Source organism: Nonlabens sp. Ci31 (assembly GCF_012974865.1).
Taxonomy (GTDB): Bacteria; Bacteroidota; Bacteroidia; order Flavobacteriales; family Flavobacteriaceae; genus Nonlabens.
In genome coordinates this window covers 2765858-2881200 of the sequence record NZ_CP043633.1, presented here as the reverse complement: position 1 = coordinate 2881200, position 115343 = coordinate 2765858, and the positions used below count along the sequence as shown (strand labels likewise).

The following is a 115343-nucleotide window of genomic DNA, read 5'->3' as shown; positions in this document are numbered from 1 at the left end:
CAGTACTAAGTACAGCGTCGTATTTAGGCGCTATAAGTTTTTCTTCTTGAAAATGCAGAATGAATTTAGCATTTTCCACCATCTTCTCTGTAGGTGTTCCAAAAAAGCGCAAGCTGTTGTAATAAAACTTGCTGTTGGGTTCACTGATCGTTTCCATGCATTGTACAAGACCGCTATAGGTGTAAATAACATCTTTATACAAAGATCTGATATCCTCATCTTGTATGCGTTCCAGCCGCTGGCTATAAAACATACGGTGCAACTTATAGGGCTTGAACTTAAGCTTGCGGTATTTGAAATTGGGCTCGTAGGTAAATTTAGATTTAAAAAACTCTTTGCGCTCCTGAGCAATATTCAACGGATTGATATAGGCTAGAAGCTCTAAGTTTTTTACGATTCTATGAACATTTGCATCGATATCAAATACATCTTGATAGGTATTCAAATCTATGTTCTTATATTTTGGGAGTGTGGTATCTATCATAAAAACGGTGGGCATGTGCTTTAATATAATACTTAAGAAGGTCTTGAACAGTTGTTACTACTTCTGGAAAAATTCTTCCCGTAGTTTCATCTGCATATATCTTTGAAATTTCTGTAGCGAGAACAAGTGTGTTTAACGAGTTATTAGTTACATATTTTAAAAAGTAACCATTTCCTTTAAAAACATCATTGATGGTACAATGCACTTTTTGCTCTATAGGCAATTGAACATCGTCTAAGATATCTTGCCATTGCGTGATCTCAGCACGGTACTTCTCTTCATCTACATTAGTAGTTCCTATATTGAAAACGGGTACTTCTCGATCCCATCTTTTCCAATTATAAGAATGCATATCGTAAAAAACACTACTTCCGAAAAGCTCCTCTAATTTAACAATAAGGCTAAGGACTACTTTATAGAAATTATCGTGTTTTCTATGAGCTCTATCTTTTTTCTCTTGGCTTAAGGGTTTCTTCCAAAGTGTTTTTCCCCAGGCAGTGTCATAAATAGCCGTCTCCGGGGCTCTGTTTAAATCGTACTCAAACCTACTGTCATGTGCAATTAAGGTAATAGGCAAACCAGAAATCATCTGACCTGTACCCGGATCTTCTTCATACCAGCGATCGTACTCGGTATGCAAACAGTTGTCCCATAAATCTTTTGAAAAATGATGACCGTCATGAACCGCCGCACAAGCATAAGGCACATAATCTTCAATTTTTATAGAAAACGAATAATCTTCTGCAACTGCATGGAAGCTTTCTTGGTTTTCAATACGAGTTATGATCTCACGAATAGAAAGTTTAATCATCTAGTATGGTGCTTTTTAGCTTGTTCCGCCTTTCCAGTTGTTTGATGCGATCTTCTACTACTTCTTCAAAAAAGTCTATGACTTTTTCTTGTAACTTTACTTTAGATGCTTTGTTGATATAGGTAATGCCTCCTGGAGACATCACGTTTACTTCTACCAGCATTCCATTAATAACATCTATTCCTACAAAGTACAAACCATCTTTGACTAATTTAGGACCTATTTTTTTACAAAGGTTTTTCTCTGCTGCTGTAAGCGCATGCTTCTTAAAGGTGCCACCAGCGCTTATGTTAGAACGATGGTCTTCAGCACCAGGTACACGTTGTACCGCTCCTATGGGTTTTCCATTTAATAATAAAATACGCGCATCGCCTTTTTCTGCTCCTTCTATATAATCTTGAAGAATGACATAATTTGTGGTTCCGTCTTTATTATCTATATAAAAGTCCAATAGCGAGTTGACATTACCCATGGCTGTTTTTTCAATCATGATCACGCCACTACCTCCAAAACCGTTTAAGGGTTTCATGATCATTTTATCCTTAGGACTTTCCTTGATGACAGATTTCAAATATTCCTTATTCTTAGAGACATGAGTCGCTGGAATGATTTCGTTATTAGGATCATCAAAACAGGCGGTGTACAATTTATTATTAGCCTCGCGCAAGCCTTCAATATCATTGACAATAAATACATCATCTTTTACAGAGTCGAGAAAATTTAAAGCAATAGGGTCCAAAGGCGGATTTGCTCTCATCATGATCACGTCAAAACCTGCGAGCGGTAACATTTTTTCTTTAAGTATGGTGTTTTTATAAAAAGACTTTAGCTGTGCAGGCACTTTATCTGTTTTCTTGATCATCTTAGAGAACGCATAAGCAATGCTATTTCTAATAGTAAGATTTGATGGAGTAGCTATGGCGACACGATGTCCTCGTTTGACACATTCGTGAATAAGAGTTAAAGTAGAATCGCTTTCTGGGTTGATTTCTTCCCAAGGATACATGATAAAACAAACGTTCATGTTTTGGTTTTTTAAATTAGTTAATGTGGTAAATTAAGGAGAAAAAAGGATGTATTACGTTAATATTATGTAATATTATCAATGAAAGCAGTGATTTGTATTCGCTTTCGCGAAAGCGGAATGAAAAACAAACAATTCTCATTCCTCATGATACTTAATATGACAATAGGTTTCTATGGGAGCCATGCATCAAGCTGCTTCACTAGGAAGACACCTCATCGAGATGATCGTCCCAGTTCTCTACACGAGGCTTGCCAAATTTACCCAAACTCTTAGCTACCACAGAAGCAACAGTAGCATCTCCAGTTACGTTAACCGTGGTACGAAGCATGTCTAATGGTCTATCTACAGCAAAAATCAGTGCAAGAGCAAGAGGAAGTTGATCATCTGGGAAATTAACTGACTTTAATACGATCACTAACATAACCATACCAGCACCTGGAACTGCAGCAGATCCAATGGAAGCTACTAGAGCGGTAAGTATTATGGTTATTTGATTACTAAATTCTAAACCTTCAGGCCATAGTACTTGCATAATGAATACTGCTGCAACGGCTTGGTATAAACTGGTTCCATCCATATTAATGGTCGCTCCTACTGGAAGTACAAAACTAGAAACATCCTTCTCTACACCCATGTGTTCTTCCACTCGTTCCATAGTTACCGGCAAGGTAGCTGCGCTGGAACTTGTTGAAAATGCGAGTAATTGAGCAGGAGCAATTTGTTGCAAAAACCACAAAGGTGATTTTTTTACGTATACAGCAAAAATCAAACAGTAAAAACCTATCATTAAACCCAATCCTAAAACGACCACTCCAGCATATTTGAGCAATGCAAGTAGGATCTCAGGATCTTCGGCAGTTACAACAACTGTAGCAAGCAATGCAAAAACGGCAAATGGCGCGCTCAACATGATCAGATCGACCATTTTGAGTACCACATCATTCAGACTATCAAAAAAGTCTTTTAAAGGTTTGGCTCTCTTTTCTCCTACTAGTAACATAGATATCCCTAAAAACAAAGCAAAGAAAATAACTTGAAGCATCAAGGAATTATTACTCATAGCAGAAAGTGCATTATCAGGAACCATATCTACTAAAAACTGCAATGGACCTTGATCTTCTTGCATTGATGCTGTCTCTTGAGTTTTTGCGATTTTTTCATTGGTGCTATACGCTGCACTTATTCGTTCCTTGGTCTCTTCTGGTAATCCTACACCTGGCTTTATTAAATTGACCAGACCTAAGCCTATTACGATAGCCACGACCGTCGTACAAATATAAATAATGATGGTGCGCACACCCATTTTCTTAAACCTAGCTATGTCCTTTAGGTCAGAGATTCCCTTGATCAAGGATGCTAGAATTAAAGGGATGGCAATAAGTTTTAATAGGTTTACAAAGATGGTACCTACCGGCTCTACCCAATCTCCAACAAAATTTTTTCCCCAATCAAATTGCATCATTGCAAATCCAAAAAGGATTCCTGCAACCATTCCTATTAATATCTGCCAGTGTAGTGCTAATTTCTTCATGTAATCCTGTCTTCTTTTAATCTAATTTTCGTAATATAGGTAATCTTTTTGTGGTGTTTCTGCTTTCTATTTTCTAAAATAAAATAGAAATTTATGCGCAAGTTAATTCAAAAATCAAATCATAACGCCAACCATTATTGTAACAGCTTGACAATCTGTTTTCTAAGTAAAATCACTGATAAACCTACTCCAAAATATATAAGGTCATAGGTAAGGTCATAAGATGTCATTCCAGAGAAAATGTCTGTGCTTTGATGGGATACCTCTTTTTGAAATTTCTTAAAAAACCAATGTATAAAATCTGGTAGGACGTTGATTATATTTATCATTCCAAGAGTAAATAGAATCACTTCAAATACTTTTCCTGTATTTATCGTACCAAAGTTGACTTGCTGATTATCAAATCCTTTATCTAATTTTAATTGGGTAATGAGCTTGTCAACAAATATGAAAAACACCAAGTAAATTGCTATGATCACTAATAATACGGCTGCACCGAAAACGAAAAGACTACTAGCATCTCCGCTATCCATCAACGGACCTATCAACCCAAATAAACTAATGAATGAGTAAAACAAACATATAACCCCTATACTTTTAAAAACAAGCCTAAATAAATCTTTAACCGTCATAGGATAACTTTGAATTACGCGCTCTTAGAAAGTGGTCGGCTAGTACGAGTGCTGCCATCGCTTCTACGATCACCACTGCTCGAGGTACCACACAGGGGTCGTGCCTTCCTTTTCCTTGCATTTCTACGAGTTCGCCTTTAGAATTTATGGTTTCTTGAGATTGCATGATGGTCGCTACAGGTTTAAAGGCCACTCTAAAATAAACATCCATACCGTTAGAAATACCGCCTTGAATACCACCACTTAAATTCGTTTTGGTAGTTCCATCTGCATTGTATTGATCGTTATGCTCGCTTCCTTTGAGTTGGGTACCAGCAAAACCACTACCGTATTCAAAACCTTTTACCGCATTGATAGAAAGCATGGCTTTTCCAAGATCTGCATGCAGTTTATCAAATACAGGTTCTCCTAGACCAGCTGGTAGGCCTTGAATCACACAGGATATAGTTCCTCCTATGGTATCACCTTCTTTTCTGGTTTGAAGGATTTTTTCTTCCATCGCTTTCGCGAAAGCGATATCAGGACAGCGCACCGCATTGTTTTCAATCTCTGAGAAATCGAGTTCTTGGTAAGGTTTATCTATAAAAAGATCTCCTACACTACTGGTGTAAGCTGTTATTTTGATCTGAGAAAGCAATTGTTTTGCGATAGCTCCTGCCACTACCCTACTTACAGTTTCACGAGCACTGCTGCGCCCACCCCCGCGGTAATCCCGATGACCATATTTATCATCATACACCTTATCGGCATGACTAGGTCGGTAGGTTTCTTTTATATGAGAATAATCTTTAGATTTTTGATTCTCATTTACAATTTGAAACCCTAAAGGTGTTCCTGTAGTTTTTCCTTCAAAAATTCCAGAATAGATAGTGACGGTATCACTTTCCTTTCGCTGGGTAACAATCTTGCTTTGACCGGGTTTGCGTCGGTCTAAATCCAGTTGGATTGCCTCTAAGTCTATATCTATTCCTGCCGGACACCCGTCGATAACGCCACCTAGCGCGATTCCATGAGATTCTCCATATGTTGTAACGGTAAATTGCTTACCAAAGGTATTTCCTGCCATAAAGGCAAATATACTATATGAATAGCATTAGCTTTGTGTACATTATAAATTATCACCATAAAATCTTCTAGATGAAAAATCTATACTACCTCTTTATAATTACGGTGTTACTGGTGAGCAGTTGTCAACCTAAGTCGAATGTTGTAACAAAAACAAATGGTTCAGAAAGAACCACTTATGAAAAAGCTAAGCACTACCTATCTGAATCAGAGTACCATAAAGGCTTAGATGCGATCAACTTAGCGATTCAAGAAAAGGATCAAAAACATTTAGAAGAACTATATTATTTAAAAGGGTTTATACATCACGCTTACGGAGAAACTACAGATGCTAGAGCTGCTTATCAATACGTCATTGATCAAAATAAAGCCTATTCTTTATATAAAAACAAAGCCGAACAATTATTAGCTCTTAACCTCGCTGAAGAAGAGTTTCAGGAAGAAATACGATTAAAACAAGCTGAAATATTTAAAAACAAGGATAACAAACAACTGAATGACGATAGCTATTTAGTAGTTGAAAAACAGCCTAGATTTCCAAACTGCCCAGAGACGACACAAATAGAAATTCAAAAATGTAGCAGTCAAATGGTTCAAGAACATATCATAAGGACCTATGATGTAGGCCTGGGAAACACCTTTGGTGTTTATGAAAAAGTAAGCACTTATGTTTACTATACGATTGATACCGAAGGTAATGTGGCAAGTATAACGGCTAGAGGAATGAATACCTTCTTATCTCTAGAAGCAAAAAGAGTGATCTTTAGCCTCCCTCAAATGATACCAGGTGAATCGAGAGGTGAAAAGGTAACTGTTCCTTTCTCGGTTCCTGTGACCTATAATCCTATATAGTAAATGATGTAAATCAATCATTTACATTAATATAAAATGTACAATAGTCAACAGACTTCTATATAATTCTAATATATTTACTCATTAAGAAAATAATTATGTTCAAAAAAACAATACTTGCACTTTGTCTTATTTCATTAGTTTCTTGTGATCCTAATGATGATAATGGCGGTTCTAGTGGAACTAATACAGACTTTAGTTACTTTCCCCTTGCCGTCGCAAACAATTGGGATTATGATATAGTAACAGGAACAGATACTTCTTCAGAAAGCCTTAGCGTAGCTTCTGTAACTGGAAATGAGTATACGCTAACAGCAAACCCCACAACACCTGTTGGATTCATGACACGTATTTTAAGCGGCGGTGCATTGCAAGCAGTATCGGGAAAATTGATAGGGAATGGAACTATTGATTTTGGACTTCAAGGATTGAACAACTTTACTGTCACTATTACTAACGGTACTCTTTACGATCAAAATGCCAGTGCAGGTACAGAACTGTACAGCACTACTGGATCAACAGCACAAACCGTTCAGAATTTTGACTTAGATATTAATTATGAGGTCACCACAATACAACAAGCTGCTGTAGCCCAAATGACTGTAGAAGGAATGAGTTATACAGAGGTGATACACTCACAACTCATCATCAACGCTTCTATTACCACCGATTTAAGCATTGCTGGATTTACCCAGCAAGTACCCCTATTACAGTCACAAGATGTTGTCGTCATTGATAACTATTGGGCAAAAGATATAGGACTCATCAAGTCTGAAAATCAATTGGACTATATGTTGGAAGATTTTTCTTCTTTAGGAGTAGCGCTACCAGTGCCTCAGAGTGCACAAATTTTAACGGTGCAAAGTCTTACGGGTTATACGGTCAACTAGCATCAATCAAAGAAATCAACTGTAAAGTTTCATCATCGCTATGGAACTTTTTTGCGTTTGACACTTTTTTTAATGCCCTTAGTCATGTTGCCAAAGCACCACTATTAAACTCCCTCGGTCTCTAATACCCGATCCAAGAACTGTTGTAATTCTTTCATTTGATCTTCTCCCTTTTTCCTGCCCATCCTTCCAGAGATGTAAAGAACTACCCAAATAAGCAGCATTAAAATCATGAATATTAAAGGAAAGTTTATAGAATCTTTTAAGGTAAATCGGGTATACAACCAGATCGAGGAAGCGATGAAAAGTCCTGCAACAAGAAAATGCAAAAACATAAACATAGTCCATACAGTAGGTTTAGGACCATATAAACCTTTAAGCAGTAAGCGATCATCTGTTTCCTCCTGTACCTCTAGGTGTAATTCTGGAGACCAAAAATGAGATCTGTTTTTAGGAATACGTATAAAGACATGAGCATCTGCCTTACTTACCACATATTGCTTGTCGGAATGGAGCGCATCAAACAAACCCATAAACACTTCTCGTGTCATAGAAAGGCTTTTTTGAAACCTAGGCCTTAATACAATTTCTTGATCCATCTGCATCATGAGTATAAATGTAAAAAGTTTTGCGGAACTCTAGGTACAGAAGGTTTAAAAATACATTTTATAAAATATCAATAAGGTTTTAGACTGCAGTCACAAATCTCAAAACCACCTATATAAAAAGAAGGTAGATTGCAAATAAACAGCTATTAATAAGTTTATAAAGGGTTCCTTTAAAGCAGCATTTTGAAAATAGTATAAACAAAAAAACGCTCAAGAGAGCTTGGCGTTTTTCCTTATGATACTATTTATTCGTGACCTCGAGAGGACAGAGTTCAAACTTTTTGAAAGATGATATTAGCCTAATTATCTCAAAATCAATTGTTATTAAGAGGGTTCAATTCTAAATGATATTACTCTTTTTAAACTATTCAACCACTATTTTAAAAAACACATTTAAAGTCATTAGGATTGTTTGACCTTTTAAATAAAGTTTTATAGTTTGATTGATATGAAACGCAACTACAATCCACTAATCAGAATTTTACATACCGGACATCTAAATATCTATGAAACTATAATTGTAAATATGTAGATTCTCAAAAGCAGCAGTTGCAAATGACCCTTTTTATTATAGCCACTTTCTATATTTTCACTCCATGAATCACAATAGAAAATCCTACGACACAGCTATAAAACATATCACAAGAAACGGACTGTTAAATCATATATTATCCAATGAACAAATAGCAGCTATTCCATGTTTTAATATTTCTAGATGGAAACAAGAATCTAATGATAAATATCAATTCTGTGAAGTTAATAAAATCATTAAGGAAGAAATAGAATTGATCAAGCCGATCAACCAATCTTTTAAAATAAAAAAGATCAATGAATGCTATTTTAAACTAGCCGATACTTTTTATAAAGTGATTTCTCAAGTCAAAGGAATGAAGTCTATCATCAAAGAATAAAAAGAAATGGTTGTAAATACCATCGAGAAAGTTAGAGAACACATCCCTATCAATCAAGCATTAAAAGTATTCAACATTTCCAGAAGCACTTTTGAAAATTATAAATCTATTGTGATTCATAAGTGTGAACCTTCTTATTTTAATTGGTGTGTGCGTAGGTTTTCCCATCAACTTCTATCTACTGAGGTACGGACCATCAAAAAGTATAGGAGTGATGTCAATTATAAATTTTGGTCTAAGTCTTCTGTTTATCTAAAAGCAGTTCGAGATGGTGAGTTAACATGTGGTATGACCACTTTTTATAAATATTGTAGGTTACTTGGTTTTAAGAATCGTCCTAGAAAAAGAAAATCAGATGATTATCAGCCTTTAAAAACATCAACACCTAATGAAGTTTGGTGCGCTGATGTTACCATCTTTAAAACACCTGATAATAAGAAACATTACATTCATTTTCTTATGGATCACTACTCTAAAATGATACTCGGTTATAGAGTCGAGAATAACAGCTCTGCTATCGCAATAAAATCTATGATTCAAAATGCTACTGAAAAATACAAACCACAGCAATTACAATTTCTTACCGATGGTGGAATTGAAAATGTAAACAAAATAGTCGCTAGCTTTAAAGATAGGTACGAGCTTAATATGGACCATAATATCCCTCAAAAAGACGTAGTGTTTTCTAACTCTATGATTGAAGCAATGAACAAAACAATCAAACATGAATTTCTCTTTCATAAAGAAATAAATACTAGAGAACAACTTAATAGGTGTCTTGATCAAACTGTTATGACCTATAACACAATAAAACCTCAAATGAGTTTAGGCGGTAATACACCAATTGAAACATTTGAAAGGACCCCTATTTATTTACACCAATATACCAATTGACTTGAACAAAAAAAAGCAATTAGAATACAAGAAAATAGAAAAAATGCCTGTACACTATGTCATTAAATAAATAACTCCTTATAAACTACAAAAGGAAAGCCTATCTAGCTTTCCCTTTTGTAAATTCAAATACTATTTAAGTAATCATTTTTCTAACTATCTATAAATGAATTACGTCCCTTATAAGTGACGGTCTATTTTAAAAGAGCCTCGTTGGTAGCAGGGCAGTCATGTTGCCGTTAAGATCGCCATAAATGTATTTATCACTGGTGATGTGTTTGTCCTTAAAGCCACCGTAATATTCCCATTCAGACATGCCGCCACCGGTGATGTTTCTAGGAGAGGCGTCTGCCGTGTCGCGCACGTCTACCAGGCAATTGCTCTTAGCCGCATATTCATAATTTCGGCTCATCAACTTTTTTTAGTAAAAATAGATAAAAATCAGTTTACTTTTCTTTGAGGGCACGAGCAAGATGCTCGCGCTAGCCGTTCCGGCTAATTACGCTCGCACCAGCAGGGGGATTTTATCGCGTAAAAAAAGGAAAACCATTGCTAGCTTTCCTCTTTTATTATTTACTCTTCTTGTGTAGATCACGAGCGTGACGCTCGCGCCAGCTGGGGTTCCTTAAAAAGTGTCGTTTGCGAACATAACTTCTATTATGTAAAGATAGCTTGGGGCTTTTGAATGGTGTGAGCGCAATGGCAGCAGCTCTTTACTTTTTTATGGTTTCCTATTTTCTGATAGTTAGAGATTTCTATAAAAAAGTAATGTGCTGCGTGAGCGTTGGCAGCCAGCCAAAACATGTGCGGCTGGCGTGCGTTGGCTTTTTACTCGTTATCTGCTTTATAACCTATTTGTGTACGTGGAGCTTCTTCTCGTTTTACCAACTGTTTTATGAGATCAAAAACCTGTGAAATTTGCATATCGTGTTTACTGGTATTTCTTTCTAACTTTTCCATTCGTAATAATAAATCATTGCTGGTAAGTAACATTTCTTTTATTCTTGTATAAACTCTCATGATCTTGATGTTTACAGCAATGGCTCTTTCACTATTTAAAACGCTCGAAAGCATTAAAACTCCATGTTCAGTAAATACAAAAGGTTCGCTACGTCGTCCACCCCAACTTGAGGTCGCATTTTGCGACTTCAAGTCTGTCCATTCTTCTTTAGTAAGTTGAAACATAAAATCATCTGGAAAACGATCACTATTTCTTTTTACTTGCTCATTTAAACGTTTTGTTTCTACTTGATAAAGCTCCGCAAGACTGCTGTCCAACATCACTTTTTTATCTCTAACTAAAAATATTTTATTAGCGATTATTTCTTCTGGTATGGAGATTTCTTTTTCACTCATGCTGCAAAGATATTATTATTGTGATTATTTGATACTGACTTTTAGGATAATGGATGAAACTCGTTTACGGCATCTTGCGGACTTTCAAGATGGTTCTGTTTGTATTTTTATGTGGAACTGATAAACTTATGGCCCGCTAGATATTGGACTTTTCTGATGTTGTGCTGTTTTAACCAATTCACGATTACAGACGCTCGCAGATGATTCACGTTTCCTGCTTTGCTATTGATCTTTTTTAGTCTTTTATAATGCTCTTTCCGATCAGGTCATTAAAGTAGTTTTGTGGTATTAAAAGTTGTTCGTTTTGTAGGTTGTTATTCCTGGCTATTTCTAGTCTGATTCCTTTATTGTTATCCTGAGTCATGTTGCCGTTTGCATCAGCATAACTATAGTTAGTTTCTAAGTATATTTCTTTAAAACCTCCGTTTCTATTGGAGAACCCTTTATTTAAGGCACTTTTCCCAACCTTGGAACCCCAGCTGGTGCGAGCGTCTCGCTCGTACACACTACCTAATTTATATCAATTTCCAAAATGGTATGGTCATCATTACCATAATTTCTTGCACTGCTAAATTTCCAATCTATTGGGTTGGTCACAAAGCCTGATACAACAGGATTGTCGTGTATGTATTTTAGTTTCTGCTCATCAACTCTTTTTAGTAAAAATAGATAAAATCAGTTTACTTTTCTTTGAGGGCACGAGCAAGATGCTCGCGCTAGACGTTCCGGCTAATTACGCTCGCACCAGCAGGGGCCTCGTTGGTAGCAAGGCTGTGAGCCTATCACATAAAAAGGGGAAACTATTTCTAGACGTCCCTTTTTCCTATTATCATTCTTAACTCTTACCTGTAGATCACGAGCGTGACGCTCGCGCCAGCTGGGGTACGCATAAAAAAAGGAAAACCATTGATAGCTTTTCTTTTTTTATTCTTGAACTCTTGTTGTGTAGATCACGAGCGAGACGCTCGTGCCAGCAGGGTATTAACTTTTTAAATTATAGCAGGTAATTTCTAAAGTAGAAAAATCTTCAACTGTCGTAAAAACATTAAACTGATTTATCAAATATAGCTTTTCACTGTGTATAATATAAGGCTGCGGTATTCCTTGATCGATATAATATGATAATCCAGTTTTTTCATCAATTAATTTGACATAAGAAACCCAAGAGCCAACACTTGTTTTAACGACTTCTAATTTGTAATAACATTTTTGATCTAGACATGCTAAGTCAATATAACCACCTTTATCTTTTTCAAATTCTTGTGGACTCAAGAAAAATTCTTTTACTATTTGTGGCAACTTATCAAATTTGAGCTTTTGACTTTCTAAATCTGATATCTTATAATCGTAACCACTATTACAACTACAAAAAATCAAAGTGAGTAAGAGTAAAAATATTTTTTTCATTATTCGTCTGGTGTATTATTAGTCCAATCATCAACTCGATTGTGAGAGTTATGAAAGTCTCCTTCGATTGGCTTGTAAGGGATACCTCTCCACTTCTTCCAACCTACTATTAATGCTTGAGGATTACTTACTTTTATATTTACAGCATTTTTATATGTTCTAGCTGCTGTTCCAAATTCCCCAGCTGGCGCGAGCGTCTCGCTCGTAAACACTATCTAATTTATATCAATTTCCAAAATGGTATGGTCATCATTACCATAATTTCTTGCACTGCTAAATTTCCAATCTATTGGGTTGGTCACAAAGCCTGATACAACAGGATTGTTGTGTATGTATTTTAGTTTCTGCTCAAATACGTTTAATGACCAAATCTCTATTGGTTTATTATCCTGCTGCCAAAACTGTTTATTGGTAACATTGCTATTTTTTTTGCCAGCACGTTCAAACATCCAGAGCATCCATTCTTTTCGGCTTTCTTGTGGATTATCATCAATGATTTTAACTATTTTCTTTGAAGTAAACCCTTTAAAATCTCTTATTAATCCTGATGGATCGTTTAATGCTGACCGAAAAATTAAATGAACGTGGCTTGGCATGATACAATAACCATAAAGCTCCATGCCTTTATTTTTTCTGCAAAAATCTAACGATGCTATAATACACCAAAAGTAAGTGTCTCTAGTAAATACATCTATCCAGTTCACAGTAGCAAAGCTTATAAAGTACGCACCAGATTTATCTGCAAATTTATACTTTCGGCACATTAACTCTTTTTAATAAAAATAGATAAAAATCAGTTTACTTTTCTTTGAGGGCAAGAGCAAGATGCTCGCGCTAGACGTTCCGGCTAATTACGCTCGCACCAGCTGGGGCTTTGGTAGAGAGGTTACTAAGGTGGTTAAATCTGTTATTTGACCCTGAGATTATTGGATAGAAAAAGGAAAGCTATCTCTAACTCCCTTATTTAAATTGTTATTCTCGCCTCTTACCGTGTAGATCACGAGCGAGACGCTCGCACCAGCAGGGGAACTTTGCTATTATTACTTTATTTTTTTGCCCAAATGTATGTAGTGTTGCTTACCATTTCTATTTATTTTTTTATAGTAAGTTAATGGAATTGGTTTACTAATGTCAATCATATAGTCTTTGCATTTTTGTAAACTATATTCTTTGAACCATGCGCAAGAGTCAAGATGTTGATTCATCCTATCGACAAGACCATAGAAATCTTGTGGCTTTTTCTTTGTTCCCTTGTCCTGCCAATAATAGATCCTATCATTTTTTAAAATATAGTCAACATCATAAATAGAGTCAGGTACTACTACGACTGACTTTTTCCATTGATAAAATGTAAATAAAGTTCCATCATTTAAAATTTTATCATTGGAAAATATTTCTATTAATTTTAAAGTGTCATTTGGTGTTTTATTTAACACTCTTTCTTCGAAATCTTTAATTAAAGATTTATAGACATCTGGTTTACCGCTATTAAACTCAACTAGGTTCGTCTTGCACGATATTAAAAAACAGAAAAGTAGTAAGCAGTATATTATTTTAGAATTTTTCAATTTTTAGGTATTATTTCCCCAGCAGGTGCGAGCGTCTCGCTCGTACACACTATCTAATTTATATCAATTTCCAATCTATTGGGTTGGTCACAAAGCCTTATACAACAGGATTGTCGTGTATGTATTTTAGTTTCGGCTCATCAACTCTTTTCAGTAAAAATAGATAAAAATCAGTTTACTTTTCTTTGAGGGCACGAGCAAGATGCTCGCGCTAGCCGTGGAACGGTTTTTAGCTTGATTTTAGTGCATAAAAAAAGGAAAGTGGTTTTTGACTTTCCTTTTATTGATTACATCGTTTTTACTCATAACGGTACTCGTTAAAAACGAGCACTAGCGACTTTGTAGACCGGGACCAGCAGGGGCTTGTAGGTAGCAGAGTTCCGTTTGTACGAACATAACTTCTATTATGTAACATAGCTTGGGGTGGTTTTTATGGCAGATTTTTTGTTTTTGAGCGTTGGCGCAGCTCTTTACTTTTTTAAGATTACAACTTTCTTTAAACAACTAAATCTTTTTAAAAACGTAATGTGCTGTTTGTGCGTTGGCTACAAAAAATGTGACCCAAAAACCATAGAAGTGGTGGCGCGCGGAACAGGATAAAAGACAGAGGATTCTTGCCTTTTTTTGGCAATAATCTGGCCTTTATCTTGTGTGGGATTTATTTCCCGTAATGATAACGACAAGCTGCTATCAAGATTTCTTCTTTTTCGTATTTGTAAACCAATCGATGTTCTGATGTTATTCGTCTTGACAAATAACCCTGTAAATCGCCCTTTAAAGCTTCGGGTTTTCCTATGCCTTCAAAAGGTGTTCGCAAACAACTTTTAATAAGTTCATTAATTCGTTTTACGATTTTCTTATCGACTTTCTGCCAATACAAATAATCTTCCCAAGAAGAAGTAGACCAAGTTAATTTCATCTATTCTATTAAACCTTTTTGAACTCCTTTACCTGCTTCAAGTTCTTTGATAGAGTTTAATAAAATATCTCTATTTTTTCCTGTTAGCAAATAGGTCGTTTCCTTTAATGAGTTGTATTCGTCTAACGATATTAAAACAAGGTCTTTACCACTTTTACGCTTGATAATGATATCGCTTACATCATTGACTACTTTATCAAACCAATGCTTCAGATTGGAACGAAAGTCTGTATAATTTACTGTTTCCATAAAGCAAAGATAATAAAAAGTACCTAATCAAGTACTTTTATTCAGTATTTATCTCAATGGATGAAACTCATTTACGGCATCTTGCAGACTTTCAAGATGGTTCTGTTTGTATTTTTCTGTAGAACTGATAAACTTATGGCCCGCTAGATATTGGACTTTTCTGATGTTGTCCTGTTTCAACCAATTCACGATTACGGATGCTCGCAGATGATTCACGTTTCCTGCTTTGCTATTGATCTTTTTTAGTCTTTTTATAATGCTCTTTCCGATCAGGTCATTAAAGTAGTTTTGTGGTATTAAAAGTTGTTCGTTTTGTAGGTTGTTATTCCTGGCTATTTCTAGTCTGATTCCTTTATTGTTATCCTAAGTCATGTTGCCGTTTGCATCAGCATAACTATAGTTAGTTTCTAAGTATATTTCTTTAAAACCTCCGTTTCTATTGGAGAACCCTTTATTTAAGGCACTTGTCCCAACCTTGGAACACTTTTGTAGCGGTTTTGATGAGTTGCAACGCCTAGCAAACTCGAACAACTCGCTGCAAAATCTTCTAAATTGGCTCAAAAAGATACAGAGGTGTTGGAAAAACTATTGGAACGGTTTTTAATTTGATTTTAGCGCCTAAAAAAAGGAAAGCCGTTTATGACTTTCCTTTTATTGATTACATCGTTTTTACTCAGTACGGTACTAGTTAAAAACTAGCACTAGCGACTTTGTAGACTGGCGCCAGCAGAGGACTTTGCTATTATTACTTTATTTTTTTGCCCAAATGTATGAAGTGTTGCTTACCATTTCTATTTATATTTTTTATAGTGAGTTAATGGAACTGGTTTACTAATGTCGATCATATAGTCTTTACATTTTTGTAAACTATATTCTTTGAACCATGCGCAAAAGTCAAGAGGTTGATTCATCCTATCGACAAGACCATAGAAATCTTCTGGCTTTTTATTTGTTATCTTTTTTGTAACCGATTTGTGTACGTGGAGCTTCTTCTTGTTTTACCAACTGTTTTATGAGATCAAAAACCTGTGAAATTTGCATATCGTGTTTACTGGTATTTCTTTCTAGCTTTTCCATTCGTAAAAGTAAATCGCTATGATTTTTTAGAACTTCTCGGATCTTGGTAAATACTCTTATGATTTGGATGTGTACTTTTATGGCCGTTGGGCTACTTAAAACACTTGATAACATTGCAACTCCTTGCTCAGTAAAAGCCATAGGAGCATATCTTGTTCCGCCCCATTTTGAGGTGCCAGATTGGCTCCTCAAGTTTGTAAACTCTTCTTGATCCAGTTCGATCATAAAATCTTCAGGAAAACGATCTATATTTCTTCTAACTTGGCGTTTGAGTTGCTTGGTTTCAACTTGATAAAGTTCTGCTAGGTCTTTATCCAACATTACTTTCTGTTCTCTTATCAAGTGTATTTTATTAGCAATTATTTCTTCTGGTATGGAGATTTCTTTTTTACTCATGCTGCAAAGATATTATTATTGTGATTATTTGATACTGACTTTTAGGATAACGGATGAAACTCGTTTACGGCATCTTGCAGACTTTCAAGATGGTTCTGTTTGTATTTTTCTGTAGAACTGATAAACTTATGGCCCGCTAGATATTGGACTTTTCTGATGTTGTGCTGTTTCAACCAATTCACGATTACGGATGCTCGCAGATGATTCACGTTTCCTGCTTTGCTATTGATCTTTTTTAGTCATTTTATAATGCTCTTTCCGATCAGGTCATTAAAGTAGTTTTGTGGTATTAAAAGTTGTTCGTTTTGTACGTTGTTATTCCTGGCTATTTCTAGTCTGATTCCTTTATTGTTATCCTGAGTCATGTTGCCGTTTGTATCAGCATAACTATAGTTAGTTTCTAAGTATATTTCTTTAAAACCTCCGTTTCTATTGGAGAACCTTTTTATTTAAGGCACTTGTCCCAACTTTGGAACACTTTTGTTGCGGTTTTGATGAGTTGCAACGCCTAGCAAACTCGAACAACTCGCTGCAAAATCTTCTAAATTGGCTCAAAGAGATACAGAGGTGTTGGAAAAACTAATGGAACGGTTTTTAGCTTGATTTTAGTGCATGAAAAAAGGAAAACCGTTTTTGACTTTCCTTATAAGGTTATAAAAACCATATCAACTATTGTGAGACATTTTGATTAATTATAAGATCAGATTCATTTATATCTTTTCCATTAAAACTTTTAATAGACTTTACATTTTCCCATTTTATGCAATTTTTGATTTGATTCTCATCAGATAGAATATTAATATTATATGGTCTTTTGGGATTACTTATAAAAGAAAACCAAAAAATATCATCATCATCCTTATAGCCTAATAGATTCTTTTTGTCATTAGAAGTTGTAACTAAAGCATCTGATTTGGGATAATTACTTACTGAAACCTGTAAAGGAAGAGCTCTAATTAAGATTGTATCAGATTTTATAAAAGAAATAGAATTTAGTAAATCCATTTTTTTACCCTTAATCTCTGAATAAGGTAAACCTATGTAAAATCCGTCATTTATATCCTTACAAATTTGATAATCCTCAAATCTTAAAACATCTGAACGAAATTTAAACACTAAGCCTAATTTATCGTCAGTAATTGGGTTTTCATCTGTTGATTTACAGTTATAAAAACTAATTACTATTATGATTAAAATACCTAATTTTTTCATCACCTTTAGTTGTTGCGTTATGTCGGTTGTATATATCTGAAAGCTTCTCCACCCTTGGTTTAACAAAACTACTATGCCCTTCTTTAGTGAAAGCATAGACTGTACCATCCTGACTTTTACCATAATAAACTACAGAATGTAAAGTACCTATAGTTATTACTGTTTGTCCAAAAACAGCTTCGTTTGCTGTAACTTCAGTTGTAGATTCTTTATAATTTTTATCCTTTCTTGTAGTGAAAATAGGGTCTGCTAAAGACGGCGCACCTCTACTTGTCATACTAGAGCTCAATTCCTCTCCTGTAACAACTGCTTTCGAACAATCATGACAATTATATTGGTAAGATGTTTTATCGCTTGTATCAGTTTCTGAATCAGTTCCTCTGGTCATAATGTTATCAACAATAAGAGTTTGATCTTTAGTTACACTAGGATCACTTTCAACATAATTATCTCTAGTTAGATTTTGGCTATTAATCATATTAGAAGCTTTACTTTCAGATATATTCAGATGTTTAGCAAGACTAGCTGCGTTATCTCCAGCTTGCGCTATTAAGTTTCCGTTTTGGTCTGGAACCCATTCTGCTTCCATACCAGTAGGGTCAGTCATATTAATTGGATTATTGTGAACGTAAACATACGGACTCCAAGCAACAAACTTCTCCGCCAGTGGATCTACATTCATCCACCTACCCAAACTAGCATCATAATTCCTAGCATGAAAATCCATCCATTCCAAACCTAGTTCATCCTGTAATTCTTTACCACCAAAACCAAATTTATCAGCAGCTGCATTTGAGTTACCGCTTATAACATTGTTATATCCTTTGTGAGTCAATCCAAATGGATAATAATTTTTCTCCGATATGATTTCTGTTGCTGCATCTATCGATCCGTCATTGTTACTATCTGAATAAGAAAGTCTTACATTTTTAAGATGGTCTTTGTATTGATATACATAGTCAAAGCTTGATCCATTCTTCTCTACGTAGCCTTCTGGATAGGAGAAAAATTGTAGAGATTCTGTGGTGGATTCTTTTTCATAGATGTAGTTACCCGCATAGCTGGTGATTTTAATAGGCACGGTATGTGACGTGGCGTGGTACACTCTTTTTTGCATTTTTATTCCTGCTGCATCATAAATGTAGTTGATTTTTTGATCGCCGGCAAAACGATCTTTGGCAGAGAGGTTCATGAGGTATTTAAAAATATGGCTTCGATTTAATCATGTTCCCTAAAAAAAGGAAAACCATCGCTAGCTTTCCTTTTTCTTTCTTAACTCTTGCTGTGTAGATAACAAGCGAGGCGCTTGCACCAGCTGGGAAATGAAAAAATAAATGTCAGACAGAGTTTAATTTACACTACCAAGGAAAGCCATTGCTAGCTTTCCTTTTTATTCTTCATGTTGTGTAGATCACGAGCGTGACGCTCGCGCCAGCTGGGGATTTGATTTTGGAACTTCACCATTGGCTCTAGCGGGAACCATTACCAAATATTCTAGTTGGTTGCAGAGCAACACTACCCTTAATTTAGATACAACGTATATGTACTTTGATCATTAATTAAAAATTTAATAAAGGAGTTAGAGGATTCTATATTGTTATAATTAACCTCGCTAACTTTGCCTTTATCTTCATTCCAAGAATTTAAAATTGAAGTATCAGTTCTAATATTAATAAGTAAAAGCCCATCCATTTCAGTAACATGGATATCGTTGTTTGTTAATTTTAAATTTTTATTATTTCTGTTTAAAAAGTCTTTAATTTTAGTTTTATCAGGGTTTTCATTATTTAAATCATTATAATCACTAATATAAAATTGTAAACTACCTATGAGATATTTATCATTTTCAATTTCATTCCAAAACGACCATTTTACATAAATTATCGTTATAAATAATATGATCAATGCTGTCAAAATTCCCAAAATAATTTTTTTACTATTCATATTGCTTATGTGTTTTTAATGACTACCATTTTTCCGTACATTGTCAAAGTAATCTAAATAGTCACGAGATAAATATATAGTCCCTATAGCATCGACATCTCTGCGTTGCGGACCATAGAGATTTATCATTAAAGGAAGTTTTACATTCGAAGGTCTACCATTATAAGTTTGCTCCTTAAATTTAACCATATGAATAGTATGCATTTCTCTAAAAGTGGTTCTTTTACCAGTTGTTAACAACACACCTCTCCCCACGGTTGCTTCATAACCGTCAAATTCTAATTGAAAACCTTTAAAGTTTTGGCTGTATTAGATGCACTGTTAGTAGAATACATTTTTTGATCATGATTCAAACCTCTAATCCCTTCAAAAATATAAACAGGATTTTGTGTATTTGCGCTATTGATAGCCCTATTCAAATTCTTATTTATAGTTTTATTAACATAGTTATAATACGATTGTTCATCCACATTTTTACCACCTGTTTTTATAGCATCCCAACTGCTTCTATTATCATAATGCTGATCCACATCTGATCTGTTTTCACCAACATATTCTATTCCGCTATTCTCCGGAACTTCATCAGCTGCATTAATATTTTCATCCCAATAATAACCTCCGTCTTTGTAAACCCAATCTTTAGACTCCATCCCATCAGGATCAATAAATAAATAGGGTTATTATTCGCATAGTTATATGGAGTAAAATCATAGAATTTTTCAGCCATTGGATCAATATTCATCCACCTACCTAGACTTGCATCATAATTTCTAGCATGGAAGTCCATCCATTCTAATCCAAGTTCATCTTGTTCTTCTTTACCACCAAAACCATATTTATGGTCACGCCCAGTAATCACATTATTAAAGCCTTTTAATTTTCCACCAAAGGGATAATAATTATTCTCTTCTTTGATTTCAGAAGAATCTACAGAACCACCTCCGTTAATATCTGAATAAGAAAGTCTTATGTTATTTAAGTGGTCTTTATATTGATAGACATAACTGTATGTACTTCCGTTCTTCTCTACATAACCCTCTGGATGGGAGAAGAACGAAAGCTTCTCACCAGAGTTGTCTTTTTCATAGATGTAGTTACCCGCATAGCTGGTGATTTTAATAGGCACGGTATGTGACGTGGCGTGGTACACTCTTTTTTGCATTTTTATTCCTGCTGCATCATAAATGTAGTTGATTTTTTGATCGCCGGCAAAACGATCTTTGGCAGAGAGGTTCATGAGGTATTTAAAAATATGGCTTCGATTTAATCATGTTCCCTAAAAAAAGGAAAACCATCGCTAGCTTTCCTTTTTCTTTCTTAACTCTTGCTGTGTAGATCACAAGCGAGGCGCTTGCACCAGCTGGGAAATGAAAAAATAAATGTCAGACAGAGTTTAATTTACACTACCAAGGAAAGCCATTGCTAGCTTTCCTTTTTATTCTTCATGTTGTGTAGATCACGAGCGTGACGCTCGCGCCAGCTGGGATGATTTGATAATTTATGATAGAGGTTACCCTTCGTATGATTTCATTAATCAACATCTTGATAGAGGATTAAATTATGTAATGAGAGTTAAGATAGGTTTTAGCGGTCTAATTAAGGATTTTGAAAAGAGCGGTAAAAAATCTATTGTTACTGAAATGTATCCAGGGAAAAACGCAAAGCTTTCAGACAAACAATACACTCGAAATACGCCTATTAAAGTTAGACTTGTTAGGGTAGAATTAGGAAAAGGTCAGGTTGAGATTTTGATAACATCTTTAGCAAATAGTAACTTATACTCAACTAATGAGTTTAAACAGCTCTATTTTAAGCGCTGGAGAGTAGAAACTTTTTATGATGAGCTTAAAAATAAATTGAAAGTAGAACATTTTTCAGGTTACTCAAACCTAAGTATTCTTCAAGATTTTAAAGCTGCATTATTTGTCAGTAATGTACAAACATTAATAGTTAGTGAATTAGAAGATGAAATTAAGGAAGGTAATCAGACTAAGAAATATGATTACAAGGTAAATACCAATGTGTCTTACGGGCTATTAAAAAATAGAATTGTAACACTGTTTTTGGAAGAACAATCAGTTGAAACAGATATTGTAGAAGAACTTAAATTATTATTCAAATCAAATTTAGTGCCTATAAGACCTAATCGGAAATTTGAACGTAGACCAGGGAAATATCGTAATCGTATAAAACCTAAAATAACTAAAAATCAGAAAGATGGAGTTTGACAAAGCCTTAACTTAATGACATTGCGCTCGCGCCAGCTGGGTATTTATACCAATTGCTGTATTTCAATTATTTAACACTTATAATATCTATATGTCCTAATTTGGAACACTACCCACAATACCTATTTTTTTAAATAATAACTTGTTAAACTCCCACTAAAATCACGAGGTTTTATTTTATCCAATTTTAGGATCCAACTTTCATTTTCAAAAACCCTTTTGGTTTCAAAAAATATTTCAAAATAATTATTAGAATTCCCATATATTACATGTTCAGGCGATCTAATTCCATTATTATCTTTTAAATAGAAACTCTTTATTCTTTTATTCTTTATTGTAGATTTTCCTATTTTATTTTTTAATACTATTAAATTCCCATCCTCTAAAGTTAGATATAAATTATAGTGAAAATCTATTCCCTCTTTAGTTTGTACGATAAAAGTATCTTTGTTTTTATTTCTCTTGTTTTCTTCCCTAACAATTATTCTGTCTCTTTGAGGAAAGCTATTTAGGAACAAACTGTCTTGTGAAATATTGTAATTACCATTAACTATATACTCGGAAAAATTTTTTCTCAGTAAGTAGGTAAATTTCTGGTTTTGTTTAAGTTCTATGGACTCATAATAATGAGTTTGACGATAACTATAATTACCTTGTTCACTTTGCGAACTGTTATTCAGAATTGTTAAAATAACGATTAAAATTATTATTTTCATTTATTTTCTTTTTTTAACACCTTTATTGTAATCCTTCTGCCATCCGATATAAACATTGTTTACAGGCGTATCATTTAACCCAGATTCTTTGGCCATTTTACGTAATTTTCTACCTGTCTTACTATTAATACTAATAGAGCTACTAGGCAAGTTTTGATAAGCAGGAACAGTAAAAGTTTTTCCTTTGTCTATGATATCTTGATCGGTAAAATCTCGTTTATTCCCTTTTATTGGAGAAAGTGGGTTTACCGGAGAAAATTGACTAATAGTACGTTCTAGATCAAGTTCACGATTATAACCTTCAGTTTCATCTGTAATATCATATAATGGAGATTGTCCGTTTCTAGTAAATCCAACATTACCTGTCTCAAATTGATAAGCGTGTTTTAATTCGTGACCAACAGTACCAAATGATGCGGATTTACTAAACTTTACAGCAACATCATGATTAATCCAATCATAACTTGTTTCACCTTCATTACCGGAAAAATTGCTATCATATGATACTCTATAAACTTGTTTTGAATCTTCTAAATCTGTTATCTCTTTTAAAACTGAATTATAGAAATTGTTAATTTTTTTAGCAACTTCAGTATCAAGTGCTCCATTACTGACCATGAGATTTACATCATTCTGATCACTTGCTATTTGACTTTTTTGTTTTGATACGATTCCATCATTATCAATTATTTTATTTCCATCTGGATCTATAAAATAGATAGGATTGTTTGTAGTATAGTTGAAAGGTGAATGGTTATAATACATTTCACTTAGATTATCCAAATTCATCCATCTACCCAAACTTGCATCATAATTCCTAGCATGAAAATCATGCCATTCTAAACCAAGTTCACCCTGTTCTTCTTTACCACCAAAACCATATTTATGATCACGTCCAGTAATCACGTTATTATACCCTTTATGTTTAAGCCCAAAAGGATAGTAATTATTCTCTTCTCTGATCTCAGCACTTGTTACAGAGCCGTTGTTATTGGTATCTGAGTAAGAAAGTCTTACCGTACCTAAGTGGTCTTTATATTGATATACATAGTCGTAATCAGTCCCATTCTTTTCTATATAGCCCTCTGGATGGGAGAAGAACGAAAGCTTCTCACCAGAGCTGTCTTTTTCATAGATGTAATTCCCGGCATAAATACTGGTAAGATCAGCTACTGGATTAAACAAATCCCGTACAGTTAAAAATATTTCTTTTTTTAATTTTACCCCAGATGCATCGTAAGTGTAAACAATTGTACGATCACCGGTAAACTCTATTTGGGTAGGTAAGTTCAAGTGATTATAGCTTATGCTTTGAATATTTTTGTTGTTATCCTGAGTCATATTCCCATTTGCGTCACCATAAATGTAGTTAATTCCTGAGTATTTATCTTTAAAGCCTCCATTGAATGTATTATTTGCCGCAACATCTGCAATATCCCTTACGTTTATTAACTGATTGCTTTTAGGACTGTACTGATAAGTAAGCTTGTCCACATAATCCATAGACATCGTACTATTTGATGCGTTTTCAAAAAGACCCTTTCTATTTAAAGTGGTAATATTTCCATTCTTATCATAGTTGACATTGTTTACGGAATAGTTTTCTAACATTCCAGAGGCTTGATGTTGGGTTCCTCCTCTATAGGTAGCATACTTTATTCTATTGAGAGCATCGTAACCGTATTGATAGCCTCTCGTAATTCCATCATTTGCAGTTTTCCATAAGGTCTCAGATATATTACCATTGTACAATGCTTCAGATCCAGAACCTAAAGCAGGAGCGTTATAATTTATGTCAAACCCAAAAAGATCATTACCTAAATTATTTTGATCGTTAATATTGGTCAACCATCCTCGTACATTGTAATTATAATCTACCGTTTGTAAACTTTGTGATGCTGTTGTTGTTCCTCCTACGCCCTTAGATTCTAGCTGTCCCATAGCGTCATAGGTATTGTTTACGACGCGCTCTAATGGCTGTGAGCCTATCATTTGCACATGAGTGGTCAGTCTATCCATATGGTCATAAGTAAGATAATCTGTAGTTGTGATGGTCTGAGAAAGACTTTGTTTGTGGTGTTCGGTTTTGGTCTCTGTTGCCTTGCCTATAAAATCTATATTGCTCCAGCTCTTGTCCCAAGTACCCAAATAATCGTTGACCATTGCTCCATATACGGCTCTTGCTTTGATGTCGTAGTAAGAAGCACTGGTGATCCAGTCGTTAGTTCCTAATACTCTGGTTTCGCTTATGGTAGGAAGCCCTGTGTTTGATGTAGATAAAATAGGACTGTACACATTAGTATAGGCTAAGTTATTGCTTAAAATCACATCTGTATCGTAGGTTGTATTAGATCCCGCAACCTGAGTAGCATCGTCATAATAACTGACACTCAGCACGGTCATATTGTTTAGATTTGATGGAAAATTAGTATTAGAATAACGTATGGCTTTTCCTCCATTGGTAAAACCAGTTTTGATACGTGTCTCATAAACATTACTTGCTGTTTGTGTATCGAGATGTTGCTGCTGTAATTGCTTTCGCGAAAGCGGACTCGTAAAAAGCCCCGTGTAGACCACTCTTCCTAACTTATCATACTTCGTAAACATCCAGTTGGGAGCAACTCCATTACCACCTATGCGCTGATTTCCATCTTGAGTCAATACGGGACGGTCTAAAATATCATAAACAAAAAAACGCTCAAGCGAGCGTGGCGTTTTTCCTAATAATACTATTTATTCGTGAGGCCGACAGGATTATTTCATTGATCCTGAATGTGCTCCGCTTTGAAAATAGTATAAACAAAAAAACGCTCAAGCGAGCTTGGCGTTTTTCCTTATGATACTATTTATTCGTGAACCCGACAGGATTAATTTCATGATCCTGAATGTGCTACATCCTGCAAATAAGAATTTATGTATCACTGAAAGAGCGATACAGATTGTATTTATTCTATTCGTTTATGAAAGTCTTGGGACTTTCAACGCTCCTAAAATAAAAAAAATCCATGCTTTACATAAAAGCATGGATTCATAAGTAATTGTGAGCCCGACAGGATTCGAACCTGTGACCGCCTCCTTAGAAGGGAGGTGCTCTATCCAGCTGAGCTACGAGCCCGTAGCGTGGAGTTATTTCCAAGCGGTTGCAAATATAGTATTATTTTATAAAGTGCCTACCTATTTTTTAAATTAAACATTCGATTCTTTAAAATAGATCAATAACTATTTAAATGACCTAATTTTACCATCATGAAATTTTTGAAAAACATTCTTTTGACAGTAGTTTTACTAGTAGTTTCTATTGCTAAGTCACAAAACTTTAAGTCAGACAAATACACTGCTTCTGACGTGAAAGAAATGAACACCTGGCAATTGCTGCAATATGATGGTCTGAATGCATTAAATGGCGTTGCATACGCATATGCAAAGCCTTTTCACTGGCAAAAACGTGATTTGTATCGCGCAGGAGCAACATCACTACTGGTGAGCGGCTTGTACACCTTTGATAATGAGTCCAGTGATTACTTTAGAAAACAAGAAAAAGATGTTCCTGAATTGATAAGAGATTTTGGATGGTACTTTGGAAGTCCGCAAAATAATTATGGCGTTACCGCAGGTGTTTATGCCTATGGATTAGTTACTAAAGATCCCGCATGGAGACGCACGGGCGTATTAATGATTTCTAGCGCAACTGCTGGTGGCATTTTACAACAAATACTTAAAACAATAACGGGTAGAGCGAGGCCAGAAACAGGTCTAGGAAGACATGAATTCCGTCCTTTCTCTGGTGAATCTGGGTTTGGATCTTTTCCATCTGGACATACCGTCCTTGCTTTTACAACTGCATACGCACTGGCAAAACATTTTGATAATCCCTATGTAAAAGCAGGTATTTACACTGTTGGGTTGATTTCCCCAGTCTCTCGATTATGGTCAGGTGCACATTTTCTAACTGATGTGGTATTGAGTCTAGCGATAACTATAGCAACGGTAGAAGCAGTAGATCGCTATCTGGATACTAGAAATGGATATGGGGTTAAACGCTATGGAAGGGGTAAAACCGGACAAGATCCACAAAAATTTGTGTTTAAACTATCTGCCACTTCACACAGCATTGGGCTCACTCTTAATTTCTAAAATGTTTAACAAATTTAATTTAAAGTTAAACAAAATATAGATAACTTTGCCACTTAATAAAAAGTATATGGCACCTTACAGGGTTTTTGAAGAATACAACATAAAAATTACAGATGAAATCAAAGGTAAATACCGCGATGTTATTAAAGAATTAGGAGAAGACGTGGAACGAGAAGGTCTTGTAAAGACACCTGAAAGAGCTGCAAAAGCCATGCAGTTTTTAACTTCAGGATACGATATAGATCCTGCTAAGATACTTAAGGGTGCTATGTTTGCTGAAGATTATCACGATATGGTCATCATAAAAGATATCGAATTGTATTCCTTGTGTGAGCACCACATGCTACCGTTTTTTGGAAAAGCACATATCGCCTATATTCCTGATGGTCATATTGTAGGTCTTTCTAAAATACCTAGAATAGTAGATGTATTTGCTAGACGCCTACAAGTACAGGAACGATTGACACATGACATTTTAGAATGCATAGACAAGACTTTAAAACCTAAAGGTGTTGCGGTTGTTATAGAAGCTTCACACATGTGTATGATGATGCGTGGTGTTCAAAAACAAAACAGTGCTACTACCACAAGTGGTTTTAGAGGCCAGTTTCAAAAAGTAGAGACCCGAGCAGAATTCATGAACCTTATTTCTTCAAAATTGCACTAAAAACATTTTGCGGAACGTTATTTGAACTTAAGAGTTTTTAAATCTATCCTATGTTTCATTCAAAACGTTCCAAATTAGTTGCAGGTGTCATCTTTGATCTTATAGGAATGTCTTCCCTTTTAGGATTTGGGATACTGGAATTCGCTGATTTAGCTTGGGCGCCAATTGCTGGTTACTTGATGACAAAACTTTATCCAGGAAAATCTGGAGTAGCGGCTGGTATTTTTACCACAGTAGAAGAATTACTTCCAGGGCTAGATGTTATTCCATCATTTACCATCATGTGGTGCTATACCTATCTTATCAAGTCTGAAAAAGAAAGCAACAAAAATAATAAATCTATTGATGTAGATCACTCTTCATAAAAAAAGCTCCTTTTAAGGAGCTTTTTTTATTTGACCAATTCTTTAAAACCTGTCATCAATTTCTTGATTTTAGGATCTATAATTACCTGACAGTATCCTTGCTCCCGATTGTTATTATAATAATCGTTGTGAATATCTTCTGCGGGATAAAAAATAGTAGCTGCAGCTATCTCTGTCACTACAGGATCTGGATAGACAGCTTTGTCTTCTAAATTTTTAACGTAATCTCTAGCCGTATTTTCTTGTTGATCGTTAAGGTAAAATATGGCACTGCGATAATGTGTTCCCACATCATAACCTTGCCTGTTTAAAGTAGTAGGATCATGAGTGGCCATAAATACGGCTACTAAATCCTTATAAGATACCACTTCAGAATCATATGTGATCTCTATAGCTTCTGCATGACCTGTTCTTCCTTGCACTACTTCTCTATAAGGAGGATTTTTAATACGCCCACCACAAAAACCTGATTTCACTTGTTCTACACCTTTTACTCGTTGGAAAACCGCTTCTGTGCACCAAAAACATCCTCCAGCAAAAATTGCTTTGTCCATTTTGTTTTTTTAGCAATTTAACCTACATATTTTTATCTTTTTTTTAATTAACATGTCTTTAATGAAATGATTTGTTAAACAACTTATTTTTGCATTTTTGAGAACTCTTTATGCAATTTAAATACATTTTTACCTGGTTAATTATAATTCTCGCTTTCGCGAAAGCGGAATCACAAATAGCTCAAGACACTCTTGAAATCAAGAGAAAAGTGTATAATGCTACTCGGGTAACTACCGTACCTAGCGTCGATGGTGAGCCCTTTGAAAAATTTTGGGATGCTATTCCTACAGGTGGTGATTTTGTAATGACACAGCCGACAAATGGCCAAAAAGAACGAGATACTCATAAGACAGAGTTTAAAATTGCTTATGATGATAAGGCTCTTTATGTTGCAGCATTTCTTTACGACAGCGATCCAGAAAGTATACCCCGACAATTTTCTCAAAGAGATGAAATAGATGCTCAGGCAGATGTGTTTGGCTTCTTTTTAAACACCTATAACAACCAAATCAATCAAACAAAGTTTTATGCCACTAGTGCCAACGCATTGGGTGATGCCATTGCCGAAGGTGGACGTGAAGACTTTAGCTACAATGTTGTTTTTAAATCCGAGACAAGCATTAATAAACTTGGCTGGTTTGTGGAAATGAGGATCCCTTACAGAACACTGAGATTCCCAGAAATAGAAAAACAAAACTGGAGTTTTCAAATTTTTAGAAGAATACGCGCGCTGAATGAAGAGTACACTTATAACTTGATAGATATTACTAAGGGAATAGAAACACAATACGATGCCTTAATGACAGGAGTAGAAAAAATAAATCCGCCGTTGAGATTGAACCTTTATCCATATACCACCATAGTTAATGATCGTTTTGATGGAGTAAACACCACAGAATACAGCGCTGGAATGGATCTTAAATACGGGATCAACGACGCCTTCACTCTGGACGCGACTTTGATTCCAGATTTTGGTCAAGTAGCTTTTGATCAAGTTGTTCTTAATCTGGGACCTTTTGAACAAACCTTTGGAGAAAACAGGGCCTTTTTTAATGAAGGAACTGATTTGTTTAATAAAGGAGGGATTTTCTTTTCTCGAAGAATAGGACAGACACCTAGCGGCTTTGGTAACCTAGAGCTATTAGAAAATGAAGATATTATAGATAATCCCAATAGTGCACAATTGCTCAATGCTGTAAAAATTACGGGAAGAACAAAAGATAGATTAGGTGTAGGTTTTTTAAATGCCATAACCGAAAAGACAGAAGCTACTATTGAAAACTTACTTAATAACGAGCGACGCACAGAAATTACAGAAGCTTTTACCAATTATAACATGTTTATCCTGGACCAACAATTCAGTAAAAATAGTTCTATTGCTTTATCTACAGCAAGTACGATAAGAAATGGGAGCTTTACAGATGCGGTAGTTAATGCTTTGGTGCTCGACCACAACGATAAAAACGCTTCAAATAATTACCGAGCAGAATTAAAGATGAGTAATCGGTTTACTCCTACGGGAACTGAAACTGGTGTTGCAAGCGAGGCGAGATGGCGCAAAACTACTGGTAGATGGAGACCTAGTCTAGCTCACTTTTACCGTGATAAAAATTGGAATCCTAATGATTTAGGACGTAATTTTCAAAACAATACGCAAACCTTTGCAGCAGACTTGAAATACAATCAGTTTACACCTGTTGGTATCTTCAATAGGTACGATGTAGACTTCAGAATAAGACATCGAAGACAAATCGACCCAGATTTACATACCAACAGCGAGTTCAACATCAACCCTTTCTTTTCTACTAGAGAACGTCTGGCATTCGGTGGAGATTTTAATTTCTTTACCAGAAATTTAAATCAATTTGAAGCTCGTAAAACAGGACAAGTCGTGCGGTATGAGCCTGCCTATTTTACGGGAGGTTTTATCTCTACAGATTATCGTAAGAAGTTTGCAACAGATGTGAGAATGGGCCGGCTTAAAAGATTTAATGACCTGGAAGAAAGCTATAACTTTACTTTGAGCCCTAGATATAGATTCTCAGATGAATTCTTGCTTATTTACCGACTATCATGGGACAAAAACGACAATCGTATGAGTTATGTAAATACAGACGTGGACGACAACCCTATAGTCAGTAGACGTCATACACACTCGGTAGAAAACAGAATCTCTGGAACTTATAATTTTAATAACAAGCAAGCGCTGAGCTTGTCATTTAGAAATTTTTGGTCTAGAGCAACATTCAGTCGCGATTTTAAAGAACTTGATTCAAATGGAAGTACTATTCCTACCGATTACACATTGACAGACGACTTTGACCCTGACGCTAATTTTAATGTATGGAATCTAGACCTTTCCTATAGATGGCGTTTTGCGCCAGGTAGTGAAGCTACTTTACTATATCGCAATAGCATATTTAACTTTGATAATCAAGGTGATATAGCTTTTCAAGACAGTTTAGATGAATTGTTCACGCAACCATCTCGACACAACCTATCCCTGCGAGTTACTTATTTCCTAGACTTTAATGATGCAAAAAGATGGTTTAAAGCATAAAAACCCATTACTTTGTTATTATGATTAAAGCAGTACAGATTTATAAAAGTTTTGGTGATTTACAAGTGCTTAAAGGCGTAGATCTAGAAATTAAAGCTGGTGAAATAGCTAGTGTTGTCGGTAGTTCAGGTGCTGGTAAAACCACCTTATTACATATTCTAGGTACCTTAGAAAAACCAGATCTCAGAACCGGTAGTAGTCTTGAAATAGATGGTACAGACATGATGAATCTTAGTGGTAAACAGCTTAATAAATTTAGAAATAAATCACTTGGCTTTATATTCCAATTTCATCAATTATTACCTGAATTTACAGCTTTAGAAAACGTTTGCATCCCTGCTTACATTGCAAACACTGATAAATCAGAAGCTGAGAAACGAGCTAAAGAGCTCCTTTCTTATCTCAAATTATCAGATCGAATGGATCACAAGCCAGGCGCGCTTTCTGGCGGTGAACAACAACGTGTTGCCGTTGCAAGAGCTTTAATAAACAATCCTAAGGTAATCTTTGCAGACGAACCTACAGGAAACCTGGACAGCGCAACAGCTCACGACCTCCATGAATTGATTTTTCAATTGAGGAAAGAATTCAATCAGACTTTTGTTATTGTTACTCATAATGAAGAACTCGCAGACCTCGCAGACCGCAAACTGGTAATGAGTGATGGTAAATTTCTATAAGCATTAGTTTGAATGTCCTGCTTATAAACTCAATTATTTTTGAGCTTATGAAGACTAGCTACATAAGTCTTGCCGGTATGAAGTTATCATTTTTAAGGCTAAAAAAAGGAATGTATATGCGATATTTAAAAATAAAACTGGTTTCATATGAACCGAAAAGAACTTAAAGAATTTCTCGATGTTAAAGTCGAGCAATACAACACCCCAGATTTTATACCTCACGATCCTATTCAGATACCGCATCTTTTTACTGATAAAAAGGATATAGAAATAGCAAGCTTTCTTGTCGCCACCATTGCATGGGGAAATCGCAAGTCCATTATCAATAATGCCAACAAATTGATGACGCTCCTCGATCAATCTCCAGCAGATTTTATAAGAAACCATGAAGAAAGTGACTTGGATAGATTTGATGGTTTTGTACACCGCACTTTTAATAGTGAAGATTGTAAGACCTTTATGCGATCCTTGCAGCATTTAGAAAAGAAGCATGATGGTTTAGAGCACGCTTTCGCGAAAGCGTATCAAGAAAAAGCAAATTTGCAAGAAGCCATCTCCCAATTTAAAACCAGCTTTTTTGAGGTAGATCACTTGCCACGCACCCAAAAGCACGTCAGTGATCCCATGAAAAATAGCAGTGCAAAACGCATCAACATGTTCCTGCGCTGGATGGTGAGAAAAGACAATGCTGGTGTAGATTTTGGAATATGGAACTCCATTCCTATGAGTGCTTTATCACTACCATTAGATGTACATACTGGAAATGTCGCTCGCAAACTTAAACTGCTTAAACGCAAACAAAACGATGCAAAAGCCGTTGCCGAATTGGACAAAATTCTTAGAATATTTGATCCTAAAGACCCTATTAAATATGATTTTGCTCTTTTTGGATTAGGGGCTTTTAAAGAATTATAGCTGAATAAAATTGTGATAATATTAAGAGTAAATTGTGTTAAATTTGTGAAATTTATTCAGCCAACTAATGACTAAAGTACCCTTACATCCTCGTGAATTGGAGCGTCTTGCTTATTTAGAGTCATTTCATATCGATCCCAAACGAGAAAAGGTGCTTGATGAACTCACGGAGTTAGCTTGTAAACTTACTAATGTTCCAAAAAGTTTAATTTCTATAGTTCATAAAGATGAAGTTTGGTTCAAATCTCAAAAAGGACTTCAATTAGATAATTCCCCTAGAGAATTGAGCTTTTGTGCTCATGCAACCGTAAATGATGGTGACTTTTTCTATATGGAAGATGTTCATGAAAATCCGGACTTTAAGAATCTTCCCTTCTTAAAAGAGGAAGAAAGTATTAGATTTTATGCAGGGGTCCAGTTAAAAGATGAAAACAATTTACCTTTAGGTACCGTTTGTGTTCTAGATACTAAGCCACATAAACTAAATAGCGAACAGAAAAAGTCTCTAGAAATGATTGCAGACCTTGTAATGAGGCAGTTACTGCTCAACAAGAAAAATATAGAACTCAAAGAAAAAACAAGATTATTACAAGAAAATAATGAGATGCTCAAGAACTTTGCTAGAGTCGTGTCTCATGACATGAAAATGCCTCTAGCGAGCATGATCCTTACCACTGATCTCCTATCAAAGAAATACAGCAACCAATTGGATGAAGACGGTAAACGTTATCTTCACTCTATTAAAGACACAGCTTTTTCTATGAGTGATTACATAGATAATATTTTGAGCCATTATGAAAGTGACCAATTAGCCATCGATGATAAAGAAGAGTTTGACATTTATTCTATTATTGAAAAAGTAGAAGAAATGCTAGGTCTTAGGGATGATATACAACTCCTTTTTCCTGAAGATAATCTTATCATTAATAGCAACAGTGCTGCTATGGAACAAGTCTTATTAAACCTTATAGGAAATAGTATTAAATACAACAATCAAGAAACTATTGTTATTCAAGTTACAGCAGCTATAACGCCTGAATATTATAAAATTGGTGTGAAAGATAATGGTATAGGTATTCCAAAAGATAAACAGGAAGACATTTTTAAATTATTTACCACATTAAATCAAACAGATCGATCTGGTAAAAAAGGTAACGGTATTGGACTTTCTACCGTTAAAATTCTTGTAGATAAACTAGGTGGGTCCATCAAATGTAATTCAAAAATCAACACTGGAACAACTTTTACATTTACCGTTAAAAAATAAGTGCTTTTTTAAGCAAAGGCAGTATCTTTGAATTGCAATTAGGATAGATGTTATTTAAAAACCCAATAATACTTTACGGTCTATTTTTTCTTATAGTTCCTATTATTGTTCACCTTTTTCAGCTTAGAAAGTTTAATAAAGTATCCTTTACTAATGTTGCCTTCCTCCAACCTTTAATTACCCAAACTAGAAAAAGTCGTCAACTTAAAAAATGGTTGACTTTGTTAGCTCGTTGCGCCGCTATTACCTGTATAGTGATGGCTTTTGCGCAACCCTTTTTACCTGGAAGTAAAACCGCTACTCAAGAAAAACAAACCGCTATCTATCTTGATAACTCCTATTCCATGGAATTAAAAGGTAAAAACGGAGCCTTATATAAAAACGCTACCAGCCAGCTTCTAGAAAAATTACCAGCAGATAAAGTCTTTACCCTATTTACGAATGATAAAGTCTTTGCAAATACCAACAGACAGCAAATCACTAATGAGCTGCTTTCTAATAATTATTCTAACCAAGCACTCACCTTTGATCAAGTGCAACTTAAAGCCTCTTCCCTACTCCAAAATAAGAACGCGGCAAAAGAGATGATCCTCATATCTGATTTTCAAAATAGTACTGGAGAACAATTTCCAGAACCTTTGCAAAACGTAAAAAGAGAACTTCTAAAATTAGAACCTCAAGAAATTAATAACCTATCTATTGATACCGTTTTTATAGAGAGCCAATCTGGCAATAACTTAAAGCTTCAGTTAGGCTTAAGCGCCAATTATAAGGTGGAACAACCTGTAACTTTATCTTTTGAAAATAATAATATTTTACTCGCAAAAACTTCTGTTCTTTTGGAGAATCAATCTGGAACAGCTAATTTTGAAGTAAAGACCAATGAGCCTATTGAGGGAAGAATCTATATAAATGACAATGGAATCTCATTTGACAATGAGCTTTTTATAAGTACAGGTAGGAAGGAAAAAATTAAGGTGTTAAGTATCAATGGCGCCGACTCTAGCTTTCTAGACCGACTTTATAAAGGAGAAGAGTTTGAGTACATCAGCGTAGCAGAAATGGAAGTCAATTATAATTTGATCAAGAATCAAAATATCGTTATCATTAATGAAATGAGTGCTATTCCTGCCAGTCTTAGTGAAGAATTAAATACATTGACCAGAAACGGTGGATATATGGTCGTTATTCCTGCCCAGAAATCTTCAGGATATCAAAACATAGGCTTGACCGGATTAGAATACAACGACTTTTCTAAGAAAATTACCGAGATCAATTTCAATCACCCTTTGTTTAAAGGTGTTTTTAACAAGCAGGTCTCCAACTTCCAATACCCTAATGTAACTGGTGTTTTAAAAACCACAAACGCTATAGATCCTATACTAAAATATGACGACGGAAGCAGCTTTCTATATAAGAATAACACTACTTATTTCTTTACTACAAGCCTAAATTTAGAGAATAGCAACTTTCAGAATTCGCCGCTTATTGTTCCTGTTTTTTATAACATGGCTGTAAATGCATTGCCTATTCCTAAATTGTATTACGAGCTAGGTGAAAGCAACAATATCGCCGTAAATACGAGCCTAAATCAAGACCATATTTTAAGCCTCTCTTACGATTCCTCTGAAATGATTCCTAGACAGCAAGCCTTTGATAGTTATGTACTCGTCACTGCTGGAGAAGAGTTATCTATTGCAGGAAACTATACGGTGAAAATTAAAGAACAAAAGATCTCTACGTTAAGCTTCAATGCAAAACGTCAAGAGAACAAGTTAGCATATTATTCAAATGCAGATTTAGGGGATAACCTTTCAGAATCTATTGATGATTTACTGTACAAACTCAGTCAGGAAGAAAATATCCTTTCTTTGTGGAAGTACTTTGTCATGGGAGCTTTATTCTTCCTAATTTGTGAATTATTGATTTTAAAGTTTGTAAAATGATACTACTTAAAAATGTGATTATCGTCAATGCCGGTTCTGATTTAAACGGCAAAAAAAGAGATCTACTCATTAAAAATGGAAAGATTGAAAAAATAGGTGCTTCAATAAAAGAGGAAAATGCCAAACTCGTCGAGGCGGCAAATTTGCATGTTTCCATAGGATGGATCGATACAAGTGTCAGCCTGGGAGAACCCGGTTTTGAAGAACGACAAACACTAGAAAATGGTGTTAAAGCAGCAGCAGCAGGCGGTTTTACCACCATCATGTTGAATCCAAACAATCAACCGAATCCGCAAGATCAATCGGGAATCAAATATTTGAAAAACGTAACGGCACATCAGGCAGTGAGCATCTTGCCAGTAGGTTCTTTTACCTTAAATCAAAAAGGGAAACACCTGGCCGAATTGTACGACATGCAAGAAGCAGGAGCTGTTTCCTTCTATGATTACAAGCATGAAGTGACTAATGCCAACCTGTTGAAAGTAGGATTGCAATACGCATCCTCCTTTAATGCTGTGGTGCAGTCATTTCCTCAAAATAAGGACATCGCTGGAAAAGGGATGGTCAATGAAGATACCGTTACTACCAACTTAGGACTCAAGTCCATGCCCAGCCTTGCTGAAGAGCTTCAAATAGCGAGAGATTTAAGAATCGCTACTTATACCAATGGAAGATTACACATTCCTACTGTCAGCACGGTAGAAGGTTTAAAGTTGATCAGAGAATACAAAAAGACAGCTCAAAATGTGACTTGTAGCGTTTCCATTCATCATTTGACCTTATCAAGTAACGAATTAGAAACTTTTGATGCCAACTTTAAAATACAGCCACCACTGAGAGATGAAAAAGAAGTAAAACAGCTTCAAAAGTTTCTAAACTCAGGAGTAATCGACGTTGTTACGAGTGATCATACGCCGCTAACGATAGAACACAAAGACCTTGAATTTGACCGTGCAACTGCTGGAACCATAGGCTTAGAAAGTGCTTTTGGTATTTTGAATCAGCTGACTGACCTAGAGACCACTATTGGGTTACTGACTAAGGGTTACCATGTCTTTAATCAGGCAACACCTCAAATAAAAGAAGGACAAATAGCTAATTTGACCCTTTTTGAACCAGAAACAAGCTATACCTTTGAAAAAAGTCATATTGTTTCTACTTCTAAGAACTCTGCCTTTCTAGGAAAAGCTATGAAAGGAACGGTGTTTGGAATTATCAATAATAAAAAAGCCCTCTGGAATGAAAGATAATCCGCCTGCTAAAAACCTCGCGATACTTGCTTATGCCAGCGCGGTATTTTTATACCTGCACCTTATGGTTTTTATTGCTGTTTTTGGTGTGTCTATCATTCTCAATTACAATAAAGGAAATAAATTTGCCAGCTTTCATATCCGACAAATGTTTGGTATAGCTATCATTGCCATAGTAGTTTCTGTATTTGCAGATAACATTCCGAAGGACCAGCTATTACTGCCATTGATTATCATTACCTTAATGGTATTGCTCGCCATATTAGGCTTGATCAGTACTTTGCGCAATCAACAAGATTTACTACCATTTATAGGGAAATACTTCCAGAAATGGTTCACTTTTATTAAATAACCACATTGAACACATCACTTAGTTTACCATATATTACGCGACCAGCGCGTAAGGAAAATGCTCCATTGCTTTTACTACTGCACGGTTACGGCAGTAATGAAGAGGACCTTTTTTCCTTTGCACCAGAGATAAGCGAAGACATTTTTATAGTTTCAGCTCGTGCCCCTTATGAAATGCCTCCTCAAGGAGCAGCATGGTATGCCATCAATTTTGATGCATCAGGTGGTAAGTTTAGTGATAACGATCAGGCGAGAGAAAGCATGGTGAAAATCACTAGCTTTCTAGAAGAATTAAAGGCTACCTACTCTATTGATCCTGGGAATATGAACGTTCTTGGTTTTAGTCAAGGTGCGATTCTTGCTTATGGCTTAAGCCTTTCTCAACCAGGATTGTTCCAGAATGTAGTTGCGATGAGTGGTTATGTCAATGAAGATTTAATTGCAGGAAGAAGTGGACTAGAAGCACGCTTTCGCAAAAGCGAGATCAAAACCAACTACTTCATTTCTCATGGAACGGTAGATCAAGTGATCCCTTATCAATGGGCAAAAAAAGCACCACAGATTATGGAAGAAATCCATGCCGACTATATGTTCAAAGAGTATCCTATAGGACACGGTGTTTCTAGAGATAATTTCTATGATATGAAAGAATGGCTGGAGAAGCGGATTTTAACTCAGTAATTTAAATTAAAATAATATCCATGAATAATTCCATCAAATCACGTCAACAAATTCTGGATAAACTGGGGATTGTTTCTTTAAACGACATGCAGTTACAAGCGCATGACGCCATTACAAATCATAGAGATACAGTGATCATCTCACCTACTGGAACAGGAAAAACATTGGCTTTTCTACTTCCAGTAATCGAATTATTAAATCCAGAGCTTACCGAAGTCCAAGCATTGATTTTAGTTCCTTCTCGCGAGCTTGCCATACAAATAGAGCAAGTGATTAGAGAAATGGGAACAGGTTATAAAGCAAATGCCATTTATGGTGGACGCGCCGGGGCAAAGGATAAGGAAGATTTGCAACACACTCCTACTATTCTCGTAGGAACTCCAGGAAGAATTGCTGATCATTTAAGGCGTGAATCTTTTGACCCTTCTTTTATTAAAACTTTAATTCTAGATGAATTTGATAAATCGCTGGAGACTGGTTTTGAAAAAGAGATGAAAGAGATAGTAGGTTCATTGCCCCATGTGACTCGTAATATCCTGACCTCGGCCACTTTTAAAGTGAAAATTCCTGAATTTGTAGGATTAGAGAATCCCCAGGTGTTGAAATTTGAGAAGGAGACCGGTAGTGTACTACAGATTAAAACCATGGCGTCGGATTCTAAGAACCGTTTTATCAATCTCGAGCAAATCATTGCTCGAACTAGCAATGGTAACGGTATCATCTTTTGTAATTTTAAAGATTCTATTGAAGAAGTCAGTGAGTTTCTAAAAAGCAGGAATATCTCTCATTCGGTCTTTTATGGCGGGCTCGAGCAACGGGATCGCGAGCGTGCGTTGATCAAGTTTAGGAACGGAACCCACCAGCTATTGCTAGCCACAGATCTTGCGGCTCGTGGAATAGATGTGCCTGAGCTGGATTTTATTATTCATTACGAGCTTCCTTTTCACAAAGAAGAATTCACCCATAGAAATGGTCGTACAGCTAGAATGCATGCCAATGGAACGGCTTATATTTTGCACAATAAGAAACATAAACTTCCTGATTATATAGGAGAAAGTACGCCTCTAGAATATGCAGAGCGATTAAAAGTAACCCACCATCAAAAATGGGAAACACTCTTTATTTCTGGTGGAAGAAAAGATAAAATCTCCAAAGGAGACATCGCTGGGTTGTTCTTTAAACAAGGCAACCTAGGTAAAGAGGAACTGGGCGAAATTGAATTAAAGCAAGACTGTGCCTTTGTCGCAGTACCTTTTGAAAAGGCTTATAACCTCACCCAACAGCTCAATAATAGTAAAATTAAGAAACGTAAAGTGCGAATTTATAGATTGGATTAGTTGTTTGTATTCTTGTCAAACAACAAGGCTTTAATCGTTTCCATCTCTACTTCTTTCTTCTCATTGATATCATATCGTATAACGACATCACCCCAGCGATCGTTATCGGTGAAGTTAGCGAGCACCCATTTGTGATTGATAAACTTTGTATCGTTGATTCTAAAACCACGGCCTTGACCTATATAAGGAACCAATGGATTACCACCTTCCTTAATATTGAGCTCTAACAATTGATCTCTAACTAGAGCCTCCACTTCAGAAGCTTCTAAACCCATGCTGTCTAAATAATTTTCTGATTCAGGGTTTCCCTTTAAAGAAAAAACCGAATTTTCATAATCGGCTTTTACTTCTGTAGACAGAGCCTCTTTACGCTCTTGATCTGTTTCATAGAGCTCTTTTCTAAGACTTTGCACTTGGTCTTCTAGCTTTTCTTGATATTTTCTACCATTAACGTAGATGACCAATGCAATTAAGGATGCAAAAATAAACAGGTATAAATAAAAACTTTTTATCAATGTGATGTAATTTCAAGGTTATCGTATGCCAAAAATACGTTTTCAGGAAGTGTTTTTTGCACTTCATCATGAAAACCTAGGTGATGACTTATATGTGTAAAGTAAGTACGTTTAGGTTGTAATTCCCTTACTAATTCTAATGCTTCTTCTAGATTAAGGTGTGTAGCATGAGTTTCTTTACGCAGCATATTAAGTACCAAAACATCTAGATTTTTAAGCTTCTCCTTTTCGCCTGGAGCGATGGTCTTCACATCAGTCATATAGGCAATATCTCCTATTCTATAACCATGAACTGGTATATAACCGTGGTCTGCCAAAACAGGAATCACACGAATACCGTCTATTTCAAAAGACTCCTTTTCAAATTCATGAACGTCTAATGTAGCTACACCTGGATATTTATTTTCGGTAGTAAATATATAACTGAAGCGTTCTTTAAGGGCATTATGAACTCGAGAAGTCATGTAACATTGCAAGTTCCCTTGACGAAAGTAGAACGGCCTTAAATCATCTAATCCTGCCGTATGATCAGCATGTTCATGGGTGAATATCATAGCATCAATAGCAGAAACTTCTTGTGTGAGCATCTGCTGGCGGAAATCAGGACCACAATCGATGATGAAACGCTTGTCATTTACTTCAAACATAGCACTCACTCTAAGACGTTTATCCTTAGAATTCTCACTCAAACACACTGGATGTGAGCTACCTATAACAGGAATTCCTTGTGACGTACCAGTTCCTAAAATCGTAATTTTTACTTCCATAATTGTTTTATAAAAGTATTGATATTTTTTCATTAAAGTAGCGTTGTTTCCTACCTTTGTATCAACACCAAAATATACAAAATGGGTTTAAGCTTACCAGGAGATCACGATTTTGAATCTGTTCCATCCATAAAAAACAAAGTCCTTAGAATTAACCTGAACCGTAACATTTACGGAACCTTTGCCGAAATAGGTGCTGGACAAGAAACGGTTAGACAATTTTTTAGAGCTGGTGGCGCTTCTGGTACTATTGCAAAAGCAATGAGTGCTTATGACAAGGATTTCTCAGATTCTATTTATGGGATTCAAGATGACGGACGTTATGTCACAGAGTCCAGATTAGTGAAAATGCTGGATCACGAGTCCAACCTTATTGAAGAAAGACTTTCTCGAGAAAAACATCCAGAAAAATTATTCTTTACTTATGCTAACACCGTAGCAACCATTGACTTTGCTAAGCGATACTTAGGACATGGCTGGGTAGGAATTAGATTTCAAGCTTCCCCTGAAGAGGATTATTCAGAGATTATACTACATGTGCGTTTTAAAGAACGCGATGCTAGATTGCAACAAATTACATTGGGTATTCTGGGAACTAACTTGATATATGGTGCTTTTTATAAGCATGATAACCCTAGAAAATTACTGGAATACCTATACGATCATATCGATAAGGATAAGATCGAGATTGACATGATTAATTTTGCTGGTCCGCGTTTTAAAGATGTAGATAATCGTTTGATGAGTTTACAGCTTCTTAAACACGGAATGACTGAGGCCGTAATGTTCGGACCTGATGGGAATAATATTTTAAGTGCTCGTATCCTTTATAAGAAAAATGTATTGGCACTGCGAGGTAGTTTCCGTCCGGTAACTAAAGTAAACATGGATATGTTTGAAACTGCCCGCCGCAGGTTCTTAAAATCAGGTAGGGTAAAAGAAGAAAATGTAGAAACCATATTTGAAATAACCCTGTCTAACTTAAGAGCCAGTGGAGAAATAGACGAAAAAGACTTTATGCACCGAGCAGAGCTGCTTTGTTCCCTTGGACAGACCGTTATGATTTCTAACTTTAAAGAATACTATAAGTTAGTAGAGTACTTTAATAATTATACTAAAGAACGTATAGGTCTAGTAATGGGGGTCAATAATCTAGTAGAGATTTTTGATACTAAATATTATACGCACTTGAGTGGTGGAATTTTGGAAGCTTTTGGAAAACTATTCTTTAAAGATTTGAGAGTTTATCTTTACCCCATGCTCGATCAAGAAACTGGAGAGTTGACAACAAGCGAAAACCTAAAGGTACATCCTCGCATGAAAGAACTTTACAAATTCTTTAAATACAATGGTAAACTAAAAGACCTAGAAGACTATAATCCTGATATCCTTCATATTTTCTCTAGGGAAGTATTGCGTATGATTGACGCAGGAGAAGATGGATGGAAACAAATGTTGCCCGAAGGAATTCCCACTTTAATGGAAAAGGAGAACCTCTTCGGTTGCAACAATAACGAGCAAAATTCTAATAAGGATGCTGCATCTCACACAGAAGACGCCCCCTTATAAAATTTGAGCCGCGTGATCTTTGGTTTTTACCTTTTGAATCACATCAGTGAGCACGCCCTTTTCATCTATTACAAAGGTGGTGCGGTGAATCCCGTCGTATTCTTTACCCATAAACTTTTTAGGACCCCAAACTTGAAAAGCATTTAACAGCTTATGATCTTCATCTGCAAGAAGATCGTATGGAAGTTCATATTTAGTTTGAAAGTTCTTTTGTCGTTTAGGACTATCAGCACTTGCTCCTAAAATCTCATAGCCGCTTGCGCGAAAACGATCTATATTATCCCTTAAATTACACGCCTCAGCGGTACAACCTGGTGTACTTGCTTTAGGGTAAAAGAATAAAACCAATTTCTTACCGGCAAAATCCGATAAAGAAACGGTTTGTTCATCTTGATTAAGAATTGAAAAATCTGGAGCTTTATCTCCTACTTTTAATGAAGTCATATCGTATTTTTGAATGAATTAAAGTATAAAGATAGGAATGAACAAATTAGAAAAAGTTGCATTTATCATAAATAAGCTGGAAGAGTTATATCCAGAAATTCCTATACCCCTAGATCATACCGATCCATTCACCTTATTGATTGCTGTTTTAATGAGTGCGCAAAGTACAGACGTACGGGTCAACAAGATCACACCGCTGCTATTTGATCGAGCAGATAATCCTTATGACATGGTAAAACTGAGCGTAGAAGAAATACGCGAGATCATCAAACCTGTCGGGCTCTCTCCTATGAAAGCTAAAGGAATCCATGGACTTTCTCAAATCCTGATTGATAAACATAAGGGTATCGTCCCAAGAACTTACGAGGAATTAGAAGAGTTTCCAGCCGTAGGACACAAAACCGCTGCCGTAGTAATGGCGCAGTCATTTGGTATTCCTACGTTTCCTGTAGACACCCATATTCACAGATTGATGTACCGCTGGAATCTCACCAATGGAAAGAACGTGGTACAAACAGAAAAAGATGCTAAAAGACTCTTCCCAGAGGAAGTATGGAATGACTTGCATCTTCAAATCATTTGGTACGGCCGTGAGTATAGCCCTGCGCGTGGTTGGGATATGGAAAAAGATATTATTACAAAAACTGTAGGGAGAAAAACGGTGTTGGATGCTTATTATAAGAAGAAAGGGAAGTGATTTTCCTTAATTGTTAACAGATAGTTCTAGCAGATTCCAGATAAATTTCACATCTAGACGTTTCCTACACTTCTAACATCTACTCTGAAATTTTCTGGGAGGACAACCATATCAAATTGCATCGCAAATACCACTTGCCTACCGACATTTCCCTAAAATAAAGCCATAATTTAAAATTACATGAATTTGATTATAAAATTCTCTAATTACCGTTTTCCCTTAAGGCGATGGACGGAGCCTATCGAAGTGGAAAATAAAGATTAAATATTTGCGATGCTGAAAATATATGGAGATAAACCCTACAGACCTCAGATAAATTTAGAACAAACTGAAGACCGCATTATTCATTGAGAAAGATTACTGAGATCCCTAATAAATTTGGAAGAAGTTACATTTAAAGATTCAGGATATTAAATCCAAACTTTCTGGGGTAATGTCATGATAAGCATATCAAATAATATAAGTGTCAGGAACCTACTTCTCTTTAGCGCAAGCAAAACCATCACAAAAGAGAAAACCCATTCTCAGTAGCTTTGAGAATGGATTTTCAAATTGAAAACAAATATTGACACCAGGCTGAGAGGTGTCAATTGTTAAGTGTTTCAAACGTCATGTTCTTATATCGTGTAACACTTAATGCTTTTGAAAAGTCGAGCAAGAATTTTACCGTCTCCTCTTTGGGTCCCGAAGGTTTCACTGGTTCTGGAAATGATTCATTGTAAAGTTGTGCCATGTTGTAAGTAAGTTTAGTTTTGAATTAAACGTACTTTTTGTAACTATATTATAAGAATCAAATAAAATACTAAAATTATCTTGTTAATATGATATTATGCTTACCGATTACCTTACGTAAATTAATAAGCGCATAACGCATTCTTCCTAATGCTGTATTGATACTTACATCGGTAGATGCAGCTATTTCCTTAAAGGACATTTCTTTAAAAATACGCATGGTAAGCACTTCCTTTTGATCATCTGGCAGCTCTTCTATCAGACGTCTAACATCTTCATGCATCTGACTGGTAATCATTTCATATTCCATACTTTCCTCTCCATCGCTGATCACATCAAAGATGTCAAAATCATTACGAGACTGAAATTTAGGCATGCGCTTATTACGTCTAAAATGATCAATAACTAGATTGTGCGCAATACGCATTACCCAAGGAAGAAATTTACCCTCTTCATTATAGTTCCCCTTTTTAAGCGTGCGAATAACCTTAATGAAGGTATCTTGAAAAATATCTTCTGTAATGTCTCGGTCCAGTACCTTGGAAAAAATAAAACTGTAGATTCTTTGTTTGTGACGGGTGATAAGGATTTCTATACCTTTCTCATTACCCTCGATGTACTGCATTACCAATGCAGCATCTTGTACGTTTTCTAATTTCATATTATAACAACTTTGATGACCTCAGAACAGGAGTCCTTGATCGGTTTTTAAAGTAATGTTATAGTATACGCAGCCTGTTTAAAATAAATTATGGGTTAAAGATAGGAACATTTATTCCACATATACAAAAACTGATAACATTTTTTAACATATAAATCACAATAAACGATTCTTTGAAGGGCGATCTCCCTCTTATATTTGTAACTATGCCTGAAACAAAATTGTTTGCCAATATAGACCAGTTAAGCCCTAAGGAGAATATTCTCATAAAGGGTGCTGAACTTCACAACCTTAAAAGTCTCGACGCTGTCATCCCGCGTAATAAACTCGTTGTAATCACCGGTTTATCGGGGAGTGGTAAGTCTTCTCTTGCTTTTGACACTCTCTATGCTGAAGGTCAACGCCGTTATGTAGAGAGTCTTTCTTCTTATGCCAGACAGTTTTTAGGCCGTCTCAACAAACCAAAAGTAGCTTACATCAAAGGAATTGCGCCTGCAATAGCGATAGAGCAAAAGGTGAATTCTACAAATCCGCGGTCTACAGTGGGTACTACCACCGAGATTTATGATTACCTCAAATTGTTATTTGCCCGTATAGGACATACCTACTCGCCTATTTCTGGAGATGAAGTAAAAAAAGATACGGTTACCGATGTCATTAATTATGTCAAAGAGCAAGAAGAAGGGTCCAAGTTATTACTTACTACAAGGCTTATCGTAAAAGGGAAACGCGATATCACAGCGCAATTACAAGTACTGCAACAACAAGGCTTTACACGTATCAAAATTAATGACACCGTTCATAGAATCGATGAAGATAATTTATCCTATTCTAAAAAAGACGAAGTGAAAATAGTGGTGGATCGCATCATTGTCCGCGATGATGAAGATTTTTATAACCGACTAGCAGATGCCATTGATACGGCTTTCTTTGAAGGAAAAGGTGTGGCTTTTATAGAACACATGGATGGCAGTAAAGTCCGAGAATTTACTAATAAATTTGAATTAGATGGTATTGAGTTCCTAGAACCTAACCCGCATTTATTCAGTTTTAATAACCCCTATGGAGCATGTCCTAAGTGTGAAGGTTATGGCGATGTCATAGGAATAGATGAAGAATTAGTGATTCCTAACACCGCATTATCTGTTTATGAACAGGCGGTTTTTCCTTGGCGTGGCGAGAGCATGTCTTATTATAAAAACCAACTTATAAAGAACGCTGACAAGTTTGATTTTCCTGTTCATAGACCTTGGTTTGAATTGACAGAGAAGCAAAAACAGCTGGTATGGGATGGAAATAAATATTTTGACGGTATTCATTCCTTTTTTGATGAGCTCGAGGCGAAAGCTTATAAAATTCAAAATCGCGTGATGCTTTCTAGGTACCGAGGTAAAACCAGGTGCAGCAATTGTAATGGTGCAAGATTGAGAAAGGAAACCAACTATATAAAAATAGCCGAAACCACAATCACAGACCTGGTCACCCTGCCCATCAACGAACTGGTCGTCTTTTTTAAAAATCTAGAGCTTAGTGATCACGATCAACAAATTGCTAAACGACTGCTTATTGAAATCAATAACAGACTTACTTTCTTATCTGACGTAGGACTGGATTATTTGACCTTAAATCGTAAATCTAACAGCCTTTCCGGTGGAGAATCACAACGTATCAATCTAGCGACTTCTCTGGGAAGTAGCCTGGTAGGTAGCATGTATATACTGGACGAGCCTAGTATAGGATTGCATCCAAGAGATACAAAACGTTTGATTAAAGTGCTTAAAAATTTACGCGATTTAGGGAATACTGTAATCGTTGTAGAACATGATGAAGAAATCATGCAAGCTGCTGATCAGATTATCGATATAGGTCCAGAAGCTGGAACTCATGGAGGTGAAGTAGTCGCAGCTGGAACTCTTGATGAAATTTTGAAATCAGACAGTCTTACAGCAAAGTATCTGAATGGATCTATGGAAATTCCGCTTCCGCAAAAGCGCAGGTCACACAAATATTATATAGACGTTATAGGCGCGAGACAGAACAATCTACAGAATATAGATGTGCGTTTTCCTTTAGGTGTTTTAACCATGGTTACCGGAGTTTCAGGTAGTGGAAAATCAACATTAGTAAAGCAGATTCTATATCCTGCCCTCTTGAAGAAGTTGGGTGGCTATGGAAAGAAAGCAGGCCAATATACCGAAGTAAAAGGAAAGTTTGAAAATGTGAAAACGGTAGAGTTTATAGATCAAAATCCAATAGGACGTAGCTCAAGATCTAATCCTGTGACCTACATCAAAGCTTATGATGACATTCGTAACATATTTGCAAATGAAAAGGTTGCAAAAATTAGAAACTATAAACCAAAACATTTTTCTTTTAATGTAGATGGTGGAAGATGTGAAACTTGTAAAGGAGATGGAGAGGTAACTATCGAGATGCAATTCATGGCAGACGTGACTCTCATATGTGAAACCTGTAATGGAAAACGTTTCAAAAAAGAAATCCTTGAAGTGAAATTTCACGATAAAAATATCGACGATATTTTGAACCTAACTATCAATGATGCTATCGCATTTTTTGATACTAATAAGGAAGTCAAAGTCACTAGAAAACTACAGCCACTTCAAGACGTAGGTTTGGGATATGTGACTTTAGGACAAAGCTCTTCTACCCTATCAGGTGGAGAAGCACAACGTATTAAACTCGCTAGCTTTTTAGTAAAAGGAACCACGTCTGATAAAACCTTATTCATATTTGATGAGCCTACCACAGGATTGCACTTTCACGACATCAACAAATTACTAGACAGTTTCAATGCACTGATTGATAAAGGACATTCTGTGATCGTTATAGAACACAACATGGACTTGGTAAAATGTGCTGACCACGTTATTGATCTTGGACCGGAAGGTGGTAAAGCTGGTGGGAAACTAGTAGCTACTGGAACTCCAGAAGAAGTGGCTAAGATAAAGGATAGCTATACCGCTCCATACATAACAGAAAAATTAAAGTAATTGGTTGTATCATTACTCTCTGTAGGCAAAGCAGTCAAATAACAGGTATGAATAGTTCCATATAAATCTCATACATTTGATCTAGCTTGAATTATAATCAACAATTTCATGAGAAAACCTAATTTGAGATTGCGACGTAAGGCAACTCCTAAGCACAGGAACAACGTATTCCAGCCACCTGGAACTATTTCATACGTAGGAGAAGATAGAACTGGTGTTGTGACTACAGAAACCATTCTGTATGATGAGACTCATTTTTCTAAACAAGAAGGTATCTTTTTAGAGCAGCTAAAAGAAGATCGTGTCAACTGGTTCAATATTGATGGTGTTCATGATATTGACTTATTGGAAAAAATAGGAAGCAAATTCCATTTACACCACTTACTTTTAGAAGACATTGCCAATACCACACAACGTCCCAAAACAGAATTTTACGGTGATTACATTTATCAATGTATCAAAATGATTTCTTATGATGCAGAGCATCACGAGCTTTCAGAGGAACAAATAAGCATCATCCTTACGGAAGATGCTGTAATTACTTTTCAAGAAAAAACTGGTGATGTTTTTGAAAACATCAGAGAACGCATAGAAAACAGCCGGGGCCGTATCAGATCTGTAAAAAGTGATTACCTGTTCTATGCGCTTATAGATAGTATTATAGATCATTATTTTATTGCGATTGAGCAAATAGGAGATTATCTAGATCTATTAGAAGATGAAGTATTTGATGATCCACAGAAGGATTCTTTGAATAAAGCACAAAAGAACAAAAGGATGTTGTTACAACTACGACGCGCTATTTTTCCTTTGAGAGAATCTATTTCCAGACTCTTAAAAGAAGATAGCAAACTTATTGAATCTCGCACTCATGCCTATCTTCAAGATGCTTACGATCACTGTATTCAGATTATAGAAACCGTAGAATCCTACCGGGAGATTAACGCTGGATTGCGGGACATGTATCTTTCTAGCGTCAGTCACAAAATGAATCAGATCATGCAAGTACTTACTATAGTGTCTTCGATATTTATACCGATGACATTTGTGGCGGGAATTTATGGGATGAATTTTGAACATATACCAGAATTGACATGGGTACATGGTTATCAATATTTCTGGATCATTAACATAGTTATTTTTATAAGTCTTATCTTTTTCTTTAAATGGAAAAAGTGGATCTAGAAGTTTCCTATTTGGAGACATCTTAGTCGGTTTTACATTCTTAAGAGTAAAAAATAATTAGAAAGAACCTTGATCGATAACAAAATAAATCTCTACCTCAAATGGCATGTCTTTTATAGGTTCAGATGCTGTAAGTTTTATTTGTGGATTCTCAAAAAATAAAAAAGGAACGTACTCTCATAAATAAACAAAGCATTTAGTTGATACCTTCCATGTATAATTGAAAGAAAACCTCTAAGTAAAACTTATGAAAGTCAGAACTATAAGAGTCCCCTATTAACAAGAGTTCTTATGAAAATTAATGTCAGAGTGTCACCTCAATGACCTATTTAACTCCTAATAGGGCAATTACAATGGACCATTGCCTTAGTTGCCTCAATATGTGGTATTTAAAATGAAGTGTACTCCCGACATAGGACAAATAGCTTCTCTTAATATTTAGTAATCAGTAGATTATATAATATAATCGATTATTAAAGATCCTATTACACTTCATTCATCTACTCCAAAACATAAAGCCGTCTTAGCATTTGTGCTATCTATAGTAAGAATTAAGGCTAAAACAGAATGACCTCTTGGCTTTTTATACTAATAAATTTATATGAATAATTATTTATTATGCATGCATAATAGTTTGGCACGTGTATTGCAGTTATGTAAGAGAAGATTAGTAAGAGAAATTTTCATAAAGTTTTTTGGTTGGTTAGTTAGAAATCCTGAGATGTCATCTTTGACAACTTGGGATTTCTTCTTTTAGAGAACTAGATAGGATTTCACGGTAAGCAGACCAAATAAATTTCTATTTTTGACTTATGAAACAATGGACCTTAATTGCCCTCCTTCTGCTTTTTGTAAACTGTAAAACAGGGCCAGAAGAAAATTCTAAATCATCAGCACCTATTCTTGAAGAGGCCGAAAAAGAACTTGTATTTCCAGATGACTTTTTAGGCGTCTATAAAGGAGATCTAATGAACACGACGAGCTATGGGGTTGAAATTATTCCTATGGAATTTCATCTGCTTGCTACATCTGATCCTTTTGAATACGACTATAAAATATACTACGGTGTGGAGAGATCTGAAAGAGCCTACACGTTAATCCGGACAGAAAACCCTAACATTTATGAATTAGATGAGAATAATGGTATTTTACTTCCCGTAGCTTATTCTAAGAACACCTTATTTAGCACTTATGAAGTCGCTGGTAATTTATTGCAAAACAGCGAAGTTTTCTACAAAGACCGCATGGATTTTATGATTACCATGTCGGTACTAAAGAATAAAGAAGAAACAGGCAAGGCCGCAGGATACCAAGTCATCAGCTACCCTATAAGTGTTATGCAGCAAGCCTCCCTTTATAAGGAAGCTCCATAGACTATAGACTCAATAGTATTTCCATAAGCTCGACACAGTTTAGTAAAAGAATTAAAATTTAACTATTTTACATAGAAAAGCCCTGTTTTACAGGGCTTTTTATTAATAAACTGAATATGTAATCAGCGGTTAGTTTATGCAAATGCAGCTGCTACACTAGCGCTTAGTCTTTTATAAACACCACTATCTAATCTCTCTCGAATTCCTTCAAATGAAGTTAGTGTTTCTTCGATATCTTCCATAGTATGGGAAGCTGTGGGAATCAACCTTAACAAAATAAGACCTTTAGGTATTACAGGATACACAACTATAGAGCAAAATACACCAAAGTTCTCACGCAAGTCTTTTACCAACGCCATCGCTTCTGGAATACTTCCTTTCAAATATACTGGAGTTACACAAGATTGTGTTGTGCCTATATCAAAGCCACGATCTTTTAAACCGTTTTGCAATGCATTTACGTTTTCCCAAAGCTTTTCTCTAAGCTCTGGCATGGTACGCAACATGTCAAGACGTTTTAAAGCACCTACTACTAACTGTGATTGCAGCGATTTTGCAAACATTTGAGAACGCAAATTGTACTTTAAATAATCCATTATTTCTTTATCGGCTGCTATAAAAGCACCTGTACTAGCAAGAGATTTTGCAAATGTGGCAAAGTAAACATCGATATCATCTTGTATACCTTGTTCCTCACCTGCTCCAGCACCAGTTTTACCTAATGTACCGAATCCATGTGCATCATCTACAAAAAGACGGAAGTTGTACTTTTTCTTAAGTGCAACTATTTCTTTTAATTTTCCTTGCTCACCACGCATTCCAAAAACACCCTCAGAAATCACTAAGATTCCTCCACCGGTATGCTCTGCAATTTTAGTGGCACGTTGTAAGTTCTTTTCTATACTTTCTAAATCGTTGTGCTTGTAAGTAAAACGCTTACCCTGGTGTAGACGTACACCATCAATGATACAAGCATGTGCATCTACATCGTAAACAATAACGTCATCTTTACAAACTAGCGCATCTACCGTAGACATACATCCTTGGTAACCAAAGTTTAATAAGTAAGCCGCTTCTTTATTGACAAATTCTGCCAACTCATTTTGAAGTTGTTCGTGTAGATCTGTATGACCGCTCATCATACGTGCTCCCATAGGATATGCACTACCGAATTCAACTCCTGCCTCAGCATCTACCTTTCTTACCTCAGGGTGATTAGCAAGACCCAGATAATCATTGACACTCCAGGTAATCACTTCTCTACCGTTGAATTGCATTCGGTTAGAAATAGGTCCTTCTAACTTTGGAAATACAAAATATCCTTCAGCTACGCTGGCCCACTTACCTAAAGGTCCTTTGTCTTTATAAATTTTATCAAATAAATCTTTCATAGGAATGTTATAATGAGGCAAAGATACAATTCTAATCACAATTTGCCTATTCATTATGCGTGCATAATAAAGAAGTTGATAACAATAACCTGTTGATAAATAGGTGTTTAAGGATTTATGAGGATATGGCTTTCGCAGAAGCGACATAAAAAAACCGCTATATTTCTGTAATACAACGGTTTATATAATGTTAAATATTCGTCTAACCTACTTGATATATTCTATATATTGCTGACTAGCTGTTGATTTTGAATCAAAAAAGCCTTGATCCTGCATCCACTCATCGTTATAAATCTTACTCATATAACGAGAGCCATGGTCTGGAAAAATAACAACCACTTTAGAATTTTCATCAAACTCGCCAGCTGCAGCTAATTGTTTTACCGCTTGCATAGCTGCTCCACTTGTATAACCTACAAATAAACCTTCTGTTTGTGAAATTTGGCGTGCTGTATGTGCAGCATCTTCATCCTTTACTTTAGTAAAACTATCTATCACATCAAAATCAGTTGCCGTAGGGATCAAGTTTTTACCCAATCCTTCTATACGGTAAGGATAGATCTCATTTTTATCAAATTCTTGAGTCTCATGATATTTCTTAAGAACGCTACCATAGGCATCTACCCCTAATATTTTTACATTTGGATTTTGCTCTTTTAAGAATCGAGCAGTACCAGAAATAGTCCCCCCAGTTCCACTACAAGCGACTAAATGTGTGATTTCACCAGCGGTTTGATTCCAGATTTCAGGACCAGTAGATAAATAGTGAGCCTCTGCATTTAGATCGTTAAAATACTGATTGATGTATATACTGTTCTTAATTTCATCATGAAGACGTTTTGCTACTTGATAATAACTACGAGGATCATCAGCACTTACGTTTGCAGGACAAACATAAACCTTTGCTCCCATAGACTTTAACATGTCTATTTTGTCTGCACTAGATTTTGAACTTACTGCTAGTACACAGTCGTAACCCTTAATACGGCTTACCATAGCGATGCTAAAACCAGTATTTCCAGAAGTAGTTTCTATGATAGTATCTCCAGCTTTAAGAATTCCTTTGCGTTCTGCCTCTTCAATGATATGAAGTGCAATACGATCTTTTGAGGAATGCCCTGGATTAAAAGCCTCTACTTTGGCGTAATAATTACCTGGAAAAGTTTCTACTGATTTTGAAAGTTTTATTAAAGGTGTTTCACCTATTAATTCCAATACATTATTATACGCTTTAATGTTGTCGCTCATATGTTGGTTTTTGCTTGGAACCTTTAGTTTCACTTTTAATATTAAAAAGTTTAAAGCAACTAAAAAAATTCCTATGTACATCATTTTTTTGCACAAAACTTGGCAAATTTACATAAAAAAAACTAGCTGTTGATATTTTCAAGATCTAACAGAAATGCAAAATCTATTGCCACTTCTTTTAGTGCATCATATCTTCCCGACGCACCGCTGTGACCGCTAGAAAGATCAGTCTTAAATAGCACTACATTGGAGTCCTTTTTAAATTCTCTCAACTTAGCTACCCATTTTGCGGGTTCCCAATACTGTACTTGAGAATCGTGATAACCTGTAGTTACCAGAATATGAGGATAATTCTGAGCAATTACTTGATCGTATGGAGAGTAACTCAACATGTACTCATAACTCTCTTTTGTGTTGGGATTTCCCCATTCGTCGTATTCTCCCGTGGTAAGTGGTATGCTATCGTCCAGCATCGTAGTGACTACATCTACAAAAGGTACGGCACTTAAAATTCCGTTATATAAATGAGGTGCCATATTTATAATTGCTCCCATTAATAATCCGCCGGCGCTACCCCCAGAAGCATACAGATGGTTCGATGAGGTATACTTTTCTTTAATTAAATATTCACTACAGGCTATAAAGTCTGTAAATGTATTGCGCTTTGAAAACATTTTTCCGCCTTCATACCATTGCCTACCTAAGTATTCCCCTCCTCTGACGTGTGAGATGGCAAAAATAAATCCACGGTCGAGCAAACTCAATCTAGAAATAGAAAAGTAAGGATCAATAGTGCTCCCATAACTCCCATAGCCATATTGCAACATCGGGTTCCCGTCAGCTTTTTTCATATCCTTTCTATAAACCAAGCTTATAGGTACTTTGACACCGTCAGGGGCTGTTGCCCATACACGTTCAGAGATATAGTTTTCTGGATCAAAGTTGGGGTCTTCTATGGGTTGCGTTTTTAAGATCACCTCTTCCCTTGTTTCCATATCAAATTCTATAACCGAAGGCGGCATGGTCATCGAGTTATAGTTGTAGCGTAATTTTTTCGTTTTAAACTGGAAATTAGCACTGGTAAAAGCGGTATATGTCTCGTTATCAAATGGTAAAAAGTAATCTACCGTATGATCCCAAGCCTTGATTCTTATACGATTCAAGCCATTAAAACGATCTGAGACAACAAAGTAATTCTCAAAAAGATCAAAATCTTCTAATAACACATCTGGGTCATGAGCAATAAAATCCTCCCAATTTTCCATTTCTGGAGTTGCTATGGCAGTTCTCATGATTTTAAAGTTAGTGGCCTCATCTTTATTGGTCATGATATAAAAACTATCTTGATAATGAGAAACACTGTATTCCATTTTTGGCTGGCGTTCTTGAACCATCTTAAAATCACTGTCTGGCAAATCTGCGTCTATATAACGTACTTCATCAGATAAAGTGGCAGAAGATTTAATCATGATAAAACGCTCTGACATGCTCTTGTAAACAAAGCAATTGAAGATCTCATCTTTCTCCTCAAAGATCATCTCGTTAGAAGAAGCTGGTTGACCTATTTCGTATTTGAAGATTTTATTCGATCGCAAGGTTTGTTGATCTTTACGCGTAAAAAAGAGTGTTTTATTGTCGTTTGCCCATACAGAGCCTCCTGAAGTCAATTCTAAATTGGTTTTAAAGGTTTCACCCGTTTCTAGATTCTTTACATGTATCGTGTATTCTCTTCTACCTTTAGTATCCACGGCATAGGCAACGAGCTTATTATCTGGTGATATATTTAAAGAAGTAAGATTGTAAAAATCATGTCCTATTGCCATTTCATTGACATTAAAAAGCAATTCTTTCTCCTCACTGCCGTCTTTACGCCTGTAAAAATAAGGGTAACTCTCACCTGTTTCCATTTTACTTATATACCAGTAACCGTTTAATAGGTAAGGAACGGACTCATCATCTTCCTTAATGCGAGACTTTATTTCCTTAAAAAGATCTTCTTTTAAAGTGTCTGTATGTTGAGTAATTGCATCGTAATACTCGTTTTCTTTTTTTAAATAATCAATAACTTCTGGAGCATCACGCTCTGTCATCCAGTGGTAATTATCAATTCTTTGATGTCCATGCATGTCATGAACGTGAGGTATTTTCTTTGCAATCGGAGCTTGGTGAGCCATAAATAAGGTTACTTTTAAAAGCGCCGCAAGATATAAAATCGCTTTCCATTTGTTACTATCGTTGTGAAATAGTTAATTTTGTTCTCGCTTTCGCGAAAGCGGAAAAACCACAAGTACTTTACAGCAATACATCTAAAAAATAAAAATTATGTTCGGAGATATGATGGGTAAACTCAAAGAAACCCAACAAAAAGTAGAAGAAACTAAAAAGAGAATGGATACGGTATTGATAGACGAGCAATCTAGCGATGGCCTTTTAAGAGTTACCGTTACAGCAAGCCGCAAAATTAAAAACATCGCCCTTGCAAAAGAACTTTTGGAGGACAAAGAACAATTAGAAGATTATCTAGTGCTCGTAACTAATAAAGCACTTGCTAAAGCCGAAGCAATTTACGAGGCAGAAGTTGCTGCTGTTGCTAAAGATGGATTACCTAATATTCCGGGTATGGACATGTTTAAATAGTAGTAAGTAGTAGTATTGATATAAGAATTAAAAGGAGGTCATCCTATTGTATTTAATACGCTTCTCCTTACTTTACTTTATAGAGCTATGCTTCAACAGAAAGCCACTAATCAACTTAGTAGCTTTTAATTTGGTTCCAGCCGCTTAGCATTTTTCTAGCCTGGAGAGAAAGGTCTTCTTACCAGCTCTCTACGCTACACCTTCTTATATGAAGTTGCTTACCGACTTCCTGCTCTTAAAATAATTAGGAAATAACAATTGAATTAAATAAATCTACTCCAATCGAGATAGCTGTTCCCGATACACAGCTTTTAAGCATTCCGTTTACTAAACAAATAAACAGCTAATGGTACTTTTTTTATTCTATAAATAAGCATTACCTGTCGCTGACTGTAAAGGCCTAAAGAGGCTAAGGTTATGAATAACAGACCAACCTATTCTCTATTAAAATTAGGTAAACTCCATAGATTTGAAAACTACAGATATTCACCCTAATTATAAGGGGCTACCTTTTTATAAACTATGATTGAAAAAGATATACCGCTACATTAGATAGGGAGTGTATTCAAAAAGCATATTTAAATAATGTAAATCGCTCTTAAATTATGGATTTCGTAATTAAAATTAATAATTAGATGTATTTATATTTTACAACAATGGATACATCGAATTATTTTCAATAAAATAAAGTCCGCTTGTTAAATAAATCTAAAATTTGATTTCGAAAATCATATTTAAATGGGATTATAATCCTAAAATGATAATTATCACAAAGTAAAATTTGGATAATGATAAAAATGATCGGAGTGTTTGGAATACAGCTGATTGAAAGCTATCTTTAAAGATATCAGTATACTTTTTCACTCCTAAAACTCCCCATATGCTTAAGAAACAAGGGCTGTACCTTCCAGAATTTGAACACGATAATTGCGGGGCTGGTTTTATGTGTAGCCTTCATGGAACTAAGTCTAATGATATTATACACAAAGCACTTCAAATCTTAGAAAAATTAGAACATCGAGGTGCAGTAAGCGCTGATGGTAAAACTGGAGATGGTGCTGGAATACTCATTGACATTCCGCATGCGTTTTTTGAAAGTGTTTGTGATTTCTCTATTCCCTCTTCAGGTGATTATGCGGTGAGTAATGTTTTTCTACCGCGCAAGATCAATCAGCAAGATTACTGTATTCGTATTCTTGAAGAACAAATTGAAAAACAAGGCTTAGAGATTTTAGGATGGCGTGATGTTCCCGTGGATGAGTCTGTATTAGGAGAGATCGCACAAGTATCACAACCTTTTATCAAACAGTTATTTGTAGAAAAGCCCGAAAAGCAAAGTGAATTTGATTTTAATTTAAAACTCTACATCGCTCGTAAAACGGCAGAGCATACTATATATAGTTCTAAGCTGTCAGAAAGCTCTTTCTTCTATCTTCCAAGTTTTTCTACCAAGATCATTATATATAAAGGATTGTTGCGTCCTCAAGATATTAAGGCCTTTTATAAAGATTTAAATGAACCTTCTTTTGTTACCAGACTGGCATTAGTACACCAGCGATTCTCTACAAACACCTTCCCTACTTGGGACCTGGCACAGCCGTTTAGGTACATGTGTCACAATGGAGAAATAAATACATTGCGAGGTAATATAGCGCGCATGTTTTCTAGAGAAGAACTCATGAAAAGCAATTGGTTCGGTGAAGACCTTAAGAACGTATTACCGGTCGTACTTCCAGGTAAATCTGATTCTGCTTCCATGGACATGGTTGTGGAGCTTTTATTAATGACCGGGCGATCTTTACCAGAAGTAATGATGATGTTGGTTCCAGAAGCATGGGAAAAAAACCCAGACATGTCTCCAGAAAAAAAGGCCTTTTATGAATTCAATTCTTGTCTTATGGAACCATGGGATGGTCCTGCTTCTATTCCTTTTACAGATGGGAATTACATAGGTGCCGTTCTCGATAGAAACGGATTAAGACCTTCCAGATATACGGTTACTAAAGATGGCTATGTAGTCATGTCTTCAGAAACTGGAGTTATAGATATAGCTCCAGCTAATGTAGAAATGCATGGAAGACTAGAGCCAGGAAAAATGTTTCTAGTGGATATGAGCGCTGGAAGGATTATAAATGATGAAGAAATCAAACAGGAAATTGCCTCTAGATACCCCTACCAAGAATGGCTGGACCAAAATCTTGTACATTTAAAAGACATTCCTTATAATGAATGTCCTGTATTTCTCAATCAGGAGTCTCTTGTTAGAAGACAGTTATTATTTGGATATACTCAAGAAGAAATCGACCGAATCATTCTTCCTATGGCAAATTTGGGTAAAGAGCCTATAGGATCCATGGGGAATGACGCTCCTATTGCTGCGATATCTGAACGTCCACAACTCATTTATAATTATTTCAAACAGCTGTTTGCGCAGGTGACAAATCCGCCGCTGGATGGTATACGGGAGGAACTAATTACCGATATCAGTCTTTCTTTAGGAAGCGATTCTAACATCTTTGAGATCAACAATATTCATTGTAGAAAACTCAAAATTCAGAATCCAGTGATCTCCAAACAAGATTTAGATAAGGTAAAGAATTTCAAGCACGATCATTTCAATATCATATCCATTCCTATGGTATATGAAGCACAAAAAGGTCATAATGGACTGGAAAATGCACTTGAAAGACTCTTAGAGAACGCTGCTAAAGCAATTGATCAAGGAACAAACATCATCATCCTATCAGATCGTGAGGTGAGTAAGGACAGTGCTCCTATTCCAGCACTTTTGGCTTGTAGTTATGTCAATAACGGACTGGTAAAGCTCAAAAAACGTTCTCGAGCCAGTTTGATCATCGAGTCTGCTGAGCCTCGTGAGGTGCATCATTTTGCCTTATTATTTGGTTATGGTGCCAGTGCAATCAACCCGTATATGGTGAACGAGATCATCGAGACCCATATCGATTTACTCGAGATGAAAGACCCTCAGATTGCCATCCAAAACTTTAATGCTGCTATAGGAAAAGGGGTTTTAAGAGTGATGAATAAAATAGGGATCTCTACCTTAAATTCTTACCGCGGTTCGCAACTTTTTGAATGTATAGGAATCAATTCTAAAGTGGTGGAGCAATACTTCCCTCGCACGGTAACGCGTCTTCAGGGAATTGGTTTGCACGAGATTGAAAAAGATATTCATAAACGTTATGACTCCGCTTTCGCTAAAGCGGAACAGCCATCCAATTTCGACCTAGAAATAGGTGGTGAATACCGATGGAGAAGAAAAGGAGAAAAACATTTGTTCAATCCGATGACGATTGCCAAGTTACAAGAAGCTGTGCGAAGCAACAAACCATTGGTGTATAAGGAATACGCTGCATTAATCAATGATCAGCAAAAACAATTGATGACGATTAGAGGTCTATTTGAGTTTACTAACTTTGACCCTATCGATATCAATGAAGTAGAGCCTTGGACTGAAATTGTCAAACGATTCAAGACAGGGGCGATGTCTTATGGTTCCATTTCTAAAGAAGCCCATGAAAATCTAGCAGTTGCCATGAACCGTATTTCTGGAAAAAGTAATTCTGGAGAAGGTGGTGAAGACCAAGAACGATTCTATAAAAATGTGAATGGAGATTGGAAAAACAGTGCTATTAAACAAGTAGCCTCGGGAAGATTTGGGGTTACTTCTAATTACCTGACTAACGCAAGTGAGATCCAAATTAAAATGGCTCAAGGAGCAAAACCTGGTGAAGGCGGACATCTTCCTGGCCCTAAAGTTAATGCAGAAATCGCCAAAACGCGTAACTCTACTCCATACGTAGGATTGATATCGCCACCACCTCATCACGATATTTATTCCATTGAAGATTTATCCCAATTGATTTATGACTTAAAATCGGCTAATCGAGAAGCCCGTATTAATGTAAAGTTAGTATCAGAAGTAGGTGTAGGAACTGTTGCCGCTGGAGTAGCAAAAGCAAAGGCTGATGTGATTCTCATCTCTGGCCACGATGGTGGAACCGGCGCTGCGGCACTCACATCACTTAAACATACAGGTTTGCCTTGGGAATTAGGCCTTGCCGAAGCGCAACAAACACTAGTCATGAACGACTTGCGTAATCGAGTGGTATTGGAATGTGATGGTCAATTAAAAACCGGTCGCGATGTCGCCGTTGCAGCCTTGTTAGGTGCTGAAGAATTTGGTTTTGCCACCGCTCCCTTGGTGGCTTCTGGATGTATCATGATGCGTGCGTGTCATTTAAATACTTGTCCCGTAGGTATTGCTACGCAAAATCCAGAATTGCGTAAGAAATTTAAAGGAAAACCAGAACATGTAGTGAATTTCATGTATTTCGTAGCCCAAGAATTGCGCGAGATTATGGCCCAGTTAGGTTTTAGAACGATGGATGAAATGGTAGGCCAAGTTCAAAAACTAGACAGAAGTAAATCTATAGATTCTTATAAAGCTATGGGACTGGACCTTTCTCCTATTCTTCATAAAGTAGATGTTCCTGATACGGTGGCTTTAAGGAATACAACAAAGCAAGATCACGATCTAGAAAAAGCTTTGGATTTTAAAATCATCAGTAAAGCGCATCCTGCATTATTTAGAAAAGAAAAAACCATTTTAGACTTTGACATTACTAATGAAAATCGTGCTGTAGGAACTATTCTCAGTAATGAAATTTCAAAAATATACGGTGTTAACGGACTTCCTGATAATACGCTTAAAGTGAATTTTAAAGGATCTGCTGGTCAGAGTTTTGGAGCCTTTGCAGCAAAAGGACTTACACTGAGCGTTACGGGAAATACTAACGATTATATAGGTAAAGGACTGTCTGGAGCAAAATTGATCGTAAAAGTCCCAATGGAATCCACATTTGCGCCTGAAGAAAATGTGATTATAGGCAATGTTGCCTTTTATGGCGCTACAACTGGTAAAGCATTTATCAATGGAAAAGCTGGCGAGCGTTTTTGTGTTCGTAATTCTGGAGTTCAAGCTGTTGTAGAAGGAATAGGTGACCATGGATGTGAATACATGACAGGAGGAACTGTGGTGATTTTAGGAAGTGTAGGAAGGAATTTTGGAGCTGGAATGAGCGGTGGTATTGCCTTTGTATATGATAAAGGCCGCACTCTAGTATCCAAATCCAATACAGAAGGCCTCCATTTTAATCCTGTTGAAGATACAGCAGATTTGAATATTCTAAAAGACCTGGTGGAAGAACATTACAACATGACATTGAGTCCACTAGCCCAGCGATTGTTAGAAAACTGGGAACAAGAAGTGGGGCATTTTATAAAGGTATTGCCAGAAGAATACAGATTGGCTTTATTGAGATTAGAAGAAGAGAATACGGAAACTGTTTAATGACTGAAAAGAAATAGATCACTGTGCTATTGGACTACTGAGAAAAGACTTGGAGTCTTAAAAGTGATTTTAACGAAAACCGATTAGGAACAGTTTAAAAGAATTAAAGAAATTAGATATGGGAAAAACAACCGGATTTTTAGAATATAAAAGAGCAGATGAGACTTATTTACCTGTTCAAGAACGTGTAGAGAATTATAAAGAATTTACCGTGCCTCTTACAGAGCCTGAACTAAAAAAACAAGGTGGGCGATGCATGGATTGTGGCATTCCTTTTTGTCATAGTGGCTGCCCGTTAGGAAATCTGATTCCAGATTTTAACGATATGGTATATAAAGGCCGCTGGAAAGAAGCTGCTCAAATATTACACAGTACCAATAACTTCCCAGAATTTACAGGTAGGTTATGTCCGGCTCCTTGTGAAGAATCTTGTGTACTAGGGATCAATGAAGATCCAGTAAGTATTGAGAATATAGAAAAGAATATTGCAGAAAAAGCCTTTGAAGAAGGATGGGTAAATGCACAACCCCCAAAGGAACGCACCACTAAAACAGTAGCCGTCATAGGATCTGGACCTTCAGGCCTGGCGACAGCTCAACAATTAAACAGAGCTGGTCATACCGTTACTGTTTATGAACGAGATGCAAAAATAGGTGGCCTATTAAGATATGGGATCCCAGATTTTAAATTGCAAAAAGACGTGATCGATAGACGACTGCAAGTTTTAGAGGAAGAAGGGATTATTTTTAAAACTAATTCTGAAGTTGGTAAAAATATCAGTGTTGAAAAACTTAAAAGTGATCACGATGCTATTGTCCTTTGTGGAGGTGCAACGATAAAAAGAGGCATTCCTATCAAAGGAGCTCATCTTAAAGGTGTCTATCAGGCGATGGATTTTTTAAAGCAAAATAATGAACGTGTAGATGGTTTTCAAGAATGGGAAGAAATCATCATGGCGACCGATAAAAATGTAGTGGTTATAGGTGGTGGAGATACAGGTTCTGACTGTATAGGGACATCTAACAGACACGGAGCAACTTCTGTAACCAACTTTGAAATCCTAGCCAGACCTACTATAGAAAGATCAGAAGAACAACCCTGGCCATATTTTCCTATGCGTTTAAAAACCACCTCTTCACATCAAGAAGGCGTAGAACGTGTCTTTAGCATTTCTACTAGAGAATTTTTAGGAGACCAAAAAGGAAACCTTACCGGCCTGGTCACCGTAGAAGTAGAATGGATCAAAAAACCGGGTCATGTAAGACCCGAATTAAAAGAGGTAAAAGGAACAGAGAAAAAATGGGAATGCGATATGGCATTGCTTGCTTTAGGATTTACTGGGCCTGAAAAAACCTTAATTGATCAGCTAGGCTTAGATACAGATATGAGAGGAAATATAAAAGCAGACCCTTCTAACCATAAGACCAACGTAGATGGAATATTTACTGCCGGAGATATGCGACGCGGTCAGTCCTTAATAGTTTGGGCAATTTCTGAAGGTCGGGAAGCAGCACATCATGTAGACTCCTATTTAATGGGAACTTCTCAATTACCTCTTAAAGATTTAGACAATGATCTTCCTAGAAGGTAAAAGCTATAATTGAAGTTAGTCTGTCTCGCTAAAAAATAAAAAAGCCTCGCAATTAGAGAGGCTTTTTGTGTATAATAGGTTGATAATTACAAATTAGGAATGACTAATTCCTGACCTGCATGTATCAAATCTGGATTTTTCAATATATCAGTGTTGGCTGCAAAAATTTGCTTGTACTTCATTGGGTCTTTAAAATAATGTTTTGCAATAAGACTTAAAGACTCTCCATTTTTTACCGTGTGCTTGGCATAGATAGAATCATCAGCAACTTTAATGTCTGCCATTACATCTGATGGGCTATCTCCACCCACTTTTTTAATCTCATCCCACAATAAATTTTTATAATAAAGAGTCGCTGCGGTACCTCTTATTTCTAATGTATCTCCGTTTACCTGTACGTCTCCATTTTGGATGTTTAATTTTTCTCCTAAATCAAGGACACTTTGATATTTTTCTTTTACCATGTTATAATTCGCTTTTAATGTATGAATCCTAAAATTAAGAGTTTTAATTGGCTTTTACTTAATTGCCTATTGACAAATTCCATTTATGATGGCTTGTTTGTGATTTTTAACTGAAAAAAGTGATGCCCATCTTGATGCACTGCAAAACTGACATCATTCATCAGTTACTCCTCTTCTTCTTTTATAGTGGTGTAAACATTATTCACATCATCGTCTTCATCTAACTTCTCTAATAATTTATCGATGTCCTCTTTTTGCTCTGCGGTCACTTCCTTTTGAATGGTAGGAATATATTCAAAATCTGAACTTAAGATCTCGATATTCATCTCCTCTAGTGCTTTTTGCAAAGCTCCATAATTTTGAAATTCTGCATAAATCATGATTCCATCTACAGAATTATTATCTTCTTCATCTTTTTCATCAAGGAACAACTCCTCAGCACCAAAATCTATCAATTCCAATTCCAATTCTTCTAAATCTAATGCTCCTGCTGGGATTCTAAAATGACATTTATGATCAAACATAAATTCTACCGAGCCAGAGGTACCTAGATTACCATCGCATTTATTAAAATAACTGCGCACGTTTGCCACTGTTCTATTGTTATTATCTGTAGAGGTTTCTACGAGAACTGCTATACCGTGAGGTGCATATCCTTCAAAAAGTACGGTTTCATAGTTGGCCGTATCTTTATCGGTTGCTTTTTTAATCGCGCGTTCTACGTTTACTTTAGGCATGTTTACCGCCTTGGCATTTTGTATCACCGCTCTTAATCTAGAGTTGACATCAGGATCTGGTCCACCTTCTTTCACTGCTATGACAATGTCTTTACCTATTCTTGTAAAGGCCTTAGACATGGCACTCCATCGTTTCATTTTACGCGCCTTGCGGAATTCAAAAGCTCTACCCATTTCTAAAGTTTAATAGTTATATATTATTTGGTGTAAATATAAAATCTTGTGACTAGGCTTGCAACAAGAAATAAAAAAAGCCACTTTAAAGTGGCTTTTTTAAATTATAGAATTACTAATAACGGGTCATAGGTACTGCGTACCTTAGCGTAAAGGTCATATTGAGGTTGCGTTAAAATATCTTTCATTTCCATTGCTTGGTCTAAATAAAGTGCTAGGAGCATTCTATTTAGTTCTTCTTTTGGTGTATTACTATTTATAAGAAGTTCTTGGGACACAATAAACTCGGTTTGCTTTATATCGAAAAGCAACTCCTGTTTAGTAGTTAATGAAAGAACGCTGTCAAATTGTACTACTATTTCCTTTGCCTTTTCTTCCTGTGCAGGAGTTGGGTCATTAGGTAAATATTGCTGAGCATTGACAGTAGCAGAACACAAAATAATTGCGATTATACTACATTGAATTATTAAATTTTTCATCTTTCAAGTTTTTAATTAACTGTATTTTACAAGATAACGGATCGAATGAAATTGGACTATTAATATTTTTATAAGATTTTCAAATACTCCAAAATATGATAGGTTTATGTTAGTTGGTTACCTAAAGCATAAAAAACACTTTTTTTCTAGAATTAAGCCACAAAAAAACCGTCTAGCACAGCCAGACAGCTTTTGATTTATCGTATATCAATTCTTTATAAAGAATTGTTTACTTCTTGTTTTTTAAGCTTTGCTTCTTTTTTTAATTTTCTTTTTCTAATAAGGAGCCTGTTATCCAGTATGGTATGATAGCAGTCAAGAAAATCATTAACCAAAATCCTAAAGTTAGAATTCCTAAAAATGCTAAAAAACCCAAATATTGACCAAATTCAAACATTATATAGTTGTTTTCTCGAACAGTCTTTAGCAAACCTAAAGTGCTCATAAGTAAACTTGATTTATAAGAATCCTTTATCTTAGGTATTAACATTATTTATCAAACAAAATTTGTATTTAAAATTGGCAACCTCTATCTTTCATTATTAACATTTAATCATGACACTAATTATGATTTTTAGATGTTTAAATAATTATAACTATTTCGCTTTCGCGAAAGCGAGAGTAAAAGAAATTTAAATAAACCAAAAATTCCGTCTATGAAAAAAGTATGGCTACCCTACTTGGGAGCACTAGCACTTATTATTGCTGCTTGTGGCCCTAAAGTAACGAACAACAATTCCACGACCTCACCTGTGGCACCTACTCCACCTGTTATAGAAGCACCTATGATGGCTGGAATGAATCAAGAAATCCCATCAGACCCAAGTGTTCGTATGGGAAAACTGTCTAACGGACTTACTTATTATGTCAAAAACAACGGGAAACCAGAGGACAAAGTAGAATTAAGACTTGCCGTAAATGCAGGATCGGTGCTTGAAGATGAGGATCAGCAAGGTCTTGCTCACTTTATGGAACACATGAATTTTAATGGGACTACTAATTTTAATAAAAATGAATTGGTAGATTACCTCCAAGGCATAGGCGTTAAATTTGGTGCTGATTTAAACGCCTACACTAGTTTTGATGAAACTGTTTATATTCTACCTATCCCGAGTGATGATCCTGAAAAACTGGAGCAAGGCTTTACCATTTTAGAAGATTGGGCTCATGGTGCAAATTTAGAAACAGACGCTATCAATGATGAGCGCGGCGTGGTACTGGAAGAGTCTCGTACCGGTAAAGGAGCCTCTGATCGTATGAATAAAATAACTATACCCGTACAGTTCTACAATTCAAAATATGCAGAGCGTCTTCCTATAGGAAAAGATGACATTCTTGATAATTTTAAACCCGAAGTATTGAAAAGGTTTTACAACGACTGGTACCGTCCAGATCTTATGGCTGTAGTAGCGGTAGGAGATCTAGACGTAGCCGTCATGGAACAAAAAATAAAAGATCACTTCGGTCCAATTCCTACACCTATAAATCCTAGAAAACGTCCCGTTATAGAGTTGCCCAATCATGATGATACTAAGGTAGCTATTGCTCAAGATAAGGAGGCGACATTTGCGAGTGTGAACATATCCTATAAAGATAAATCGGCTTCTTCACCTACACTTACCGTTGGAGATTACAGAGATGATTTAGTCAATGGATTGTTCTCTTTTATGATTAATAATAGATTACAAGAACTTACTCAAGAAGCAAACCCACCATTTATTTTTGGCTCTAGTAGTTATGGAGGTACGGTTGCTAGAAATAAGAACGCCTACTCTTCATTTGCAGGTAGTGCCCCAGACGGTCAACTAGCTGCTTTAAAAGCATTATTAGAGGAAAACCAACGAGTAAAGCTATATGGTTTTGGTCAGGCAGAGCTGGATCGTGCAAAGCAAGCTTATGGGTCTTTCTTCGAGTCTTATTACAAAGACAGAGATAAACTAGAAAGCGGTCGTATAGTAGGTCAGTATGTGCAGTCTTATTTTTCTGGAGCAACAGTTCCTAGTATTGAGTGGAATTATAACAAAACCATGGAGCTACTACCCGGAATTGATGTTGATGAAGTAAATGCAAAAATCAACGATTACATTCATGATGATAACCGTACAATCGTATTTACAGGACCTACAACAGATACGCCTCCGACTGAAACTCAAGTTTTAAAAGTAGTTAATGAAGTAGCCGCCTCAAAAGTAGACCCATATGAAGACACAGAAGTAAGAGAAAATCTTATCGAGAGCCTACCAGCTGCTGGATCAATCACTAAGACTACTACTAATGATCCAGTAGGAACCACTACCTATACATTGAGTAACGGTGCGACCGTTACAGTAAAGCCTACGGATTTTAAAAACGATGAGATCTTAATGAGTGCCTTTAGCTACGGTGGCACGAGCCTTTATAGCGATGAAGAGGCAAAGAAAACCAACCTTGCAAATGGAGGACTGACGCAAGCAGGCGTGGCAGGAATGACACAAACAGATATGTCTAAATTTATGACGGGTAAGTTAGTAGATGTTTCCCCAAGTGTAGGCTATCTGACAGAAACCTTTAGAGGTAGTGCGACTCCTAAAGACCTGGAAACCATGTTTCAACTAATACACCTCTACTTTACAGATTTGAATAAAGATGACGAAGCTTTTGCAAGTTTTATATCTAAACAAAAATCTTTTATAGGTCGTATGATGTCAGATCCCAACACCTACTTTAGTAATGAAATCAATAAAATAAGATATGGTTCTAGCCCTCGTTACACCGGTTTCCCTACAGTAGAAAAATATAATGAAGCAGACTATGACCTCGCTTATAAGCTATATAAAGAACGCTTTGCAGATGCGGGTGATTTTAATTTCTACTTGGTGGGAAATATAGATAAAGCACAAATAGAAGAGTTCTCTAAGAAATACATCGGCAGTCTTCCTGGGTTAAATTCTAATGAAAGCTTTAAAACTACGGACTGGAGAGAAGAGCAAGGAACTCGCAAGAAAGTAGTAAAAAAAGGAACAGACGATAAAAGTAGCGTGCGTATCACTTGGGCTTATGAAATCCCGAGCTACAGCGACAAAGAAAACCTGGCAGTAGATGCCTTAGGGGAAGCATTGACAATTAAAATCATTGAGACCCTGCGTGAAAAGGAAGGTGGCATCTATTCTGGTGGTGCACGAGGATCTTTAAGAAAGAATCCTTATCCAGCTTTAAGTTTTGGAATATCCTTTCCTTGCGGTCCAGATAATGTAGAAAAACTAGTAGATGCGACGATGAACGAGATCGACTATATCAAAGCAAATGGACCGTCTAAAAAAGACTTGAACAAAGTAAAAGAAGGTTATTTACTAGATTATAAAGAACGAGTAAAAACCAATCGTTACTGGTTAAGCGCTCTTGTAGATGCAGACGAAGAAAAGGAAGAGATCAATAAAGTTCTTGAATATGAAAATGCCGTTAATGCGCTAACTGCAAAAGATATTCAGAATGCCGCAAACAAATACCTGACAAAAGACTATTTCTTAGCGATCTTAAAACCAGAAGATAAATAAAAAGTAATAGTATTTACCATTTGAACTATGGGTAAAACCAAATACATTAAAATCCCTTTTCATTAAATTGAAAAGGGATTTTTTAATTTGATATTCTTTTAAACGAGTTCTCCTTTAGAAACTACTGCTTTGATAAATATAAGGGATTACCAACAAGTCATGACAAAAAAAGCGCATCCTATTTTTCTAAAATTAAGCCACAAAAAAACCGTCTAGCACAGCGAGACGGTTTTTGATTTATCGTATATCAATTCTTTATAAAGAATTGTTTGCTTCTTGTTTTTTAAGCTTTGCTTCTTTTTTTAATTTTCTTTTTTCTAATAAGGAACCAGTTATCCAGTATGGTATGATAGCAGTCAAGAAAATCATTAGCCAAAATCCTAAAGTAAGAATTCCTAAAAATGCTAAAAAGCCTAAGTATTGATCAAAATCGAACATTGTCTCTCTTTATTTGTTGCAAAGATAAAGACTACAACTTAAAAATTCCAAGACTCTGAGGCATTTATTAACAAAAAACTGTTTATAAGACTGGTTTTGCTCTTCATCATCTGTCACTCGTTAGGATTTCATTGCATGATCTCGCTTTTGCCCTGAGCTAGCCATGGATAATCTCTTGCTGTACCTGCCAATACCTCTATCCTATCTTGTTATAATTATCCATAATCAGACGATTAAACAAACTGCAGGTTTTATATTTGTTAAAAATTCAACCACATGGAATACAGAATAGAAAAAGATACGATGGGGAACGTAGAAGTTCCAGCAGATAAGCTTTGGGGAGCGCAAACACAGCGCTCCCGTATGAATTTTAAAATAGGAGCTCCTGGCAGTATGCCGCTAGAAATCATTTATGGATTTGCTTATTTAAAGAAAGCTGCTGCGTATACCAACTGTGACCTAGGAATTCTTGTAGAAGAAAAACGCGACTTAATTGCTCAAGTTTGTGATGAAATATTAGATGGAAAACACGACGATCAATTTCCATTGGTGATCTGGCAGACAGGTTCTGGAACACAATCTAATATGAATGTGAATGAGGTGATCGCTAACCGTGCGCAGCAGCTTGCTGGCAAGACAGTAGGTGAAGGTGAAAAGACCATACAGCCTAATGATGACGTGAATAAATCACAATCTTCTAACGATACCTTTCCTACTGGAATGCATATCGCTTGTTATAAAAAAGTAGTAGAAAATACCATTCCAGGGATTAAGCAACTGCGCAATACATTGCATAATAAGTCTATTGAATTTACAGACATTGTAAAAATAGGTCGTACCCACTTGATGGATGCAACACCTCTTACTTTAGGACAAGAATTCTCTGGTTATGTGTCGCAACTGGATTTTGGAATCATCGCTTTAGAGAATACACTTGCTCACTTGAGTCAACTTGCTTTGGGCGGAACTGCTGTAGGAACTGGACTCAATACGCCTAAAGGTTATGACGTAAAAGTAGCAGATTACATCGCACATTTTACCGAATTGCCATTTAAAACAGCCGATAATAAATTTGAAGCTTTGGCGGCTCATGACGCTCTAGTAGAAACTCATGGTGCTTTAAAGCAAGTAGCGGTTTCCTTAAACAAAATCGCTCACGATATTAGAATGCTCGCTAGTGGTCCACGCAGCGGTATAGGTGAATTGATCATTCCTGCAAACGAGCCTGGTAGTTCTATCATGCCCGGAAAAGTAAATCCCACACAAGCAGAAGCCATTACTATGGTATGTGCACGAGTGATAGGTAATGACACAACAGTTACTGTGGGTGGCATGCAAGGACATTTTGAACTCAACGTATTTAAGCCAGTTATGGCTGCAGCTGTATTGGAAAGTGCGCAGTTGATAGGAGACGCTTGTAGAAGTTTTGATGAAAATTGCGCCGTAGGAATTGAGCCTAACAAGGCAACCATCAAATCCTTACTCGACAATTCTTTAATGCTTGTAACCGCCTTAAATACTAAAATAGGCTATTATAAAGCTGCCGAAATCGCAAATAAAGCACATGAAGAAGGTACCACGCTTAAAGCTGCTGCCCTATCCTTAGAATACGTCACCTCAGAAGAATTTGACGAATGGGTAAAACCTGAAGACATGGTAGGTCATCGATAAGATAGTGTTGCACAATAACGTGATGTGTATGGTTAGTTGCGTGGTTAAGCAACTAAATTAGTAAATAAATCACAGATAGAATATTCAGCAGGAATGTTCGTAAGTCGGCAGTGACCAAGCAATTAATTATACACGGTGTTACCTGTAGTTTTTATTTCGCTACTTTCTTTAATAATTCCGCTGTTTTTGGTTCGATTTCTCCAATATATTTCAATTCTGATGCTTTTTTATTAGTCAGCATTTGATAGAAAATACAAGCATTTAAAAAGGAACCGTAAGCATTTGGATGAATATCATCATCGTATAGTTCAATTTCTATGTGTTTGGTCAGAATTTCGTAGAATTTTGTTCCATTATCCGATTTCTTGATTCCATTTTTTTCTGCTACCAAATGATAAGATTCGTTAATCAATTTAATTTCTTGTTCTAAATTCTCAATTGTTGGTGAGCAACACGTGCCTTTTTCAATTGATTTGTCAATCATTCTTGATGAGTAGCAATATTGCTTTGGATATTCTTTTTTTGAAGGCCAAGTATTGAACAATATGAATTCGCAATTTGGATTGTTCACTAATTTTTTAATATCTGAAACAGCTTTATTTACTTTTATCTCTCGATTTTCAGGGATTAAAAGACTAACTGTTCCAGTCTGTAAAATGATAATATCCCAATTTTTTTCGGCTATTTTTATTTCAGTCTCTGTGGTTTCTCCTAGTTCTTTTTCTCTTGTTTTAATTCCGTTTTCTGTTCTTGAAGTAATTATGTCCGATAAATGACCAGATAATGATTGACCAGGAAATGTACTTTGGTCAATTTTAATATTTGGATGAGTTTCATTCAGCATCATTTGAAGTGTTTGTGGCATATCATAAAAATAGGTCAGACTATTTCCAATGAACAGCACATTCAATTCTTCGGATGATTGTGATTTACAATTAGTAATTGCAAAAGCTAAAATGATTAGTAAAATGTTTCTCATAAATGTGCGTTAAGGGACATAGTTTACACAAGTTAAAGATCACACTTTACACTAAATTTTGACTAAGCCTTATTGATGTTTGTTTATTTCTGATGTTCATATCATCAAAGTAACCTAAAAATACATTATAATAATATATGCTCCAAATGCCATTTCCTAATTCCTCAACCCCCACATATTTTCCTTTAAGAGCTATTGTTAAATAGACCCAATGTTTAGACTTCCATCTCACCGCACCATTTTGTGTCACTTTCATTATTTTAAATTTAGAATTATAATCAAATAGTTTAATTCTTTCAGTAAACGGACGTGTAGAAAACAGATGCACAGAAGCGGGTGTTTCCATGTCTAAAGCTTCATGTGGACGTATGTGGTTATATTCTTTTACAAAGTGATTTAAGCGCCTTTGTTGCGCTTTTAAATCATAAGCTGACGGCTTCGCACAATCCGCCTTTAAATCACGATGCATTCGTTCATGTCTTCCATTTTGTTCTGGGTGTCCTGGGTCGGAAAAAACAGGCATAATTCCGAGTTCAATAAACCAATAAGATAGTTGGGTAAATCTCTGAATTGCCCTTACAGATCCAAATGGGCTTCCGTTATCTGTGTGTATTTGTTTTGGTATACCATATGTTCTAAAAACCTTTGTAAAATCTGCTTTAGCGTTCTTTAGAGTTTCTTTATAATGTCCTTTTGCAGAGAATATAAATCTACTTTTTGAGTCCGCAATTGTGAGTGGATGACAATAGATTTTATTACCCATTAAGAACTTTCCTTTGTAATCAGCACTCCATACCTCATTACAGTGTTGCGGGTCAAAAATAAAGAAGAGAGGCTTGACTCTTTTACAGCGTTTTTGAGGTATAACAAAACCGTTTTTAGATAATATATTGTGAACGGTAACCACACTTGGGATATCGTCTTCAATACAAACGTTAAACAACAATTTTCTTATTTTTTTTGCTCCCCAGTGTTTGTGTTTTTCTTTGAGTTTTAGAATATTTTTCAAGACGTCTTCCTTAGTCCTATTGGGATGTATTTGAGGTGCTTTCGAATGCTCTTTTAAGCCTTCAATTCCGTCTTTTTCAAACCTAGAAATGAGTTTGTATGCAGTGGGTCGAGAAATTTTAAATGCCTTGCATAATTCTGTAATCGAATACTTTTGAGTTCTCCATTCACAGATGAATTCTACTTTTTGTTCCATAGTTGTCGTTTCTTTCCAAGGCATAATTTCTGATTTTACTCAGTAAATTAGTCTTTAAAAAGTGTAAACGATGTCCCTTTAACTTTGTAAAGGATGTCCCTTTACCGTACCAAATTACAGGTAACAGATGTGCAAACATAACCTGACTTCCAAAATTCGGGAACGATGACTTTATTTCCATGATAAGGATAAAGCCACTTCAAGATGAAGTGGCTTTTTTATAGGAGCAATTTTAAAATTATATTGCTTACTCTACAAACAATAAGCTGCCAAAGACAGCAGCATTAGTGTAGCCTTCATCATTATTAATTCCGTGATTCTTCTTGGAGCCCATAAAGTTCTCTCTTCTGTTAGTACCATCATTATCTCCATAGCCTATAGAAAAACCGATGCGTTTATTTTTTAAAATTAGAACCGGTATGTTTTCAGATGAGTTCTCATCAAATTGTCGATCATAAAGTTGGATAGCCATTTCCCAAAGATGCTTGTTTCCGTCCTGCGACCTGACAACTTGGATATGCTCATCTAAAAAAATAGTTTCTTCAGAAGTGCTTTTATCAATAGCATGTCCTTCAGTAGAGACATGATAAGCAAAAGCTTGGTGATGGAACTTATGATTTCCGCCGGATTGATCTTCATCAATAAAGACCTCTACATAATCCCCTTTCCAATAGTTTTCTATACCATTTTTAAGCGTTGGGTTTAAATAATCATCTGTAATTTCCACTAGTACATAAACGTAATTTACATCCCAGCTAAGCTTAAAACGACCTTGATAATCTGACTTAGTGGGTTTTTCACCCAACCATAAATAGTTCATAGAATACCAATCTACGTCAGCCCAAATAGCCTCTTTGCTACACCCATCAATTTGGATTGTTGCAGTTGCTTTTTTTGCTTCAAATACGCCATCAGGTATAGACAGAGTAGCAGCATCTTCTGAACCAGATGAACAGGAAACTGACGTGGGAGAAGATTCTTGGTTGCCAGTATTTTTTGTCACACAGCTCACCAAGAATAAAAGAATCAGGACGCCTATAAATGCTGTGGAGTTTAAGTTCTTATTCTTCATCGTATGCGTCCTTATTTTATTTACTAAAGTAGCATATAATGCTATAATAGCAAGACCAAGATAAATGAGTTTATTTTCATACTACCAGAGCTAAGCTTACTGCATGACTTTGGATATTGAAATTTATATACCTCATGTACTATGTTGGAGCCTGTAGAAGTTAGAGTTAAGAACTAGAGGTTCTTTTACTTTTATAGTTGTCCTTTATAGTAGCTAAAGGCATAGAGCTAAAAAGAGACAAGTTTTGGAAAATTGATCTTAAAAATACTTAGCTATTATCAGATTGAGCTTTAGTCAAAAATAGAATTCACTTATCTTTGAGATTGCTTTAATTAAATACCCTACAATGAAGTCTTTTTTATGTTTTTCTATTTTAATTTTATCACTTAATGCTTACTCTCAAAATGGATTTGAATCTTGGGATAAAAATTATAAACTTGTTGATATAAGAGAATTAATAAATGCTGAATTTGAATATGCTAAAAAGGTAGAAGCTGACACAGCTGAAGCTCAATATTATGTAGCAATGAACACTTTTAGGTTTATAGCTGAATTTACTGGAGAACAAAGAAAAGTCAGTGATGAAACAATTGGTTCATCAAAAAATGTTTTCAAGTTAAAAACAGGAAATAGTGATATTTTAAATGATCTGGTACATGTGGAATATAAATTTATAGTAATTGACATACCCCTGTGGATTTCTATTCAAAAACAACTAGAAAATCCTTTTAAAGAAGAGGTTAAAGTAGGTGGGGAAGTACTCCTTTACACATTATTTACCAACGAGCACACCTACAAGGGCCAAATAATCAACACTTTTATAATTTCCGAATTCACTACTACTTGGAAGTGACCAACTCCATATAAAAGAGTCTTAATAACCACAGCCACCCTACTCTTTTCATACCTATTCCTGCCTATATAAAAGAGACTAATTACTAAGTTAAAGGAAAGGAACTAGGGAGGTCTTCTTTTTAAAACCGTTTAAAAACCATAAAAAAAAGCCCAAACCATAAAAGGTTTGAGCTTACTTAGTAATCAATCAGATGCAATTATTGAATCGCAGCAAATAGCTTTTCTGCAACTAATATGGAAGATGCAGGATTTTGTCCTGTGATCAAATTACCGTCTTGCAACGCATACGCTGACCAGTCAGCTCCTTTGGAATAAATACCTCCATTTTCTTTAAGCATGTCTTCTACTAGAAATGGTACCACATCAGTAAGTTGCACAGCATCTTCTTCTGTATTGGTAAATCCAGTTACTTTCTTTCCTTTCACTAATGGATTGCCATCAGTTCCCTTAACACTTTTCAATGCTGCTGGAGCGTGGCATACAAACCCTACTGGCTTTTCTTGACTGTTAAAAGTCTCGATAAGCTTGATAGATGTTGCATCATTAGCTAGATCCCATAAAGGTCCGTGGCCACCAGGATAAAATACCGCGTCATAATCTGCAGCATTGACATCTGCTAGTTGGTGAGTGGTGTTGATGAGCTCTTGAGCTTCTTCGTCTTTATCAAATCTCTTTGTAAATTCTGTAGCTGCATCTGGAGAATCACTACTTGGATCTATAGGTGCTTTACCTCCTTTAGGCGTTGCTAAAGTAATTTCCACTCCTTTATCTTTTAAAGTATAATAAGGGCCAGCAAATTCTTCTACCCAAAATCCTGTTTTTTTACCAGTGTCTCCTAGTTGATCGTGCGATGTTAATACAAATAAAACTTTCATATTCTTTTCTTTTTTAAGGTTACTACTATTATTTAAATTGGCATCTTTTGCCATTTCTTTTTGATCTATACAACCTATTACTGCAACAAGTGCAAAAACAAGGGCTGTAAATTTTATTTTTTTCAATGTACTCATTTTTAGGTTAGTCTATGGTCGTAACCATATTTTCGGTACTCTTTCTTACTTTCTCTAGGTTAACCAACCAGTCTTCTGATGGTTTTCTATAGCCTATAGGCAGTAAAACGGTAGATCTCAGTCCTTTTTCTCTAAGACCTAAAATTTCATCCACAGCGTCAGCATCAAAACCTTCCATAGGTGTAGCATCTACTTCCTCAAAAGCAGCAGCAATTAAGGCATGTGAAAAAGCGATATAGGCCTGCTTAGCCGCATGATTGAAGTTTACTTCTGCATCTTGATTTGGGTACGTGCTTAAGAGCTGCTGACGGTAATTTTCCCAACCTTCATTTTTAAAACCACGTATTTCATTAGTCAAGTCAAACATATAGTTGATACGGTCTTCCGTATAGTTATCCCAAGCTGCAAACACTAGTAAATGAGAACAGTCGGTGACCGTAGACTGGTTCCAAGCAACTGGTTTGATTTTCTCTTTTACCTCTTGATTCGTCACGACATAAATTTCAAAAGGTTGTAAACCACTTGAAGTCGCAGCAAGCCTAGCTGCCTCTAATATTCTTTCCATTTTTTCTTGTGGTACTTTTTCACCGCTCATTGCCTTTGCTGCATAGCGCCATTCTAATCTCTCTAATAATTCCATTTCTTTTAATGATTTTGTTTTTGCTCTCCCAGTATTCCTATCCATTCTTCAAGAAGTTCTTTTAAATTGATAATATCTGGTAATTCTATAGTTGCGGTAAGCAATGTTTGTAATAATTTTTCTGGTATGGGACTCGCTTCTTTTTTAAGTTCCTTTCCTTTATTGGTAAGTTGAATAATCACACTTCGCTCATCATTCTTACAACGGTGACGCTCTATGAGATTGGACTGCTGCATTCGTTTCAATAAGGGAGAAACCGTATTGGTATTAAGGAGTAATTTCTCTGTAATTTGATTAACCGTTACTTCATCCTTTTCCCACAGGACCAATAGCACGAGGTATTGGGGATAGGTAATACCCATTTTATCGAGATAGGGCTTGTAAGATTTGGTCAATAATCTAGAAACCGAATAAATCGGAAAGCACACCTGACTGCTCAATTTTAGTTGTTCTTCCTTATTCATATGCTATTTATATCGTGTACGATACAAATGTATGACATAGGATCACTATCTAAAGAATTTAAAGTGTTTAATAAATGTGAAAGTTTTAGATCATCGATACATTTGTTGTCGGTGATGTCCCTATTGGGTTGTAGAATGTACCATTGTCTTGTGTCAACTCATAGAATCAAGTTCATGATCAACTTCTTTTGCAAAAAGAAAAAGAAAGCAGCATTACATACTCCCGTTACATCATGAAAGCAACTTCCTTTAAAAAATACATTCCAATCAAATAGTTCTAATATTTACGCAACCTTTTATAAAAACCAGTATCTTTTATAAAATCAAAATCTCCTTACTTTTAATTTTAAGTTTTCTTATTTCTTCTTGCTATATAAATGCTCAGGAAACTTCAAGCCTATTTAAAATTGGGTTTTCTAGCAGTATCGAAAAAAATAAAAGTGATGAATACATAGATTTTGGTGGTGTAGGTCAGCATGCTGCCGACTATGATAAAGCCAATTATAATATAGGATTGAGCTTCGAATACAAAATGGAAAATAATTTTGCTCTTACTACAGGATTAAATTACTCCAACAAAGACTTTACTGGTGTATTTTCTTAAGCGTTTTGCGATTTCATCGGACCTATTTTTCCAGAAACAATTGAATTTAGATATATAGAAGTACCTATTCTTACGAGGTATTACATTTTAAAAAGTAAACTGAGTCCTTATATAGAGGCTGGTTTAAATAATCAATTTACACTCAAAAATTACCAATTAGACAGTATCTATACCCTTGGTATAAAGGCAGGTATAGGTATATAATACCGTATAGACAAAAGGTTTTCTATACAATTAGGCGCCAACTATAACCGTTCTAATCTTAGTTTTCAAAATGGTAAAGACTACAGGCTAAAGTCATGGGCTTATGGCAAAACGGCCTTTATTAATTTATAAAATAGGGAGCTTAAGACTCCTAAATATTGGTAAGCAATTATTGTAGTAATGATGACTTAACTCTCATCACATCCACTTCTCTTCACTGCAAATCACTTCGTTATTGATCGCGTTGATCAATTTGTTTAAAGCACTTTCCTTGAGGTATCTCAAACCTCTTGTTCCTGCTGCTGTGTGAAGTCTAAAATGAGCTTCTTTTCTGCGTTTTAAAAAAACACTGCGCCATTTTTCTACTGCTTGAGTTTTAAAAACTGGTGAAATAATGGTTTGTGGAAAAATCCATCCTTTTTTGAAAACTACAAAATCATCGTCTCGTATGACTTTGCTATTCTTCCCATACATAAAGGCGGCAAATACTAAAAAGAATGAAATAGCAATAACCAGCACCACTCCCGCGTACTCTTCAAAATAAATAGCAGCACCTATTAAAGGTATCGCAAAAACAGAACTAATATAAAAACGCAATCGCGCGTGAGAATAAGGGTTGCAATGCAATTCCTGCTCCGTTTCTTCTACCGGTTGTTTAAATATTAAATGTTGCAATAAAACTCTATGTACTTCTTTACAAGCTGGTACGGAGACACTACCTAACTTATTATCGGTTGATTGTGCCTGAAAGATCTGAGCCGTTTGAAATCCTAATAACTTCCTTAATGGATTGGAATGAAATTCCAAAATCTGGACTTTACTTAATGGTATTTTGATTTCCTTCTTATTAAACAACCCCATTTTTACTTCGAGATCAGTGCCTTTTTTAACAATACTAAAATCCCAATATTTATTGATGGCTAATAGCATGCTGATCACAACAGAGAAAAACAAAAAGGAAATCACAGCGGCAAAAGCAAGTCCTAAGCTGGTTCCTGAAATAACATTTTCAAAAGAGAACTGCTGCAGCCATTCTTCGAAATATTCTTCTACTAAATCTTTTATTTTATACCAACTACCAAAAGCAACTCCTATGGCTAGACCAGCACTTTTTAAATGGTTCTGAGTAATTCCCACTTTTAAAATATCAATAATACCCAATTGGAGAATCATTGTTTCTGTGGTGTCTTCGACTGCTTTTTTAGAAGTTTTTGCCTTTGATACAGCTGTGTTTTCTCCTGTTTCAACCTCTAAATTGTTTCCAGAAGCATCTTGTGTAGTAAAGCTTTCATTTGTAGCTGTTTCACTAACTCCCTCCACAATCTCCTCTTTGCGTTCTTGCAGCAAATCTTTGAATTGGCTAGCAAATGCTCTTTCTAATCCTGGAATTTCCAGTTCCTTAGCTTTAGAACCTGCGGTATCTACTTCTAGAGAGACAATTCCTAGAATACGTTGCACCACATTTTGATTGATATTAATAGACTGTATGCGTTCTAAAGGAATGGCTTTTCGTTCCTTTTGAAGCAATCCTTTTTGAATAATTAACTCATCATCTTCTATATGGAAAGTGAAATAAATGTATTTAACAACAGGGGACAAGAGTGATAGGACCGCAATAAAAGCGATAAAAGCAGTCATGTACCAACCGTATTCTCCCATGGACTTCGTTCCTATGGCGGCAAACAGAAAATAAAGAATTAAACCTTTAATACTTTTAAACAGGTAAAATATAATGATCTTTTTGCTCTGTCGTTGTGGTGTAGATAAATCAAGCATGCACCGACAGTTTTCCAGAAATATAATCCTTTAATTTTGCTGCATCCTGAGGATCGAGGCCGCTTATACTCAAATCGCTGGCACTTCCTCCTGCGGTAAATATGTCCAACTCACAAAGTTTAAATAAGCGGTCTACAGGTCCGTGATTGATTTCTGTATGTTGAATTCTATTAAAAGGAACGGTCGTCTGACTGTGGAATAACCAACCTTTTTTATAGGTAATGTCGTGTTCTCTCAACACATAACCTCTTACAAAATACTCCTTATAAGCTAAAAAAACGCTTGCTAAAAATAAGAATAGCCATGCCCCGAGTGCTACTTTCCACAACCATGCTTTATCCTCCATAAGGAAATACAACACCACTACACCCACCAGCAAGGGGATAAAAAAGATCACTTTAGAGATCAGTTTTTTGTTTAAAAATCTTTTTGGATGTTTTTTGAAATCGGCTTCTTCTATGTTAGGTAATCCGTCAGCGAGGATTTGTTCGTTTGTCATCATGCTTTGTTAGTGTATAAATGTAATAATACTTACGCTTTCGCGAAAGCATAATCTAGATAAACATCTTCCACCTTTTCATTTTTTTTACAAGACATTTACCTGTGAGATAAATACATACGTAGGGTATCAATCCGTTTTTTATTTCCGTATTTTATTGCGGTCTAGTGATACGCAATTTGTGTAGCAACTCTGTAAGCCTTTTGGTTGCTCTTGGAGCATTGCTGAAATCGTCGCCAACTTGTTCTTTAAAAAAGGAAATGCTATTACACTGTTCTTTTAAAGTCATGATAGCCGTTGGCCATTGGTCAACTCAACTTAAATATTTATTTTTAGATTGAATAAGCATTTCGAGCCCAGTTGGTATATAATTAATAACAAGGGTGTTTTTAAAAAAGATCTAGACGTACGCTCGACCAAGCATTGTGAATTTTGATTTATTTAAAGCGATTAAATAGTATTTAGCAATCAGAGAGTGCCACATTAACAGCAAGTCCGCCTTCACTGGTTTCTTTGTATTTAGTATTCATGTCTAGTGCGGTTTGCCACATGGTTTCTATCACTTTATCTAATGGGACTTTGGCATTTTTAGCATCGGTATCCAGTGCCATTTCACAGGCGTTAATCGCTTTAATAGCACCCATTGCGTTGCGCTCGATACAAGGAATTTGCACCAATCCCCCTATAGGGTCACAAGTCAATCCCAAGTGATGTTCCATTGCGATCTCACTAGCTATAAGAACTTGGGCTGGTGTTCCACCCATAAGCTCTGTTAATGCGCCAGCAGCCATGGCACTGCTCACTCCTATTTCTGCTTGACAACCGCCCATTGCAGCACTGATCGTTGCTCCTTTTTTGAAAAGGGCTCCTATTTCTCCTGCAACCAATAAAAATTTCTTGATGTCTTCAAAGTTGGCATCGTGATTTTCAATGGTCATATAGTACATCATTACGGCAGGGATTACTCCTGCACTACCATTTGTAGGTGCCGTAACTACACGACCTAAAGAAGCATTTACTTCGTTAACCGCCAGTGCATAGCAAGAAACCCATTTGAGAATTTCTCTAAATTTCACCTCGGTATCTCGTATAGCTTCGACCCACTCTTCTTTATTGGAATAGGGTTTTCCCTTTTGCAAACGCTCATGTGTATCAAAAGCCCTTCTGCGTACATTAAGGCCGCCTGGAAGTATGCCTTCTGTATGACAACCGGTGTACATAGAATCCAACATCACATCCCAAATTTTACGAAATAGCTCATCTATCTCTTCTGGGCTCCGAAGGTATTCTTCATTTTGCAGAACAACCTGTGAAACTGACATTTGATCCCGTTCACAATAAGCGAGTAGTTCACTTGCCTTTTCAATAGGTCTTGGGAAACACTCAAACAGCGCTACTTGTTTTGCAGATCTTTTGCGCTCTTTTTGTACAAAAAAGCCGCCACCTATACTGTAATAGGTTTCAAAAACAACCTTATCATCATTTAAGATGGCTTTAAAACGAAATCCGTTGGGATGGAAAGGAAGAAAATTACGATGGAAATGAATCTGTGTTTTGGGATCGAAGGAAATCAAATGAACCCCATCCAATTGCAATAACTTTTGATTGGTAATATAATCTATAATTTCAGGGATTTCATCGATTGCACAAGTCTCCGGATCTGCATTAGTTAGTCCTAAAATACAAGCGAGATCTGTAGCATGACCCTTACCCGTTAATGATAAGGAGCCGTAAAGATCTACCTCGATGGATTTTACCAATTCCAATCTGTTTTTGTCTTTTAGTTTTGCTAAAAAATGACGCGCCGCACGCCATGGGCCTAAAGTGTGAGAACTGGAAGGACCAACACCTATTTTAAGCATGTCAAACACGCTGATGGCTTCAATTTTAGCTGGAGAATTTTGTGTCATTATTATACCAAATTTGCGCAGTAAAAGTAAACATAAAGCAGATAGAAAATAAAAGTATTCTACCTGATTTTAAGAAAGGTGGTCATCGGTTCTGCTCTTCAACATAATGCCTATCAAGTCTGCTATGCTATTGATGAAGAATTGGTAAACCTCCTTCCTTACTTCGATCAAAACTCCGTAAAGAAGGTACCTGCCTTCCTCCTTCTCGACTATGCCTATATTCTCTTATGCATGATAGGGAAAATCAATTTTATAAACTTTTGAGAGCCTTTCAACCGATTCAGTTATGCACCGGAATGACGTAAGTCTTTAGCTATTTGGAGTAATGCGAGAATTGGTTTTTTTCAGCCTACTCAGATTTCGAAGGCAATTCACAATCAACCTGCCTACTAGCTGCTAAGAATGAGACTGTAAACTAAATACTTCGTCTTGGTCTTGGTTCTGCTTCTTCGCCATTGCCTGCCGGCAGGCAGGAAAGCGAAAGCATTATTAAGGGACTTCCACTACACTACTATCATGACTATAATGACAGTCAAAATGACATCATGTCATTAGAGTTGTCATGGCACAAACATTGACTTATGCAGAATGTAAATAAATCGAATCTTAATTAAAATAATTTATAATGAGTAAAATAATAGGAATAGACTTAGGTACGACTAACAGTTGTGTTTCTGTAATGGAAGGAAGCGAGCCTGTAGTAATACCTAACGCAGAAGGAAAAAGAACTACCCCATCTGTTATCGCCTTTGTAGAAGGTGGTGAGATTAAGGTAGGTGATCCTGCAAAAAGACAAGCGGTAACCAACCCGACTAAAACGGTTGCTTCTATCAAGCGTTTTATGGGTAACAAATTCAGTGAATCTACTAAAGAAGCTGGATATGTACCTTACAAAGTGGTTAAAGGTGATAACGATACACCACGTGTGGATATCGATGGACGTTTGTACACGCCACAAGAATTAAGTGCGATGATTCTTCAAAAAATGAAGAAAACTGCTGAAGATTATTTAGGATATGAAGTAACTGGAGCAGTAATCACTGTACCGGCTTATTTTAACGATTCTCAACGTCAAGCGACTAAGGAAGCTGGTGAGATCGCAGGTCTTAAAGTAGAACGTATTATCAATGAGCCTACTGCTGCGGCATTAGCTTACGGATTAGATAAAAAAGATACCGATCAGAAGATTGTAGTATTTGATTTTGGTGGTGGAACACATGATGTTTCTATCCTAGAATTAGGTGATGGCGTTTTTGAAGTACTTGCAACTGACGGTGATACTCACTTAGGTGGTGATGACGTAGATCAAAAAATCATCGACTGGTTAGCTGATGAGTTTAAGGCTGCTGAAGACATTGATCTTAGAAAAGATCCAATGGCTTTACAACGTCTTAAAGAAGCTGCTGAAAAAGCTAAAATTGAGCTTTCTTCTAGTGCACAGACTGAAATCAATTTGCCTTATGTAACTGCTACTGCTAGTGGACCTAAGCACCTTGTAAAAACATTAACCAAGTCTGCTTTTGAAAAATTAATTTCAGACTTAGTAAAAAGAACTATCGCTCCATGTGAGACAGCATTGAAAAACGCTGGTCTTTCTACTGGAGATATTGACGAGATTATACTTGTAGGTGGATCTACTCGTATTCCTGCTGTACAAGAAGCTGTTGAGAAATTCTTCGGCAAAAAACCATCAAAAGGAGTAAATCCCGATGAAGTAGTTGCTGTAGGTGCTGCCATTCAAGGTGGTGTATTAACAGGGGATGTAAAAGATGTTCTTTTACTAGATGTTACGCCACTCTCTTTAGGTATTGAAACTATGGGCGGTGTGATGACTAAATTAATTGAGTCCAACACGACGATCCCAACTAAGAAGTCTCAGGTATTCTCTACCGCTGCAGATAATCAACCTAGTGTTGAGATTCATGTGATCCAAGGAGAGCGTGCTATGGCAAACGATAACAAAACTATCGGTAGGTTCCACTTATCAGATATTCCACCATCAAGAAGAGGTACACCACAAATTGAGGTAACCTTTGATATTGATGCTAACGGTATCATAAAAGTAAGTGCTGAAGATAAAGCGACTGGAAAGAAACAAGATATACGTATCGAAGCTTCTTCTGGATTGAGCGAGGAAGAAATCGAAAAAATGAAGCAAGATGCTGCTGCAAATGCTGATGCTGATAAGAAAGCAAAAGAAACTGCAGATAAGTTGAACGCGGCAGATCAAATGATCTTCCAAACGGAGCAACAGTTAGAAGAATTTGGCGAAAAGCTACCTGCTGACAAAAAAGCCCCTATCGAAGAAGCGCTTAACGAATTGAAAGCTGCTTATGAGTCTAAAGACTTAGCAGTAATTGATCCAGCACTAGAAAAACTAAATACAGTTTGGACGGCTGCAAGTGAAGAAATGTACAAAGCACAAGCTGATGGTCAAGGTGGACAACCTGGTCCAGATGCTGGTGGTGAGGCAGAGTCTGAAACTGATACTAGTGATGTGGAGGATGTAGACTTCGAAGAAGTGAAATAATCACTTATGCCATTTAAGTTGACAGCTTGTTAAGCTGTTATATTATAAATATAAAAGCCCTGAACTAAATAGTTCAGGGCTTTTTTGTTTCTATACATTCAATATAGTAGCTGTTTTCAGTATGTGTTGACAGCTCCATTTTATAAAGTCTTGAACCTTAACAAAAGACTCTTTTATTGGATTATTTTTTTTGCTTTTGCTTCCCTAGTTGTCTAGCGGCATAACTAAAAAACTTTAAGAATTTCAACTAATTTATTCAAATAATTGATTAACAGTGTTTTAATACGATTTGTTACTCAGGAAAAATCCCCTCTATAGGGAATGTTCTCGACAAGCATGAAGTTATATGTTTGACCATCATTAATTTAAACTAAACACGATGGATAAATTTTATCTCATTTTACTCTGTACTTTATTTTTCAATACGGTACAGTCACAAGACGTAATAATTAAGACCGATCAGTCAGAAATCAAAGCGAAAGTTATTGAAATTTTGGAAGATAAAATAAAATATAAAAAATGGGAACGACTTGATGGCCCTGTTTATAATATTAGTGTAGATGATGTTTTTATGATACTTTATAAAAACGGTGATAGAGAGTTTTTCAATCAGCAGAAAACGACACCTCAAACTGAAACTAATACCAATCAGAATAGCCAAACCACTACAGCGATGGCTAACATTTTTGGAGGTCAACAACAACAAGCTCAAACTCCGACTCCAACTCAAACTCAAACTCCAACAAATACAGTTGACAACCGTTTTTACTACCCTGACCTTGGTCGCTTAAATATCGGGTTTGGAAACGATGGCTCTTCTGAAGCTAGCACATTTGCGATAGGCTTAGTCGCATCACAGGCCTTTTCTAATGTAAAACAAGAAAGTTTTGAAATTGAATACGGTGGTTATGGACTGTTTTCAAATATTGAAGTACCTGGAGCTAGTTCAAACACAAGCATATTTGCTTTTTCGTTAGCTCTAAATTATGGCTATTATCTCACCGATCAATTTAAAATTAGTTCAGGTCTCGGGTATTATTATGGATTTGGAACCGTGTCGTTTGAATCTGATTTTGGTAATTCTGAGGAGGAAGTCACGGTAAACGGACTTTACTACAATATCAATTTAGACTATTTATTTACCCAAAATTTTGGAATTAACCTTAGATATGACGAAGTAATGGGGTTAAATTTTGGAATCACGTTTAGCATATAGTACTATATCGGAATACTTATAAAAGTAATATAAGAACTACGATAAACTAATAATAGCATAGCCAGTAAGACAGAACTATGTCGAACATTATTTTTTCATCAAAGGATAATAAAAAAGCCTGTAGTAATTATTTCAGTAACAAAGGGATCTTAGATGTTATTCTAATATAGTCTGTCTAGTCCTTATATAACAGTTAACAAAACAATCTTAAATCAATTATCATGAAAAATTCTTTTAAACTTATTTTATTCGTTTGTACCATCGCAATTAGTCTTTTTACCATCTCTTGCAGTGAAGATGATGCTGTCGAGGGAAATGGTCAACTAGTAGGAAGCTCTGGTAACCCTCGTTTTAATTTACAATTTACAAATTCAGACAACGTAGATTTAGATTTGTATGTAAGAACCCCTAGCGGTACCGTTATCTCCTTTATTAACTCCAATGCAGACGGAGGTTCTCTTGATGTTGATTGTCAGTGTGGGAGTTGTCCTCAAGGGGCCAATGAAAATATATTTTGGGAAAACGGTACTGCTCCAACTGGGGACTATGAATATTGGGTGGAATATTACGGGAGTTGCAATGGCGGGAACTCTTCAGCCAGTTTTACTCTTAGAGTCCTAAATAATAGCGAGTTGCTTTCTACACGTACAGGAACACTTTCTAGTGGTCAATCTACAGTATGGACACATAGCCAGCAGTAATTAAGGATTCCTACTTATAGGCCTCTACAGAATGAACCTAACTGAAAAAACATAAGACATTTCAAAATATAGGACTGTAATTTTAATAGCATCCCTTTCAATAGCTATTAATAGCTGTGAAGAAAGGGATAGCTTTCATTAAAATTGATTTACGCTTTACCAACACCTTTTACAACTAATTGGATGATTGGAACACTATCTACATTCTTCAAAAAAAATAAAAATTATAATAGTAATCTTAAACTAACTGAACATGAAATCAACATTTAAAAACAGTTTTATCTTACTGGCTTTAAGTATTTTAATCATAGCTACTACTTCTTGTAGTGAAGATGATTCTGCTCCACAAGAAAACGAATTTTTTAATATCAATGTCGATGGGGTTCCTATTGATTTAACGTATCAAAACGCTATTGACCTTGCTGGAGATAACAGTATTTTTGTGTCTGGCGGACTATATCCAGATGATTACTCTGTAACCATAGTATCAGATGAACTTACTAGCACGGGAACAATTACTTGCGCTGAAAATGAAAGAGGAATATATTCAGTTCGTTTAGGCATATTTAGTGGACCTAATAATGATTTAACAACTTATGATGATGACGATGATACGTGCCAAAGCTCGATAACAATCACAAGAAATAATACTTATATTGAGGGTACTTTTACAGCGACCTTAAAAGAAACTTCATTTAGTAATCCTGAAACTGTCAATATATCAGGTTCTTTTAAAGTTAGAGAAGATGAAGATTAACTCGATCCTATATGGTGTTTATACGAACCAATACTTACCACTTCTATTGTAACTCATAACTAGTTTCTTTGACCATTACTTCTTTTAGTGAATTAATGCTGCTTAAGGTTCACAACCTGGTCCATACGCTAGAGCTTAGGCTTTTAGCGACTCAGATGCTACAAGTGATGTAGAAGATGTGGACTTTGAAGAAGTGAAATAATCACTTATGCCAATTAAGTTAACAGCATTGGTAGCTCTTAGCGATAAATTATAAAAGCCCTGAACCAAATAGTTCTGGGCTTTTTTTATTGTTTTTTTGCTTTTGCTCACCTTTGTGCCTAACGGCATGGCTCAAAAACTGTGAGGATGTCTACTATTTAATAAATAATTGATTTTCAGTCCTTTAATTTATTAATAAAAAAAATGCTCTATAGGGAATGTTCTCGAGAAGCATGAAGTTATATGTTTGACTATATAACCAAATGGAAAAAGAAACTTTCAAAAAAGCACCATAGTTCTCGGTAGCGTTCTTATGGATTTTTGGAATTGAATTAGATATTCTAATTAGTTCTTTATTTAAAATCGGATAAGTATGACTTCTATCCCTAACACGCCGGTAAACAAAATTGAAATAACCATCTTCTTCTAATCCGAATTGAAACTTGATTCTTATTTTGCCTGTGGATAAATTTAATTACTTAAGAATAGAACTGTCAAAATTCTCAAAAATATGTTTATCTATAGATTTCTTAAAGCATTTATTAGCAGTAAAATTTTCATCTATATTTTGACACCCATCATATATAAGTGGGTTTTCAACCTCATCGTATCTAGGAATAATTTCTTGTCCCTATAAAGGTTGAGAAACTAATAGACATGTTAGTATGATTGCTTGTTTCATTTATTATAATATTTAGTTTGCTATAATTAAGATATTGTAATTCTAAAAAACACATTTTTTTTGATCAGCAAAATATACCCTATATGAGGTATTTTGAAGATCATATTAAAACTATATCTTTAAAATTAGAAGCATGAAAATGTATAGTTACCAAAATTATGCACTTTTCATTTCCCTTCTTTTTATTAAAACAAAATCAATTATGAAATTTACTCTCAAGATTATTTTAATCTTTTTAGTTTTATTTGCTGCGTTTAGTTGCAAACAAAATAATCCAAACGCCGGTGATTTCGATCAAAAAACTACCGGGAATACAAATGTAATAGAGAAAGAGATCAAACACTATGGGCTGTTATTTAATGAAAGAGACAGCATAAGTGTTGATCTTAATCTCGATGACTATAAAACCTATGAAGAGTTGTTAGATCGAGTACATCAAATAGGTTGTACAGACAGAATTCCCAAAATAACCTTGGGAGGTGATGAAGAAATAAGAAAAATTTATTTCATATCCAGGTGTGATGAAAAAGCAAAAGCTCCTGTAATCAAACTTAAAAATGTGATTCAGGTTTATGAGGATAAAGTGTACACCTATTTTGATAATCTATATGATCCATTGGATAGTCTTAAAAGTATTACGGCAAGGAATATCAAAAACTACGGGAAAATTGGAACATTAAGCGATTCACCCGATAAATTAATTTTTTCCATTGCTTACGGCTTAGATGCCAATCCTAATCGATTAAAAAACACATTACTCCAGCTTACTAAAGCATTTGATGAAGTAGGTGGGAAAAATAATTTAAGAATTATTCTAGATGAAGGAATGGAAATAGCACCTCCTCCACCTCCTCCACCACCAGCCCCTGACATTATTGAGGTTGTTGAAGATGAACTCGAAATCGAAGAAACAGTGATTTCAAACTTAGAAATCTACGAAGATGAAGAAATTGTTGAAGTAATTGAAGTTGATAACACAACATCAACAAAAACTGCTGCATCAACCTTCAATTCACTTACCAACTACATGGTCATTCCAGGCACTTCTACCAGCAGCATATATTTAAATGAAACGAGTACTGGACGGTATAAAATAAACATGACTGCCAAGATATACGATTACATTGAAAATGGAGTTAATAATGGTACAGCTAGCATTAAGGCTACAGTTCCATTAGATAAAGTTGACGATTTATATATAGAAGATGATACGATTTTCTTAGAAAGTGATGATGATAACTTCTATATCGTTGCTGGTTTTGCTGGAAAAGAAGAAAGTCATTATACTTATGATTTTGAAATACAAGTAAAAAACAAATCTAAAAGGGATCGTATTTATAAAGCAATAAAAACGCTCATTGAATAGTAAGATTAATACAAATTTAAAAATACGCTTTCGCAAAAGCGTTCATAACATAATGTTAGTTACAAGGCTTCCATTAGTAATTAATTAAAAAGCTGCCCCCTTTAAAAAAGGTATGGCTAAAAAATAGATGTTTATTCTTAAAAAAGTTTTGATAAACAACTGAATAGAGATTCAGCGTCAAGTGGGATAATGGTGTCAAAGATAAATCCGAATAATCCACACTCATGTTATAGTGGATTATAAATGGCTAAGTAAAAATAAGTTTACATTAGCTTGAATGACAAAGCCGCTATTCAAAGAGAATAACAGTAATTTTGCTCAATATAAAAACTGGTCCTAACAACTGTATGCAAACACTTCTCCATTATTTTTTACACCTAGTTTTCCCATTGGGCATCGCTTGGATGTTTTTTAATAAAGAATGGAAGAAAGCTTATCTAATTTTACTTCTTACAATGCTGGTAGATCTAGACCATCTTCTCGCCTCTCCTATTTTTGATGCGGACCGTTGCAGTATTAATTTTCACCCATTACATTCTTACTATGCCATGGTTTTTTATGTGGGTCTGTTGTTTCTACGCAAGCCCTTTCGCATTCTAGGAATTGGACTCCTTTTCCATATGTTTACAGATTTAATGGACTGTTTGTTAACTTACCAAAACTGCAAAGACTGTCTGGCTGCTTCTCCTGCCCTAGATGTATTAGAGTTGATTTCCCGCTGGTAGGGCTTTGATTTTTATTATGAGCTTAAAAGTTCCCATGGCATTTTATATTATTCGGCTTGAAAAGAGTTATAGCAATGACCAAAACTTATACCAGACACTATGTAATTAAATTGAATTTCCTTATTCGATTTATGATTTCAGTCAGCTCTCTCTTTTGTAGTAATTAAACCAACATACTTTATCTTAAAAACAGATATCCCACAATTAGTTTAGGAGTACCATAAATGGAATTAACATAGTTTTAGTTATAGAAAAATATATTTTGTTTAATATTTTTTTAAATTCGTTGAACAAAATAAATTAAAAAAATATGAAAAATTTAAAAAAATTGTTATTCCTATTTATGGGTTTAACACTGTTGGTATCTTGTAGCGATGATGACTTTTTTAGTGGACAGAGAAAAATATATGAATTAAGATCTGTTGCTGATCCTTCTATATCTGGAACCGCTACATTTATTCAAAATAAGGACAATTCTACTACAGTAGAGTTACAATTAGATGGAACTCCAGCAGGCGGTATGCATCCTGCGCACATCCATTTTAATACTGCTGTAGAAAGTGGTGGAATCGCTGTTACTTTAGGTACTGTAAATGGTGATACTGGATTTAGTACGACTACGTTTTCAGAATTAAATGACAATACTAGTGTCTCATTCAACGATATGCTTTTCTTTGATGGTTATATCAATGTTCATTTAAGCTCTGGCGATTTAGGTACTCTAGTGGCACAAGGAGATATAGGACAAAATGAACTAACTGGAGCGTCCATATTATTCGTATTAAATGACGTTGCTGATCCTACTATAAGTGGAACTGCTACTTTTAGTCAACGTTCTAATGGAGAAGCTCTTGCTGTATTAAATATTGCTAACACACCTGCAGGAGGTTCACACCCTGCTCACATACACGCAGGAAGCGTTGCTAATGCACCGGGTGGAATCTTATTTACCTTTAACCCAGTGAACGGTGATACAGGTATCAGTAGTACAAATGTTGCTGCATTAAATGACAACAGTCCATTTAATTACAATGATGTATTAGTTGTAGACGCTTATATCAATGTGCATTTAAGTAGTATGGACCTAGGCACTATAGTAGCTCAGGGAGATATAGGTATCAACTAAACTTTTATTTCCAACTATTTATACGAGCAAACCCAACAAATATGTTGGGCTTGCTTATTTAAAAAAACAGCAAACCCTCCAGAGAATACTCTCTTGGAGGGTTTCTTTTTATACCTACTCATAAAAAACTCCTGCTGTTTGATTTTGAGGCTAAGTGCTATATTTGGTTTGGAAACAAAAAAATAGATTTTATAGCATTAAACTCAAGCTTATGAAAAAAAACTCCTTCTGATAGGAACACTACTAATTGGATTTGGAGTCGGATACTGGTCCTGTAGCACCCACTTATTTGTTGAAGATATTACTGAAAAAACTAAAAGCCTTCCACCTCCTCTAAAAGACAGCATTTTGACCAGCCTTGAGATGGAGGTAGAACAAGAAGATTTTGACGACTTCTTTTACCAATTTATGATAAATCCAGATTTTCAACTATCCAGAATAAAATTTCCACTTCGATCCGTCTCTTTTAAAGATGGATATCCCAGTAATGAAAGGGACACCACATACATTACAAAAGACCAATGGCATCATGATTTCTACTATTTGGACCAAACATCCATTCCTAAGATCTATGACAACTATAAAATGCAGTTACAAGATACGGATGAACGTGTTTTTGTATGGTCAGGTGTAGAAAACGGCATCAATGTACAATCGTTTTTTAAAAGAATTGATGGATACTGGCGCTTTATAAAAAGAGTAGATGTATCCACCTGAGAAGCATAAAACTTAATGACCACGGCTCTTCTACTGAATGTAGTTTAAGGCGACTATCTATTTAAAACAAGATGAATAGTCACCCATTATTAAATCTAATTCTTTTGCACTTGTTTAACGTTATTAGTTAAAGTTTAAATAATGTCCACACTATTAAAAACCAAGAGGCTTAATAATACGTAAGTTGGACAAAGTTTAAAAATGAAAAAAATAATTCTATTACTGATTTTCATAATCAATGCTATGGCTTTTAGTCAAGTTGGTATAGGAACTGCTACCTTTCAAAATGGTGTTGCTTTACAAATAGAAAGCGATTCCAAAGGATTGTTAATCCCTAGAGTGCCTTTACAAGCAAAAAACCTAGAAGCTCCTATTGCCCCATCCCCAATTGCAACTGGTGTTATGGTATATAATACGGCAACTGCTGGAACAGGAGTCAACACAGTAAATCCAGGTTTTTATTATTGGAATGGAAGTTTGTGGATTTCTCTTGAACCAGCAACTGAGAATACTAAATTTTGGTCGCTGTCAGGAAATGCTGGCACCACTCCTGGCACAAATTACCTTGGTACATCAGATAATCTGGATATCCAATTTAAGACCAATGACCTTAGAAGAGCAACCATTAAAAATGACGGTTCTTTAATTATTGGTAATAATAATACCACGTTAACTAACACGTTGACGAGCGTCTACCCTACTGGAACACAAATAGGCCTTTATGCGGCTGGTCAAAGTTCTCCTGTAACCATAAGAGCTACTAATATCTCTGGAACGACTTATGTGTTGGACGGAGGAAATTTTGACGCAAATGGTGGTAGAGGTGTCATTGGTATCAGTACAAATTTGGCAGCAAATAGTACGAGTACTGTAACTGGTGTTCTAGGGGTTGCAGGTAGAACAGCTTTTACCGAATTACGTGGGGAATCAGTTGGTGTGTCAGCACAAGGAACAACAGGATTACATGCAAGAGGCGTTGGTAAAAGTACTGTAGATTATTATGCTGGATCTTTTGAATACGATCAAGATGATAATATTAATACTTCAACTGGCCCATTTGCAAGAATCGCAGGTAAGGATTTCGCGCGTACTGTAGGTTCTATGCCTTCATCAGATATAACTTACGGAGGTTATTTTGATGCCAATATCAGTAACGGTAACGGTGCAAATGCAACTCCAAGTTTTGCATTCGTGGGCGCTAGTACTGGCGGCACTTCCTACAAAATATTGGGAAGTGGTTCTGTATCCACTATGGTTAAAGATGTAGAGGATAATAATAGAATACTATTTGCTACAGAGACTCCAGAAATTTTATTTGAAGATTTTGGAACAGGACAGCTGGTAAATGGTGAGGCTTATATCAAAGTGGATCCAGTTTTATCTAGAAACATTTATGTAGACGAAGAGCATCCTATAAAAGTTTTTTGAGTTACACACTTAGCATCTGTTTTATATCTTTATGATAAATTGGTTTAGCTATTACCATTCTTTCTATTGTTTTATGGAATATGCTCTGTTTGGATTGAGATCGATTAATTCTAAAACAGAATTCGTCAAAGTAGCTTTGCACATGCCATTTACTAACATGTGTAGGTATTGCTCTCAACCAAGATTTTAACTGCATAATTACAACATGTAGTTCTTTAAAATTACTTCCGTTATTACTTAGTTTCTGCTCTATATCATAATTCTTTTTAAGTGGAGCATAACCTCTCCATTTATCGGTAACTATTTTTGCAGAGGGATCTATATGTTCTTCAAATATTGGAGTTAGTGATTTAGCTGAGTAATCATCTATAGACTTCACATAAACTCTTTTGATTTTATGTTCGGCGCTCAGTTCTACCGCTATCACTGCTTTTTTCTTTTTTGAATCGTAACTTCTACCTTGCTTGCCTTGTTCTTTTCCCCCTACGGTAAATTCATCTACATGAACTATTTCGGTTAGAGGATATTTTTGACTGCTTTTCATTGACTTTCTAACTTTCTGCATGAAATACCAAGCGGTACCTTGACGGATATCAAATCGCTTTCCCATTTGAACACTGGAAACACTCTTGGTACTAGTACTCATTTCAAACACAACGCAGAATGCCTTTTGCAAACCAAATTTAACCTTATGAAACAAGGTGTTTGCAGTGGCGCTTTCAACGTGATTGCAACTGTAACAGTGATATCTATAACCAGATTTTTCACAGCCCTTAGTGTGACCACATTTTGTACATGTAAAACCATCCTGCCATTTTATTTTTGCTAAATATGCTTTACAAGTATCATCATCTGGCAGTTCTTTCACAAAACTCAGTATATTTTGACCTTTAAATACTTCCATAACCCGTGTTATTAATGATAACAAGATACGGAAACTATATGACTAACTCAAAAAGTTTTTATACAACTAGAAGGAGATTGTAAAGGGGTGTATGTAACTGAAAAAACTAAAGATGGTTTTAAGGTGAAAGAATTGCAAAACGGGAAGTCCAATGTGAGTTTTTCATGGAATTTAGTCGCTAACAGGGCCGATGCTCTCCATGCAGATGGAAGCCTATCTTCAAAACATGTCGATGTGCGCTTCCCTATAGGTCCTTCTAAATTAGAACCTATGGAGCAAACGCTTCAAGATTACGATTCAAATAAATAAGAAATACCCTATATCAAACAAAGCTTCGCTCTAAGAGCGAGGCTTTGTTGTTTACGGATGTTTTAAGAATGTCTGAAAAGCTAAATCCCTAAAAATCTTGAATAGGTTCCGCTTTCGCGAAAGCGGAACTCAACAACTAAGGCTTGTACTCTAGTTATAAAAACCAAGTGCCACCTGTTTCTTTATTTACAAAAACAGTACTTTATTCACAAAGGATTAAGACCTAATCGTCTAGAAGAACCATTTAAAAACTCTAATTTTACTGCTTTAAGTTATTTTATATAAGAAGCTTTTGTTAGTGTTACCCCTTCCTATAATCCATAGCTTTTATGGTATTCATTTCAATTTTAAAACAACATACATGCAAGATTTAAAAGGTAAAAACGCGATCATAACAGGCGGTAACCGTGGCTTGGGGAAAGCTACAGCAATAGCATTTGCAAAAGAAGGAATAAACGTCGCCATTACTGGTAGAGATGAAAAAGCGTTAAAAGCAACGGTTAGCGAATTAGAACAGCTAGGTGTCCAAGCCACTTATGCAGCATTTGACATAAGTAATTATAAAGAGGTACAAAGCCACATCAAAACTTTAGTCGCGCACTTAGGTGCGGTGGATATTCTTGTCAACAATGCGGGTATTGCGGCTTTTGGCACGCTCAACGATATGGATGTAAATCAGTGGAGTCAGATCATACAAACCAACCTTATGGGAATGTATTATGTCACTAAAGAAGTCCTTCCCTATTTGATCGATCAAAACAAAGGTGACATCATCAACGTTTCTTCTACCGCAGGCTTGAGCGGTATTGCAAGTACTTCGGCTTATTCGGCTTCCAAATTTGCAGTGATCGGGATGTCAGAATCCTTGATGAAAGAAGTGCGTAAAAACAATATCAGAGTTTGCACACTAACACCAAGCACCATCGCAACAGATATGGCAGTAGATTTAGGGATAGCAGATAAAGATTCTGAGGACAGTGTATTACAAGCAGAAGATTTTGCCGAGTTGATTGTTGCCGGATTGAAATTGCCTAAGAGAGCGATGCTTAAAAGCGCTTCTTTATGGTCTACAAATCCTTAAGCGAAAAATATAAACTGATATGTTGGAATTTAAATTTTATCCCAACTATTTAATAGGTAACACTCGATCTATTTTATAGGAACTAGAAAACAACTTCTAAAAAACTGAAGATCTAAAACATACCTGTGCCCAACGGCACTTACTAAGATAGCACCCATAAAGCAAGTGTAAAATAAGGCTGGTGGAAAAGTTAGTAAGCTACATATTGCACCAACCAATTGGAAATTCTTTCCGCTAATTCACTTGAATCTTTTAAAATTTTCTATTTTAGGTGGATGAGTTTGCTCCTATGGAATAGCTGCTGTAAATTAAAAGCTTCCATAATGTCATTTATCTTTAAAAAGAATACGGTTACCAATAACCTTCCAACTATGAAAAAAATTATAATCCTATTAATTATACTTTCTGCCGCTAGTTCTTATTCCCAAGAGAAAAAAATATGGGCTAAATCATTTATCAATCAAAAAGCACCTGAATTGGTCGTTGAAGAGTGGTTAACTGAAAAACCAGAGACAAAAGGAAAATTTGTTTTAATCGATTTCTGGGCAACCTGGTGTGGTCCTTGTAAAAAGGCAATTCCTGAATTGAATATTTTTCACAATAAGTATAAAGATTCCCTAGTTGTTATTGGTATTAGCGCTGAAGCGAAAGGAACGGTAAAAAGGATGAAAAGTCCTGAAATGGAATACTACAGCGCCATAGACACTCAAAGGCGATTGAACCAAATTTATGAAGTGCAAGGCATACCACATTGTGTGATCATTAATCCAGACGGCATTGTGGTTTGGGAAGGATGGCCTCAACAAAAAGGCTTTGAATTAACGGAAGAAACTATTGATAATTTAATTAAAAATCAATAGTAACTTTGTCCTCTATGGATATGAATACAAAGCTTGCCGCAAATTTAGAAATATCAAGACTGGTTTTAGGAATGTGGCGCTTGCTGGACTGGAATAAAACCGATCAAGAATTGTTGTCTTTTATCAAGCAGTCTATAGAAAGTGGCGTGACCACCTTTGATCATGCCGATATTTATGGGAACCATGAATGTGAAGCGGCTTTTGGAAAAGTGATAAAAAATGAAAGCGCATTGCGCGACCAAATGCAGCTGGTTACTAAATGTGGAATCAAACTCACCACTGACAAATTTCCAGAGCGCCAAATAAAATATTATGATTACAGCGCCTCCTACATCATTTCTCAGGTAGAACAATCGCTTAAAAACCTGCAAACCGATCGCTTAGATATACTATTATTACATCGCCCTTCCCCGTTTTTTAATCCAGAGGAAGTAGCTTCCGCTTTTGACCAACTCCAATCCAGCGGTAAAGTGCTTCATTTTGGGGTTTCTAATTTTCTTCCATTGCAATTGGAATCGTTGCAAGCCTATGTGGAAAAGCCATTGGTCACCAACCAAATCGAAATCTCTGCTTATTCTTTAGAGCATTTTGAAAACCAAAACCTAGATTACCTGATCTCTAAAAAAATACGCCCTATGGCCTGGTCGCCTCTTGCTGGAGGTGAGTTGTTACAACCCAAAACAGATAAAGGAACCAGAGTGCTAGAAGCGGTTAAAAAAGTAGCGCAAGAAACAGGTGAATCACAATTAGATAAAGTGATTTATCAGTGGCTATTGATGCATCCATCGGGTATTATTCCCGTTTTAGGAACTGGTAAAATCGAGCGCATCAAAACTGCTGTAGATTCCTTAAATATCAAGATGTCACTAGAGCAATGGTTTCATATTTATGTGGCCTCGATGGGTAAGGATTTGCCTTAGGAAGCAGTCTTTGGTATGTGGCAGGTAGAAAATCAACTAACGATTGGTGGTTTTTAATGGAATGATTTTAGGTTTTGTGGAACAAGGAACTAAATTCAGCAGGGGATACGTCCAAACCTTTTTGCCATCTTATCAAATCCGTAAGTAGTTAAATATTAACTTATTAATTAAACAAAACTAACCATCTACTAACCTGTGAGGTTTCACCTTAAAAAAATTATCTAAGCTAAAAGGGCAACCTGACAGATCTTAATCCCAAACAATCCATAGAACACAGCATATCGATTAAAGGTTTTTATTTTTATCAATATATACTGCTTTCTTTTTCTTTTTAAAAAAAAGAAGTTTATGCCGCCCTTGCTCTTAGGGAGTTTTCCTCTGCTGCATTTATTGGAGCATCAAAGTGATGCGCAAGGAAAGCGAAAACACCATAAAACAATTCTCTGTATCGTACCTTTGTCTTCTAAATTAAAAATGTGGCAAGAAATGTACCGGCATCAATAAAAGAGCAAAGTAAAAAAAGTAAAACATTCTCCTTTAGCGCCTTAAAAACCTTACCGAGATTCTTTAAAGAAATTTGGAGAGTAAGCCCAAAGCTTTTTGTGACCAACTTTATCGCAAGAATGCTTACTGCACTGAGTCCAGTCATATTGTTATGGGTAGGGAAATTAATTATTGATGAAGTTATTTTACAAATCTCTCTCGATGAAAAAGACCTGAACCAACTCTGGACTTATGTTGCGATCGAATTAAGTGTTGCCGTCGTAGCCGATTTGTTAAACCGATTGATCAACCTTACCGATGGATTGATAGGTGATTTGTATTCCAACGCCTCTTCTGAAAGAATCATTAGGAAAACAAACGAACTGAGCTTAGAACAATTAGAAGATCCTGATTTTTATGACAAACTAGAACGAGCCAGGCAGCAAACCAGCGGTCGCGTAGGATTGATGAGCGCTTCTTTAAGCCAAATTCAAAGCATTATTTCCATAGGCTCCTTGATCGCAGGTTTGATTTATTTTGAACCCTTATTGATCATTCTTCTAGTGTTAAGTATTATCCCGTCGTTTATTAATGAAGCCAAATTCAGCTCCCACAGGTACTCTGTAGCTCGCAGCTGGACAGCAGAGCGTCGTGAACTGGATTATTTACGTTTTATAGGCGCTAATAATCAAACGGCAAAAGAAGTCAAGCTTTTTGGACTGACCGACTATATCGCCTCGCGATTTAAAAAACTGTCTGGCGATTATTATGAAATCAATAAAAAGCTCTCTTTAAAGCAAAGCTTGTACGGTTCCTTGTTTAATATTTTAGGAATTCTCTCTTATTATGGGGCTTACATCTTTATTATTTTTAAAGTAATTACAGGAATTCTTTCCATAGGAGAATTGACCTTCTTATCTGGGTCATTTAACCGTTTGCGAAATAACCTTCAAGGCTTCTTTTCCAGATTCACTGCTATTTCTGAGAGCTCGCTGTATTTAAGGGATTACTTTGACTTTTTAGATATACAGGTTACAGATGAAGCGTCATCCACCACTCCACTTCCTGACAGTATTCAAGAAGGTTTTGAGATTAAAAATGTACATTTTGGTTATGCCGGTAGCGATACAGATGTGCTGAAAGGAGTGAGTTTTAAAATCAAAGCTGGAGAAAAAATAGCCTTTGTAGGTCAGAATGGTGCAGGAAAAACAACCTTGATCAAATTGATCTTGCGCTTTTATGAACCTACCCAAGGAGAGATATTACTCGACGGCATCAACATTGCGCAGTTTGACAAACAAGAATACAGAAAGCGTTTTGGTGTTATTTTCCAAGACTTTTTTAAGTATGAATTTAGCTTGCGTGAAAATATAGCCGTAGGGAATATAGAAGAACTTTCTAATGATACTATGATCAATGATGCTGCCCAACGCAGCCTAGCAGATCAAGTTATTGCCGTTATGAAGGGTGGTATCGATCAACAGTTAGGAAGACGCTTTGCAAAAGGTCAAGAATTGAGCGGTGGACAATGGCAAAAAGTAGCACTGGCTCGCGCTTACATGAAAGATGCTGATGTTATTGTGCTCGATGAGCCTACCAGCGCATTAGACGCACAAGCCGAATACGATGTTTTTGAACGTTTTATTGGTCTTACTAAAGGAAAAACCAGCATCATCATCTCACACCGATTCTCCACCGTACGTATGGCTGATCGTATACTAGTACTCGAAGATGGTCAAGTCGCCGAAATAGGTACCCATGAAGAACTTATGGCTGCTCCACAGTTGTATGAGCAATTGTTTAATTTACAAGCTGCTGGTTATCAATAATCGATTTATCTTTTTAAAACTAGTATTTGTATATATTAGTAATACCACTACTGTGGAACTCATTTTAAAAATAACCTTATGAACAAAGATCTATTTACCAAAGGGATTTTAGCTGTTATTGCATGGAACTTAAGCTTCTTAAGTGTTGATAAAATCTTAGATAATTTTACTTCCCAGGATACTACTGAACTAACCAAGAGGTTTGTTGCCGTTCCATTAAATAACGATGGAAGTATCAACGTGCGCGTTACGAATAATGAAACTATAAAAGTTGATATCAGTAATATTAGCACCAATGATGAGCTTGATATAAATATTGATGAGGTAGGTGGTGCTTACGTTCCTTATGGAAAATTAAAAGTTGTTATAGAGAATTAATTATGAAAGTTATTATAGCCTTACTTTTTTTTATTGCCAGCAGTACCTACGCTAGTTCTCAAAACTTACATCTCTACGGGGGCGCAGATTATACCGAGTATTTAGGCTGTCTAGACTGTTCTAGATTTGATAGCAAGTCCATATGGAATGCTTTTGGTGATTATGGAAGTAATTTTAGCAACAGTTCTATATGGAACGATTTAAATAATTATGGAGATCCAAATAATCCGCTGTCACCATGGAACAGCGTTTCAAACAAAGCACCAAAAATTATAGATGATGCTGGGAAATTCCAAGGCTATCTGACCGCAAATCCATCCGTAAAAGAGCGTTCTAACTCCAGACTAGCAACAGAACTGACTAAGAATTATAAAGAGATCCCAGGAGACTTAGGGAAATGGTACAAGAAGCTGGTGGTGGATTATAGTAAGATGTGATTTTGCTTGTAAGCCTGAAGAGGTAAAATCAGCAGATTTGACATTACTAAGTTAGTTGGAGTGCTCAACTAAGCATGATTTCAAAACCCTTTTATTAGAATAGGCGCTACAGCCCATAGCTCTACAGGCTTTAAAAATATACTCTACTAAGAAGCCTGCATCAGAAGACTGAAGTATAAATGCACTAGAGGTCAAAGTAAGTGCAAGGTGCATTGGTCAGAAGGGTGCAGCAATACTGGAAAATGATCTCTATTATAATTAAAAATTAAGAAATCATCATACAGTGCAGCATTCATTCTGCTCCGTATAATGATCAATTTAGATAGAACAAATTTCAAATAAAACACTTTTCATTCTCAGCAAAGCAACATACTGCTAATGAACAGACCACCAGATAAAATTAGTGAGCTGCGCTATGCAGCAAAATGACATAAAACAAAAAAGGTCGAGAATTGCTTCTCGACCTTTTTATCTATTAGAAATTATTTTATTTACAATTTCTTTGCATTCTTTACTTTCTGCTTCGTAAGGGCTAATTCCAGCACATTACTCATATCACTTACATAATGAAAGGTCAAGCCTTTGATATAATCGGCTTTGATTTCTTCTATGTCTCTACGATTTTGCTCACAAAGAAGGATCTCTTTAATTCTCGCACGTTTTGCCGCAAGAATTTTTTCTTTGATACCACCTACTGGTAATACTTTACCTCTAAGCGTGATTTCTCCAGTCATCGCAAGACTTTTCTTCACTTTACGTTGTGTAAACAAAGAAACTAATGAAGTTAACATGGTTACTCCGGCACTAGGCCCGTCTTTTGGAGTAGCTCCTTCTGGCACGTGAATATGTACGTTGTATTTTTCAAATACCGAGCTATCTATCCCCAATTCTTCGGCGTTAGATTTGATGTACTCCATCGCTATGGTAGCACTTTCCTTCATCACTTTACCAAGGTTACCCGTTATGGTAAGATTTCCTTTCCCTTTAGAAAGAATGGATTCAATAAAAAGAATATCCCCACCTACTCGAGTCCATGCCAGTCCTGTAACCACACCGGCAACATCATTATTCTCATACTTATCGCGTTCCATTCTAGGCGATCCTAATACTTTAATAACCGTTTCATTAGTCACTTTAAGATCGTAGTCCTCTTCCATGGCAATGCTTTTGGCTGCATAACGTACCATCTTAGCAATTTGCTTATCTAGAGATCTCACGCCACTTTCACGTGTATAACCTTCTACAATTTTTTCAATCTGAGGTTTGGCTATTTTGATATGAGACTTGTCCAGTCCGTGCTCCTTTAATTGCTTAGGAAGTAAATGTTGTTTTCCTATTTCTACTTTTTCTTCTATCGTGTAACCCGTCACATTGATGATCTCCATACGGTCGCGCAATGCAGGTTGTATGGTGTTTAAACTATTACTAGTCGCAATAAACATCACTTTGCTTAAGTCAAACCCCATTTCTAGAAAGTTGTCATAAAAGGAATTGTTTTGCTCTGGATCTAGCACTTCCAGCATCGCACTAGAAGGGTCTCCATTATGGGAGTTGCTCAATTTATCAATCTCATCCAGTACAAAAACAGGATTTGAAGTTTTGGCCTTTTTAATACTTTGTATGATACGTCCAGGCATCGCTCCTATGTAGGTTTTACGGTGACCACGTATTTCTGCTTCATCTCTTAATCCACCTAAGGAAATACGCACATACTCCCGTCCTAAGGCCTCAGCAACGGACTTACCTAGAGATGTTTTCCCAACTCCTGGAGGGCCGTACAAACAAAGTATAGGCGACTTCATATCATTACGCAGTTTCAAAACGGCTAGATATTCAATGATGCGTTTCTTTACTTCGTCCAGACCGTAATGATCGCGATCTAGAATTTTCATGGCGCGTTTCAAGTCAAAGTTATCCTTAGAATAGTGGTTCCATGGCAGATCGAGAATTAAGTCCAAATAATTACGATGTATAGAATATTCAGCTACTTGTGGATTCATGCGTTGCAACTTTGACAACTCTTTTTCAAAATGCTCCTTTACAGTATCATCCCATTTCTTTTTCTTGGCGCGCTGGCGCATTTCATCCACTTCTTGATGAGAAGAAACGCCGCCACCCAACTCATCTTGGATGGTTTTCATTTGCTGGTGCAAGTAATATTCTCGTTGTTGCTTATTGATATCTGTCTGTACTTTAGACTGTATATCGTTTTTAAGCTCTAATTTCTGACGTTCTATATTCATAAAACGCAAAGTCTCTAGTGCTCGTTCTTTTAAATCATCGATTTCAAGAACTTTTTGCTTTTCCTCTACTTTCAAATTCATATTAGAAGAGACAAAATTCACTAAAAATGAATCAGACTCAATATTCTTAATAGCAAAAGAAGCCTCACTAGGAATGTTGGGGCTTTCTTTAATGATCTCAAGAGCTAGTTCCTTGATTTTTTCAATAATCGCCTTGAATTCTGGATCTTCTTTTACTGGTCGTATATCTGGAATATCCTTAGCTACAGCAGTGATAAAAGGCTGCTCTGTTACCATTTCACCCATTTCAAAACGCTTCTTACCTTGAATAATTACGGTTGTATTACCGTCAGGCATTTTGAAAATCTTCAATATTTTTGCTACCACACCAGTCGTGTGAAGGTCTTCAATAGAAGGCTCTTCGACATCTTCGTCCTTTTGAGCTACAACACCTATAGCGAGCCCTTTTTTATTAGCTTCCTGTAATAATTTAATAGAACGATCACGTCCTGCAGTGATGGGAATTACGACACCAGGAAATAATACCATGTTGCGCAATGGCAGTATGGATAAGGTTTCTGGCACACTTTCCTTATTCATTTCTTCCTCGTCCTCGCTGCTCAATAAGGGGATAAATTCCGCGTCTTGATCAAATTCTTGGAGTGACAAGTTGTCTATTGAAAATTTCTTTGGTTTGAACATATCTTTTTCAGTCGCCACAATGTCATATAGACTGTTGGCTTTTATTTGTAATAATTATTTTTTGCACGGTGTTGGTAACTGTTTCGCTTTCGCGAAAGCGGAATTACAACACATAAGAACCACATTATCAAACTACTAAACAGTCTTACAGGTTCTCATAGAAAGGTGTTCTACACATTCTACTACGTACTCCTATCATAAATTTCAAATTCCTTGCCATGAAGTGTAACATCCTGGAATAAATTGCATCTTTAAAGCGTAACACTGACCAAGTGACTTTATCGATAACTGAAATAGAACTTTATAACGGCTGTGAACAAGGCGATCGCAAGGCACAAATGCGTGTCTATGATCAATATGCTGGTGGAATGTACCATGTGGCATTAAGAATTGTAAAAGACAGCGCTCTAGCCGAAGATATTATGCAAGAAAGCATGATCACAGCTTTTGCTAAGATGGCACAATGGAACCGTGAAGCGACTTTTGGCTGCTGGTTGAAAAAAATCGTAATCAACAATAGTCTGACACACTTAAAGAAAGCAAAGAAAATGCCTCAGGTAGCTTATGATGATGTCGCCTACGATATGGAACAGCAAACAGATGTGCAGATCGACATGGAAGCTGCTGGAATGACCGCTAAGAAAGTACTCGAAGTCATGAAATTACTACAAGATAATTACCGACAAGTTTTAACGCTAAGCCTTATCGAAGGAATGGATAATGAAGAAATAAGTGAGATTATGGGAGTGTCAAATGCCATGTGCAGAACCACGATCTCAAGAGCCAAAGAAAGCCTGAGAAATAAAATGCAACTGATATGAAAAAGGACATGAAGGAATGGTTTGCAAAACAAGATTTTAATACAGAATCATTGCCTAGCGGCCATAGAAATAGATTTTTAGAAAAGCTGGAAGCAGCTTGTGAAGAAGAGGAGCATCCAGAAAGTGATGTGATCCTTATGGACTCACTCCCTGTTGATAAAGCACAGAAAGATCTCAAGGTGATCCCTATGAACTCCTGGTTCAAATGGTCGCTAGTTGCTGGACTGGCTGTTTTATTAGGGTTTGTGGGAATGCGCCTAGCTCCTACCGCAGCAGTAGATAACGGACTTTCTAGTGTGTCACCAGAAATGGCGCAAGCACAAGACTTTTTCACAACAACTATCCAAGAAGAGTTAGAAAAGCTCAACAAAGAACAAACCCCTCATACAGAGCGCATCATCGCCGACACCAAAAAGACATTGAATAAATTAGAAGTGGATTACAAGTCCATCAAAGCAGATTTTAAAATAAATAACGATAGTAAAGCGGTTATCGCTGCAATGATTCAAAATTTTCAAAATAGAATCGATTTATTAGAAACTGCTCTTAAACAAATAGAACAACTGAAAAATTTTAAAGAACAAGAAGATGAAACATTTATATAAATTAAGTATCCTGCTGTTTTTACTTCCAGCATTACTTGCTGCTGGTCCTGAAGACGGGAAATATACCAAGTCCAAAAAAATTAGTAAAACTTTTAATGTCAATAAAAATTGTCTGGTGGCTATTCAAAACGAGTTCGGTAGTGTGAGCATTACCACCTGGGATTCTCCTACTGTATCTATAGATATTACTGTTCAAGTAAGTGGTAATAATGAAGATCGCGTTATCGACCAACTCCAAGATATAGATATAGATTTTGAAGCTAGTGCTTCTAAGGTGAGTGCTATAACTGATGCTGAGCACAGCTCTAACAACAGTGGCGGTTTATGGAACTTATTATTTGGAAGCGATTCCAACCGAAGTTCTAATATGAAAATAGATTACATCATCAAGATGCCGGTTACCGCTTCACTAGATATAAGTAACGATTATGGCGCTGTAATTCTCGATAGGTTAAAAGGCCGCGCCTCTATCAAATGTGACTTTGGAAGGCTGGACATAGGTCAACTCCTAGCAGAGAATAATGATCTTAAATTTGATTATACTAATAACTCACACATAGACTACATGAAGTCAGGAAACATACAAGCTGACTTTAGTGGCTTTGAGCTTTACGGAGCAGAAAAAGTCACCTACAAAGGTGATTATACCAAAGCTAAGTTCCACAATGTGAAAATTCTAGATTTTAATGGAGACTTTTCTACCATACAAACAGATGATGTGACTAAATTAATAGGTCGGGGCGACTATACTACCATAAAAATAGGTCATGTAAAAGAGCTTGTCAACTTAAATACAGACTTTGGATCCATCAGTATTGCAGAGCTAGGACGTGATTTTAAAGAAGCGACTGTTAAATCAGAATACACCACTATAAAAATCAACTATCATCCAGAGGCCTCTTTTAGATTTGATATTGACACAGAGTTTTCCAGTATCAAACTCTCCGATGATTTAACGGTAACAAGTTCTGAAAGTGACAACACAGACAAGCAAAAATCTGGCTATTGCGGTCCTAAAAGCAGTACAGCAGTCATCAACATAAGATCCAGCTTTGGAGGTGTGAGTCTAAAGAAAAATTAAATAATCAGCCGACTCAAAACCACGTGCCATCTAAAAAAAAACTTAAAAACTACTATATCATGAAACATATGCTCCTACTCCTAATAGCTATATTGGGAATCAATACCTCAAACGCCCAATGGTGGGGAAGTAATAAACGCGTCAACGGAAATGGCGAGGTCATCACTAAAGTGTTCCAAACGTCTGATTATGACAAAATCTCTGGTAGAAACAGTCTAGACATTATTCTCGTAGAAGGAAAAGAAGGAACTATAACCGTGGAGGCCGAATCTAACATTATGCAACACCTGGAGGTCGAAGTAAAAGGGGACCGACTAGAAATAGGAATTGAAGATGGTTACAACATCAACACACGTAAAGGAATTCAAATTACCGTTACAGTGGAAAAAATCAGTAGTTTAAGTATGGCTGGAAGTGGTGATATTACAAGTACTATAAAACTCAAGTCTAGAAATATGAATATTTCTGTAGCTGGAAGCGGCGATATTTCTGTAGACGTAGAATCAGAAAAACTTCAGGTAAACATTGCTGGAAGTGGTGATGTAAAATTGAGCGGTCGTACGGAGTATCTGGATGCAAGTGTAGCTGGAAGCGGCGATATTTCAGCATTTAATCTTAAAGCAAATAATGTAGATGCGTCCATTGCAGGAAGTGGTGACGTTTCTGTTTATTGCACTGGTGGAGAACTTCAAGCCTCCATAGTAGGTTCTGGAGATTTAAGATATAAAGGAGCTCCCAGCAAAATAAAAAAAAATATTATGGGTAGTGGTGATATTACGAAAATGTAGCTTATAGCATCCCGTAAAATAATAATTCCCCAAATCAACCTGCTGATTTGGGGAATTATTATTTAAAAGCATGATGTATTTACTTTAAATCAAAGCGATCTAAATTCATCACTTTAGTCCATGCTTTTACAAAATCCTTTACAAAACGTTCTTGAGCATCATCTGAAGCGTATACTTCGGCAATAGCTCTTAATTCTGTATTAGATCCAAAAATAAGATCTACACGCGTCCCTGTCCATCTTTTTTCTCCAGTGGCACGATTGCTTCCTTCAAAAAGTAATTCTGAACTAGATTTAGCTTTCCATGTTGTGGTTAAATCCAGAATATTTACAAAGTAATCATTAGTTAATTGCCCTTTTCTATGGGTAAAGACACCATAATCAGAACCGTCATAATTTGTGTCTAAGGCTCTTAAACCAGCGATTAAAACTGACATTTCTGGAATTGACAGTGTCAATAAATTTGCTCTATCGATCAAATGGTCTTCTCCAGAGGCTTTTTGGTCGCTTTTAATATAATTTCTAAACCCATCTGCTCGGGGTTCTAAATAACCAAAAGAATCTACATCTGTTTGTTCTTGTGTAGCATCTCCTCTACCTGCTGTAAATGGAACGTTCACTAGACTTCCTGCATCATTGGCAGCTTTTTCTACTGCAGCACTTCCTGCTAAAACGATCAAATCTGCCATAGAAACTTCTTTATTTCCTGGTTGTGATGTATTAAACAAAGTTTGAATTTTTCCAAGTGCGTTCAATACCTTGTGCAATTGCTCAGGATTATTTGCTTCCCATTGGTTTTGTGGTGCTAGTCTTATCCTTCCACCATTGGCTCCACCTCTTTTGTCAGATCCTCTATAAGTTGATGCACTTGCCCAGGCGACAGAAACCAGCTCTGAAATAGAAATATCTGTTGCTAGAATTTGTGATTTTAGACTAGAAATATCCTGATGATTAATTATTTCATGAGAAACCTCAGCAATTGGATCTTGCCATAATTCTTGCTTTTCAGTTACAAGTGGTCCTAAATAGCGAGTTATAGGCCCCATATCTCTATGCGTTAATTTGTACCATGCTTTTGCAAAAGCATCTTCAAACTCTGCAGGATTCTCTCTAAAATGTTGGCAAATTTTTAGATATGCTGGATCGGTTTTCAAACCAATATCTGCCGTGGTCATCAATAAATTTTGTTTCTTAGAAGTATCTCCAGCCATAGTCGCTTGATCAGCATTAGATGCTGCCGTAGGTTTCCATTGGTGGGCTCCTGCTGGGCTTTTAGTTAATTCCCATTCATAATCTAAGAGAACTCTAAAGTAATCATGATCCCATTGAATTGGATTCGGTGTCCATGCTCCTTCAATACCACTTGTAATTGTATGATCCCCTTTTCCTGATTCAAAAGAATTTTTCCAACCGGTACTCATCTCCTCTATTTTTGCACCAGCAGGTTCCGCTCCTACATATTCATCAGGATTTGCTGCCCCATGCGCTTTTCCAAATGTATGTCCACCGGCGGTTAATGCGACCGTTTCATAATCATTCATCGCCATACGGCCAAAAGTTTCTCTTACGTTTGCCGCAGACCCCAAAGGATCTGGAACTCCGTTGGGACCTTCTGGATTTACATAAATCCATCCCATCATTGTAGCACCTAAAGGGGCTTCAAGTTCTCCTTCAGAATAGCGCTCTTCATTTGCGCCCCATTCTGTTTCATGTCCCCAATAAATATCTTGTTCTGGTTCCCATACGTCTTCTCTTCCACCAGCAAAACCTAATTTTTTCAATCCCATAGTTTCCATTGCGATGTTACCCGTTAGAATCATCAAATCGGCCCAAGATATTTTATTGCCGTATTTCTTTTTTATGGGCCATAACAATAGTCGTGCTTTATCAAGGTTACCGTTATCAGGCCAACTGTTCAATGGAGCAAAACGCTGTGATCCGCTAGAAGCACCACCGCGTCCATCTCCTATTCTATAGGTTCCTGCACTGTGCCAAGCCATTCTAACAAAGAATCCACCGTAGTTACCATAATCAGCTGGCCACCAGTCTTGTGAATCTGTCATTAAATGAGTGAGGTCTTTTCTTAAAGCATCTAAGTCTAAGCTGTTAAAAGCTTTGGCATAATTGAAATCTGGGTCCATAGGATCAGACTTATCTGCATTCTGACGTAGTATATTTAATCTCAGTTGGTTAGGCCACCAGTCTTTGCTTGTTGTTCCTTGACCAGCAGTATGAGAAGGTGCACCACCCATAAAAGGACATTTTGCCGCTGCGTTGGAATCGGTGCTATTATAGGAATTAGTATCATTTGATTTTGAAGAATCCATAAATTGAGGTTTTTGAGTTATTAGACCTTCTAAAAGTAAACAAAATTATGAATGCGCATCTCCAAGCTTAATTTTTTATAACTACATTAGTATAGCTAAATACTATTGGTTTTGAATTATCAATTGATTTAAACTATTTAAAATTGCCTTTATTTCTTCAAAGAAGGAACTCTAGAGAGGAGAATTATCCCCACTATAAAAAAGACTATTAAAAACAAAATAGGCTCTCGCATGGAGCCACTGATCTCACCTACTATGGCAAATAGGAGCATCCCGATCACGATCCCTATTTTTTCTGCTACGTCATAGAAGCTGAAATAAGATGCCGTATCTGGATTTCCATCTGGAATCATCTTAGAATAGGTACTGCGTGATAAGGCTTGTATAGACCCCATTACTAGCCCTACAAAACCTGCTGTTATGTAGAATTGCATAGGAGTTACCACAAAATATCCATAAACACATATAACTGCCCACAGTATATTAATGACGATTAGAGTTTTGATATTACCTAGCTTTCGCGAAAGCAAACTGGCCAACCAAGCTCCAAAAATAGCTACCAGCTGGATCAGTAGGATACTGATAATCAAACCCATGGTAGCGCCGTCTTCTTCCCATTGCACTTCTTCTGTACCAAAATAAGTTGCTACTAACATAACTGTTTGAACCGCCATACTATAGATAAAAAAGGCTCCTAAATAACGTTTCATCTGTAGATTAGTAGATAGACTCTTCCCTATTTTTTTGAGTTCTTCAAAACCATTGGTAAAAATGTTTTTGACATCACTTCGATCCTTTTTAGTTCCTAAAGGAAGGTATTTATAAGTGTATTGGGCAAAACCCATCCACCACAATCCTACTAGTATAAAAGAAAGCTGAAAAGAATAGAGTTTGAAATACTCATTATTTGGCAACAAACCCTCTTCTGGGTAAAAACCACCTTCTAATAATGCCAGACAAATAACAAGGAGTAGTACACTTCCTAAATATCCCATAGAAAACCCCTTAGCACTTATAGCGTCTTGCTGCTCCGGAAAAGCAATGTCTGGAAGGTAAGAATTATAAAAAACCAGACTTCCCCAAAATCCAATCAATGCGAGCATATAAATCAATAAACTAATCCATAAATAATCAAAGCTAAACATAGAAAGACCTATACAACAGATAGCTCCTAAATAACAGAAGAATTGTAAAAAGCGTTTTTTCTTACCAGAGTAGTCAGCAATACCGGAAAGAATGGGAGAAATAATACTCACGATTAAAAAAGCGATCGCGGTAGTTATAATAATGATAGATTCATTATTTATTCCTTTAAGCATCTCCGGTACGTTTCCTTCTTCAAATGCTTTGATACTAATCGCTGCGTAAAAAATAGGGAAAATAGCGCTGTTAATTACTAGAGAATATACGGAATTTGCCCAATCATAAAATGCCCATGCATGGAGCAATTTTTTTGAGCCTCGAGGAAGATTATGTTTCATAAAAAAGGTTCCTTAAGAACCCTTTAAAAGTATATCTTTTTAAACGTTTATTGAAAAGAAGTTACTCCGTATTTTGCAGCTTCTGCTTTTGCTTGAGGGGCGAGCGCTTTTAAGTTTGCAATACGGCTATCGTTAGATGGATGCGTACTCAAAAATTCTGGTGGCGCTTGTCCATCGCTATTAGCTTTCATACGTGCCCATAATAGTGCGCCTTCTTCTGGATTATAGCCTGCAATAGCAGCAAGGTACAGACCTATTTTATCTGCTTCTGTTTCATGTGCTCGGGAGAATGGCAACATACCTCCTAATTGAGAACTTATCCCATAGGCTTGATTGATGAGCTGTTGCGATTCTTGACTTGCTCCAGCAACTTGACCACCTACAGCAACTCCTACAGCACCTAAAGCTTGTACTTGTGAAGCACTCATGCGCTGTGCGCCGTGATTTGCTAAAGCATGAGCCACTTCGTGACCCATCACTATTGCTACACCTGTTTCTCCTTGGCAAATAGGTAAAATGCCTGTGTAAAAAACAATTTTACCGCCAGGCATACACCATGCGTTTACCGATTCATCTTGAACTAATTTATAATCCCATTGATAATCAGCTAAGTATTTTTCTTCACCGATGGAATTCAACCATCGTTGAGCAGCTGTCTTGATTTTCTGACCAACTCTAGTAATCATTTCAGACTCTGTAGTTCCTGTAATTACCTTGTTTTCTCCCAGAAACTGATTGTACTGAGTAAAAGCCATTGGAAACAAAGTGCTATCAGACACAAAGTTCAAAGTTTTTTTACCTGTAAAAACATTTGTTTTACAAGAGAATAAAACAAAAACTACAGCGATTAAAAGGTATTTATTACGATGCATAATTTATTTTTTATTAGTCACAATTTGTTGAACTTTTTTGATATCAATACCTTGATGAGATTCTGTATGTAAAATCTCTTTATTATATAAGATAATCACTTGTGGCGACTGGTGCACCACATTAAGTTTACTAGCAACAGCAGCACTTACCTCTCTATAATTTAATAAATCGAGAAAATAAAAGGTAACTTCATCATCGTTTTTTTCAAAACCATTTTCAAACTGCTTTAAGACCATTCTAGAAATACCACATCTCGTGCTGTGTTTAAAAATAACCTTTGGTTTTAAGGTAGAATTGTTGATCACATTATCTAATTGATCCTCAGATTCTAGCGGCTCCCAAGGGATTCCAGTTGGTACTTCCTTTGCATTATTTTGCTGTGTTTTAAACAGCTTATCCATAAATCCCATAGCATTTTTTTTGTGTTTCGTTTTCCTACCTACCGACAGGCATATGGCGAAAGCGGAATATCAATAATAGTATTACCTATAAAGTACTAAATTACAAATATATCCAGTCCCGATAAGTAAAAATCTTAAGGCTTTTATAAACACGACATAATGTCTGTTAAAAAAGTAGTTTAAACTGACTTATTGTCAACTTACATAAAGGGTATAACAATTGAAATAATTTAGAAAATTACTATTATGAATACTAATGAACTGACTACAAAATCGCAAGAAGCGCTGCAAAAAGCGCAGCAATTGGTACAAGAATACGGCCAACAACAAATTGAGAACGCCCATCTATTTCTTGCTATAACTATGGTAGATGAAAATGTGTTGCCTTTTTTATTTAAAAAACTTCATGTAAAATTAGGTCTGGTGATACAGTTGCTTAAAAGTCAGATTGAATCCTTACCTAAAGTAGAAGGTGGCGAGTTGCAAATGTCTCGGGAAACCAATAGAGTTATCAATGCAGCAATGACACTTGCTACAAAGATGAATGATGAATACGTAAGTATTGAACACCTGCTCTTATCTATATTTGATGGAAAATCAAAAACAGCTCAACTGTTAAAAGATCAAGGGATTTCAAAGAAAAATCTAGAGGCAGCTATTGAAGAATTAAGAAATGGTACTAACGTTTCTTCTCCAAGCGCCGAGGAAACTTATAACAGCCTCAATAAATACGCAAAGAACCTCAATCAGCTAGCAGATCAAGGTAAGCTTGATCCTGTGATAGGTCGTGATGAAGAAATACGCCGCATTTTACAAATCCTTTCCAGACGCACCAAAAACAATCCTATACTTGTTGGAGAACCTGGTGTTGGTAAAACTGCCATTGCCGAAGGCCTTGCACACCGTATAGTAGCTGGTGATGTTCCCGATAATCTTAAAGACAAGCAAATTTTTTCTTTAGATATGGGAGCCCTTATTGCAGGAGCTAAATATAAAGGAGAGTTTGAAGAGCGTTTAAAAGCGGTAATTAAGGAAGTGACCTCTAGCGATGGAGACATTGTTCTATTTATTGATGAAATCCACACGCTAGTAGGAGCTGGTGGCGGTCAAGGCGCAATGGATGCCGCAAATATTTTAAAACCTGCTCTTGCTCGTGGCGAGTTGAGAGCCATAGGCGCGACTACTTTAGACGAATACCAAAAATATTTTGAAAAAGACAAAGCTTTGGAACGTCGATTTCAAAAAGTAATGGTTGATGAGCCAGATACAGAAAGTGCTATATCTATTTTAAGAGGTATCAAAGATAAATATGAAACACATCATAAAGTACAAATAAAGGATGAAGCGATTATAGGTGCCGTAGAATTGTCACAACGCTACATTACCAATAGATTTTTACCAGACAAAGCCATTGACCTTATGGATGAGGCAGCGGCAAAGTTACGTATGGAGATCAATTCAAAACCTGAAGAACTCGATGTACTCGATCGTAAGATCATGCAGTTAGAGATTGAACTTGAAGCTATTAAAAGAGAAAACGACGAGACCAAACTAAAGAATCTGAGGTCTGAACTGGCTAATCTTAAAGAATCTCGCAACGAACTTAACGCACAATGGGAAAATGAAAAAAGCGTAGTCGATAACATTCAAAGCGCAAAAACAGACATCGAGAACTTTAAACTCGAAGCCGAACGTGCCGAACGCGATGGAGATTATGGAAAAGTAGCAGAGTTGCGTTACGGAAAAATTAAACAAGCTCAAGAGGAACTGGACAAATTGCTTGCTGATATGGAAGCAAACGACAATTCTAACAATTTGATCCAAGAAGAAGTGACCTATGAAGACATCGCTGAAGTAGTTGCTAAATGGACCGGAATTCCTGTTACTAAAATGCTTCAAAGTGACCGTGAAAAACTTTTAAAACTAGAAGACGAACTTCACCATCGTGTTGTAGGACAAAAAGAAGCTATACAGGCAGTAAGCGACGCTGTAAGAAGAAGTCGTGCTGGATTACAAGATCAGAAAAAACCAGTGGGCTCTTTCCTTTTCTTAGGAACGACAGGAGTTGGTAAAACAGAACTTGCAAAAGCACTAGCCGAGTTTCTTTTTAACGATGAGAATTCTATGACGCGTATTGATATGAGTGAATATCAAGAACGTCATAGCGTGAGTAGATTAGTAGGTGCTCCTCCTGGATATGTAGGTTATGATGAAGGTGGACAACTTACAGAAGCGGTACGCAGAAAGCCTTACAGCGTGGTATTACTCGACGAAATTGAAAAGGCCCATCCAGATACGTTCAATATCTTGTTGCAAGTACTCGATGAAGGAAGACTAACAGACAATAAAGGTCGCGTAGCAGATTTTAAAAACACGATTATTATCATGACTTCTAATATGGGATCAGATATCATACAGCAAAATTTTGATAATTTTGATGGAGATATCGCCAGCCTTACCGAAACCACTAAAAAAGAAGTTCTTACTGTTTTAAAGCAACGTGTACGTCCCGAATTTATCAACCGTATTGATGATATTGTGATGTTTACACCTCTTAATGAAGATGAAATCAAGCAAATAGTAAGTTTACAGTTTAAAGGAATTACTAAATTATTGCAAGGACAAGGAATTGTTATTGATGCAACAGAGCAAGCTATTGAGTTACTGGCAAGGAAAGGTTATGATCCTCAGTACGGAGCAAGACCAGTAAAACGAGTGATTCAAAAAGAGGTTCTTAACGAACTCTCTAAACAGATATTATCAGGTAAAATAGCTGCAGATAGTATTGTTCTTGTAGATGCTTTTGAAAACGAATTGGTCTTTAGAAACCAAACCAACAACGTAGACGTATGAAAATGAATACGTTAATGTAACTACTTTAAACAAAAATGGCAAGAAGTTATAAAAGCTCATTCTTAACTAGGAATGGGCTTTTTTGATGAATAAGACTGTTAAAAATTACGCTTTCGCGAAAGCGAGACCCATAAAATTATAATTATCGTAAAAAGAGCATTTGAAAATTCCCAATGTTTCACTACTTTGCCATTACGAAATAATCGACCATGCAATATAAAAGACTTTTTGACTTCCCTCATTATCAGCTAGAAACATTCCCCCGGGAAGATGCACTAGTTTCAAAAGTAAAGGGTGAATGGATAAAAACTTCTACGCAGTCCTTTGTGGAGCAGGCAAATGCCGTCTCTAGAGGTCTATTGAGATTAGGAGTTCAAAAGAATGATAAAATAGCTATCATTTCTACCACCAACAGAACCGAGTGGAATATTATGGATATAGGAATTATGCAAACTGGAGCCCAGGATGTACCTATCTATCCTACTATTTCTGAAGAAGATTATGCTTATGTCTTGAACCACAGTGAATCAAAACATGTTTTTGTTTCTGATCAAGAGGTTTATGATAAAGTCATGAAAATTAAAGACCAGGTAGCTTCTTTAGTAGAGGTGTATTCCTTTGAAGACATCAAAGGCTGTAAAAGCTGGAAAGAGATTAAAGAATTAGGAAAAGACGACAGCAATCAAGCAGCGCTAGAAGATATCATGGCTGCTATTGAGGTAGAAGATCTCGCTACCTTAATATATACCTCTGGAACAACTGGACGTCCTAAAGGTGTTATGCTATCTCATAAAAATATTTCTAGTAACGCCATGACCAGTGCTGGTAGGTTACCTCTAGAATTAGGCAGATCAAAAGCTTTAAGTTTTTTACCTGTTTGTCATATATACGAGCGCATGCTTCAATACATGTATACGTATACAGGAACTGGAATTTATTTTGCAGAGTCTCTTGAGACCATTTCAGAAAACCTAAAAGAAATCTCTCCTGAAGTAATGAGCGCTGTACCTAGATTGTTAGAAAAGGTGTATGATAAAATTATTGCTAAAGGAGCTGATCTTACCGGTATCAAGAAAAGACTATTCTTTTGGGCGGTAGAACTAGGTCTCGAATGGGAACCTTACGG

The 115343-nt window shown here is 36.2% G+C and carries 102 protein-coding genes, 1 tRNA gene and 2 pseudogenes (2 of these 105 running past the window's edge); 50 read left to right on the top strand and 55 right to left on the bottom strand.

The window, feature by feature from the left end:
- The 6 genes from F0365_RS12670 to aroC all read right to left on the bottom strand — a co-directional run.
- Positions 1-499, bottom strand: partial view of a flavohemoglobin expression-modulating QEGLA motif protein gene (locus tag F0365_RS12670; RefSeq protein ID WP_240961653.1) — the beginning only. 704 nt of this gene lie to the left of the window's left edge; the window shows 499 of its 1203 coding nt (coding positions 1-499); it begins with the start codon at positions 497-499; its stop codon lies off the left edge, out of view.
- Positions 456-1295 carry an N-formylglutamate amidohydrolase gene (locus F0365_RS12665; RefSeq protein WP_169934028.1) on the bottom strand — a complete coding sequence of 280 codons (840 nt, stop codon included), beginning with the start codon at positions 1293-1295 and terminating at the stop codon, positions 456-458. The genes F0365_RS12670 and F0365_RS12665 overlap by 44 nt, the downstream gene beginning before the upstream one ends.
- Positions 1288-2319, bottom strand: coding sequence for a glutathione synthase (gene gshB, locus F0365_RS12660; RefSeq protein WP_169934027.1), 1032 nt, complete (start codon positions 2317-2319; stop codon positions 1288-1290). The genes F0365_RS12665 and gshB overlap by 8 nt, the downstream gene beginning before the upstream one ends.
- Positions 2320-2521: 202 nt before the next feature.
- On the bottom strand, positions 2522-3853 hold the full coding sequence (locus F0365_RS12655; protein WP_169934026.1) for a dicarboxylate/amino acid:cation symporter: 1332 nt from the start codon (positions 3851-3853) through the stop codon (positions 2522-2524).
- Between the two features lie 134 nt (positions 3854-3987).
- Positions 3988-4485 (bottom strand): hypothetical protein, encoded by a 498-nt coding sequence (locus F0365_RS12650; protein ID WP_169934025.1) that lies wholly within the window; start codon positions 4483-4485, stop codon positions 3988-3990.
- On the bottom strand, positions 4475-5551 hold the full coding sequence (aroC, locus tag F0365_RS12645; protein ID WP_169934024.1) for a chorismate synthase: 1077 nt from the start codon (positions 5549-5551) through the stop codon (positions 4475-4477). The genes F0365_RS12650 and aroC overlap by 11 nt, the downstream gene beginning before the upstream one ends.
- A 71-nt stretch (positions 5552-5622) precedes the next feature.
- Here aroC and F0365_RS12640 point away from each other — a divergent pair, with 71 nt between their 5' ends.
- Both F0365_RS12640 and F0365_RS12635 read left to right on the top strand, forming a co-directional pair.
- Entirely contained in the window at positions 5623-6402 is a 780-nt protein-coding gene (locus tag F0365_RS12640; RefSeq protein WP_169934023.1) for a hypothetical protein, read from the top strand.
- A gap of 98 nt (positions 6403-6500) precedes the next feature.
- On the top strand, positions 6501-7292 hold the full coding sequence (locus tag F0365_RS12635; protein WP_169934022.1) for a chorismate synthase: 792 nt from the start codon (positions 6501-6503) through the stop codon (positions 7290-7292).
- Positions 7293-7396: 104 nt separating this feature from the next.
- Here F0365_RS12635 and F0365_RS12630 read toward each other — a convergent pair whose 3' ends face one another.
- The gene (locus F0365_RS12630) at positions 7397-7900 is read right to left on the bottom strand and encodes a GTP-binding protein (protein ID WP_240961652.1); all 504 of its coding nucleotides are present in this window, start codon (positions 7898-7900) and stop codon (positions 7397-7399) included.
- Positions 7901-8496: 596 nt separating this feature from the next.
- Here F0365_RS12630 and F0365_RS12625 point away from each other — a divergent pair.
- Both F0365_RS12625 and F0365_RS12620 read left to right on the top strand, forming a co-directional pair.
- Positions 8497-8811 carry a hypothetical protein gene (locus F0365_RS12625; protein ID WP_169934021.1) on the top strand — a complete coding sequence of 105 codons (315 nt, stop codon included), beginning with the start codon at positions 8497-8499 and terminating at the stop codon, positions 8809-8811.
- Positions 8812-8817: 6 nt separating this feature from the next.
- A complete protein-coding gene (locus F0365_RS12620) occupies positions 8818-9705 on the top strand; it encodes a DDE-type integrase/transposase/recombinase (RefSeq protein WP_169934020.1) in 888 nt (295 codons plus the stop codon).
- Between the two features lie 199 nt (positions 9706-9904).
- On the opposite strand, the gene F0365_RS12615 is transcribed toward F0365_RS12620, so the two are convergent.
- The 16 genes and pseudogenes from F0365_RS12615 to F0365_RS12545 form a co-directional block, all read right to left on the bottom strand.
- Positions 9905-10069 carry a hypothetical protein gene (locus F0365_RS12615; protein ID WP_169934019.1) on the bottom strand — a complete coding sequence of 55 codons (165 nt, stop codon included), beginning with the start codon at positions 10067-10069 and terminating at the stop codon, positions 9905-9907.
- Positions 10070-10533: 464 nt separating this feature from the next.
- Positions 10534-11061: an ORF6N domain-containing protein gene (locus tag F0365_RS12610; RefSeq protein WP_169934018.1), complete on the bottom strand. Its 528-nt coding sequence runs from the start codon at positions 11059-11061 to the stop codon at positions 10534-10536.
- Between the two features lie 235 nt (positions 11062-11296).
- Positions 11297-11566 carry a hypothetical protein gene (locus F0365_RS12605; RefSeq protein WP_169934017.1) on the bottom strand — a complete coding sequence of 90 codons (270 nt, stop codon included), beginning with the start codon at positions 11564-11566 and terminating at the stop codon, positions 11297-11299.
- A gap of 5 nt (positions 11567-11571) precedes the next feature.
- Positions 11572-11712: pseudogene (locus tag F0365_RS16565) on the bottom strand (transposase); the annotation flags it as partial.
- 330 nt (positions 11713-12042) lie between these two features.
- Positions 12043-12468 carry a hypothetical protein gene (locus F0365_RS12600; protein ID WP_169934016.1) on the bottom strand — a complete coding sequence of 142 codons (426 nt, stop codon included), beginning with the start codon at positions 12466-12468 and terminating at the stop codon, positions 12043-12045.
- A complete protein-coding gene (locus F0365_RS12595; RefSeq protein ID WP_169934015.1) occupies positions 12468-12680 on the bottom strand; it encodes a hypothetical protein in 213 nt (70 codons plus the stop codon). Before F0365_RS12595 ends, F0365_RS12600 begins: the two co-directional genes overlap by 1 nt.
- Before the next feature lie 3 nt (positions 12681-12683).
- Positions 12684-13232 (bottom strand): REP-associated tyrosine transposase, encoded by a 549-nt coding sequence (locus F0365_RS12590; protein WP_169934014.1) that lies wholly within the window; start codon positions 13230-13232, stop codon positions 12684-12686.
- 276 nt (positions 13233-13508) lie between these two features.
- Positions 13509-14036 (bottom strand): hypothetical protein, encoded by a 528-nt coding sequence (locus F0365_RS12585; protein WP_169934013.1) that lies wholly within the window; start codon positions 14034-14036, stop codon positions 13509-13511.
- 658 nt (positions 14037-14694) lie between these two features.
- Positions 14695-14955 (bottom strand): Txe/YoeB family addiction module toxin, encoded by a 261-nt coding sequence (locus F0365_RS12580; RefSeq protein ID WP_169934012.1) that lies wholly within the window; start codon positions 14953-14955, stop codon positions 14695-14697.
- Complete coding sequence (locus tag F0365_RS12575; protein WP_169934011.1) at positions 14956-15204, bottom strand: type II toxin-antitoxin system Phd/YefM family antitoxin; 249 nt, start codon at positions 15202-15204, stop codon at positions 14956-14958.
- A gap of 945 nt (positions 15205-16149) precedes the next feature.
- Positions 16150-16677, bottom strand: a complete 528-nt coding sequence (locus tag F0365_RS12570) for an ORF6N domain-containing protein (protein ID WP_169934010.1) — start codon at positions 16675-16677, stop codon at positions 16150-16152.
- A 669-nt stretch (positions 16678-17346) separates the two neighbouring features.
- The gene (locus F0365_RS12565; RefSeq protein WP_169934009.1) at positions 17347-17889 is read right to left on the bottom strand and encodes a hypothetical protein; all 543 of its coding nucleotides are present in this window, start codon (positions 17887-17889) and stop codon (positions 17347-17349) included.
- Positions 17852-19081, bottom strand: a complete 1230-nt coding sequence (locus tag F0365_RS12560) for an RHS repeat domain-containing protein (RefSeq protein WP_169934008.1) — start codon at positions 19079-19081, stop codon at positions 17852-17854. Before F0365_RS12560 ends, F0365_RS12565 begins: the two co-directional genes overlap by 38 nt.
- Positions 19082-19410: 329 nt before the next feature.
- Positions 19411-19833, bottom strand: coding sequence for a hypothetical protein (locus F0365_RS12555; protein ID WP_169934007.1), 423 nt, complete (start codon positions 19831-19833; stop codon positions 19411-19413).
- Between the two features lie 278 nt (positions 19834-20111).
- Positions 20112-20363 carry a hypothetical protein gene (locus F0365_RS12550; RefSeq protein ID WP_169934006.1) on the bottom strand — a complete coding sequence of 84 codons (252 nt, stop codon included), beginning with the start codon at positions 20361-20363 and terminating at the stop codon, positions 20112-20114.
- Positions 20364-20389: 26 nt separating this feature from the next.
- Positions 20390-21070: an RHS repeat domain-containing protein gene (locus F0365_RS12545; protein ID WP_169934005.1), complete on the bottom strand. Its 681-nt coding sequence runs from the start codon at positions 21068-21070 to the stop codon at positions 20390-20392.
- A gap of 181 nt (positions 21071-21251) precedes the next feature.
- Here F0365_RS12545 and F0365_RS12540 point away from each other — a divergent pair, with 181 nt between their 5' ends.
- On the top strand, positions 21252-22061 hold the full coding sequence (locus F0365_RS12540; RefSeq protein WP_262889043.1) for a transposase: 810 nt from the start codon (positions 21252-21254) through the stop codon (positions 22059-22061).
- Positions 22062-22183: 122 nt separating this feature from the next.
- On the opposite strand, the gene F0365_RS12535 is transcribed toward F0365_RS12540, so the two are convergent.
- The 3 genes from F0365_RS12535 to F0365_RS12525 form a co-directional block, all read right to left on the bottom strand.
- A complete protein-coding gene (locus tag F0365_RS12535; protein WP_169934003.1) occupies positions 22184-22777 on the bottom strand; it encodes a hypothetical protein in 594 nt (197 codons plus the stop codon).
- On the bottom strand, positions 22778-25438 hold the full coding sequence (locus tag F0365_RS12530; RefSeq protein ID WP_169934002.1) for an RHS repeat domain-containing protein: 2661 nt from the start codon (positions 25436-25438) through the stop codon (positions 22778-22780). It lies immediately after the preceding gene.
- Positions 25439-25818: 380 nt separating this feature from the next.
- Positions 25819-25892: transfer RNA gene (locus F0365_RS12525), tRNA-Arg, on the bottom strand.
- A gap of 131 nt (positions 25893-26023) precedes the next feature.
- Here F0365_RS12525 and F0365_RS12520 point away from each other — a divergent pair.
- The 3 genes from F0365_RS12520 (at position 26024) to F0365_RS12510 (ending at position 27943) form a co-directional block, all read left to right on the top strand.
- On the top strand, positions 26024-26911 hold the full coding sequence (locus tag F0365_RS12520) for a phosphatase PAP2 family protein (protein WP_169934001.1): 888 nt from the start codon (positions 26024-26026) through the stop codon (positions 26909-26911).
- Positions 26912-26978: 67 nt separating this feature from the next.
- The gene (gene folE / locus F0365_RS12515) at positions 26979-27578 is read left to right on the top strand and encodes a GTP cyclohydrolase I FolE (RefSeq protein ID WP_169934000.1); all 600 of its coding nucleotides are present in this window, start codon (positions 26979-26981) and stop codon (positions 27576-27578) included.
- Between the two features lie 50 nt (positions 27579-27628).
- The gene (locus F0365_RS12510; protein WP_169933999.1) at positions 27629-27943 is read left to right on the top strand and encodes a hypothetical protein; all 315 of its coding nucleotides are present in this window, start codon (positions 27629-27631) and stop codon (positions 27941-27943) included.
- Positions 27944-27969: 26 nt separating this feature from the next.
- Here the strand turns inward: F0365_RS12510 and msrA are convergent, their stop codons facing one another.
- Positions 27970-28497, bottom strand: coding sequence for a peptide-methionine (S)-S-oxide reductase MsrA (gene msrA, locus F0365_RS12505; RefSeq protein ID WP_169933998.1), 528 nt, complete (start codon positions 28495-28497; stop codon positions 27970-27972).
- A gap of 110 nt (positions 28498-28607) precedes the next feature.
- Here msrA and F0365_RS12500 point away from each other — a divergent pair, with 110 nt between their 5' ends.
- The 9 genes from F0365_RS12500 (at position 28608) to F0365_RS12460 (ending at position 39485) form a co-directional block, all read left to right on the top strand.
- Positions 28608-31058 carry a DUF5916 domain-containing protein gene (locus F0365_RS12500; RefSeq protein WP_169933997.1) on the top strand — a complete coding sequence of 817 codons (2451 nt, stop codon included), beginning with the start codon at positions 28608-28610 and terminating at the stop codon, positions 31056-31058.
- 20 nt (positions 31059-31078) lie between these two features.
- On the top strand, positions 31079-31738 hold the full coding sequence (locus F0365_RS12495) for an ABC transporter ATP-binding protein (RefSeq protein WP_169933996.1): 660 nt from the start codon (positions 31079-31081) through the stop codon (positions 31736-31738).
- A gap of 147 nt (positions 31739-31885) precedes the next feature.
- A complete protein-coding gene (locus tag F0365_RS12490) occupies positions 31886-32653 on the top strand; it encodes a TIGR02757 family protein (RefSeq protein ID WP_169933995.1) in 768 nt (255 codons plus the stop codon).
- A 67-nt stretch (positions 32654-32720) separates the two neighbouring features.
- Complete coding sequence (locus tag F0365_RS12485) at positions 32721-33920, top strand: GAF domain-containing sensor histidine kinase (RefSeq protein ID WP_169933994.1); 1200 nt, start codon at positions 32721-32723, stop codon at positions 33918-33920.
- A 47-nt stretch (positions 33921-33967) separates the two neighbouring features.
- The gene (locus F0365_RS12480; protein WP_169933993.1) at positions 33968-35866 is read left to right on the top strand and encodes a BatA domain-containing protein; all 1899 of its coding nucleotides are present in this window, start codon (positions 33968-33970) and stop codon (positions 35864-35866) included.
- Positions 35863-37116 (top strand): dihydroorotase, encoded by a 1254-nt coding sequence (locus F0365_RS12475; protein WP_169933992.1) that lies wholly within the window; start codon positions 35863-35865, stop codon positions 37114-37116. The genes F0365_RS12480 and F0365_RS12475 overlap by 4 nt, the downstream gene beginning before the upstream one ends.
- Positions 37106-37468, top strand: coding sequence for a hypothetical protein (locus tag F0365_RS12470; RefSeq protein WP_169933991.1), 363 nt, complete (start codon positions 37106-37108; stop codon positions 37466-37468). Before F0365_RS12475 ends, F0365_RS12470 begins: the two co-directional genes overlap by 11 nt.
- Before the next feature lie 5 nt (positions 37469-37473).
- Positions 37474-38148 carry an alpha/beta hydrolase gene (locus tag F0365_RS12465; RefSeq protein ID WP_169933990.1) on the top strand — a complete coding sequence of 225 codons (675 nt, stop codon included), beginning with the start codon at positions 37474-37476 and terminating at the stop codon, positions 38146-38148.
- Positions 38149-38168: 20 nt separating this feature from the next.
- Positions 38169-39485 carry a DEAD/DEAH box helicase gene (locus F0365_RS12460; protein ID WP_169933989.1) on the top strand — a complete coding sequence of 439 codons (1317 nt, stop codon included), beginning with the start codon at positions 38169-38171 and terminating at the stop codon, positions 39483-39485.
- Here F0365_RS12460 and F0365_RS12455 read toward each other — a convergent pair.
- Both F0365_RS12455 and F0365_RS12450 read right to left on the bottom strand, forming a co-directional pair.
- Complete coding sequence (locus F0365_RS12455; RefSeq protein WP_169933988.1) at positions 39482-40000, bottom strand: hypothetical protein; 519 nt, start codon at positions 39998-40000, stop codon at positions 39482-39484. The genes F0365_RS12460 and F0365_RS12455 overlap by 4 nt on opposite strands.
- Positions 39997-40800, bottom strand: a complete 804-nt coding sequence (locus F0365_RS12450; protein WP_240961650.1) for an MBL fold metallo-hydrolase — start codon at positions 40798-40800, stop codon at positions 39997-39999. The genes F0365_RS12455 and F0365_RS12450 overlap by 4 nt, the downstream gene beginning before the upstream one ends.
- A 48-nt stretch (positions 40801-40848) precedes the next feature.
- Here F0365_RS12450 and F0365_RS12445 point away from each other — a divergent pair, with 48 nt between their 5' ends.
- Positions 40849-42336 (top strand): TonB-dependent receptor, encoded by a 1488-nt coding sequence (locus F0365_RS12445; RefSeq protein WP_169933987.1) that lies wholly within the window; start codon positions 40849-40851, stop codon positions 42334-42336.
- On the opposite strand, the gene bcp is transcribed toward F0365_RS12445, so the two are convergent.
- Positions 42331-42780, bottom strand: a complete 450-nt coding sequence (gene bcp, locus F0365_RS12440; protein WP_169933986.1) for a thioredoxin-dependent thiol peroxidase — start codon at positions 42778-42780, stop codon at positions 42331-42333. The genes F0365_RS12445 and bcp overlap by 6 nt on opposite strands.
- Before the next feature lie 37 nt (positions 42781-42817).
- Here bcp and F0365_RS12435 point away from each other — a divergent pair, with 37 nt between their 5' ends.
- Positions 42818-43477: an endonuclease III domain-containing protein gene (locus tag F0365_RS12435; protein ID WP_169933985.1), complete on the top strand. Its 660-nt coding sequence runs from the start codon at positions 42818-42820 to the stop codon at positions 43475-43477.
- A 586-nt stretch (positions 43478-44063) separates the two neighbouring features.
- Here the strand turns inward: F0365_RS12435 and F0365_RS12430 are convergent.
- Positions 44064-44210, bottom strand: a complete 147-nt coding sequence (locus F0365_RS12430) for a hypothetical protein (RefSeq protein ID WP_169933984.1) — start codon at positions 44208-44210, stop codon at positions 44064-44066.
- Positions 44211-44285: 75 nt separating this feature from the next.
- On the bottom strand, positions 44286-44870 hold the full coding sequence (locus F0365_RS12425; protein ID WP_169933983.1) for a sigma-70 family RNA polymerase sigma factor: 585 nt from the start codon (positions 44868-44870) through the stop codon (positions 44286-44288).
- A gap of 206 nt (positions 44871-45076) precedes the next feature.
- On the opposite strand from F0365_RS12425, the gene uvrA reads away from it, so the two are divergent.
- From uvrA to F0365_RS12410, 3 genes are all read left to right on the top strand, one after another.
- On the top strand, positions 45077-47881 hold the full coding sequence (uvrA, locus tag F0365_RS12420) for an excinuclease ABC subunit UvrA (protein WP_169933982.1): 2805 nt from the start codon (positions 45077-45079) through the stop codon (positions 47879-47881).
- Between the two features lie 108 nt (positions 47882-47989).
- Positions 47990-49066 carry a magnesium/cobalt transporter CorA gene (gene corA / locus F0365_RS12415; RefSeq protein ID WP_169933981.1) on the top strand — a complete coding sequence of 359 codons (1077 nt, stop codon included), beginning with the start codon at positions 47990-47992 and terminating at the stop codon, positions 49064-49066.
- Between the two features lie 812 nt (positions 49067-49878).
- Positions 49879-50439 (top strand): hypothetical protein, encoded by a 561-nt coding sequence (locus tag F0365_RS12410; protein WP_169933980.1) that lies wholly within the window; start codon positions 49879-49881, stop codon positions 50437-50439.
- A 134-nt stretch (positions 50440-50573) separates the two neighbouring features.
- Here F0365_RS12410 and F0365_RS12405 read toward each other — a convergent pair whose 3' ends face one another.
- The 3 genes from F0365_RS12405 to F0365_RS12395 all read right to left on the bottom strand — a co-directional run bounded on the left by F0365_RS12405 (position 50574) and on the right by F0365_RS12395 (position 55252).
- Complete coding sequence (locus tag F0365_RS12405) at positions 50574-51830, bottom strand: aminotransferase class I/II-fold pyridoxal phosphate-dependent enzyme (protein ID WP_169933979.1); 1257 nt, start codon at positions 51828-51830, stop codon at positions 50574-50576.
- A gap of 207 nt (positions 51831-52037) precedes the next feature.
- A complete protein-coding gene (locus tag F0365_RS12400) occupies positions 52038-53078 on the bottom strand; it encodes a PLP-dependent cysteine synthase family protein (protein ID WP_169933978.1) in 1041 nt (346 codons plus the stop codon).
- Between the two features lie 122 nt (positions 53079-53200).
- Entirely contained in the window at positions 53201-55252 is a 2052-nt protein-coding gene (locus tag F0365_RS12395; protein WP_169933977.1) for a S9 family peptidase, read from the bottom strand.
- Between the two features lie 148 nt (positions 55253-55400).
- Here F0365_RS12395 and F0365_RS12390 point away from each other — a divergent pair, with 148 nt between their 5' ends.
- The 3 genes from F0365_RS12390 to F0365_RS12380 all read left to right on the top strand — a co-directional run bounded on the left by F0365_RS12390 (position 55401) and on the right by F0365_RS12380 (position 62680).
- Positions 55401-55715, top strand: coding sequence for a YbaB/EbfC family nucleoid-associated protein (locus F0365_RS12390; protein ID WP_169933976.1), 315 nt, complete (start codon positions 55401-55403; stop codon positions 55713-55715).
- Between the two features lie 880 nt (positions 55716-56595).
- Entirely contained in the window at positions 56596-61089 is a 4494-nt protein-coding gene (gene gltB / locus F0365_RS12385) for a glutamate synthase large subunit (RefSeq protein ID WP_169933975.1), read from the top strand.
- A gap of 118 nt (positions 61090-61207) precedes the next feature.
- Complete coding sequence (locus F0365_RS12380) at positions 61208-62680, top strand: glutamate synthase subunit beta (protein WP_169933974.1); 1473 nt, start codon at positions 61208-61210, stop codon at positions 62678-62680.
- An 86-nt stretch (positions 62681-62766) separates the two neighbouring features.
- On the opposite strand, the gene F0365_RS12375 is transcribed toward F0365_RS12380, so the two are convergent.
- The 4 genes and pseudogenes from F0365_RS12375 to F0365_RS12360 form a co-directional block, all read right to left on the bottom strand.
- Positions 62767-63144 (bottom strand): LysM peptidoglycan-binding domain-containing protein, encoded by a 378-nt coding sequence (locus F0365_RS12375; RefSeq protein WP_169933973.1) that lies wholly within the window; start codon positions 63142-63144, stop codon positions 62767-62769.
- A 164-nt stretch (positions 63145-63308) separates the two neighbouring features.
- A complete protein-coding gene (locus tag F0365_RS12370) occupies positions 63309-64055 on the bottom strand; it encodes a YebC/PmpR family DNA-binding transcriptional regulator (protein WP_169933972.1) in 747 nt (248 codons plus the stop codon).
- 104 nt (positions 64056-64159) lie between these two features.
- Positions 64160-64534, bottom strand: a complete 375-nt coding sequence (locus F0365_RS12365) for a hypothetical protein (protein WP_169933971.1) — start codon at positions 64532-64534, stop codon at positions 64160-64162.
- 215 nt (positions 64535-64749) lie between these two features.
- Positions 64750-64931, bottom strand: a pseudogene (locus tag F0365_RS12360) (hypothetical protein).
- A gap of 259 nt (positions 64932-65190) precedes the next feature.
- On the opposite strand from F0365_RS12360, the gene F0365_RS12355 reads away from it, so the two are divergent.
- Positions 65191-68067: a M16 family metallopeptidase gene (locus F0365_RS12355; protein ID WP_169933970.1), complete on the top strand. Its 2877-nt coding sequence runs from the start codon at positions 65191-65193 to the stop codon at positions 68065-68067.
- Between the two features lie 255 nt (positions 68068-68322).
- Here F0365_RS12355 and F0365_RS12350 read toward each other — a convergent pair whose 3' ends face one another.
- A complete protein-coding gene (locus F0365_RS12350; protein ID WP_169933969.1) occupies positions 68323-68505 on the bottom strand; it encodes a hypothetical protein in 183 nt (60 codons plus the stop codon).
- 276 nt (positions 68506-68781) lie between these two features.
- Between F0365_RS12350 and fumC the strand changes: the two genes are divergently transcribed.
- Positions 68782-70176: a class II fumarate hydratase gene (gene fumC, locus F0365_RS12345; protein WP_169933968.1), complete on the top strand. Its 1395-nt coding sequence runs from the start codon at positions 68782-68784 to the stop codon at positions 70174-70176.
- Between the two features lie 151 nt (positions 70177-70327).
- Here the strand turns inward: fumC and F0365_RS12340 are convergent, their stop codons facing one another.
- The 3 genes from F0365_RS12340 to F0365_RS12330 form a co-directional block, all read right to left on the bottom strand.
- Positions 70328-71155: a DUF4886 domain-containing protein gene (locus F0365_RS12340; protein ID WP_169933967.1), complete on the bottom strand. Its 828-nt coding sequence runs from the start codon at positions 71153-71155 to the stop codon at positions 70328-70330.
- 46 nt (positions 71156-71201) lie between these two features.
- The gene (locus tag F0365_RS12335; RefSeq protein WP_169933966.1) at positions 71202-72359 is read right to left on the bottom strand and encodes an integrase core domain-containing protein; all 1158 of its coding nucleotides are present in this window, start codon (positions 72357-72359) and stop codon (positions 71202-71204) included.
- 247 nt (positions 72360-72606) lie between these two features.
- A complete protein-coding gene (locus tag F0365_RS12330; RefSeq protein WP_169933965.1) occupies positions 72607-73431 on the bottom strand; it encodes a sugar-binding protein in 825 nt (274 codons plus the stop codon).
- A 346-nt stretch (positions 73432-73777) separates the two neighbouring features.
- On the opposite strand from F0365_RS12330, the gene F0365_RS12325 reads away from it, so the two are divergent.
- A complete protein-coding gene (locus F0365_RS12325; RefSeq protein ID WP_169933964.1) occupies positions 73778-74284 on the top strand; it encodes a hypothetical protein in 507 nt (168 codons plus the stop codon).
- A gap of 199 nt (positions 74285-74483) precedes the next feature.
- Here F0365_RS12325 and F0365_RS12320 read toward each other — a convergent pair whose 3' ends face one another.
- The 6 genes from F0365_RS12320 to F0365_RS12295 all read right to left on the bottom strand — a co-directional run bounded on the left by F0365_RS12320 (position 74484) and on the right by F0365_RS12295 (position 81393).
- Positions 74484-75215 carry a type 1 glutamine amidotransferase domain-containing protein gene (locus F0365_RS12320; protein ID WP_240961971.1) on the bottom strand — a complete coding sequence of 244 codons (732 nt, stop codon included), beginning with the start codon at positions 75213-75215 and terminating at the stop codon, positions 74484-74486.
- An 88-nt stretch (positions 75216-75303) separates the two neighbouring features.
- The gene (locus tag F0365_RS12315; RefSeq protein ID WP_169934860.1) at positions 75304-75936 is read right to left on the bottom strand and encodes an NAD(P)H-dependent oxidoreductase; all 633 of its coding nucleotides are present in this window, start codon (positions 75934-75936) and stop codon (positions 75304-75306) included.
- Positions 75937-75941: 5 nt separating this feature from the next.
- Complete coding sequence (locus tag F0365_RS12310) at positions 75942-76400, bottom strand: MarR family winged helix-turn-helix transcriptional regulator (RefSeq protein WP_169933963.1); 459 nt, start codon at positions 76398-76400, stop codon at positions 75942-75944.
- A gap of 1006 nt (positions 76401-77406) precedes the next feature.
- Entirely contained in the window at positions 77407-78984 is a 1578-nt protein-coding gene (locus F0365_RS12305) for a PH domain-containing protein (protein WP_169933962.1), read from the bottom strand.
- Complete coding sequence (locus tag F0365_RS12300; protein ID WP_240961648.1) at positions 78977-79486, bottom strand: PH domain-containing protein; 510 nt, start codon at positions 79484-79486, stop codon at positions 78977-78979. The genes F0365_RS12305 and F0365_RS12300 overlap by 8 nt, the downstream gene beginning before the upstream one ends.
- 458 nt (positions 79487-79944) lie before the next feature.
- Positions 79945-81393, bottom strand: coding sequence for an L-serine ammonia-lyase (locus F0365_RS12295; protein WP_169933961.1), 1449 nt, complete (start codon positions 81391-81393; stop codon positions 79945-79947).
- Positions 81394-82018: 625 nt separating this feature from the next.
- Here F0365_RS12295 and dnaK point away from each other — a divergent pair.
- The 9 genes from dnaK (at position 82019) to F0365_RS12250 (ending at position 92842) form a co-directional block, all read left to right on the top strand.
- Positions 82019-83923: a molecular chaperone DnaK gene (gene dnaK / locus F0365_RS12290; protein ID WP_169933960.1), complete on the top strand. Its 1905-nt coding sequence runs from the start codon at positions 82019-82021 to the stop codon at positions 83921-83923.
- A gap of 379 nt (positions 83924-84302) precedes the next feature.
- On the top strand, positions 84303-85139 hold the full coding sequence (locus tag F0365_RS12285) for a hypothetical protein (RefSeq protein ID WP_169933959.1): 837 nt from the start codon (positions 84303-84305) through the stop codon (positions 85137-85139).
- A gap of 221 nt (positions 85140-85360) precedes the next feature.
- Positions 85361-85840 carry a hypothetical protein gene (locus F0365_RS12280; protein WP_169933958.1) on the top strand — a complete coding sequence of 160 codons (480 nt, stop codon included), beginning with the start codon at positions 85361-85363 and terminating at the stop codon, positions 85838-85840.
- Between the two features lie 253 nt (positions 85841-86093).
- The gene (locus tag F0365_RS12275) at positions 86094-86597 is read left to right on the top strand and encodes a hypothetical protein (protein WP_169933957.1); all 504 of its coding nucleotides are present in this window, start codon (positions 86094-86096) and stop codon (positions 86595-86597) included.
- A 1016-nt stretch (positions 86598-87613) separates the two neighbouring features.
- Positions 87614-88846 (top strand): hypothetical protein, encoded by a 1233-nt coding sequence (locus F0365_RS16670; RefSeq protein ID WP_262889007.1) that lies wholly within the window; start codon positions 87614-87616, stop codon positions 88844-88846.
- A gap of 314 nt (positions 88847-89160) precedes the next feature.
- Positions 89161-89571: a DUF6122 family protein gene (locus F0365_RS12265; RefSeq protein ID WP_240961640.1), complete on the top strand. Its 411-nt coding sequence runs from the start codon at positions 89161-89163 to the stop codon at positions 89569-89571.
- 310 nt (positions 89572-89881) lie between these two features.
- Positions 89882-90697 carry a CHRD domain-containing protein gene (locus tag F0365_RS12260; protein WP_169933956.1) on the top strand — a complete coding sequence of 272 codons (816 nt, stop codon included), beginning with the start codon at positions 89882-89884 and terminating at the stop codon, positions 90695-90697.
- Positions 90698-91045: 348 nt separating this feature from the next.
- Complete coding sequence (locus F0365_RS12255) at positions 91046-91414, top strand: DUF4348 domain-containing protein (protein ID WP_169933955.1); 369 nt, start codon at positions 91046-91048, stop codon at positions 91412-91414.
- A 201-nt stretch (positions 91415-91615) separates the two neighbouring features.
- On the top strand, positions 91616-92842 hold the full coding sequence (locus tag F0365_RS12250; protein ID WP_169933954.1) for a hypothetical protein: 1227 nt from the start codon (positions 91616-91618) through the stop codon (positions 92840-92842).
- 1 nt (position 92843) lies between these two features.
- Here F0365_RS12250 and F0365_RS12245 read toward each other — a convergent pair whose 3' ends face one another.
- Entirely contained in the window at positions 92844-93746 is a 903-nt protein-coding gene (locus F0365_RS12245; RefSeq protein WP_169931964.1) for an IS1595 family transposase, read from the bottom strand.
- Between the two features lie 87 nt (positions 93747-93833).
- Between F0365_RS12245 and F0365_RS12240 the strand changes: the two genes are divergently transcribed.
- The 7 genes from F0365_RS12240 (at position 93834) to F0365_RS12210 (ending at position 100043) form a co-directional block, all read left to right on the top strand.
- Positions 93834-94055: a hypothetical protein gene (locus F0365_RS12240; RefSeq protein WP_206071280.1), complete on the top strand. Its 222-nt coding sequence runs from the start codon at positions 93834-93836 to the stop codon at positions 94053-94055.
- 361 nt (positions 94056-94416) lie between these two features.
- On the top strand, positions 94417-95136 hold the full coding sequence (locus tag F0365_RS12235; protein WP_169933952.1) for a 3-ketoacyl-ACP reductase: 720 nt from the start codon (positions 94417-94419) through the stop codon (positions 95134-95136).
- A gap of 371 nt (positions 95137-95507) precedes the next feature.
- A complete protein-coding gene (locus tag F0365_RS12230) occupies positions 95508-95996 on the top strand; it encodes a TlpA family protein disulfide reductase (protein WP_169933951.1) in 489 nt (162 codons plus the stop codon).
- A gap of 20 nt (positions 95997-96016) precedes the next feature.
- Positions 96017-96916, top strand: a complete 900-nt coding sequence (locus F0365_RS12225) for an aldo/keto reductase family oxidoreductase (RefSeq protein WP_206071279.1) — start codon at positions 96017-96019, stop codon at positions 96914-96916.
- A 476-nt stretch (positions 96917-97392) separates the two neighbouring features.
- Positions 97393-99228, top strand: coding sequence for an ABC transporter ATP-binding protein (locus F0365_RS12220; protein WP_169933949.1), 1836 nt, complete (start codon positions 97393-97395; stop codon positions 99226-99228).
- Between the two features lie 78 nt (positions 99229-99306).
- On the top strand, positions 99307-99606 hold the full coding sequence (locus F0365_RS12215) for a hypothetical protein (RefSeq protein ID WP_169933948.1): 300 nt from the start codon (positions 99307-99309) through the stop codon (positions 99604-99606).
- 2 nt (positions 99607-99608) lie between these two features.
- The gene (locus F0365_RS12210; protein WP_169933947.1) at positions 99609-100043 is read left to right on the top strand and encodes a hypothetical protein; all 435 of its coding nucleotides are present in this window, start codon (positions 99609-99611) and stop codon (positions 100041-100043) included.
- A 491-nt stretch (positions 100044-100534) separates the two neighbouring features.
- On the opposite strand, the gene lon is transcribed toward F0365_RS12210, so the two are convergent.
- Entirely contained in the window at positions 100535-102988 is a 2454-nt protein-coding gene (lon, locus tag F0365_RS12205; RefSeq protein WP_169933946.1) for an endopeptidase La, read from the bottom strand.
- A 272-nt stretch (positions 102989-103260) separates the two neighbouring features.
- Here lon and F0365_RS12200 point away from each other — a divergent pair, with 272 nt between their 5' ends.
- Genes F0365_RS12200 through F0365_RS12185 form a run of 4 tightly spaced genes read left to right on the top strand, consistent with a single transcriptional unit; the run spans position 103261 to position 106283 of the window.
- Positions 103261-103809, top strand: coding sequence for an RNA polymerase sigma factor (locus F0365_RS12200; RefSeq protein WP_317169821.1), 549 nt, complete (start codon positions 103261-103263; stop codon positions 103807-103809).
- Positions 103806-104414 carry a hypothetical protein gene (locus tag F0365_RS12195; protein ID WP_169933945.1) on the top strand — a complete coding sequence of 203 codons (609 nt, stop codon included), beginning with the start codon at positions 103806-103808 and terminating at the stop codon, positions 104412-104414. The genes F0365_RS12200 and F0365_RS12195 overlap by 4 nt, the downstream gene beginning before the upstream one ends.
- Positions 104398-105495, top strand: a complete 1098-nt coding sequence (locus F0365_RS12190) for a hypothetical protein (protein WP_169933944.1) — start codon at positions 104398-104400, stop codon at positions 105493-105495. Before F0365_RS12195 ends, F0365_RS12190 begins: the two co-directional genes overlap by 17 nt.
- A 59-nt stretch (positions 105496-105554) precedes the next feature.
- The gene (locus tag F0365_RS12185; RefSeq protein ID WP_169933943.1) at positions 105555-106283 is read left to right on the top strand and encodes a head GIN domain-containing protein; all 729 of its coding nucleotides are present in this window, start codon (positions 105555-105557) and stop codon (positions 106281-106283) included.
- A gap of 79 nt (positions 106284-106362) precedes the next feature.
- Here F0365_RS12185 and katG read toward each other — a convergent pair whose 3' ends face one another.
- From katG to ytxJ, 4 genes are all read right to left on the bottom strand, one after another.
- The gene (gene katG / locus F0365_RS12180) at positions 106363-108609 is read right to left on the bottom strand and encodes a catalase/peroxidase HPI (protein WP_169933942.1); all 2247 of its coding nucleotides are present in this window, start codon (positions 108607-108609) and stop codon (positions 106363-106365) included.
- 149 nt (positions 108610-108758) lie between these two features.
- Positions 108759-110090: an MFS transporter gene (locus tag F0365_RS12175; protein WP_169933941.1), complete on the bottom strand. Its 1332-nt coding sequence runs from the start codon at positions 110088-110090 to the stop codon at positions 108759-108761.
- Positions 110091-110137: 47 nt separating this feature from the next.
- The gene (locus F0365_RS12170) at positions 110138-110962 is read right to left on the bottom strand and encodes a M48 family metallopeptidase (protein WP_169933940.1); all 825 of its coding nucleotides are present in this window, start codon (positions 110960-110962) and stop codon (positions 110138-110140) included.
- A 3-nt stretch (positions 110963-110965) separates the two neighbouring features.
- Positions 110966-111373 carry a bacillithiol system redox-active protein YtxJ gene (ytxJ, locus tag F0365_RS12165; RefSeq protein ID WP_169933939.1) on the bottom strand — a complete coding sequence of 136 codons (408 nt, stop codon included), beginning with the start codon at positions 111371-111373 and terminating at the stop codon, positions 110966-110968.
- 237 nt (positions 111374-111610) lie between these two features.
- On the opposite strand from ytxJ, the gene clpB reads away from it, so the two are divergent.
- Positions 111611-114217 carry an ATP-dependent chaperone ClpB gene (clpB, locus tag F0365_RS12160; RefSeq protein WP_169933938.1) on the top strand — a complete coding sequence of 869 codons (2607 nt, stop codon included), beginning with the start codon at positions 111611-111613 and terminating at the stop codon, positions 114215-114217.
- A gap of 209 nt (positions 114218-114426) precedes the next feature.
- On the top strand, positions 114427-115343 hold the 5' portion of the coding sequence (locus tag F0365_RS12155; protein WP_169933937.1) for an AMP-dependent synthetase/ligase. Its footprint extends 862 nt past the window's final position; the window shows 917 of its 1779 coding nt (coding positions 1-917); the start codon lies at positions 114427-114429; its stop codon lies beyond the right edge, outside the window.

Coding starts and splice junctions, on each gene's coding strand:
- F0365_RS12665 (WP_169934028.1), bottom strand. CDS start 1,295: ATGATTAAACTTTCTATTCGTGAGATCATAACTCGTATTGAAAACCAA.
- gshB (WP_169934027.1), bottom strand. CDS start 2,319: ATGAACGTTTGTTTTATCATGTATCCTTGGGAAGAAATCAACCCAGAA.
- F0365_RS12655 (WP_169934026.1), bottom strand. CDS start 3,853: ATGAAGAAATTAGCACTACACTGGCAGATATTAATAGGAATGGTTGCA.
- F0365_RS12650 (WP_169934025.1), bottom strand. CDS start 4,485: ATGACGGTTAAAGATTTATTTAGGCTTGTTTTTAAAAGTATAGGGGTT.
- aroC (WP_169934024.1), bottom strand. CDS start 5,551: ATGGCAGGAAATACCTTTGGTAAGCAATTTACCGTTACAACATATGGA.
- F0365_RS12640 (WP_169934023.1), top strand. CDS start 5,623: ATGAAAAATCTATACTACCTCTTTATAATTACGGTGTTACTGGTGAGC.
- F0365_RS12635 (WP_169934022.1), top strand. CDS start 6,501: ATGTTCAAAAAAACAATACTTGCACTTTGTCTTATTTCATTAGTTTCT.
- F0365_RS12630 (WP_240961652.1), bottom strand. CDS start 7,900: ATGATGCAGATGGATCAAGAAATTGTATTAAGGCCTAGGTTTCAAAAA.
- F0365_RS12625 (WP_169934021.1), top strand. CDS start 8,497: ATGAATCACAATAGAAAATCCTACGACACAGCTATAAAACATATCACA.
- F0365_RS12620 (WP_169934020.1), top strand. CDS start 8,818: ATGGTTGTAAATACCATCGAGAAAGTTAGAGAACACATCCCTATCAAT.
- F0365_RS12610 (WP_169934018.1), bottom strand. CDS start 11,061: ATGAGTGAAAAAGAAATCTCCATACCAGAAGAAATAATCGCTAATAAA.
- F0365_RS12600 (WP_169934016.1), bottom strand. CDS start 12,468: ATGAAAAAAATATTTTTACTCTTACTCACTTTGATTTTTTGTAGTTGT.
- F0365_RS12590 (WP_169934014.1), bottom strand. CDS start 13,232: ATGTGCCGAAAGTATAAATTTGCAGATAAATCTGGTGCGTACTTTATA.
- F0365_RS12580 (WP_169934012.1), bottom strand. CDS start 14,955: ATGAAATTAACTTGGTCTACTTCTTCTTGGGAAGATTATTTGTATTGG.
- F0365_RS12575 (WP_169934011.1), bottom strand. CDS start 15,204: ATGGAAACAGTAAATTATACAGACTTTCGTTCCAATCTGAAGCATTGG.
- F0365_RS12570 (WP_169934010.1), bottom strand. CDS start 16,677: ATGAGTAAAAAAGAAATCTCCATACCAGAAGAAATAATTGCTAATAAA.
- F0365_RS12565 (WP_169934009.1), bottom strand. CDS start 17,889: ATGAAAAAATTAGGTATTTTAATCATAATAGTAATTAGTTTTTATAAC.
- F0365_RS12560 (WP_169934008.1), bottom strand. CDS start 19,081: ATGAACCTCTCTGCCAAAGATCGTTTTGCCGGCGATCAAAAAATCAAC.
- F0365_RS12555 (WP_169934007.1), bottom strand. CDS start 19,833: ATGAATAGTAAAAAAATTATTTTGGGAATTTTGACAGCATTGATCATA.
- F0365_RS12545 (WP_169934005.1), bottom strand. CDS start 21,070: ATGAACCTCTCTGCCAAAGATCGTTTTGCCGGCGATCAAAAAATCAAC.
- F0365_RS12535 (WP_169934003.1), bottom strand. CDS start 22,777: ATGAAAATAATAATTTTAATCGTTATTTTAACAATTCTGAATAACAGT.
- F0365_RS12520 (WP_169934001.1), top strand. CDS start 26,024: ATGAAATTTTTGAAAAACATTCTTTTGACAGTAGTTTTACTAGTAGTT.
- folE (WP_169934000.1), top strand. CDS start 26,979: ATGGCACCTTACAGGGTTTTTGAAGAATACAACATAAAAATTACAGAT.
- F0365_RS12510 (WP_169933999.1), top strand. CDS start 27,629: ATGTTTCATTCAAAACGTTCCAAATTAGTTGCAGGTGTCATCTTTGAT.
- msrA (WP_169933998.1), bottom strand. CDS start 28,497: ATGGACAAAGCAATTTTTGCTGGAGGATGTTTTTGGTGCACAGAAGCG.
- F0365_RS12500 (WP_169933997.1), top strand. CDS start 28,608: ATGCAATTTAAATACATTTTTACCTGGTTAATTATAATTCTCGCTTTC.
- F0365_RS12495 (WP_169933996.1), top strand. CDS start 31,079: ATGATTAAAGCAGTACAGATTTATAAAAGTTTTGGTGATTTACAAGTG.
- F0365_RS12490 (WP_169933995.1), top strand. CDS start 31,886: ATGAACCGAAAAGAACTTAAAGAATTTCTCGATGTTAAAGTCGAGCAA.
- F0365_RS12485 (WP_169933994.1), top strand. CDS start 32,721: ATGACTAAAGTACCCTTACATCCTCGTGAATTGGAGCGTCTTGCTTAT.
- F0365_RS12480 (WP_169933993.1), top strand. CDS start 33,968: ATGTTATTTAAAAACCCAATAATACTTTACGGTCTATTTTTTCTTATA.
- F0365_RS12475 (WP_169933992.1), top strand. CDS start 35,863: ATGATACTACTTAAAAATGTGATTATCGTCAATGCCGGTTCTGATTTA.
- F0365_RS12470 (WP_169933991.1), top strand. CDS start 37,106: ATGAAAGATAATCCGCCTGCTAAAAACCTCGCGATACTTGCTTATGCC.
- F0365_RS12460 (WP_169933989.1), top strand. CDS start 38,169: ATGAATAATTCCATCAAATCACGTCAACAAATTCTGGATAAACTGGGG.
- F0365_RS12450 (WP_240961650.1), bottom strand. CDS start 40,800: ATGAAAAAATATCAATACTTTTATAAAACAATTATGGAAGTAAAAATT.
- F0365_RS12445 (WP_169933987.1), top strand. CDS start 40,849: ATGGGTTTAAGCTTACCAGGAGATCACGATTTTGAATCTGTTCCATCC.
- bcp (WP_169933986.1), bottom strand. CDS start 42,780: ATGACTTCATTAAAAGTAGGAGATAAAGCTCCAGATTTTTCAATTCTT.
- F0365_RS12435 (WP_169933985.1), top strand. CDS start 42,818: ATGAACAAATTAGAAAAAGTTGCATTTATCATAAATAAGCTGGAAGAG.
- F0365_RS12430 (WP_169933984.1), bottom strand. CDS start 44,210: ATGGCACAACTTTACAATGAATCATTTCCAGAACCAGTGAAACCTTCG.
- F0365_RS12425 (WP_169933983.1), bottom strand. CDS start 44,870: ATGAAATTAGAAAACGTACAAGATGCTGCATTGGTAATGCAGTACATC.
- uvrA (WP_169933982.1), top strand. CDS start 45,077: ATGCCTGAAACAAAATTGTTTGCCAATATAGACCAGTTAAGCCCTAAG.
- corA (WP_169933981.1), top strand. CDS start 47,990: ATGAGAAAACCTAATTTGAGATTGCGACGTAAGGCAACTCCTAAGCAC.
- F0365_RS12410 (WP_169933980.1), top strand. CDS start 49,879: ATGAAACAATGGACCTTAATTGCCCTCCTTCTGCTTTTTGTAAACTGT.
- F0365_RS12405 (WP_169933979.1), bottom strand. CDS start 51,830: ATGAAAGATTTATTTGATAAAATTTATAAAGACAAAGGACCTTTAGGT.
- F0365_RS12400 (WP_169933978.1), bottom strand. CDS start 53,078: ATGAGCGACAACATTAAAGCGTATAATAATGTATTGGAATTAATAGGT.
- F0365_RS12395 (WP_169933977.1), bottom strand. CDS start 55,252: ATGGCTCACCAAGCTCCGATTGCAAAGAAAATACCTCACGTTCATGAC.
- F0365_RS12390 (WP_169933976.1), top strand. CDS start 55,401: ATGTTCGGAGATATGATGGGTAAACTCAAAGAAACCCAACAAAAAGTA.
- gltB (WP_169933975.1), top strand. CDS start 56,596: ATGCTTAAGAAACAAGGGCTGTACCTTCCAGAATTTGAACACGATAAT.
- F0365_RS12380 (WP_169933974.1), top strand. CDS start 61,208: ATGGGAAAAACAACCGGATTTTTAGAATATAAAAGAGCAGATGAGACT.
- F0365_RS12375 (WP_169933973.1), bottom strand. CDS start 63,144: ATGGTAAAAGAAAAATATCAAAGTGTCCTTGATTTAGGAGAAAAATTA.
- F0365_RS12370 (WP_169933972.1), bottom strand. CDS start 64,055: ATGGGTAGAGCTTTTGAATTCCGCAAGGCGCGTAAAATGAAACGATGG.
- F0365_RS12365 (WP_169933971.1), bottom strand. CDS start 64,534: ATGAAAAATTTAATAATTCAATGTAGTATAATCGCAATTATTTTGTGT.
- F0365_RS12355 (WP_169933970.1), top strand. CDS start 65,191: ATGAAAAAAGTATGGCTACCCTACTTGGGAGCACTAGCACTTATTATT.
- F0365_RS12350 (WP_169933969.1), bottom strand. CDS start 68,505: ATGTTCGATTTTGATCAATACTTAGGCTTTTTAGCATTTTTAGGAATT.
- fumC (WP_169933968.1), top strand. CDS start 68,782: ATGGAATACAGAATAGAAAAAGATACGATGGGGAACGTAGAAGTTCCA.
- F0365_RS12340 (WP_169933967.1), bottom strand. CDS start 71,155: ATGAGAAACATTTTACTAATCATTTTAGCTTTTGCAATTACTAATTGT.
- F0365_RS12335 (WP_169933966.1), bottom strand. CDS start 72,359: ATGGAACAAAAAGTAGAATTCATCTGTGAATGGAGAACTCAAAAGTAT.
- F0365_RS12330 (WP_169933965.1), bottom strand. CDS start 73,431: ATGAAGAATAAGAACTTAAACTCCACAGCATTTATAGGCGTCCTGATT.
- F0365_RS12325 (WP_169933964.1), top strand. CDS start 73,778: ATGAAGTCTTTTTTATGTTTTTCTATTTTAATTTTATCACTTAATGCT.
- F0365_RS12320 (WP_240961971.1), bottom strand. CDS start 75,215: ATGGCAAAAGATGCCAATTTAAATAATAGTAGTAACCTTAAAAAAGAA.
- F0365_RS12315 (WP_169934860.1), bottom strand. CDS start 75,936: ATGGAATTATTAGAGAGATTAGAATGGCGCTATGCAGCAAAGGCAATG.
- F0365_RS12310 (WP_169933963.1), bottom strand. CDS start 76,400: ATGAATAAGGAAGAACAACTAAAATTGAGCAGTCAGGTGTGCTTTCCG.
- F0365_RS12305 (WP_169933962.1), bottom strand. CDS start 78,984: ATGCTTGATTTATCTACACCACAACGACAGAGCAAAAAGATCATTATA.
- F0365_RS12300 (WP_240961648.1), bottom strand. CDS start 79,486: ATGATGACAAACGAACAAATCCTCGCTGACGGATTACCTAACATAGAA.
- F0365_RS12295 (WP_169933961.1), bottom strand. CDS start 81,393: ATGACACAAAATTCTCCAGCTAAAATTGAAGCCATCAGCGTGTTTGAC.
- dnaK (WP_169933960.1), top strand. CDS start 82,019: ATGAGTAAAATAATAGGAATAGACTTAGGTACGACTAACAGTTGTGTT.
- F0365_RS12285 (WP_169933959.1), top strand. CDS start 84,303: ATGGATAAATTTTATCTCATTTTACTCTGTACTTTATTTTTCAATACG.
- F0365_RS12280 (WP_169933958.1), top strand. CDS start 85,361: ATGAAAAATTCTTTTAAACTTATTTTATTCGTTTGTACCATCGCAATT.
- F0365_RS12275 (WP_169933957.1), top strand. CDS start 86,094: ATGAAATCAACATTTAAAAACAGTTTTATCTTACTGGCTTTAAGTATT.
- F0365_RS16670 (WP_262889007.1), top strand. CDS start 87,614: ATGAAAATGTATAGTTACCAAAATTATGCACTTTTCATTTCCCTTCTT.
- F0365_RS12260 (WP_169933956.1), top strand. CDS start 89,882: ATGAAAAATTTAAAAAAATTGTTATTCCTATTTATGGGTTTAACACTG.
- F0365_RS12250 (WP_169933954.1), top strand. CDS start 91,616: ATGAAAAAAATAATTCTATTACTGATTTTCATAATCAATGCTATGGCT.
- F0365_RS12245 (WP_169931964.1), bottom strand. CDS start 93,746: ATGGAAGTATTTAAAGGTCAAAATATACTGAGTTTTGTGAAAGAACTG.
- F0365_RS12235 (WP_169933952.1), top strand. CDS start 94,417: ATGCAAGATTTAAAAGGTAAAAACGCGATCATAACAGGCGGTAACCGT.
- F0365_RS12230 (WP_169933951.1), top strand. CDS start 95,508: ATGAAAAAAATTATAATCCTATTAATTATACTTTCTGCCGCTAGTTCT.
- F0365_RS12225 (WP_206071279.1), top strand. CDS start 96,017: ATGAATACAAAGCTTGCCGCAAATTTAGAAATATCAAGACTGGTTTTA.
- F0365_RS12215 (WP_169933948.1), top strand. CDS start 99,307: ATGAACAAAGATCTATTTACCAAAGGGATTTTAGCTGTTATTGCATGG.
- F0365_RS12210 (WP_169933947.1), top strand. CDS start 99,609: ATGAAAGTTATTATAGCCTTACTTTTTTTTATTGCCAGCAGTACCTAC.
- lon (WP_169933946.1), bottom strand. CDS start 102,988: ATGTTCAAACCAAAGAAATTTTCAATAGACAACTTGTCACTCCAAGAA.
- F0365_RS12195 (WP_169933945.1), top strand. CDS start 103,806: ATGAAAAAGGACATGAAGGAATGGTTTGCAAAACAAGATTTTAATACA.
- F0365_RS12190 (WP_169933944.1), top strand. CDS start 104,398: ATGAAACATTTATATAAATTAAGTATCCTGCTGTTTTTACTTCCAGCA.
- F0365_RS12185 (WP_169933943.1), top strand. CDS start 105,555: ATGAAACATATGCTCCTACTCCTAATAGCTATATTGGGAATCAATACC.
- katG (WP_169933942.1), bottom strand. CDS start 108,609: ATGGATTCTTCAAAATCAAATGATACTAATTCCTATAATAGCACCGAT.
- F0365_RS12175 (WP_169933941.1), bottom strand. CDS start 110,090: ATGAAACATAATCTTCCTCGAGGCTCAAAAAAATTGCTCCATGCATGG.
- F0365_RS12170 (WP_169933940.1), bottom strand. CDS start 110,962: ATGCATCGTAATAAATACCTTTTAATCGCTGTAGTTTTTGTTTTATTC.
- ytxJ (WP_169933939.1), bottom strand. CDS start 111,373: ATGGGATTTATGGATAAGCTGTTTAAAACACAGCAAAATAATGCAAAG.
- clpB (WP_169933938.1), top strand. CDS start 111,611: ATGAATACTAATGAACTGACTACAAAATCGCAAGAAGCGCTGCAAAAA.